The following is a 113,558-nucleotide window of genomic DNA, read 5'->3' on the forward strand; positions in this document are numbered from 1 at the left end:
TCGATCACGTCGAGGGTCGCGCCGACGCGCACTGGTTCGGTCCCAGTTTCGTGACGCAAGGCGGGCTGGCGCCGCGCTGGCCGGAGGGAGATGGCCCCAAGGTGCTGGCTTACCTGAAAGGCGCGCACGCCGGACAGGCTCCGGCGCTGGCCGCGCTGGCGGCGGAGGGCTGCCGTGTGCTGGCCTATGTGCCGGAAGTCGCGGCCGGCGCGCGGCCGCCGGTGATCAGCGAACGCATACTGTACGCCGAGGCGCCCGTGGCGCTGCCGCAGGCGCTGGCCGAGGCGGACTTGTGCGCCTGCCACGCCGGCGACGCCACGCTGGCGCAGGCGCTGCTGGCTGGCGTGCCGCTGCTGATGCTGCCGTCGCACACCGAGCAATTCCTCAGCGCGCGCCGCGTCGCCATGGCGGGCGCGGGCTACAACGCCGCCTTGCTGACGCCGGAATCGGACTGGCGCCCGGTGGTGCGCTCACTGCTCAACGATCCGTGCTACCGCGCGGCGGCGCGCGATTTCGCCGCGCGCCACCAGGGTTTCAGGCAGCAAGAGATGAACCAGGCGATGGCGCGGCGCCTGGAAGCGCTGCTGGCTTAGCGCCACGGCGGCGGCCGATGCCTGCGCGACCTGATGAGTAAGACAATGGTTGAGGACGCTCCACAAAGAATATATAATAACAAACAGTGTTGCAGAAATAGAAATGCAAAGCATGGCCTCTGGTAGGGCTGGATGTTTGGAAGGGCCGGCGCGTCAAGTGCCGGCCCTTTTTGTTTGCCGGGCCGTCCGCTAAAATGCCCGCACTGCAATGTTTCAAGGTAAATATGTCTCTGTTTCATCGAACGCTGGCCGCGGCGGCCCTGCTGGCCGCCAGCCTGGCGTCCGCCGGCGAATGCCCGGCGCACTATGTCGACGGCCGCCTGCCGGAAATCCGCAACCCCAAGATGAGCGCCGCCACCACCGAGCTGTGTTACGGCGTGTTTGGCGTGATGCACTCGGGGATCACGCGGACGCCGCTGTGGTCGGCCGAACACCTCACGGCGGAGAATATCGCTGCCGCGAAAAACCTCTCGCGCGAGAATTCCTTCCATCCGGAGCCACGCCTGCCGCCGAGGGCGCGCGCCGAGCTGGCCGATTACGCCCGCAGCGGCTACGATCGCGGGCATATGGCGCCCAACGGCGACATGCCCGACCGCGACACCCAGCACGAAAGCTTCACGCTGGCCAATATGGTGCCGCAGGACGCCGAAAATAACCGCCACATCTGGGCCGGCATCGAGGGCGTGGTGCGCAAGCTGGCGCAGAAGGAGGGCGACCTGTACGTGATCACCGGCCCGGCCTTCCTAGGCGGCAACCTGCAAAAGGTCGGCAATGTGCTGGTGCCGACGCATCTGTATAAACTGGTGTACAGCCCGCGCCAGCGCGCCGGCGCCGCGTTTTTCATCGAAAACCGCGCCGATGCGCAGTACGAGGTGCTGAGCATCGCCCAGCTGGAGGACAAGGTCGGCATCAACCTGCTGCCGTCGCTGTCGCCGGCGCAAAAACAGGTGCCGCTGCGCCTGCCCAAGGTGAGACAACGTAAAGACGGGAGCAAGGGATGAGCAAGTTTGTGCCTTATAAAAACGAGTCGGACGTGCTGCACGTCGGCGGCCTGACCATCGAGAACCGGCTGGACCGGATCACCATCAGCGGCGACATCGACCTGACCGCCGACCAGGCCGGCCTGAAGGACGCGCGCGCGCTGGCCCAGCTGCTGGCGGACGTGGTCTCCAGGCTGGAGGCGCAAACCTTGCCGGACCGGCTGCCGCCGGCCGCCAACACCATTGTCGCCAATCCTTTCGAGTAAGGCCAGCTGGTGGCCGGGCGCGTCCAGCCCTTATGACGGCTGATCGGCGCCCGGCAGGCTGATGCGGTTGCGGCCCATGTGCTTGGCGCGGTACAGCGCCGAGTCGGCCGTGGCCACCAGCTGGCTGGGATCGTTTTCGGGCGCCGCCAGCGCGGTGGCCGCGCCAATGCTCACCGTCACCACATGCTGTTCGCTGCCCAGGTTGGGCAGCCGCAGCTGTTCGACCCGGCAGCGGATGCGCTCGGCCACGATGGCCGCGCCTTTCAGCGATTGATTCGGCAGGATGACGGCGAACTCCTCGCCGCCGTAGCGCGCCACCAGGTCGTTGGCGCGCATCTCGCTGGACACCGCCGTGGCGATGCGCTGCAGGCATTCGTCGCCGCCCAGGTGGCCGTAGGCGTCGTTGTACTGCTTGAAGTTGTCGACATCGACCATCAGCAGCGACAGCGGCTGCTGGTGGCGCAGGGCGCGCTGCCATTCGGCGTGGAGGGTGTCGTCGAAGCAGCGGCGGTTGGCCAGGCCGGTCAGGCCGTCGCGCGTGGCCAGCTGCTCCAGCGCCACTTGCGCGCGCTTCTCATCGGTGACGTCGCGCAGCGTTTCCACCACCGCCACCAGCTTGCCGTCGCCGTCGACGATGGGGCTGGCGTCGGCCGCCAGGTAGCGGCGGCGGCCGAGGCGCGGCATGTCGCACCAGTTTTCCGCGCACAGGTTGTTGTCGGTGTCGTTGCGGCGCGCGTGCTGGCGATACAGGCGGTGCAGCTCGGCGCCGCGGCCCTGGATCACCAGGTCGGCCAGGGTGGGGCGCTGCTCCCGATAAAAACTCTTCCAGTGATCGGCCGTGCCCAGCACTTCCCACGCCGGGGTGCCGGTCAGGCGCTCGCACGCCAGGTTCCAGATGATGACCTTGCCATGGATGTCGATCACAAAGGTGGGGATCACCAGCAGCTCCATCAGCTTGAGGGCGAAGCCATGCTGCTGGTCGGCCTGGGAGAATTCCATCAGGTGCTGGATTTTTTGGGTTCCGCTCATAGGCGCCGCCTTGGTCATTATGGGATGGGGAAGGACATGGTGAGCGCGGTGCCGGCGCCGGGGGCGCTGGCGATATCGAACTGGCCGCCAGCCTCGCTGACGCGCTGGGCGATGCCGCGCAGGCCGCTGCCGCGCCGGGCCGCCGGCTGCGGCAGACCGACGCCGTTGTCGCGCACCGTCAGGCTCAGGCAGTGCTGGTGGCGGCACAGGCCCACGCGCACCTCCGACGCCTGCGCATGGCGTACGATATTGCTCAAGGATTCCTGCAGCACCCGGTACAGCGCCGTCTCGATGGCGATCGCGGCGGGGGCGGAGGCGGCAAATGCCGCCGGTTCCGCCTCCAGCCGGCAGCGGATGCCGCTCAGGCGCGAGAACTGATCGATCTGCTGCTGCACCGCGCCTTCCAGCCCGTCCTGCAGCGCCTCGGCCGGCAAATCGTGGATGATGGCGCGCAGCGCGCGGGTGGCATACTGGATGCGGTCCTGCAGCTGCTCCAGCGGCGCGCGCAGACCGGGTTGACGGCCGCACAAGGCGGATAGGGCGCGCACGTCGTAGCCGAGCGCCAGCAGGTGCTGGCCGAGGTCGTCGTGCAGGTCGCGCGCGATGCGGCGGCGCTCATCGTCGCGCAGCGATTGCTGGCTGGCGTGCAGGCGCACGATCTGGCGCCGCGCCTCCGCCAGCGCGCGCGCGGCGTGGACGCGCTGGCGCCACCACAGCAGCAGGCAGGCGGCGCCAGCCAGCAGCAGCGCGCTGGCGCAAAGCGGATCGATCTGGAGGAGCGGCGGCGCGTATCTCATGGTGTATCTTCCTGTGATGGATGACAACGTTGGCAAGCGTCCACGAGACAACATACCGTGCTTGCCTTTCGGAAGCATTGTGGAAAGTCAACTTTTGGTGATGCTTTCCGGAAAACCGTGGCGTGGGATATAATTGAGGGTTGTCCTATCAGGAACTATCGTGACTTACAGCATCAAAGAGATTTTCTACACGTTGCAGGGCGAGGGCGCCCACGCCGGCCGTCCGGCCGTGTTCTGCCGCTTCTCCGGCTGCAACCTGTGGACCGGCCGCGAGAGCGACCGCGCCAGCGCCATCTGCCAGTTCTGCGATACCGACTTCGTTGGCACCGACGGCGAGGGCGGCGGCAAGTTCAAGACGCCGCGGGAACTGGCCGACACCATCAACGCGCTGTGGCCGGCCAGCTACACCGCCAGCAAGTACGTGGTGTTCACCGGTGGCGAGCCGCTGCTGCAGCTGGACAAGCCGCTGATCGACGCGATGCATGCGGCCGGCTTCACCATCGCGATTGAAACCAACGGCACGCTGCCGGTGCCGGAAGGCGTGGACTGGATCTGCGTCAGCCCGAAAATGGGCTCGGAACTGGTGGTGAAGAAGGGCAGCGAGATCAAGGTGGTGATACCGCAGGCGAACCAGGACCTGTCGGTGTACGAGCAGCTGGACTTCGAGAACTTTTACGTGCAGGCCATGGACGGCCCGCTGGCTGAATTCAATACCAAACTGGCGATCGAAACCTGCAAGCGCAATCCGAAATGGAAACTGAGCCTGCAAACCCATAAACTTTTACAGATACCCTAAGCAATGCTGACCATTACCCGCAAGCTGGAATTCGACGCCGGCCACCGCATTCCCGACCACAAGAGCCAGTGCCGCAACCTGCACGGCCACCGCTACACGCTGGAAATCACCCTGACCGGCAACGTCATCGACGTCGAGGGCAATTCCGACAACGGCATGATCATGGATTTCTCGGACATCAAGGCGCTGGCCAAGGAACACCTGGTCGACGTCTGGGACCACGCCTTCATCGTCTACGAGAAGGACGCGGCGGTGCGCGACTTCCTGGCCACGCTGCCGAACCACAAGACGGTGGTGATCGACCGCATTCCGACCGTGGAAAACCTGGCCCAGGTGGCCTTCGGCATCCTGAAAGCCGCCTACAAGGACCGCTACGGCACCGGCCTGCACCTGCACAAGCTGGTGCTGCACGAAACCCCGAACTGCTGGGCCGAGATCACCGATGGTGACTGACACGGCCTACATGCGGCTGGCGCTGGAGCAGGCGCGACAGGCGTGGGACCTGGGCGAGGTGCCGGTGGGCGCCGTGGTCGTCAAGGATGGCGAGGTGATCGCGGTTGGCTGCAATCAGCCGATCGGCAGGCATGACCCCACCGCGCACGCCGAGATCGTCGCCTTGCGCGCCGCCGCTGAAAAGCTCGGCAACTACCGGCTGCCCGGTTGCGAGCTGTATGTCACGCTGGAGCCATGCGTCATGTGCTCCGGCGCCATGATGCACGCGCGCCTGGCCAAGGTGGTGTACGGCGCCGCCGATCCGAAAACCGGCGCCTGCGGCTCGGTGGTCAACCTGTTTGAACAGGAACAGCTGAACCATCACACGGAAATCGAGGGAGGCGTCATGGCCGAGGAGTGCGGCGCTATGCTGAAGAGCTTCTTTGCCGCGCGCCGTGCGGCGGCCCGGCGCGCCACGCCGGAATAAAAATGGTATGCTGAATCCCGGGTTTGATCTGGGAGATGGTCTTGGCTACGGCGCACGCAAACGGCATCACGATTGCCTACGAAACCAGCGGTAATCCGCTCGATCCGCCGGTGCTGCTGATCATGGGGCTGGGCATGCAATTGATCGCCTGGCCGCAGGATCTGGTCGACGGCCTGGTCGAGCAGGGCTATTACGTGATCCGGTTCGACAACCGGGATATCGGCCTGTCCAGCAAACTTGGTCAGCATAAAAAGCCCAATCTGATGTGGGCTTACCTTAAGGCGCTGGCCGGTCTGAAGCCATCGGCCGCCTACACCCTCAACGACATGGCCGACGACGCGCTCGGCTTGCTCGATGCGCTGGGCGTCCCGCGCGCGCACGTGGTGGGCGCTTCCATGGGCGGCATGATCGCGCAGATTTTCGCCGCGCGCCACGCCAACCGCACGCTCAGCCTCACTTCCATCATGTCCAGCAGCGGCAGGCGCGGCTTGCCGGGGCCGACCGCCGCCGCGCGCGGCGCGATGATGCGCCAGGCCGATCCCGACGACCGCCAGGCGGTCATCGACCGCGCGCTCGGGGTGTACCGGGTGATCGGCAGCCCGTCGTATCCCACGCCGGAACGCACGCTGCGCGCCAATATCGAGCGCGCCATCGAGCGCGGCGCCAATCCGGACGGGGTGGCGCGGCAGATGATCGCCATCCTCGCCTCGGGCGACCGCACGCCGCTGCTGCGCAGGATACGCTGTCCGTCGCTGGTGATCCACGGCGCGGCCGACGCGCTGGTGCCGGTGGCCTGCGGGGTCGATACGGCGCAAGCCATTCCGGGCGCGCGCCTGCACGTGATCGAGGGCATGGGCCACGACTTGCCGCAGCAGCTGACCGAGCGCCTGCTTGCCTTGCTCGACCAACACCTGCGCGGTAATATGACGGCGGAACTTCCTCCGCTCGCCGCGCACCGTGCGGGCAGCGGCACCCATCCATGACAGAGGTATTTTGAGTACGACGAAAATCGGCATCGCCATCGCCGCGCCCAGCGGCCGCCCCATGGACATTGAGGCCTACAAACTGGGCGTGCAGCGCCTGCAACAGCAGGGCTACCTGGTCCACGACTATTACGACGACGATCAGAAATTCCAGCGCTTCGGCGGCTCGGACGCGTGGCGCCTGGCGCAACTGAACGCGGCCGCCGCCGACCCGGAGGTGCGGGTGGTGATCGCCTTGCGCGGCTCGTACGGCATGTCGCGCCTGCTGCCGTCGATCGATTTCCACAAGATGGCGGACAGCGGCAAGCTGTTTGTCGGCTACAGCGACTTCACGGCCTTCCAGATGCCGCTGTGGAAGCAAACCGGCCGTGTCAGCTTTGCCGGGCCGATGATGTGCGACGACTTTATCCGTCCCGATCCGGTGCCGTACACGCTGAACCAGTTCTGGGATTGTCTGCGCGGCCCGGTGCACAAGGTGCGCGGCGCGGTGGCGGACGGCGGGGCGGACAACCCGCTGGTCGATGTCAGCGGCAGGCTGTGGGGCGGCAATCTGGCCATGATGGTCAGCCTGCTCGGCACGCCATATTTCGAGGCACCGGCGCGCGGCATCTGTTTTATGGAGGATATCAGCGAGCATCCTTACCGCGTCGAGCGCATGGTGCTGCAGCTGTTCTATGCCGGCGCGCTGGATGGCCAGCAGGCGCTGGTGCTAGGCGATTTCTCGGGTTACAAGCTGACCCCGCAGGATAATGGCTACGATTTCGAGGCCATGCTGGCCTACCTGCGTTCGCGCCTGCCGATGCCGGTGCTGACCGGGCTGCCGTTCGGCCACATCAAGGAGCGCGCCACGCTGCCGTATGGCGGCATGGCGCATCTGGTGTCGGACGCGCGCGGTTTCGATCTGACGATCAGCGACTATCCGACGCTGTAATCACTGCAGACGGCGCACGCGCGGCGCCTGGTTGGTGCCTTCGATCTCCAAGAACATGGTGCCGATGGCGTTGCGCGTGATCTTCACCTTGGGATTTTCAGTTTCCATGACCGAGCCGACGCTGTCGTCCGCCACGCGCCAGACCTGGCCGTTGGCCAGGCGGAACTGGGTAGTCGGGCCCCAGCCGTCAATGCGGCCGAGCAGGGTGCTTTCGATGAAGTTGGGCTCGTCCGCCTTGCGCATCTGGGTGGCGGACAGGCCGAAGTTGGCGGCCGGCGTGGCGGCAGCCGCAACCGGAGCAGCCGGCGCAGTTGGTGCGGCTGGCACGGCCGCTGGCGTTGCCGCCCGGGCGGCAGCGGCGCCGGCCACAGGAATCGCATCGTAGCAAGCTACGCGGCTGGCGATATCGGGAATGGCGCGGCAGCGCAGCAGGTCGGCGTCGGCGGCCGTGGCGGCGCCGGATGCCGCCAGCAAAAGAAGCAAAGCTTTCATCGAATTCTTTCCAGGTTGGGGGCGCCAAGGTCGGGGCGCCGCGAACGCGGATTATACGATGCCGGGAACCGGACATAAAAAAGCCCGCCGCGTTGCTGGGGCGGGCTCAACGGACGGAAGTGTATTACGCTTGCTTGCGACGGCGCGCGGCCCAGCCGACCAAGCCAAGACCGCCCAACAGCATTGCGTAGGTGGTCGGCTCAGGGACCGGGGCGGCGGTCAGGATGTAGTCGTAGCCGATGTTGATTTCCTTGTTGTTGGCAAGGGAAGCAAAACGGTAGCCGAGGGCGATTACGCCATCGCCATCGCCATCGTTATGCGGCGTACCGCTCAGCAGGTAGGGGTCGGTTTGCCAGTTGCTGTACACGGTGGCTTCCGCCGACCAGCCGCCAGTGCTGCTCAGCGTGATGCTGTAACCCGTGCCTGGCCCGGTCGCCATCACTTCCGCGCCGACGCCCTGCGACAGGATGGAATTCATGGTGTTGTAGCTGCCATAACCCGCGAAGTCCTGGTCGGGGTCGAAGCCCACCGCGTAGGCAAGGTTGTTCAGCGTGCCGCCCGAAACGTTCTTCAGCACGACGCTGGTGTGGATCACGTTCGAGTCCAGGTCAAACGTGATGGTCTGCGACACCTTCAATCCCTGGTAGGTGCCGCCGGAGCTGATGATGAAGGCGGTGCCCGATGCGGTCACGTTCGATGTGCTGGTGTTGAACGGGTTGTACGCGCTGCCGGCGCCCGCGTTGTCCCACAAACTGTTGACGCCGATCGAGTAAAAAGCGAACGACGTGCCCGGCACCAGGAAGTCCGGCGCGTTGGTGAAATTACCAGTGCCGGTAGGGTCGAATTTCAGGCCGAGATTGTTACCAAAGTCGATCAAGGCGCCATTATGGCCGACACCCACCTGCAGGTAGTCGCCGGCCACTGTGACGTCAGCCATCGCGGTTTGTGCCCCCATCAGCAGGACTGCCGATAGCACCGCTTTGCGTAGAGTATTTTTCACTGCTCACCCCCGTTTTAAGGATTAGTGTTAGTAGAGTAGTTATGCCATCGATAAACGCCCGATGACGCAACACGCAGGTGCCCTAGGAGAGAGGCGCGAGGTGGATACCGCGACAGGTCTACGCCCGTCTACAAGTTATCAAACCGGCTAGTGAAATTTTCATGTACGAACTTTGTTTTACATATTACAACTCAAATATAGTAATTACAACGAAATAAATAGCTTGTCCCGGCCTCCCAACGGCGTCTCAGGGGCGTCGCTAGCCAAACGATAGCGCCGCACTGTCTCCTTTTTGCACAATCTGGTGCTCCGCCCGATTTTGAGTGGGTGTCCCCGCGACGGCGGATCCTAAGCCCTTGAATTAGCGGATATAAATGCCGAATGGCTACGGCCTTATGCGAGGGGGCGCCGGGGGAGTGTATAATCGAGGGTTTCCGCTTAACCGCATGATTTAATTCAGAAAAGCTCACTTCACCAATGCTAAGTACAGCAAATATCACGATGCAGTTCGGCGCCAAGCCGTTGTTTGAAAATATCTCCGTCAAGTTCGGCGACGGCAACCGTTATGGCCTGATCGGCGCCAACGGTTGTGGCAAGTCCACTTTCATGAAAATCCTCGGCGGCGATCTGGAGCCGTCGGCCGGCAACGTGATGCTGGATGTGAATGAGCGCCTCGGCAAGCTGCGCCAGGACCAGTTCGCCTACGAAGAGATGCGCGTGCTGGACGTGGTGATGATGGGCCACACCGAGATGTGGGCCGCGATCCAGGAACGCGACGCCATCTACGCCAACCCGGACGCCACCGACGACGATTACATGAAGGCCGCCGACCTGGAAGGCAAGGTCGCCGAGTATGACGGCTACACCGCCGAGGCGCGCGCCGGCGAGCTGTTGCTGGGCGTGGGCATTTCGATCGACCTGCACCAGGGCCCGATGAGCGCCGTGTCGCCCGGCTGGAAGCTGCGCGTGCTGCTGGCGCAGGCGCTGTTCTCGAATCCGGACATCCTGCTGCTCGACGAACCGACCAATAACCTGGACATCAACACCATCCGCTGGCTGGAGGACGTGCTCAACGAACGCAACTCCACCATGATCATCATCTCCCACGACCGCCACTTCCTGAACCAGGTGTGCACCCACGTGGCCGACATGGATTACGGCACGCTGAAGATCTACCCGGGCAATTACGACGACTACATGCTGGCCTCGACCCAGGCCCGCAACCAGCAGTTGGCCAACAACGCCAAGGCGAAAGAGAAGGTCGCCGAGCTGCAGGAATTCGTGCGCCGCTTCTCGGCCAACAAGTCCAAGGCCCGCCAAGCCACTTCGCGCGCCAAGATGATCGACAAGATCAAGGTCGAGGACATCAAGCCGTCCTCGCGCGCCTATCCGTTCGTGCGCTTCGAGGGCGAGAAGAAGCTGCACCGCCTGGCGGTGGAGGCTGAAGGCCTGAGCAAGAAATACGACCGCCAGCTGTTCAACAACTTCAACATCATGGTGGAAGCGGGCGAGCGCATCGCGATCATCGGCGCCAACGGCGCCGGTAAGACCACGCTGCTGCGCTGCATCGGCGGCGCCGATATCACCGGCCTCAACGCCGACCACGGCACCGTGAAGTGGGCGGAGAACGCCAACGTCGGCTACATGCCGCAGGATCCGACCGAGGACTTCGCCACCGACATCAACCTGACCGACTGGATGGGCAAGTGGACCAAGGAAGGCGACGACGACCAGGCCGTGCGCTCCATCCTGGGCCGCCTGCTGTTCGGCGGCGACGAGGTGAAGAAGTCGGTGCGCGTGCTGTCCGGCGGCGAGAAGGGCCGCATGATGTACGGCAAACTGATGCTGGGCCGTCACAACGTGCTGCTGCTCGATGAACCGACCAACCACATGGACATGGAATCGATCGAGTCGCTCAACATCGCGCTGGAAAAATATGCCGGCACCCTGATCTTCGTGTCGCACGACCGTGAATTCGTGTCGTCGCTGGCCAACCGCATCATCGAGATCAAGGAAAATGAAGTCGTCGATTTCCGCGGCGGCTATGAAGAGTATCTGACCAGCCAGGGTATCGCCTAAGCCATCATGCAAGCCATCGAGATCAAACCCGTCGAGTACGAACATCCACAAGACGGCGCCAGCTGCGTCGCCCATGCCTGGGCGCGCACGCCGGCCACGCCGAGCCCCGAGGAGCGTGTCGCCCTCAAGGAACGCATCAAACGCCTGCTAAAGGAAAAAGAGGCGGTGCTGGTGTCGCACTACTATGTCGATGCAGACCTGCAGGACCTGGCCGAGGAAACCGGCGGCTGCGTCTCCGATTCGCTGGAGATGGCGCGCTTCGGCCGCGATCACCCGGCCAAGACGCTGGTGGTGGCCGGCGTGCGCTTCATGGGCGAAACGGCCAAGATTCTGAGCCCGGAAAAACGCATCCTGATGCCGGACCTGGACGCCACCTGCTCGCTGGACCTGGGCTGCCCGGTGGACGAGTTCTCCGCCTTCTGCGATCAGCATCCGGACCGCACGGTGGTGGTGTACGCCAACACCAGCGCCGCCGTCAAGGCGCGCGCCGACTGGATGGTGACGTCGTCGATCGGCTTGGACATCGTCAAGCACCTGCATGAGCAGGGCAAAAAGATCCTGTGGGCGCCCGACAAGCATCTGGGTTCCTACATCCAGAAGCAGACCGGCGCCGACATGCTGCTGTGGCAGGGCTCCTGCCTGGTGCACGATGAGTTCAAGGGCGTCGAGCTGGAGCTGCTGAAAGCCCAATACCCGCAGGCGAAAATTCTGGTGCACCCGGAATCGCCGGCCAATGTGGTGGCGCTGGCCGACGTCGTCGGGTCGACCACGCAGATCATCACCGCCGCAGTGGAATCGGACTGCGACACCTTCATCGTCGCCACCGACAACGGCATCCTGCACAAGATGCGCGCCGCCGCGCCGGGCAAGCGTTTCATTGAAGCGCCGACCGCCGGCAACAGCGCCACCTGCAAGAGCTGCGCGCACTGCCCGTGGATGGCCATGAACGGCCTGCAGAATCTGGCCGACGTGCTGGAGAACATGGATAACAGCACCACGAATGAAATCTTCGTCGATCCGGAAATCGGCAAGCAGGCCGTGACCTCGATCACCCGCATGCTGGACTTCGCGGCGGCCAAAAAGGCCAAGGTGCAGCCAGGTCCGGATCTGGCGCAAGAAGCTAAACTGTTTTCGGGAATCGGTCCTGCATGAGCACTTTGTTGAACAAGTTCGCGCCGTTTGACGACGCGTTGAAATCGGCCTTTGAAGCCAATCTGCTGGCGGCCTTGCTGGAAGACGTGGGCACTGGCGACCTGACCGGCCTGCTGGTGCCGGAAGGCGGCCGCGCCAAGGCGCGCGTGATCGTGCGCGAGGACGCCGTGCTGTGCGGCGCGCCATGGTTTGAAGGCGTGATGAACTGCATGCAGGCCGGGATCGAAATCGACTGGAAGTACGGCGAAGGCGATTTGATGAAGGCCGACAGCGTGGTCTGCACCATCGAAGGCCCGGCGCGCGCGCTGCTGACGGCGGAACGCGCGGCCTTGAACTTCCTGCAGCTGCTGTCCGGTGTGGCAAGCGCTACCCGCAAGTACGTGGACGTGATCGCCGGCACCCGCGCGCACATTCTCGACACCCGCAAGACGCTGCCGGGCCTGCGCCTGGCGCAGAAGTACGCGGTGCGCGTGGGCGGTGGCCAGAACCAGCGCCTGGCGCTGTACGACGGCATCCTCATCAAGGAAAACCACATCGCGGCGGCGGGCGGCATCACCAACGCGGTGCTGGCGGCCAAGCGCCTGGACAAGGGCGTGTCGATCCAGGTGGAGGTGGAGTCGCTGGACGAGCTGAAGGAAGCCCTGGACGCGGGCGCGGTCTCGATCTTGCTGGATAACTTCAGCACGGACATGATGCGCGAGGCGGTGACCATCAACGCCGGCCGCGCGCTGCTGGAGGCTTCGGGCGGCATCAATTTCGACACCGTACGTGCGATCGCCGAGACCGGCGTGGACCGCATCTCGATCGGCAGTCTGACCAAGGATATCCGCGCCACGGATTATTCTTTACGCATCATTGGGTAATAAAATTTTATTGTTGAGTTAACCCGCGCACGATTGAAAATTGTTAAATTGAGTAACCAATAAAACAATAAAATCTAGGCTCTTTTTTTATTAAAGGAGCAATCTAGATGAAACTAAAATACGTTGCGGGTGTAGTGGGGATGTTGTGTCTGGCGGGTGCCGCGCATGCGGACAGCTTCGTCAATGGCGGTTTTGAGGCCGGTACCACCGATGGTTGGACCACCGGCGGCGGCTATCGCGGCAATGTGGTCAACGCCAGCCTGACCCCGGCGCAGTTGCTGCCGGGCGGCGCCCTGAATTCGGACAATGGCAGCCGTGGCGCCATCATCGACAGCAGCTACGTCGATCCACGCCTCGGTTCGCTGATCGGCTCCACCATCTACAGCGGCAACTACGCCTACCGCGCGGAAGACACGTGGGATGGCGGCTATGGCACGGCCATCAGCCAAAAAGTCACCAATTACACCGACTCGCAGATCGTTTTCGCCTGGAAGGCCGTGCTGGAGAACGGCGGCCACGTCGAGGACGAATCCGCTGTCATGAAGCTGACCCTGACCGACGACACCACCGGCCAACTGCTGGTGAGCCGCACCTACAATGCTGGCTATACCGGTTCTGGCGTCGACTCGCGCTTCCTGAGCGAGAGCGGTTTGTTCTACACCCCGCAATGGCAGGTTGAATCGCTGAGCATCGACTCGTCGCTGTCCGGCCACAGCTTCACGCTGTCGCTGCTGGCGGCCGACTGCTACCCGACCGCCCACACCGGCTACGTCTACCTGGACGGCTTTGGCGCCGCGCTGCCAGTGCCGGAACCTGAAACCTATGGCATGTTGCTGGCCGGCCTGGCGCTGATGGGGGTGGTAGCGCGTCGTAAAAAGTCGGCATAGAATAGGCCACGGCCGGCGTCACCGGCGTGAGGAGGGCGCTTGACCAACAAGGCCTCATTGCACTGTTCTGATAGCCGGCGGCACATGTTGATCGGTCTGTGCGGCATTGCGCTTGGCGCCTTGCCGCATTTTTCATGGGCCCGCCCGCCGTCGGCACGCGAGCTGGTGGTGGTGGGCACGCGCTTTGAAAACATTTATGAACGCCGCCCCAACGGCGAATTCGGCGGCATGGGGGTGGATCTGCTGCGCATGTTCGCGCAACGTCACGCCTATCAATTGAGGTTCGAACTCTATCCCTGGCGCCGCGCGCAGGAACTGATCAACGGCGCCAAGGCCGATGTGCTGGTCGGACCGTACAAATCGGCCGAACGCATGCGCACCATGCGCTTCAGCGAACAGGCTTTCTTCCAGGATCAGGTGGCGTTCTACGTGCGCGCCGACAGCTTGCCCTTGTGGGAAGGCGACTACGGCATGCTGCGCGGACGCCGCATCGCCACCCTCAACGGCTGGAACTATGGCCCGGCCTTCACCCGCGCCGCCCCCGAACTGACGATCAGCGTGACCAATTCCGTGGAAAACGGCTTGAAGATGCTGACGGCCGGCCATGTGGAGATGTTTGCCACCAACCGCCGCGATACCGATCCGGTGGTGGCGGCGCTGGGCATGCAGGACAAGGTGATGCCGTTGGCGCCGCTGATCGATGTGCAGGATGCCTACTTCGCCTATCCGCTGGCGCCGCGCTTTCCGGAAGCGCCGCGCCAGATGGACCGCATGCTGGCCGACATGAAGGCGCGCGGCGAGCTGCAAAAGCTGGCGCGCCGCTACGGGGTCATTCCGCCCTGATCTGCTTGCGCATCTTCGCCAGCGGCACTTTGACGTTGCCCGGCAAATCGAGCTCGATGTGCTCGACGATCTCGAAGCCGCAGGCGGTGTAGAGCGGCACGCCCGGCATGGTGGCGGCCAGCTCCAGCGTGCGGAAGCCGCCGGCCGCCGCCGCATCGCTGCAGTGGCGCAGCAGCAGGCGCCCCAGTCCCTGGCGCGCGGCCGAGGGATCGACAAAGAAGGCGCGGATGCGGGCCGGTTCGCGCGCCGGATCGAGCAGCGGATCGGCGCCTTGCTTGGTGCGGTCGGCGCCGAACAGGGTGCTGCGCTTGCTCCAGCCGCCGCAGGCCGCCAGTTGGCCGTCCTTTTCAATCACAAAGTAAGTCTGGTCCGCCACCAGCTGCGTATCCACGCCGAACACATGGCGGGTGACGGCTTGCGCCTGCTCGCTGGTGTAGAACCCTGCGCTCAATTCGATGCCGGAGCGCGCGATCAGCGCTTCCATGGCGGGAATGTCGGCTGGGGTGGCGTGACGGACCGTGACCATTATTTGCGGCGCGGCGGCGTGAGGATGGTGGGCAGGGCCTTGGCCAGCGTCTCCGGGTAGTCGCGGCTGAAGTGCAGGCCGCGGCTTTCACGGCGCAGCAGGGCGCTGTTGACGATCAGGCTCGCGACTTCCACCAGGTTGCGCAACTCCAGCAGGTCGTGCGTGACGCGGAAGTTCTGGTAGTACTCGTCGATTTCCTCCTTGAGCAGCGCGATGCGGTGCTGCGCGCGTTCCAGGCGCTTGGTGGTGCGCACGATGCCGACGTAGTTCCACATGAAGCGGCGCAGCTCGTCCCAGTTGTGGGCGATGACCACTTCCTCGTCGGCGTCGGTGACGCGGCTTTCGTCCCAGTCGGGCAGGTAAGGCACTTCGCCTTTTTCGCGGCTGGTGATGTCCAGCGCGCAGGCGCGGCCGATCACCACGCACTCCAGCAGCGAGTTGCTGGCCAGGCGGTTGGCGCCGTGCAGGCCGGTGCAGGCGGTTTCGCCCACCGCGTACAGGCCGGGCAGGTCGGTGCGGCCATGCAGGTCGGTGACGATGCCGCCGCAGGTGTAGTGCGCGGCCGGCACGATCGGGATCGGCTCCTTGGTGATGTCGATGCCGAGCTCCAGGCAGCGCGCATAGATGGTCGGGAAGTGCTCGATCAGGAATTCGGCCGGCTTGTGGCTGATATCGAGGTGGACGTAATCCAGGCCGCGCTTCTTGATTTCAAAGTCGATGGCGCGCGCCACCACGTCGCGCGGCGCCAGCTCGGCGCGTTCGTCGTGGGCCAGCATGAAGCGCTGGCCGGCGGCGGCGCCGGCTTCCGGCGGCAGCTTGAGCAGGCCGCCTTCGCCGCGGATCGCCTCGGTGATCAGGAAGGACTTGGCGTACGGGTGGTACAGGCAGGTCGGGTGGAACTGGATGAACTCCATGTTCGACACGCGGCAGCCGGCGCGCCAGGCCATGGCGATGCCGTCGCCGCTGGCGGTGTCCGGGTTGGTGGTGTACAGGTACACCTTGCCGGCACCGCCGGTGCACATGATGGTGTATTCGGCGGCGAAGGTGTGCACCTGGCCGGTTTGCTCGTCTTGTACATACAAGCCGTAGCACTTCGGCTGGGCGTTGCCTTTTTTGACAGGGTGCAGCTTGTCCGAGGTGATCAGGTCGACCGCGCAGTGGTGCTCGAACAGGGTGATGTTCGGGTGGGCGCGGACTTTCTCCTCCAGCGTGGTTTGCACCGCGCTGCCGGTGGCGTCGGCCGCGTGGATGATGCGGCGCTGGCTATGGCCGCCTTCGCGCGTCAGGTGGAAGCCCAGTTCCGCCGACTCGTCGCGGGTGAAGGGCACGCCTTGTTCGATCAGCCATTCGATCGCCTCGCGGCCATGCTCCACGATGTAGCGGGTGGCGCCTTCGTCGCACAGGCCGCCGCCGGCGATCAGGGTGTCGTCGATGTGCTGGGTGTGGCTGTCGCCCGAATCCAGCACGGCGGCGATGCCGCCCTGGGCCCAGTTGCTGGCGCCGTCCTTGAGGGCGCGCTTGGAAATGATCGCTACGGTACGCGTTTCGGCGAGATGCAGGGCGACCGAGAGGCCGGCCAGGCCGCTGCCGACAATGGCAACATCAAATTTCATGATTACGTTAGTGGAAGGCACGAAAGAAGCATGACTATAGACCATTTGTCATAGTCTCGTCACAAATAGCCATTTTGCCGGCGGGGATTGCAGCGCGATTGTGGGCGCTCAAAACGGTTTGATCCGCAGTTCCCCATGATGAAAGCTCCGTTCGGGGAGCTTATCGTGATCAGGATCTTTCATCATTATGTGTCGCGCATCGCCTTCATGCTGCTGTTGCTGGAGCTATCCATTCTGCTGGCCGCGGCCCTGGCCAGCGCGCCCCTGTGGCTGTCCGACACCGGGCAGCGGTATTGGCCGGCGCTGGCGTTCGCGCTGGTGATGGTGTTCAGCATGGGCACCCTGGGGATGTACCAGCATGACCAGTCGCGCGAGGATATCAAAAGTACACTGCTGCGTATCACCCCATCCTTTGTGCTGGGCTTTTGCCTGATGCACTTGCTGGCCGGGCTGGTGCCCGCCATGCAGTTGGGGCGGCTGGGCGGGATGGTGTTCTGGCTCGGCGGCGGCGCGGTGCTGCTGGCGCGGCTGGTGGTGTTCACGTCGGCGCAATCGAGCATGCTGGAGCAGCGGCTGATTATCGTCGGCGACGGCGCCATCGCGCGCGAGTGCCTGGACCTGGCCAATGGCAGCGTGGGCTTTCATCCGTTCCGGGTGGTGGGCTTCGTGCCGGTGCCGGGCGAACTGCGGGCGGTGCCGCCGGCCATGCTGCTGCCGGCGGACTTGCCCTTGCTGGCGTTGGCGCGCCGCTACGCCGCCGATGAAATCGTGGTGACGGTGGGCGACCGCCGCAACGGCGCCTTCCCGGTGCGCCAGTTGCTGGAGTGCGCGCTGGGCGGCGTGCCGGTGATCGACGCCGCCACCTTCTTTGAACGCGAGGCTTGCCAGATCCGTGTCGACTCGCTGCAACCAAGCTACCTGATTTTCGGCGGCGGCTTCGATCAAAGCCTGATGCGGGCCACGGTCAAGCGGGTGTTCGACCTGGTGGCCAGCGCGGCCATCGGATTGCTGGCGATGCCGGTGATGTTGGCCACCGCCGCCGCCATCAAGATCGAGGATGGCGGTCCGGTGTTTTACCGCCAGGAGCGAGTGGGGCGTAACAACCGGGCCTTCAAGGTGCTGAAGTTCCGCAGCATGCGCCAGGATGCGGAGCGCGACGGACAGCCGCGGTGGGCGGCGCAGGACGATCCGCGCGTGACGTCGGTCGGCCACTGGATACGCAAGCTGCGCATCGACGAGCTGCCGCAGATGCTGAACGTGTTCAAGGGCGAGATGAGTTTCGTCGGTCCGCGTCCGGAACGGGCTTACTTCGTTGAGCAGCTGTGCGGGAAGATCGCCTATTACAACGTCCGGCACGGGATCAAGCCGGGCATCACCGGTCTGGCGCAGGTGCGCTATCGCTACGGCGCGTCGGTGGAGGACGCGCTGCAAAAACTGCAGTACGATTTGTACTACGTGAAGAACAACAGCCTGTTTCTCGACTTGCTGATCCTGGTCGATACCGTGCAGGTGGTCTTGTTCGGCAAGGGCGGCCGCTGATGCGGTGGGACGATGCGCCGGCGGTCGCGGTGTTCAGCCACGGCGTGGCGGCGTTGGCTTTCGCCGCATTGGCCGGGTGGCTGTTGCGCCCCGGCTGGCGCGCAAGGCCGCATGCGCTGACGATGGCGCTGGCGGCTTTGCTCACCGCGCTGTGGGCGCTGTGCGGGGCACTGGCCGTGCGCGCAGGCGTGGCGGCGTCGACGTGGTCCGCCATCGCCTTGCTGGAGCTGCCCGAGGCCTTGCGCAGCCTCGGTTGGCTCGGCGTGCTGCTGGCCCTCGCGGGCGGGCGCAGGTTTTCTCCGGCCGCCGCGTTGCTGGTGTTCGTGCCGGCGCTGCCCTTGCTGCCGGGGTTGCCGCCGCAGTTGCGGGCGGCGCTGCCGATGGCGTTGGCGGTACTGGGCATGCTGCTGGTCGAGCATCTTTATCGGGGCACGCCGCCGAATGCACGCTGGGGCGTCAAGTTCGCCTGCCTTGGCATCGGCGCCTTGTTCACGTACGACTTTTACCTGTACAGCGATGCCATGCTGTTTCGCCGCCTTTCGCCGGATATCTGGGCCGCGCGCGGCGTCGTCAACGCCCTCAGCGCGCCCTTGCTGGCCATGGCGATGGCACGCGGTCCGTCCTGGACCATCTCCGTGCAGTTCTCGCGCCAGATCATGTTCCACTCCGCCGCCTTGCTCGGATCCGCGCTGTATCTGCTGGCGATGGCGGCCAGCGCCTGGTATCTGCGTTCGGTCGGCGGCGCATGGGGAGGCGTGATGCAGCTGGCCTGCCTGTTCGGCGCCGTCTTGATCCTGATGGCGCTCCTGTTCTCGGGCACGATGCGTGCGCGTCTCAAGCTTTTCATCAGCAAGCACTTTTACAAGGGGCGGTATGACTATCGCGAAGAGTGGCAACGCTTCACGCGCGCGCTGTCAGACGACAGCGACGGCTTGTCCGAGCGCGCCATCCAGGCCGTGGCCACGCTGGTGGAAAGTCCCGGCGGCCTGCTTTGGCTGCGGCGCGAGGGTATCTACCAACCGGTGGGCCGCTGGAACGTGCCGCTGCCAACGGCGGAGGAAAGCGCGGACGGCGTCTTGTGCCAGTTACTCGCCAGCCGCAGCTGGGTGATCGAGCTTCCCGGCTGGCCTGAGCGGCCGGCGTGGGCCGAGGGCCTATGGCTGGTCGTGCCGCTGATGCTGGAGCGCAGCCTGTTCGGCTTCATCGTGCTGGCGCCGCCGCGCACCGCGCTGCAGCTGAACTGGGAGGTGCGCGACGTGCTGAAAATCGCCGGCAGCCAGGCCGCCAGTTGCATCGCCCATCGCGCCTCGGCGGATGGGCTGGCCGTTGCGCGGCAGTTCGAATCGTTCAACCGCATGTCCACCTTCGTCGTGCACGACCTGAAAAACTTGGTGTCGCAGCTTTCGCTGCTGCTGGTGAATGCTGAAAAACACAAGTCCAATCCCGCCTTCCAGCAAGACATGCTGGACACGCTGTCGCACTCATTGGGCAAGATGAAACACATGCTGCTGAAACTGGGCCGCGATCAGGCGCCCGATACCATCGCGCCGCTGCGGCTCGATCAATTGCTGGCGCGCGCCGTGCAGGCGCATGCCGGCAGCGAGCCACGGCCAGCGCTGGAACTGAACGCCGCCGGCCTGATCGTGCTTGCGGACGGTCAGCGGCTGGAGCGGGTGATTGGCCATCTGGTGCAGAACGCCATCGAGGCCACGCCACGCACTGGCGAGGTGCTGATACGGCTTGACGCAAGCGAAGGGACGGCGCTGATCGAGATCAGCGACACAGGCCATGGCATGAGCGAACAATTCATCCGCGAGCGCCTGTTCCAGCCTTTTGTCTCCACCAAGGCCGCAGGCATGGGCATTGGCGTGTTCGAAAGCCGCGAATACCTGCGCGAGATCGGCGGCCAGCTGCACGTCACCAGCGCGCCGTCCCAAGGCACGGTGTTCCGCCTGTTACTGCCATTGCATAAGGAGTCTGAACATGGGTAAGCATAAACTGCTGGTGGTCGAGGATGACCCCGGCCTGCAAAAGCAGCTGCGCTGGAGTCTCGACGCTTACGACGTCGTGACAGCGGACGACCGCGAGAGCGCATTGTCGCAACTGCGCCGGCACCAACCGGCCGTAGTCACCATGGACTTGGGTCTGCCGCCGGACCCGGACGGTGCCGGCGAAGGTCTGGCCTTGCTGTCGCAAATACTGGCCGCGGCGCCGGACACCAAGGTGATCATCCTGTCCGGCAACCAGGAGCGCGCGCACGCCTTGAAAGCGATCGCGATGGGAGCGTACGACTTCCATCAGAAGCCATTGGACGCCGACACGCTCGCGCTGGTGATCGCCCGCGCTTTCTACCTGCACGCCATGCAGCAGGAGAACCGCCGCATGCTGCAGATACAATCGGATTCGCCGCTGGCCGGCATCATTAGCCGGGACCCGGTTATGCTGAAACTGTGCCGCAACGTGGAGAAAGTGGCGCCGTCCGCCGCCACCGCCATGTTGCTGGGCGATTCAGGCAGCGGCAAGGAGCTGATCGCACGCGGACTGCATCAATTGAGCGCCCGCAGTGGCAAGCGCTTTGTCGCCATCAACTGCGCGGCGATTCCGGAAAACCTGCTCGAAAGCGAGTTATTCGGCTACGAAAAGGGCGCGTTCACCGGCGCCCAACGCCAGACGCAGGGTAAGCTGGAGCTGGCGCATGGCGGCACGTTGTTCCTCGACGAGATCGGCGACATGGCGATGCCGCTGCAAGCCAAGCTGCTGCGCTTCCTGCAAGAGCGCGTGATAGAACGCGTGGGCGGGCGCACCGAGATCAGCATCGACGTGCGCGTGGTGTGCGCGACGCATCGCAATCTGAAGGCGCTGGCGGCGGAAGGCGCGTTTCGCGAGGATTTGTACTACCGGCTCAGCGAGATCGTGCTGACCATCCCGCCGCTGCGCGAGCGTGCCGGCGACCGGGCGCTGCTGGCGCATCACTTCCGCAACAAGTTCTGCGCCAGCGAGGGGCGCACCATGCTGGCATTCAGCGGCGAGGCTTTGGCGGCGATCGAGGCGTATGCGTGGCCGGGCAATGTGCGCGAGATGGAAAACTGCATACGCCGCGCCGTCATCATGGCCGACGGACCGCAGATCATGCCTGCCGATCTGGGACTGCCCGATGGCGCGGAAGAGAATCTAAATTTGCGCCAGGTGCGCGAGGCCGCCGAATACCGCGTGATGGTGCAGGCGCTGGCGCGGGCCGACGGCAATATCGTCAAGGCCGCCGAACTGCTGGGCATCAGCCGCCCAACCTTGTACGACTTGATGAATCATCACGGCTTGAAGTAATCAATCGCGCCATTCGCCTGCCGCTTGCAGTTTGTTTTTCAGGCCGGACAGCGGAAAGCCCATGCCGTAGGCCTTTTGCGCACTGGCGCGGGCCTTGTCGTAGTCCTTCTTTTTCAGGTACAGCAGCCCCAGATTGTAGTGCGCTGTCGAATTGTCCGGTTCCAGCCGGGCGGCGTGCTCCAATTGTTCGGTCGCGCTGTCTGTCTGGCCGAGCGCCAGCAGGTAGCCGCCGTACAACGCATGCACGCGAGCGTCGTCCGGCCGGTAGCGCAGCGCGCGGTCGAAAAAGCATTCAATGGTGTAGCGGGCGCCGTGCGGCTTGCGGTTGCGGTCGCGCAAGGCCAGGCGCGACATGGCCGCCAACGCCCGGTGATGGTTCGGGAAGTGCTCCAGCGTGTAGCTGATGTCCGCGCCCACGGCGCCGGTCGCGCCGCGCACCAGGCGCTCCACGTTGGGCGTGAAGTGGAAGTTCTCCACCACGGCCAATCCCTGGCGGTCGTCAGCATTGGTGTAATCGCCGCCCGGATCGTGCTTGACGTAGGCGGGACAGTCGTCGGCGGCTTGCGTGCTGGCGCAGAGCAGCAGCATGGCCAGTAGTTTCATGGTTGCTCCTTGAGGTGGATGCGGTCCAGAAGTGCGGCGAGCTCCCGCGTGCGCGCCGCGCGCGAGCAATGGGCGATGAAGGCGGATTGCGCCAGCGGGGCGCGCCGTTCGCGGCACAGGTGGAGGAAGCGTGTGAGCGCCGCCGCGATGTCGTCCGCCGCATCCAGGCGGCCAATGGTGTCGATGCCGGCGCGACGCACCGCACAAGCGGTGTCGCCTTCCGGATGCGTGAGCGCCAGCAGCGGGCGGCGGGCCCGCAGGTATTCGTACAGCTTGGCCGGGATCTGGTGGTTGCAATTGGCCGCTTGCAGCAACAGCAGGCCGTCCGCATCCAGCATTTCCGCCAGCCCTTGGTGGTAGGGTAGCGGCGGCGCCAGTTCCACCATGTCTTCCATGCCGCGCAACAGGCCGCGCAGATAGTCGTCATGACCGCTCGCCCGCAGTATCAGCCTGAAGCTTGCGGCGTGAATGGCGCCCGCTGACCGCAAGCGTGCCAACGCTTCGAACAGCGCACGCGGGTCACGCTCCGAGGGATAAATGACGCCGCTGTGCAGCAGGCGGAAAGGCCTGGCCGGGCGCGCGGGCGGCGAAGACATCTCCGCCGCGATGAAGCTGGCCTCATCGTAACCGTTCTCTATCAATTTGATGCGCGGCGCGTGTTCGTCGCCAAAGCGTGTGTTCAGATCCCGCACCGCGCCCGGTGTTGTACAGATGATCGCCGCGCCGCGCCGCACGGCCTGCCGCTCTATCCAGCGGTGGATGCGGTAGCGACGCGGGTCTGGCGGATAGTCCTGGTCGATCATGGGGTCGCGCTGGTCGGCGATCCAGGGCAGGCCGCTCAGGCGGTGCAGCGTCAATCCGATCAGGTGGGCGGTGGCGATCGGGTAGCTGGACCAGACGGCGCTAGGCTGGTATCGGCGTATCAAGCGCATCCCTGCCGGCACCGCGCTAAGCCACCAGGATATCCAACGGTCCGGCTGCGACAGCAACGCTGGATAGTGCCCGCGCAGAGCCAGGTGGCGCGCGCTGTCCAGCGCAAAACTGCGATGCGCTGGCGCGCTGGCGGCAAGGTCGCAATCCGGATAGGCATGCGGACTTACCGACAACACCAGCGGTTCCCAGCCCGACTGCGGCAGGTACTGGGTGAACGACAGCGTGCGGTGGATGCCGCTGCCGCCGCGCAGGGGCGGGTAGTGGTAAGCGATCATGAGCACGCGCTTCACCATGTTTTTATCCACTTGGTGCAGATGGCCGCCACTTCGTCGCGCCAGACCTGACGCGCGAAGGTGTGGTTGGCATGGGGGATGACGGCCTGGCGCACGCGCGGCAGCGCCAACAGCTCGCGCCAGTGCGCGTGCCGCCGTGGCAGCGCCATGAACTCGCGCGCCCCAAGGTCCGCGCCGCTCAGGATGATGAGCACCTGGCCGCGAAAGCGCTCCAGCGCCTGATACAGCCGTTCCGGCAGCGGCTCGATCTGCGCCATGGGCTGACGGGCGGCTTGCGCCAGCTGCCTGAATGAATCCAGTGCGCGCCGAAAGCCAAAGCCACCACTGGCCAGCTTGCGCCAGAATGCGGCGTCGCGCACGCGCTCAAGATAGTAGTGGCGCAGCGTGGCGCGGGCCCGCCCCTGATCGGTTCGCACCCATGGATTTGCCAGCACCAGGCCGGTAATGCGCGGATCGCTCCAGGCGTGGAAGGCAGCGGCGGTGGCGCCGTCGCACAATCCCCACAAAACCACTTCCTGCATGGCCGGCATGGTGCAGAAAAACTCGCTGATGGCCGCCTCCAGGTCATCCTGTATCGATTCGAAGTCGCGCATGTCGCCTTCGCTGTCGCCCATGCCGCGGTAATCGAAACGCATCACCGGAACCTGATGCGCGGCCAGATGCCGCGCCAGCAGAACGAACTGGCGGTGGCTGCCGACCCGGTACTGCGGGCCGCCGGTGACGATCAGCACACCGCGCGTCAGCGGTTCGTCCGGCACGTGCAGGATGCCGATCAGCCAGCAGCCCTGGCACAGGAAGCGCAGCACGCGTTCGTGGGCCATTATGCGCACTCCATGGCGGAGGAGGTGGCGGCCAGCAGCTCGGGCACGATGCCGATTTCCGCGCTGCTCCAGAATGGCTCGCCGTGTACTGGATAGGCGCGCACACTGGCGCCATCGTCGCGCCAGCGGTCGATCAGCAGGGCGGACGCCGGCTGCAGCGCAGCGCCGGCGTTGCCTGCGGCGGCCGCATATGCGCTGGCGGCGTCACACCCGGGGGGCATGCTCAGTTCCATCCAGTGCACCGGGCAGCGCGGCGTCAGCGCGGCGGCGTCCAGGCCGCCGATGGCGGAAGACAGCGCCGGCGGCATCAGGTAGCCGGCGATTTCGGTGTCCTGTTCCACGGCGGGTGCGCTGGAAAACAGCCTGGCCGCGCTTTGCAGCCGCGCGAATTGGTTCAGGTGCGCGCGGCCGCTGAGGGCCGGCTGCCAAAGGATCAAAGCCTCGGGACGCGCGCGCGATGCAAAGTCCAGCGCCAGCAGGGCGCCGAGCCGCAGCCCCCACAAATAGCGCGCCCCCAGCTTGTGCTCCGCCAGCCATTGCCATGCGCGCGCGAGATCGTTGAGCCAGGTGTCCCAGCGGGCCGCGGCCAGTTCGCCGCTGCTGTCGCCGCAGCCGTACAAATCGATCTGCAGCACGCCAAAGCCGGCCTGCGCGTAGGCGCGAGCCTGCAGCGACACCATGCGCCGGCTCTTGTTCAATTCTTCCGCGAACGGGGGAACATGGAGGATGGCGCCGCGCACGGCGACACCCGGCTCCGGCTCGTGATACAGGCAAAAGCGCTCGCCCTCGTCGGCGCTGAGGAAGAATGGCAGGGCGCTCAACGATACGGCGTCCACGGTCATTCCAGTTTGCTGGCGACGAAGTCGGAAAGCGAGCCAACGGTGGCGAAATGGCGCGCGCTGATCTCGTCGTCCCGCACTTCGAAGCCGTAGTACTGCTCCAGCGCGACGATCAGGTTGGCCACCGCCATGGAGTCCAGTTCCGGCATGGCGCCCAGCAGCGGGGTGTCCTCGGTCAGCGGCTGGTAGCTCAGGCCCAGCGTGGTTCTCAGTATCTGGCAGACTTGTTGGAAAGGTGGCATGGCGGCTCCTGTGTGGGCACATCGAACATCAGTTGGGGAAAGGATGCGGGGCTGCGCGACAAGTGGAAGTAGGGCGGCAGGCTGGCGATCATCCATTGCCACGTGCCGCAGCGCAGGAACACCGCGTGCCCAAGCGGCACGGTGCCGATTTGCGCATGCGCGCGCAGCGAGGCGGCGTTGAAGGCGGAGATGCGGCTGCAGGTCCAGCGCACGCCGTGCCGGCGCAGATGCTGCCGCGCCGCTTCCCACAGGCGGCGGAAGACCCAGCCGAGGCGCTCGTCCGGCCGCACCCAGACGTCGAAGTCCCAACTGGTGCGCGCCGAACGCAGGCAATAGCGCACGCGCACCTCGTCCTCCTGGTAGGCCCCGCCAATCAGCCAGAGAAACCCGGCCAGGCGGCCGTTGCGCCACGCCGCCAGCGTCCGCGCGCCTTGCGCGTAGCGCTCCCGCACCACGCTGGCCGGCCGCGGATAGTCCGGCGGCAGCGGATCGGCGGCGCTGGCGGGGCGGATGTCGATGTCGGCGCCGCGCATCGGCGTCAGCGCGGTGTCGCCGACGTACTGGGCCACGAACAGGTAGCGCAGCAGGGTCCAGCGCCCGCCGCTGGCGCGCGCCAGCAGGCGCGCCAGCACGTACAAGGCGGTGTTGAACCAACCCAGTTGCGCGAGGGTGAGACGCAGGCAGTTCGTCATGGCTTCTGTCCTTGAGGGCGGGATTCCGATTAGACTATGGCCTCTAATCGCCCGGTTTGCGCCAGCACAAGCGGAAGCGGTGTTTGATCCTTATCAAGAACGCCCGCGCGGATTGTCTCGATGATGGAAGACCCGTCCACAGCGAAGGCCTACCGTCATGGCGCAGTTAATCCACGATTTCATCTTTGCATCCGCGCGCGCGACACCCGAGCGGCAGGCGCTGTCCTACCAGGGCGTCGGCCTGAACTATGGCGCCCTGGCGCAGATGGTGCGGCAGGCGGCCGACGCCTGGCTGAACCACGGCCTCGCGCGCGGCGAGCGGCTGGCGGTGTTCCTCGAAAAGCGCGAGGAGGCGGTGGTGGCGATGTTCGGCGCTGCCGCCGCCGGCGGCGTGTTCGTGCCGGTCAATCCGGTGCTGAAGCCGGAGCAGGTGGCGTACATCCTGGCCGACTGCAATGTGCGCGTCCTGGTCACGTCGCGCGAGCGATTGAACCAGCTCGCCGGCGTGCTGGCGGCCTGCCCGGACCTGCGCACGTTGATCGTGATCGGCTCAATGGAGGGCCTGGCGCCGCCGCCCGGTGTTCAACTGCACTCGTGGCGCGAAAGCATGGGGGCGGCGCCGCCGCGCACGTCCCACGCCTGCATCGACGCCGACATGGCGGCCATCCTGTACACCTCGGGCAGCACCGGCAAGCCCAAGGGAGTGATCCTGTCGCACCGCAACCTGGTGGCGGGCGCGCTGAGCGTCGCAGGCTACCTCAACAACACGCCGGAAGACCGCATCCTGTGCGTGCTGCCGCTCAGCTTTGATTACGGCCTGAGCCAGCTGACCACCGCCTTCGCCGTCGGCGCCTGCGCGGTGCTGCTCAATCACCTGCTGCTGCGCGACGTGCTGGACGCCGTCGACCGCGACCGCATCACCGGGCTGGCCGGCGTGCCGCCGCTGTGGATACAGTTGGCCGAGCTGAGCTGGAACCACGCGCGCCGCCTGCGCTACATCACCAACTCCGGCGGCGTGATGCCGCGCCACACCATCAAGGCCTTGCGGCACGCCTTGCCGCATGTGCAGATCTTCTTGATGTACGGCCTGACCGAGGCGTTCCGCTCCACTTATCTGGCGCCGGAGCAGCTGGATCTGCGGCCCGACTCCATCGGCAAGGCCATCCCCAACGCGGAAATTCTCGTGCTGAGGCAAGATGGCTCGCCATGCGCGCCCAACGAGCCGGGCGAACTGGTGCATCGCGGCGCGCTGGTTTCCATGGGCTACTGGAACGACGTGGCCCGAACGGCCGAGCGTTTCCGCCCCTTGCCGGCGCGCGCGGACGGCCTGCCGCTGGCCGAGCTGGCGGTCTGGTCCGGCGACACGGTGCGGGCCGATGAGGAGGGTTACCTGTACTTCATCGGCCGCGGCGACGACATGATCAAGACCTCCGGCTACCGCGTCAGCCCGGCGGAGGTGGAGGAAATCGTCTACGCCACCGGCCTGGTGTGCGAGGCGGCGGCCTTCGGCTATCCGCATCCCACGCTCGGCCAGGCCATCGCGCTGATGGTGGTGGGCCTGACCGTGGATGGCGACGCGCTGCTGGCCGCCTGCAAGCGTGCCTTGCCGGCCTATATGGTGCCCGCCCGCATCGAGTTACGCGAGCAGCCGTTGCCGCGCAATCCCAACGGCAAGATCGACCGCAAACTGCTCGCGCAGACGCTGGAGGCGCGCCCATGACGCCCGCGCACGCCGAGCTGCGCCAGTTCCCGGTGCTGGACGATTGCCTGCAACTGGGCGGCATCACGCTGCCACGGCTGGCCGAGCGGGTGGGCGGCACGCCGTTCTATGCCTACGAGCGCGAGCACATCCAGTCGCGCGTGGCCTTGTTGCGCAGCACCTTGCCGCCGGCGTTGCATTTGCATTACGCCATCAAGGCCAACCCCATGCCGGCGCTGGTGCAGATGATGGGCTTGCTGGTGGACGGCTTTGACGTGGCCTCCGGCGGCGAACTCAAGACGGCGCTGGATGCCGGCATGCCGCCGTCGCGCATCAGCTTTGCTGGTCCGGGCAAGAGTAATGCCGAATTGCGCGGCGCGATCGCGGCGGGCGCGCTGCTGCACCTGGAATCGGAGCAGGAGATGGAACGGGCCGCGCGCATAGGCGAATTGCTGGGCCTGACGCCGCGCGTGGCGGTCCGCGTCAATCCCGAATTCGAGCTCAAGTATGCCGGCATGAAAATGGCGGGCGGTGCGCAACAGTTCGGCGTGGACGCCGAGCGCGTGCCGGCCATGCTGCGCAAAATGGCCGCGCTGGGGCTGGATTTTCACGGTTTCCACCTGTTCTGCGGCGCCCAGAACCTGTCCGCCAGGGCGATAGGCGAGTCGCAGCGCCTGTGCGTCCAATTGGCGCTGCGGCTGGCTGGCTACGCGCCGTCTCCGCTGCGGGTGCTAAACATCGGCGGCGGCTTTGGCGTGCCGTACTTCCCCGGCGAGCGCGCGCTCGATCTGGCGGCGGTGGGCGAGGGCTTGCACGAACTGATGCGCAAGCTGGCCGCGGAGTCGCCGCAAACGCGGCTGGTGCTGGAGCTGGGGCGCTATCTGGTGGCCGAGGCCGGCGTCTACGTCTGCCGCGTGCTGGAGCGCAAGCTGTCGCACGGACAGGTGTTCGTGATTACGGATGGCGGCATGCATCACCATCTGGCGGCGTCCGGCAATTTCGGACAGGTGATACGCAAGAATTATCCGGTCGCGATCGGCAACCGCATGCAAGCCGGCCCGCGCGAGGTGGCCACGGTGGTGGGCCCGCTGTGCACGCCGCTCGATAAGCTGGCCGACAGCATGGAACTGGCCCGCGTCGAACCGGGCGACTTCGTGGTGGTGTTCCAGTCCGGCGCCTACGGCATGACCGCCAGTCCGACCGCGTTCCTGAGTCATCCGCTGCCGCTGGAGGTGCTGGTATGAACGGCGTAAGCGGCTACATCAATCCGCCGGAGGCGCCCGGCTTTGGCTTGAGCACGCCGGAGCGCGACCAACGGCTCAGCATGCACCGTGAGCCTGGACTGGTGGCGGTGATCTGGGGCCGCGCCACACTGGATGGCAGCGGCGAGCGCATGGCGGAACGCTTCGCCGCCGCATGGCGGGCACGCGGCGCGGCGGCTTGCGTCGAGCTGGGCGGTCATTTCGCGGCCTGCGTGATAGATCATGCGTCCGGGCAGGCGCTGCTGGCCATAGACCGCAGCGGCGTGTACAGCATGCATTATCAGTCGGGACCGCAGGGACTGTGGTTTGCGACCGACGCGTCGGCGCTGCCGGCAGGCGAGCTGGACGCGCAATCGATCTACAACTATCTGTATTTCCACGTGATACCGGCGCCGCGCGGCGTGTATCGTGGCCAACAGCGCCTGCTGCCGGGCGAGTACCTGCTGTATCGGGCCGGCCGCAGCGAGCGCGGCGTGTATTGGCGCATGCGTTTCCGCGAGGAGCGCGCGCTGCCGTTTGCGGTGATGAAACGGCAGTTCCTCGATATCGTGCGCGATGCGGTGAGACAATCGGCAGGGGGCGAAGTGGGCGCCTTTCTCAGCGGCGGCACCGACAGTTCCACGCTGGCCGGCATGCTGGGCGAGATCAGCGGGCAACCGGCGCGCACCTATTCGATCGGTTTCGACGTGGATGGCTACGATGAAATGGACTACGCCCGCCTCGCCGCGCGGCATTTCAAGACCCGCCACCACGAGTATTACCTGACCGCGGGCGACGTGGCCGACGCGATTCCACGCATCGCGGCCGCCTGCGACCAGCCGTTCGGCAACTCCTCCATCGTCCCGGCCTATTTTTGCGCGGAGATGGCACGCGCGGATGGCATTGGCAAGCTGATCGGCGGCGACGGCGGCGACGAGCTGTTCGGCGGTAACGAGCGCTACGCACGTCAGGCGGTGTTCGCACGGTATGAGCGATTGCCGTCCAGCGTGCGTCAGCTGGCGCTCGAGCCGCTGCTGTTCGGCGTCGCAGGCAACGCGGATCTGCGGTTGCTGCGCAAGGCCCGCAGCTACGTCGAGCAGGCGCTGTTGCCGATGCCGGCACGCCTGGAAAGCTACAATCTGCTGCGGCATTATGGCCCGGCGCAGGTCCTGCACACGGAGTTCCTGGCCGCCATCGACCAGGCGTCGCCGCTGGATCAGCTGAACGCCTGCTACTGGGAATCGCACGGTCTCAGCCAGATCAACCGCATGCAGGCGCTGGATCTGCGCTACACGCTGGCCGACAACGACTTGCGCAAGGTCACCACGGCCTGCCGGCTGGCTGGCGTGGAAGCGGCTTTTCCATTCCTCAGTGATGACATGCTGGCGTTTTCGGCGCGCCTGCCGCCTGCCGATAAACTGCACGGCACGCGGCTGCGCTATTTCTTCAAGCATGCCTTGCGCCAGCATCTGCCGCGCGCCATCCTGCGCAAGAAGAAGCACGGTTTCGGCATGCCGTTCGGCCAATGGCTGCAAACGGACGCGCATCTGCGCGCGCTCGCCTATGACAGCCTGAGCGATCTGAAGCGGCGGCGCATCGTGCGGCCCGAGTTCATCGATCAGCTCACGCGCAAGCTGGTGCGCGAGCATCCGGCCTACCACGGGACCATGGTGTGGGTGCTGATGATGCTGGAGCAGTGGCTGCAACAACACGCTATACCGCAACCCGCCGTTGCGCCAGCAGGCGTAGCAGAAACCGCGGGCGGTCCGGCTCCCAGGGCGTGAAGCGTGGCAGTTGCAGCAGGTCGCTGCCTTCGTAGGCGGTGCCAGCCACGGTGCTGAAGGCCCACGTGAACCCCAGTTCGCGCACCATGTCGACGTGGCGCTGGTGGTAGTCGGCGCCGGGCTTGCCGTTGGGATAGGCGAACATGGTCAGCGGGGTCTGGATGATGTCTTCCAGCACTTGCTTGCCTTGGCGGATGTCGGCCAGCGCCTCGGCGTCCGGCACGGCGGCCAGTATCGGGTGACGATGCGTGTGGGCGCCGATATCCATGCCGGCCCGCACCAGCGTTTGTACCTGGGCGCTGGTCATCATCAAGTCGCGGTGGCGGGGCGGCGCCAGGGCGCGGGCCGCGCGGAGGCGGTCTTCAAACGGCCGATATTTCAATTGATCCAGCAGCTGATCCAGCGCGCGCGGGGCCAGCCTGGCCTGGCGCGCGTGCGCGATCACGTCGTCATTCCACATCTGGCCGCCATTCAGGTAGGCGCTGGCGATGAAGAAAGTGGCGTGCAGGCCGTGGCGTTGCAGCACCGGCAGGGCGAAGTCGGCGTTGTCCGCGTAGCCGTCGTCGAAGGTGATGGCGGCCGCGCGCGGCGGCAGGCGCCGCTGCCGCAGGCGGTGCAGGGCGACGCTCAGCGGCAAGACGTGGAAGCAGCGCTTCAGCAGCGACAACTGGTGATCGAAGCGCCGCACGTCCGGCAGACTGGGCAGCAGGGGATCGGGCTCCAGCAGCACGCGATGGTAGATCAGGATAGACAGGCGGTTCATGGCACGGCTCCGGAAGCGCGGCTCGCCAGCCGCTGCGCCGTCAATGCGCGCAGCGCCACCACGGCGGCCATCAGGTAGTAGGGAACGTCGAAGTAAAGCAGGCTGAGGAAGGCGCCGCCGACGGCGAAGCCGATCAGGCTGGCCTGGATCATCTTGGCCAGGTTGCTGGCCCATTGCAGCTCGGGATCATCGCCGCTGTTGCGCACCACCCAGGCGGCGGAGCGCCAGGTCAGCGTGCCCAGCAGCAGGTACAGGCCGAGTCCGATGAAGCCGTGCTCGCCCAGCGCCTGGAAATAGATGCTGTGGGCGGCATGCACGTCGGCCGGATTGGGCGCGTAAAGATAGAACACCGACGGCTCGGCGATCTCGAAGCCGCCGCCGAAGAAGCGGTCCCGGGCCAGGTTGTACGCCATGTTCCAGGCGTTGATGCGGCCCATGGCGGAGTTGTCGGACTGGTAGTCGGTGATGCTGTCCATGCGTTCGGTCCAGCGTTCGGGCATGAACAGCATGGCGAACGGCGCGAACACGGCGATCAGCAGCGCGCCCAGCATCTTCTTGTGGCTCTTCAGCCACATCAGCATCATCATGGCGGCGATGGCCAGCAGGGCGCCGCGCGAATACGAGCCCAGCGCCGCCATCGCCGACAGCACCATGGCCGCCGTCCAGCCGCGCTTGACCCAGGGCTGGTCGCTGCTTAGCTGCAGGTAGCGCATCAGCGGAATGGCGATGATGAGCGCCAGCGCGATTTCGTTGTTGCCGCCGATGAAGGTGCCGGTCGGGCCCCAGACACGGAAATTGCCGCCTTCCCGCACCGTGAAGATGCCGCCTTTTACACCGTAGAAGCCGAGCGATATCGCCAGTACCCAGATCATGCGGTGCACGTCCTGGCGGCTGCGGATCACCACCATGGTCACCAGGCTCATCAGCATGATTTTCATCACCTTGCCCAGTTGTATCTGCGAGGCGGCCGGGAAGATCGCGAACAGGGTGGTGACGTTCATCCACAACACCATGGCCAGCAGGGCGAAGGTGATGCCGCTGGCGGGCAGGCTCTTGGGCGCGCGCGAGGTGGCCAGGCTGAAGATGGTCACCACGGCGATGATCTGCGCGAACGGAAACGTGGTGGCGAAGCCCCAGCCCTGCGTGTGCGGATTCATGACGCTGATCCAGATCCACATCAGCACGCCGTTGACCGGATTCTTCACGATCAGCGGCAGGCTGGCGAAAACGATGAGGGTGATGAGTATGTCGCGCATGGCAGTCGTTGATTTGGCTCAACGAAGCGTTTGAGCCTGTTAGTACACTGGCTTTTTGCTCTAGCGATCTTAGAACAGGGGAGGGCAGGCCTTGTTGACCGTACTCATGGCGACTCGCGATGGGCTAGGCACGTTGCCCAAGGTGCTGGACGCCTACTGCCGCCTGATGCCGCCGGCCGGCGGCTGGCGCCTGCTCATCATCGACAACGGCAGCAGGGACGGCACGGCGGAGCTGCTGGCCAGCTACGCCAGCCGTCTGCCGTTGCGCTGCCTGCATGAGGCGCGGGCCGGCAAGAACCATGCGCTGAATCGCGCGCTGGACGATGCGCTGGCCGCACAGGGCGAGGACCAGGACCTGTTCATCTTTACCGACGACGACGCCGTGCCGGCGCCAGACTGGCTGCGGCAGTGGCAGGCCTGCGGGGATGCTCATCCCGATCACGATGTCTTCGGCGGCGCCATCGCGCCCGACTGGGCGGAGGCACCGCCGGCGTGGCTGTTGCCCTTGATACCCACCGGCCTGACTTATGGCCTAACCTCGCCGGCGTTGCCGGACGGCCCGGTGTTCCCGGGGCTGGTTTGGGGCGCCAACATGGCGGTCAGGCGCGCGATTTTCTCGGCGGGGCATCGCTTCGATACCTGCACCGGCCCCAACGGCGCGGACTATGCGATGGGCAGCGAGACGGAGTTCACGCGCCGCCTGGCCGCCGCCGGCCATCAGGCCTGGTTTTGCCGCGCGCCGCAGGTCGCGCATCAGATCCGCACACATCAGGTGCGCATCGATTACATCCTGCGCAAAGCGTGGCGCTTTGGGCGGGGCAAGTACCGGCAGGAACGGCCCGGACGCTTCGCCGAGTGGTTCGGCGTGCCGCGCTGGATGCTGATGCGTTACGCGCTGGAGCTGGCCGCATGGGCTGGCGCCGCGCTGAAAGGCGACGTAGGCCGCAAATTCCGGCACCGCTGGGAACTGGCTTTCCTGAGCGGATATTTCCATGAGGCCTGGCACGGCGCGCCGCGCAGCGGTCCGACGGTGCTGGTCACCAGCTATTCCGGCGAGCTGGGCGGCATGGAACTGCGGATGGCGCAGGAAGTCCGCTATTTGCGGCCGGCCGGCTACACGGGCGTGCTGGCGCTGCGCCAGTTCGAGGGACTGGACAGCTGGTCGCAACGGCTGGCGCGGGAACAGATCACGGTGGCGCAGTTTGGCCCGCCGCCATTTTTTGAAGGTCCGTGGCGCTGGCGCCAGCTGCGATATTGGCGTGCCCGCTGGCTGGCGCCCGCCCGGCTGCGCGCGTTCAGGGCGGACTTGGTACACGTCGCGCTGTGCTGGACGCACTATGGTGCCTCCATGCTGTGGCTGGCGCGCCATTGCGGCTTGCCGGCCGTGATCAGTGTGCATAACGCGTTTCCGCCGCCCGGCTTCACGCCTTGGCATGACAAGCTGTTGCGCCAGGCGTTTTGCGGCGTGCGCGGCATCTACGCGGTGTCGGAATCGGCCATGCGGCATTTCATGGCGGCCTATCAGCCGTATATATTAGCGTCCACCCGCCTGGCGGTGATACCGAATGGGGTGGACGTCGATCTGTTCAAACCGTCGCTGGCGACGCGGATGCAGACGCGTCAACGCCTGAACCTGCCGCAGCACGCGCTGGTGATGGGCGCGGTCGGGCGGCTGTCCGAGCAAAAACGGCCTCAGCTGTTGCTGGTGTTGTTCGCACAACTGCGGCGGCGTTTTCAGGGGCTGTACCTGGTGCTGGCCGGCAGCGGTCCGCTGGAAGCGGACTTGCGCGCGCAGGCGGAACAATTGCAGGTGCTGCCGTGGGTGATCTTCACCGGTTTTGTCGATGCCGTGCACGAGCTGATGCCGGCGCTGGATGCGCACGTGTTGATGAGCCGTAACGAGGGGTTCGGCATCGCCACCATCGAAGCCATGGCGTGCGGCGTGCCCGCCGTGGCGACCGACGTTCCCGGCAGCGCGGACATCCTGCGCGGCAGCCGGGGCGGGCTGCTGGTGCCGGCGGACGATGTGCCGGCCGCCGTAATGCTGGTGGGCGAGCTGCTGGCCGATTCCGAGCGGCGCGCGGACATGGGCTGGCATGGTCGGAAGGAAGCGCAGCAACGCTACAGTCACGCCGTGGTGGGACAGCAGGTGCGCGACTTCTACCGGGGACTGCTATGAAACCGCGACTGTCCTTCCTGCTGTCGTTTTCCGAGAAATACACGCTGCTGGTGCTGAACACGGCCAGCGCCATGGTGCTGGCACGCTGGCTGACTCCGGCCGAAGTGGGCGTGTACGCGGTCGGCGCCGTGCTGGTCGGGCTGGTGCAAGTGCTGCGCGACTTTGGCGTCGGCGCCTACGTCATACAGGAAAAGACGCTGGACCGGCAAAAGCTGCGCGCCGCGCTGGGCGTCAACATGCTGATCGCGTGGACGCTGGCCGCGCTGGTGCTGGCCGGCGGCTATCCGGCGGCATGGTTTTATCATGAGCCGCGCTTGCGGATCATGTTGCAGCTGCTCGCCATCAACTTCTTGCTGGTGCCGTTCAGCGCGGTGGCCCTGCCGTATCTGCGGCGGCTGATGCGGTTTCGGGCCGTGTTCGCCATCAACGTCAGTCAGTGTGCGGCGCAAGCCGGGTGTTCCGTGCTGCTGGCGATGAGCGGCTGGGGCTATCTCAGCCTTGCGATGGGGGCGGTGGCGGGCGCGGCGGCGACCTTGCTGGCGACCACTTGCTGCCGCCCGGCCGACATGCCGTGGCTGCCCTCCTGGCGCGGTGCGCGCGCGGTCTTGTCGTTTGGCGCGGTGTCGACCGCCGGCACCTTGATTGACGAGGCCGGCGTGGCCGCGCCGGACCTCATTATCGGCAAGATGGCCGGCGTGGCCGAGGTGGGCATTTACGGCAAGGCCATGGGCGTCATCAACGTGTTCAATCAACTGGTGACGGCCGCGATCTCGCCGGTGATCTTTCCACTGTTTTCCGCGCAGGCGCGCGGCGGCGGCGACTTGCGCCAGGTGTACTTGACGACGGTCAGCCACATGACGGCGCTGAGCTTGCCGTTCTTCGGCTTTGTCGCGCTGATGGCGCAACCGCTGGTGCGTTTGCTGTACGGCGATCAGTGGGACGCCGCCGTGCCGCTTATCCGCGTTATCTGCATCGGTTCCGCCTTGTACAGCTTGTTCAGCATGGCACGTTATCTGTTCGTGGCCATGGGCGAGGTGCGGGCGCAGGCGCGGCTCGACGCCCAGGCGGTGCCGGTGCGCGTGCTGGCGGTGCTGGCGGCGGCCCCGTTCGGCCTGTACTGGGTAGGCTGGGCCGTGGTGGCCGGCGCGCTGTTTCGCAGCGGCTTGACCTACGTTTATCTGCGCCAGCTGACAGGCCTGCGACTGCGCGATCTGGCGGCCGCAAGCTGGCGCAGCGCGCTGGCGGCCGGCGCCGCCCTGGGCGGCGCGGCGGCCGCGGCGCGGTTCGGCCATCCGGGCACGCCGCTGCTGTGGGCGGCGTTGGCCGGTTTCCTGTTCTGGCTGGCCGCGATGCGCTCTCTGCGCCACGCGCTGGCCGATGAATGCACACTGGCGGCGCGCAAGGCCATGGCGCTGCTGCACCGATGAGAGGTCGCTATGCGCATTGGCATTCTGTCGTATCCCATGCTGTTCCAGCGCGAAGGCGGCTTGCAGGTGCAGGTGCGCTCGACCATCGAGGCCTTGCAACGCTTGCCCCTGCAGGTGGAACTGGTCGATCCCAACCGCGACCGGCTGGACAGCTACGACGTCATTCACGTGTTTTCCGCCATCAACGGCAATTACCGCGTGGTGGAAATGGCCCATGAACTGGGCGTGCCGGTGATCTTGTCGGCCCTGCTGTCGCCGGGATGGAACCGCCAAATGGCGTTGCGCGCACGCGTCGCCGACCGGCTCACGGGGCGGCTCACGCAGTGGACTGTGCAGACCAGCTACGCCCAGACCAAGCGCGCTTTGCAACTGGCGCGGATCGTGGTGGCGCTGGGGCCGGCCGAGCAGACCGCGCTGGAGGAGGGGTTCCGCGTCGATCCTGCCCGCATACGCGTGCTGCCGAATGGCATCGGTGAACACTTCTTCCGCGCCGACGAATATCTGTTCCGTTCCCGCACGGGCCTGAACGGGCCGTTTGTGTTGATGGTGGGGGCGATCTCGCCATACAAAAATCAGTTGGGACTGGTCCGCGCGCTGGAGAAGCTGGACTTGCCGGTGGTGCTGGCCGGGCAGGCGCAACGCCAGCATCAGGACTATTTGCGGCAGCTGCGGGAGTCGCCCAAGGTGCACTGGCTCGGCCAACTCGATCACCGCGATCCCTTGCTGGCGAGCGCCTATGCCGCCGCGTCGGTACTGGCCCTGCCCAGCCAGGGCGAGGTATTTCCGCTCTGCGTGCTGGAGGCGCTGGCCGCCGGCACACCTGTCGTAATGACGGACGAAAGCGCACTCAGCCTGCCGGACAGCGCCTTCGCGCTCAAGCAACTGCGCTGGAGCGATACCGCGGCACTGGGCCGGGAGATCCGCAACTTTGCCGATCATCCGCCCGGGCGGGGGGCCGTGCGCTCGCTGGTTCAAGCCTTCACCTGGCAGCGCGTGGCCTTGCGCATCGCCGACTGCTACCGGGAGCTGGGCGATGCTGTTTAACTCGTTCAGTTTCCTGTTCCTCTACCTGCCGGTGGTGCTGGGCGGCTATTTCACGCTGCTGCGCTGGCGGGCGGGCTGGACGGCGGGATGGCTGGCGCTGGCATCGCTGTTTTTCTATGGGTACTGGGACACGCGCTATCTGCCGCTGCTGCTGGGATCGATCGTTTTCAATTACTGGTGCGCGCGGCATCGGCGGCTGTTGTTGTTCGGCGTCGCGGCGAATCTGGTTTTGCTGGGCTACTACAAGTATGCCAATTTCTTTATCGACAGCATGAACCAGCTGGGCATGCACTGGCACGGCTGGGCGATCGTGCTGCCGGTCGGCATTTCCTTCTTCACCTTCACCCAGATCGCCTACCTGGTCGATTGCCACCGGGGAGGGGCAGGAGAGTACCGGCTGGTGCAATACACGCTGTTTGTCAGCTATTTCCCCCACTTGATTGCCGGGCCAGTGCTGCATCACAAGGAGATGATGCCGCAGTTCGACCGGCCGGCGCGGCTGGACATGGAAGACATCGGCATTGGCCTGTCGATATTCGTGCTAGGTCTGGGCAAGAAGGTCTTGCTGGCGGATCCGATTTCGGTGCTGGTGGGGCCGGTGTTCGCACCGAACGCGCAACCGCAACTGGTGGAGGCGTGGATCGGCACCCTGGCGTACACGTTTCAGCTGTATTTCGATTTTTCCGGATATTCCGACATGGCGATCGGCTTGTCGCGCTTGTTTGGCGTGCGGTTGCCGCTGAATTTCAATTCACCCTACAAGGCCGCGAACATCAGCGAGTTCTGGCGGCGATGGCATATGAGCCTGTCTCGCTTCCTGCGCGATTACCTGTATGTGCCGCTGGGCGGCAACCGTCGCGGCACCTTGCAGCGCTATCGCAACCTGATGTTGACCATGTTGCTGGGCGGCCTGTGGCATGGCGCCGGCTGGACCTTCGTGGTCTGGGGCGCTCTGCACGGCGTGTATCTGGTGCTGCATCACGGTTGGCAGGCGGTGGCGGGAGCGTCCGCGCCACGCTGGTGGGGACGCTGGCTGACCATGCTGGCGGTGATGCTGGCCTGGGTGGTGTTCCGCGCGCCGGATATGGGGACCGCGTCCGATGTGCTGCGGGGGCTGGCCGGTTTGAATGGCGTGTCCCTGCCGCGCGGCGCGGCGGGGTTTGCCGAACCGCTTGGCGCGCTGGGCTGGCAGCCGGCGTTTGACGGCATACGCTGGATCGATTTCAGCGGTCCGGCCATCCCGGCGCTGCTGCTGGCCATGGTATTGGCGCTGTTTGCGCCGAATACGCAGGATCTGCTGGGCCAGCCATTGCGCTGGTCGCCAGTCAAGTGGCGTAGCGCTGCGATGGCGCTGTTGTTTCTGGGCTGCCTGTTCAATATGAACCGGGTCAGCGAATTTCTCTATTTTCAATTCTGAACATGGACACCCAAACGGCATGGCGCGGCTACGTGGCGCTGTTTTCAGGCATCACCTTGCTGACGTGCGGCGCGGTGGCGGCGCTGAATTACCACGTCGATCCCTACCTGACGCACCAGTGGGATTCGCCGCACTTGCGGCGCCTGCTGCCGGGCCGCGAAAAACTCAGTCCCTGGGGCAAGACCTACGCGCTCGCGCGCTTCCAGCCGCAGGTGCTGTACGTCGGCAATTCGCGCACGGAGCTGGGCTTGCCGGTGCAGACGCCGCTGTTCGGAGACAGGCGCGTGTTCAATGCGGCCTTGTCCGGCGCCTCGCTGGGCGATGCGGCGGCCATGGTGCGGCACGCGGCGGCGGTCGGCAGGCTGGACACCGTGGTGTGGGGCATCGACGCGCCGTCTTTTTCCATGGAGATCGGCAACACGGATTTCGACCGCGAACTGGTGGCGGCGGACCGGCACTATTTGGCGCGGCGTGGACTCATCAACCTCAAGCGCGCGCTCAGCGTGGACATGACGCTGGATACGCTGCGGGTCTTGCGCGGGACGTTTGGCGGCGTCTGCCTGTCCAGCCTGGCCTTGCTGGGGCAGCGCGACGGTCGTTGTGTGCAGCAGCGTATCGACAGTCTGGGCGGTTCCGGCGCGGCCATGCTGCCGCGCGTGCGCGACTTCGCCCGGGGCGCCGGGCCAACGCCGGACGCCATGCGAGAACTCGATCACGGTGTCGCCGCGCTGTGCCGGGCGGGCACGCAGGTACGCCTGTACATCAATCCCACGCACGCCATGACGAGCGACGTGTTGTACTGGGCGGGAAAATGGTCCGCGCTGGAGGCCTGGCAGGGACGGCTGGCCGCACTGGCCGAGCGGCACCGCGAATCGGGCTGCGACACGCGGCTGTTTGATTTTTCAGGCTTTAACAGCGTCACGATGGAAGCACCGCCGCAACTCAGCGGCCTCGCCGAGATGGAAAATTACTGGGAGGCCTCCCATTACCGCGAGAACGTCGGACAACGGATACTGGCGCGGATGTTCGGCCACGGAGAATCGTTCGGTGTGGAATTGACGCCCGCCACGCTGCCGGCCCACCAGTCCGCGCAGCGCGCAGCGCGCGACCGCTATCACCGTGAGCATCCGGCGGAAACCGCCATGGTCAGGTCGGCTTTGTGAGCACGGCGCAGCCTTTTTCACAGACGCGGGTGGCGTGCGCCAGCAGGGGAAATTCCTGCCGCCAGCGTGCGACGATGGCTTGTTCGTCGTCGCGGCCGGCATCGTCCAGGAATATTTGTGCGCCCGGATTGAGGTGGAGGAATAACAAAGGGCCCGCGGGATAGCGGGCCAGGGCGCGGGTCGCCTGGGGCGGGCCGTCGATGACCAGCAGGTCGATGCCGAGCCCGGACGGCAGAGCGCTCAAGTCGTACCACGGCCAGTTTTCGCCGGCGAGGGTGTGCGGCCGCAAGGCGGCGTCCAGCACCTCGGCCCAGTCCTGCAAGCCGTGGCGCCGGAGTTGTTGCCGGGTCTGCGCCGCGTAATGGGGATCGTGCTCCAGGCTGTACACCTTGCCCGCGCCATTCAACTGCATGCAACGCGCCAGCACCAGGGTCGAGGTGCCGCTGCTGCATTCCACCACCACGCCGGGCCTGGCCGCGCGCGCATGCCGCGCCAGTTCCAGCAGGAAATCGGGCGAGGCGGCCCAGCCGCGCGTCGGCGGCAAGCTGGCCTTGAGATCCAGTTCGACGTACAGCCCTTGCAGCGCCTCCAGCTGACGGAACAGACCCGTGTTGTCCTGGTGGGACTGGTCGCGCAGATCGAACAGCAGCAGGTGCGCCTGCCGCAGCTTGTGCAGCGTGTAGCACAGCACCAGCAAAATCAGGCTATGAAAAATCAAGGACATGACGACGCTCCCACTTTGCTGATGACGTAACGGTGCTTTCCCGAGGCTTCCGCCGGAATCGCGCTGACTTCCTCGATCACGATCTCGACGCTATCGCCAAGCCGGGCGCGGAATTGGGTGATGATGCCAAGCCGTAGCGCTGGCGGCAGGCCGTCCACGCTCACCAGCAGCACACGCGTGCAGTCCAGGCTTTCCTGGATGATTTTGAAGGAACGCACCTGCGGCAAGTCACGCAGGATATAGATCAGCGCCAATCCGTGCATCACCGTGCCGTCACGCGCGACGACGAAATCGGTGACGCGCCCCTCCACCCGCTTCAGCAGCGGCAGCCCGCGTCCGCACGGGCAGGGGCGGGTGTCAAGCGCGCCGACGTCGCCAGTCGCGTAGCGGATGAAAGGGAAATCCTTGCTGGCCAGGTGGGTGATGACGATGGCGCCGCTCTCGCCGGCCGCCACCGGCTGCCCTTGGGTGTCGAGAATCTCGACAATGACGTCCTCCGCGGTGATGTGCATGCCGCCTTCCGGACATTCGTGGGCGATGAAGCCGGCATCGCGGCCGCCATAGCCATTGGCGACCGGCGCGTTGAACGCGCTGCTCAACAGAATCCGCTGATCCTCGTACAGCCGCTCGGCGGTGACGAAAACCACGCGTACCCCGAGCTGGTCCAGCGCCACGCCGCGCGACCGCGCGTGCTGCGCCAGCAGGCACATCACGGATGGGTAGCCAAACAACATGGCGGGCCGCTGTTTTTGCAGGCGTACAAGATACGCATCCATGCGCGCGGGTGACAGGTCGAAGGCCGGCAGCAGGTCGCTGCGCATCAGCCGGTCGCGGCGCGCGCGCCACAGGTCCTGAGCGTGCAATTCGATCGGCGAGCCCCACATGACGGCTTCGCGATCGCCGATATCGACGCCCCACCAGCGGGTGGCACGCCATTTGGCCGCCACGTCGTGGCTAATGCGTTGCTTGCCGAGGTAGAAAATCAACGGCTCGCCGCTGGAGCCGCCGGTGGTGAAGCGCTGCAGGCGGCCTGCCTCGTCGGACAAGAAGTCCAAGCGGTTGTCATTGATGTCGGCCTTGCGCAGGACGGGCAGGCAACGCAGGTCGCGCACGTCATGAACGCGGGTGGCATCAAAGCCGATGCGCGCATATTGCTGGCGATAATACGGTACATGCTCGGAAGCATGCAGCAGGAGCGCGCGCAGGCGCTCAACCTGGAGCTTCCGGATGTCTTCCGCCGACCACCATTGACTGGCTTCCATCTGCCGCCGCAGCGGCGCCGTCTGGTGACGCTTGAAGCGCTCGTGCAGCGGGAACACGACGCTGGAAACCAGGGAGGTGTAGCCGGAGCGGGGCGGACGGTTGAGCACCCGGCGGTACTGCGCCATCAAAAGCGGCGCCACGCGCCGCCAACTGTAGCGTTGTGCGCTGGACAGGCCGGCGGCGGACAGCGCATGTGCCTGATCGGGGGTACTCAGCACCTTGTACATGGCGGCCGCCATGGCGTCGGCGTCGCCGGGCGGCACCAGCAAGCCATCGAGCTGATCGCGTATCAGGTCCGGCACACCGCCGACATTGGTGCTGACGACCGGCACGCCGCTGGCCCACGCTTCCAGCACGGAGTTGGGCATGTTGTCGGCCAGGCTGGGATTGAGCGCAAGGTCGGCCTGCCGATAAAACCGCGGCATGGCGGCGTTCCCGGTCTTTCCGGCGAACCGCACCGCGGTTTGCAACCGCAGCGATGCGGCCAGCATCCGCAAGCGCGGCAACTCCGGGCCCTCGCCGCAGATGGTCAGGCGGGCTTGCGGCAGTTTTTTACGCAACAGGGCAAACGCGTGCAGGGCGGTAGCGTGGTCGTAGAGCGGTTCAAGATGGCGCGCGATCAGCACGTGGGCTCCGGCGGGCCGGTCCGGCGCTGGTTGGAATCGCGACAAATCGACGATGTTCGGCGCAATTTGAGCGCTAATGCCATAGGCGTCGAACACCCGGACCAGATAGGCGGAGGGCACGATGACGGCATGCGCGCGGCGCATGCTGAAACATACCAGCGCCGGGCTGCGCTGTAGAAAAAGCGGGGCCTCGCCGCCGCGATAGTTGACGATCACGCCTTTGCCGCGCAGCCAGCCGATCCAGATCGCGGGAGCCGCCTGCAAGTGCCAGGACCAGCCAGAGTTGGCCATCACGTGCAGCAGTTGCGCCCTGCCCGCGGCACGCCACAGCCGCCACAGGTAGGGTGGCAGGCGCAACGCGGCGCGCATGCCGCGCATGCGCGCCGCCCAAAGCGGCCGCCAGGGCGGATTGACCTGAACCAGCTCCACCGTTGCGCCGGCGTCGCGCAGCAGGCCCGCCAGTTGCATGGTTTGATTGGCGATGCCGCCGGCCGGCGGGGGCAGGGGACCGACCAGGGCGATGCGCAGTCCGTTCATGGGCTTGGCGCCAGCAGACGCTGGTAAATGTCGCGGTAACGGGCCACGCTGGCGCTCCAGCTGCGTTCGCCTTCGACGTAGGCGCGTGCCTGCCGGCGCAAGACGGGCCAAAGCTCGGGATGCCGCACCAGATGCAGCACCTGCGCCGCCAGCGCTTCCGCGTCGCCGGCCCTGAACAGCATGCCGGTCTTGCCGTGCTCGATCATTTCGCGATGTCCGCCCACGTCCGAGGCCACCACCAGGCGGCCTTGCGCCATCGCTTCCAGCGGCTTGAGCGGCGTCACGAGCTCGGTCAGACGCATCGGCAGGCGCGGGTAGACCAGAATGTCGATCAGGCTGTAATACCCGGCGATCTGATCATGCGGGACGCGGCCCGCGAAGCGCACTTTATCCCGCAAGCCGAGTCTGGCCACCAGCTTGCGCAACTCCTCTTCCTGCGCCCCGCCGCCCACCAGCAGCAATTGCAGCGCCGGCATGGACGCCAGCATGCGCGGCATGGCTTGCACCAGCAGCGTCAGCCCCTCGTAGGTGTAAAAGGAGCCGATGAAGCCCAGCAGCGGCTGCCCACCCAGTCCTAATCGGCGGGCCAGCAGGCGGTTCGGCGGCGGCGCGGCGCGGAAGCGATGGTTGTCGACGGCATTGGGGATCACCGTCACGCGCGGCGCCGGAATGCCACGGGCGATGATGTCGGCGCGCAAGCCTTCGCAGATGGTGGTGACAGCGTCCACGCGGCGCAGGGCGTAGGTTTCCAAGGCACGGCTGAGATGGTAGCGCACACCGCCCGAGGGGCTGGTGCCATGGTCGGCGGCGGCGTCTTCCCAGAACGCGCGGATTTCGTACACCACCGGGATATCCAGCGCGCGGCCGACCCGCAGGGCGGCGATGGCGTTCAGCGACGGCGAATGCGCGTGCAGCACATGCGGGCGCGCGGCCCTGGCGATTTGCCGCATGCGGCGCGTCAGGCCGGCGATAACCGCCAGCTGTCCCAGCACCGGCAGGCGCGCCCACCAATGCCGGGCCGGCGGCGTGCGGAAGAAATGCCAGCCGTCGACCTGCTGCTCGGCGGCGCCCGCGCCTTGCTTGGCGCTGGTCAGGTGGATGGTGTGCCAGCCCATCTTGCGCTGCTGGCTGAGGATGGCCAGCGTGCGAAAGGTGTAGCCGCTGTGCAGCGGCGCCGAGTGGTCGAGTATGTGCAGGATGCGCATCATGCCGCCTGCCGTTCCGCATGCTGTTCCGGCGATTCCTGCAACTGGCGCAGGAAGGATTCAAACATCAGCAACGACCACAGCGGCGCGCTGTGGTCGCACCGGCCTGATTGATGCTGCTGCAACAGCTGCTGCACGTAGTCCATGTTGAACATGCCGCAGCTGGCGAGAACCGGGCTGCTTAAGCTGTGCTGCAGGCGGGCTCGCAGCGGACCGCGGAACCAGTCCGCCAGCGGCACGGAAAAACCCATTTTCCGCCGGTGCAGCACATCGTCCGGCAGGTAGGGCGCCAGCGCCCGCTTGAACAGGTATTTACCGACGCCGCGATGCAACTTCAGCCGGGGCGGAAGGCCGGAGATCCATTCCACCAGCATGTGATCGAGCAGCGGCACGCGCACTTCCAGTCCGTGCGCCATGCTGGCGCGATCGACCTTGGTCAGGATGTCGCCGGGCAGGTAGGTTTTCAGATCCAGATACTGGACCGCCGACAGGGCATCCTGCGCCGGACTGGCGGCGGCGTGGCGTCGCAGCACTTCGATGGCGTGGTATTGGCCGAGGTCACGCTTGAGGGATGGACTGAACAGCCGCGCCCGCATCTCATCTTTCATGATGCTGACGCCGTGAAAGTAAGCGGCCACGGAATCGCGCGCCAGCGCCTGCAGCGTGCTCTTGGCACGCAGCGGACGCGGCGCCCAGTCGGCCTTGGGGTACAGCGCGCCGAGCGCGCCAAACACGGGCTTGCGCAAGCCCGGAGGCAGCAGCGAACGTAGGCGTTCCTCGTGCAGGTGCCAGCGGTAGCGACGGTAGCCGGCCAGGTTTTCGTCGCCGCCATCGCCCGACAGCGCCACCGTCACCCGCTGGCGCGCCAGCTGGCAGACGCGGTAGGTGGGCAGCGCCGAGCTGTCGGCGAATGGCTCGTCGTATAGGCCGGCCAGTTGGTCGATCAGGCTGGCGTCGTGTTGCCGCACGCGCTGGGTATGGTGACGGGTGGCGTAGCGCTCGGCGATGAGGTGGGCATATGGCGATTCGTCGAAGCGGGCGTCGTCAAACGCGATCGAGCAGGTGTTGACGGGGGTGGCCGACTCCTGCGCCATCATGGCCACCACCGCGCTGGAATCGACGCCGCCGGACAGGAAGGCGCCCAGCGGCACCTCGGCCACCAGCCGGATGCGCACCGCTTCGCGCAGCCGTTCGATCAATTCGTCCGCCGCCTGGGCCGGGCTGGTGATGGTTTGCGGTGTGAACGGCACGTCCCAGTACGGCCTTGGCTGCCCGGGCGCGCTGCCGTGCCGCAGCAGCAGGGTGTGGCCGGGCTCCAGCTTCCGCACCTGGCGGAAGGCGGTGCGCGGTTCGGGAATGTAGCCGTAAGCGAAATAGTCTTCGATGGCGAGCGGATCCAGTTCGCGGAGTAGCTGGTCGTGCGTCAGCAGGGCCTTGATCTCGGAGGCGAAGATCAGGTGGCCATTGTCCAGCACGGCGTAGTGCAATGGCTTGACGCCGAGACGGTCGCGCGCCAGGAACAGGCTGCGCTGTTTGCGGTCCCACAGCGCGAACGCGAACATGCCACGAAACCGCTCCACACAGCGCGCACCCCATTGCTCCCAGGCGTGCACGATGACTTCGGTGTCGCACTGGGTGCGGAAGATGTGGCCGAATTGCTGAAGTTCGCGCATCAAGGCCTTAAAGTTGTAGATTTCGCCGTTATAGACCACCGCCACGCTGTGATCCTCGTTGAACAGCGGCTGCTGCCCGCCCGCCAGGTCGATGATGGACAAGCGCCGGTGACCCAGACCGACGCCGGGCTCGCGGTGCATGCCGCCTTGATCCGGGCCGCGATGGCGCTGGATATCGGTCATGCGCTGCAACAGGACGGGGTCGATATCGGCCTGGTGATAGAGATCAAACACTCCTGCGATCGCACACATGGCTATCCTTTCGTCGATGGCTGTTGGGTAAGGCGGTCGTACACGGCGAGGTAGGCATCGGCCATGGCGGCCATGCTGAATTCGTTTAGCACGCGGCGGCGGGCGCGGATGCCATGCTGGTTGGCCATGCCGGTGAAACGGTAGTAGTCGCTGATGGCGGCGGCCAGTTCGGCGGGATCGCGCGGCGGCACCAGCGTGCCGGTCCAGCCGCTCTGCACCAGTTCCGGATTGCCGCCCACCGAGGTCGCGACCACCGGCAATCCGCTGGCCATCGCTTCCAGCACCGTGTTGGACGCGCCTTCCGCCAGCGAGGACTGGACAAACACGGTCATCGCGCGCATCAGTTGCGGAATGTCGTGGCGGGTGCCGGGCAGCCAGGCCAGGCCGGCCGTGCCGGAGGCGCGCAGCACGTCGAGGCACGATTGGCGGCATGGACCGTCGCCGATGATGACCAGCCGCAGGCGTTCCGCGGCGATGTCGCCCCGCGCCAGCAGGCTGATGAAGGCATGCACCAGGGTGATGTGGTCTTTCACCTCGGCCATGCGGCCGACGCTGCCGATGACGAAGGCGCGCTCGGGCATGAAGCCCTGGGGGCCGATGGCGGCGGGTGGACCGAGGCGGGGATGGAATTGCAGGCTGTCCACGCCGTTGCAAATGTGGGTGACGCGCTGCGGACGGGCGCCGATGCTGCTGACCAGCCAGTGTTCCAGCTCCTTGCTGACGGCGATGAAGTGGCCGATCAGCGGGCGCAATAGCTTGCGCAGCAGCCGGTAGCGGCGCTTGCTGCCGTCCAGGTCGTTGATGTCGCGGCCATGTTCGCCGTGGATGCGCACCCGTACGCCAGCGGCGGCCGCCAGCAGCTGCGCTTCGATGCCGGCCAGGTTGCGCGTATGGATCAGTTGCGGCCGCAGGCGGCGGAGCGTGTGGAACAGGCGCAGGTAGTGCGACCAGTCCTTGCCCTGGCGTTTGTTGAGGCTGACGATTTCAACGTCCGGGCGCTGGATGCGCAAACGGAAATCACTGGAATCCTCCAGACAGACGATGGCGTGGCGATAGCGCTCCGGCGGCAGGTGGTTGATCAGGTTGACCAGCCCGTTCTCCAGTCCGCCGACGTCGAGCCGGTGGATCAAATGGACGATCAGCGGGGCGGGGTCAGCGTTCGACATGGCGCAGGCTCCGGTCGATGGCGGGCAGCATGGCGGTCAGGAAATCGCGCATGGCGGCCTCGGCGTGATCGGCTTGCTCGTCATAGCCGGCCGCAAGCACGATTTCCGCGCCGGCGTCGGCGCCGCCCAGCAGCCGCGCCTTGGCCAGCAACAGCTTGACATGCTGCGGACTGACGGTCTCGACGCCATCCTGACGGTACCAGCGCCACACCAGCAGCTTGTAGTGCGCGGCCTGTTGCACCGACTGGAGCACCGTCAGGCGGCGACCGGCGACGGTCAAGGTGCGGCGCTCGCTGCGGACTTCCTCCCACTGCGGCATGCCTGACACCACCGTGCGGCGCACCGGCGCCAGCAACTCGGCGCCGTCGGCCTGGTGCCGATACCAGGTCAATTGCAGCGACACGGTGCGATGGCCGTCGCGGTAGCTGTTGGCGATGCGCTGCGGTTGGCCGTGGTGAAGCACGCGCCAGTCGGCTGCATGCATGGGGCTGGCGTGCCACGGCGCGGGCGGGGCGGCCAGCCGTAGCTCGGGTTCCGGCCCCGGATCGGGCGGGGGCGGACGCAACACCAGCGCCGCCAGCAGCGGCCAGAGGGTGCAGATGGCGATGGCGGCCGCCGCCATCCGGATGAATTGCGCCGCCTGGGGTATGGCCAAAGCTTGCGCGCGCTGCCCGGGCGGCGGCCGCACCGGATCGCGCCAGTGCGCGCCGCACCAGAACAGCAACGCCATCACCACGCCAAAAAACAGCCAGCCGTAGATCAGGTGATCGATGCCGGCGGCCAATTGCATGTCGCTCCAGTGGCCGATCAGCACCACCATGCAGGCGCGCAAGCCGTTGGCCAGTATCGGCAACAGCAAGGCCACGGTGATGAATACCAGCCGCTTGGCCGGGCGTTGGTAATTGACACCGGCATACAACATGCCCAGCGCGAGCGAGGCGATCAGGTAGCGCAGGCCGCTGCAGGCATCCGCTACCGACCAGTTGCCGGTGGGGAGGGCAATGAAGTTGTTTTCGTGGAAGACAGGGATGCCGCCGATTTGCAGCAGGGCCACGGTGAAGCGCGCGGTGAAATCCACCAGCGGCGGGATGAAAATTTCGCCAAACGGCACGGCCAGCAGGGTGTAGGCCAGAGGGAAGGCAATGGCGGCGGTCATGGCCGGTCCCAGGATGGCCGCGACCGAGGCGATGCCCGACAGGATAAGGCAATATTGCTGCAGCACTTGTACATGGGCCACGGTCGACAGCATCCAGACCAGGCCCAGGCAGGCCAGCAGCAACAGGCCCGGCCGCCACGGGCGCGGCGCAATCGCCGCCAGTGCGGCGCGCCGCTGCCAGATCAGCCAGCCAGCCACGGGCAGGATCAGGAACCCGTGATTAAAGGTCGGCGAACGCAGCCAGATGCCGACCATGGTGCTGGCGGTCGGCAGATGCATCAACAACAGTGCCGCCAGCGCCACGGCCAGGCAGGCGTGCGGCCAGTGTTGCCACGGCATCGCTGGGCCCGCCGCGGGGGAGCGGCGCGGCGACAGCAGCGCGGCGCGGCCGGCGTTCATCGCGTCGCCTCCACCGTGGCCGCGCTTTCCCGCGCGGGCATGTCCACGCCAAGCACCCGCCCCAGCCGCCGCAAATTCTCGCTCCAGCGATAATCAGTGAGGATGCGCCGGCGCGCGGCGATGCCGATGCCAGCTTCCGGCGCGTGCAACTGACGGCAGATCGCGCTGATGAATTCAGCGCCGCCGCCCGCGCGCACGACCTCGGCGCCGTGCACCGCCTGTATGCCTTCCAGCGCCTGGGGCGAGGCGATCACGATTTTTTGCATGGCCATCGCCTCCAGCACCTTGTTCTGGATCCCGCGCGCGATGCGCAGCGGCGCCACCACCAGCGCCGCGTGTTGCAGGTAAGGCCGGACGTCGGGCACGGTGCCGCTCACGCACACGCCGGGAAAGCGCCGCAGCTCGCGCACCTGCGACGCCGGCCGCGATCCAACGATGTGAAATTCCAGCGCCGGATGCTGGGTCCGCAACGCGGGCAGCACGCGTTCGGCGAACCAGCTGACCGCGTCGATATTCGGCTCGTAGTCCATGGCGCCGGTGAAGACCAGCGCGCGCGCCGCGCCGTAGGGCGACGGCAGCGCCGGCTGGGGGGCAAAATAGTCGCTGTCGACACCGTTGCTGTAATAGTCGATCTTGGCGGCCGATTCGGGCGCGCGCTGCCGGAACAGGTCGGCCTCGGCTGGCGAGACCAGCAGCACGCGATCGAACTCGGCCGCCGCCGCGCGCTCATATTCCAGCAGCAGGCGGCCCTCGCGGCGGTACAGGCCCGACAGCGGCCAGGCCTTGCTGTCGGCGTAGCTGTGCCATTTCTCCGAGTCCACGTCGACCAGGTCCAGCACGCGCCACAAGGGGCCGCGCGGCGTGCTGAAGGGAACGTATTGCGCCATCGGTCCGGAATAGGCCAGACAGGCGGTGATGTCGTGCTGTGCGAGTGTTTTCGTGACCCAGCGTTGCAGGCCGGCGTGGCGGAAGTAGGGCAGGCTCAGCGCCTCGTCGCGCAGCAGGGCCGACAGCGCCGACAGCCGCGCCCAGTGCGGCGGCATGCGCATGAAGCAGGTGCTGGCGCAGTCGGCGGCCAGTTGGGCTGCGTGGGCGGCGTCTTCCTCGTGGTCGATAAACGTGCCGAGATGGACACGGAAATGCCGCCGCAGATACTGCAAGGCGTGGTAAGCGCGTATTTTTTCGCCTTTGTTGGGCGGAAAAGGCAGGCGATGGCAGAGGAAAAGCAGGTCGCGCATGATGGCTACCCCAGTTGACGCACGATATGCGGGCCGATCAGGTTGGCCAGCGGCAGCGGCAACCTGCGCCAGGCCCTGATCAGCGGTTGGAATTTCGGGTTGAGCGGCTGCACGTCGCGCAGTGTGGCGCCGTTGTACAGCTGGTAGTCGTAGCCCAGCGGTTGCGGTTCGAAACCCCAGTTCTTTTTGAACGCGAACGCGCCGCTGCCGTACTTGCTGCGGCCGAAATCGAACAGCGTGCAGCCGCTGGCGCAGGCTCGGCGCATCACTTCCCAGTACATGAAATCATTGCCGGCCAAAACACGGGCCAGCTCGCCGCCACCGCCGTAGTAAGGCAGGATTTCGCCGCGGAAGCGGAAGCTCAGCACGCCGCAGATCGGCTGCCGCCCGTGCTCGACACACAACACTTCGCAATCGTCGGCAAACACCCGCTGCAGCAGGCTGAAGTAACGCCGGCTGAATACGGGCGTGCCCAACCGATGCACGCTGCGCGCGTAGCAATCGAAGAAACGGCGGGTATCGGCTTCCGCCGTGCCGGCGAGGCCGGCCGCCAGGCCTTTGCGGACCATGGCGCGTTGCTTGCGCGGAATGGCCAGCATGTTTTCTTCCGGATCGGCGCGCAGGGCCTTGCGGAAGGTGGCGTACGTCGGCCGATGCTGCCAGTCCGGGTGGCGGCTGTGGATGTGGCGGTATTCGAGATGGTCCACCCGCAAGCGCGCGGCCAGCCGCTGGGCGGCATGATCGACGGCCTGGGCCGCCTGCTCGTCGTTGGCTGCGATGCCGCCGTACACGCAGAACGGCAGCGAGCGCAGGGTGTTGCCAAACCAGCGGCTTTTGATCTGCGCCAGCGGCAACACGGCCTGGATGTGATCGCCTTCGGCGGCGTACATGAACCAGGTCGGATGGCCGAAGCCTTCCTCGATGACTTGCTGCCAGCCGGCGCGGTGGAAGAAGGTCGCGCTCGGGCAGCGCTGGACGAAATCATCCCAGCGCGCGCGATCCTGTGTGCCCATCAGCCCAACGGTGTAGTGCGGCATCATGCGCGTCCCAAAAAGATGTGATCGATGCGGCCCCAGCGGAAATCGCCCAGCAGCCGGTGGATGCGCGCCTCGGTGCGGCGCAGATTGAGGTAATGGCGCAAACGGGTTTTAAGGCCGATGCCTGCCAGCACGGGTTGATCCGGATCGAGTTCCCAAGGGTGAAAGTAAAATATGCCAGCTTGACCATCACGCGAATTGACGCGGCGCAAAGCCCAGCGCGAGACCGCATAGGGCAGCAGGCGGAAATACCCGCCGCCGCCCGCCGGCAGGTTGCGGCCCAGCAGACGGACGGTGCTGACGGGCAGCTCCAGCAGCCCGGCCGGCCCGGCCGGCCGCCAGGCAAAGCGCGGGGCGTGCGGCATGCCGTAGTGGTCGTGGCGGATCGGGTAGATGCTGGAGCTGTAGCGGTAGCCGGCCTGCTGCAGGCTGTCCAGCGCCCAGAGATTGGCCGCGCCGATCGAGAAACTGGGCGCGCGGTAGCCGAGCACGGCCTGACCGCCCAGCTGCTCCAGCAGGTTCTTGCTGAGTGTGACGTCGTGGTAGAAGTCGGCCGGCGTCTGCTCGCTGGCGCGCTGGTGCAGATAGCCATGGCTGGCCAGCTCATGCCCACCGGCGACGATACCACGCACCAGCGCCGGATAACGTTCGGCGATCCAGCCCAAAGTGAAGAAAGTGGCGTGGACCTGATGGTCGGCCAGCATCCGCAGAATCAGATCGAGATTGCGTTCCACCCGGCACGGCATGCGCGGCCAATCGGCGCGGCTGATGTGCCGGGCGAAGGCGGAGACCTGGAAATAGTCTTCCACGTCGATGCTAAGCGCGTTCATGAGCGGCGCTCGCGGCGGTTTTGCAGCCAGTGGGTGGTGATGCTGGCGACCCGTTCAGCCGCATGCCCGTCCCAGTACTGCGGAATGCGGCCGACCTTGCCGCCGTAGCGCAGGATATCGCGGCACAGGGCCAGGATCACGGCGGGATCACGGCCGGCAATCGCATTGCTGCCTTCGCTGACCGTCACCGGGCGCTCGGTGTTGTCGCGCAGGGTGAGGCAGGGCACGCGCAGGGCCGTGGTTTCCTCCTGCACCCCGCCGGAATCGGTCAGCACCATGCAGGCGCTTTTCATCAGGCCCAGCATGTTCTGATAGGACTGCGGCGGCAGGCAGGCCAGCCGCGGCGCGTCCATCAGCTCGGCCAGGCCGTAATGCTTGAGCATGTTGCGGGTGCGCGGATGCAGCGGGAACAGCACCGGCACATCCTCGCTGAGCTTGACCATCGCCTGCATCAGCGCGCGCAGGCGCTGTGGATCGTCGACATTGGCCGGCCGGTGCAAGGTCAAAAGCGCGTACGGCGCGCCGTCAGCGACAAAGCCCGCCAGGTGCGCCCGCAGCAACACCTGCTCGGCCGATGGCGCGCCGGGCAGCTGGCGCAGCAGGGTGTCGATCATCACATTGCCGACAAAGTGTATGCGGTGCGCGGCCACGCCCTCGCGCAACAGGTTGCTGGTGCCACTGGCCTCGCTGGTGAACAGCAATTCCGACAATTGGTCGGTCAGCACGCGGTTGACTTCCTCCGGCATGCCGCGGTCGAAACTGCGCAGCCCGGCCTCGACGTGCAGCACGGGGATGTCCAGCTTGGCGGCGGTCAGCGCGCAACCGAGGGTGGAATTGACGTCGCCCACCACCAGCACCGCGCTGGGCACGGTCTTTTCCAGCACCGGCTCGAAGCGGCGCATCACCTCGCCGGTCTGCACCGCGTGGCTGGCCGAGCCCACCTCCAGCCGGAAGGCGGGCTGCGCCAGCTCCAGCGCGCTGAAGAACTGGGCGTCCATGTCGGCATCGTAGTGCTGGCCGGTGTGGACCAGGATGGTTTCCACCTGCGTTTCCGGCGGCGCGAACGCGCGCAACAGCGGCGCCATCTTCATCAGGTTGGGGCGGGCGGCGATGACGCACACGATGCGGTAGGGCCGTAGCATGGCTGGCTCCGGTTAAAAAGTGAGATTGACGGCAATGCCGGCGCCGTTCTCGCGATAATTGCCGCCGGCGCTGCTGGTGTGACGGACATGGCGCAGATCGGCGCTGGCGCTTACGCGGCTGGACAGCTGCCGGCTCAGCGTCAGCGTCAGCGCGCTGTTGCGGTCTTCGCGGCCCGTGGTCAGCGACTTGGCGCGGCTGTGGCTGGCGCCCACGGTCAGGTTGCCGCGCGCCGACATGCGCCAGTTCCAGCCCAGCTGGACACTGGTCTGGCGCGTGCGGTCGGTCAGGGTCAGCTGATCCGGGCCGAGCAGCACGCTGTCGATGGCGTTGCTGGTTTGCGCGGTGCGGCCGGTGCTGGCGATGTGCAGGGCCAGCGCGCTGCGCGGCGTGCTGTAGACGCCGGACAAGCGCGCCTGCTTTTGCAGGTAGTAGCGGTGGCTGAAGAAATTGACGTTGCCATCCTTGCCCATCATTTGCGAGATGGCCAGGAAGATCTGGATGGTTTTCAGGCGCAGCTTGGGGTCGGGGATGCGCGTGGCCCACAGTTCGTACAAGAAATCGCTCAGGCCGGTCGGGGGAATGCTGAGGAATTCGCCGTGGGTGGTGGTGATATTTTCGTTGTAATCCAGTGTCCAGAACATGTTGCGCAGCCGGTAGCTGGCGTCCAGGCTGTAGGTCTTGCCGAAGTAGCGGCGGCCGATGCTGGCGGACAGCCTGGTCCGGGGCGACGGTGTCCAGACGCCGCCCAGCGAGCCGAACTTGCCCTGCGGCTGGGCGCTGACCGAGTGGTAATCCTGTTTTTCATAGCCGCCGGTCACGAACGCCGACAAGCCGCTGTTGAAGGGATAGCTGAGTGTCAGCGTGGCATTGCTCATGGTGACCGGCGCCAGCGCGGCATCGTCCATTTCCGTGCGCTGCAGGCTCAGGTCCCAGTTCCAGCCCTGGCCGCCGTTGTCGCCGGTCAGCAACAGGCTGGCGGCGTCGCTGCGCACGTCCAGCATGCGCCCGCTGCCGACGCGCTGATGGTCGTAGCGCAGGGTGGCGGTGGCCAGCCCACGGAAGTAGTGGTGCAGGTAGGGACTGATCGCCGTGCTGTGAACGGTGCCGCTGTTGCCGGTGTGCTGGAGCGGATCCGTCAATTGCGGCCCGAACGCCGACACGTTGCGCTGGCTGATGCCGCTCCGAGCGTCGAGAAACAGCCAGTCCGGCAGAATTTCTGCATGGCCGCTGGCGTCCAGTTGCTGGGCGGTGCGCTCCGGCTGGCGCGTGTAGACAACTTTCTGCAGGGTGTAGGACAGCGCCAGTTGCAGCCGCGGCCCGTCGGTGCTCACTTGCACGCCGGGCGAGAATTCACCGGTGATCTGGCTGCGCGCCCGGTCCGCCGGCGCCAGGTTCATATTGTCGCTGTAGCTGCTGCGCATGCGCACGGAGGGCGTGACGGTCCAATCGGCGGGGACGGCGACCGCCGGCAGCGTCAACAACACCAGCATGGGCAGACCGCGGGAAGCGCCGCGCGGGCTCAGGCTAATCATAATAACCATAGTATTCTGTGCCGGGAAAAGCCGAGCTCTTGTTGTAGATCAGGTTGATGTGCGGGCAGCGCTCGATGTGGCGCAGCGCCTCCTTGACCGCGTGCTGACTGGTGCGCTCGGACTCCACCACCATCAGCACCTGCCCCATCTGCCCGGCCAGCACGCTGGCCTCGGTGGTCATCAGCAGTGGCGGCGAATCGAAGATGACGATGCGGTCGGCGTAGCGCTCGGCGATCTCGGTCAACAGCAGGCTCATGTTGCGGCTGGCAAGCAATTCGGTCGCATGCTTGTTGGCGCGGCCGGCCGGCAGAATACTCAGCGTTGGCACGTTGGTGCGCAGGATCACGTCGGCCAGGCTGGTCTTGTCGCGCAGCAGGATGTCCATCAGGCCCGGCTCGGGCTGCAGGCCCAGCACCTTGAGCACGGATGGCCGCGCCACGTCGGCATCCACCAGCAGCACCGTGATGTCCATCTCCATGGCGATGCTCATGGCCAGGTTGACGGCGCAGTAAGTCTTACCCTCGCCGGGCATGGCGCTGGTGACCACGATCAGATTGCCGTGGCGGAGCGGTTGAACGTCATGGTCGCCGCGCGCGTTGCGCAGCAGCGGCCGCTTGATGATGCGGAAATCCTCGGCCACGGCCGTCCGCCCGCCGTCTTGCGTCACCATGCCCAGCTGGTGCAGGCGGGCCAGATTGATCTCGACTTGACGCATGCCCATCCCCCTAGTAACGCAAGAAGTTGGCGGCCAGCACGGCGCCGTAGGCCAGGAACAGGCCAGACAGCGCGGCGCCAAACAGATACTTGCCGCGCCGGCGCTTGCGTTTCTCGCTGTCGGTCCAGTTCATGGACACCGTGCCCAGCACATTGAAACCGGTGCGGTCGCGCAACTCGGCCGGACTGAGAAAGGTCGGACGCACCTGGCTGATCAGCAAGGCCGCCGCCACCCCCATCAGCAAGGCGGCGCCCAGCGTGACGGTGTACAGCAGCACCCGGTTGGGACCGATCGGCATGTAGGGGACGGTGGGGGGATCGATGATCTTGAAGGTCATCATGTCGGTGGTGGAGCTGAGGTCGCCGGACAGCTTGGCCGCCTCGCGCCGGCCGATCAGCTTCTCGTAGTTGTCCTTGTTGACCTGGTAATCGCGGTTGAGCTGGGCCAGCTCGGTTTCCACCTCCGGCACGGCATTGGCCTGCGCCAGCAGGCGCTGGTGGCGCAGCGTGAATTCCTGCACCCGGGCCTGGATGGCGGCCACGCGCGCCTCGGCCTCGGTCTGCGCCACCTTGAGCTGCTGCAACATGGGGCTGTAGTTCCTGCCCGGGTCGCTGCTCTGCTTGAGCTTGCTTTCCTCGACCTTGCGCGCCTCCAGCTGGGCCACCAGGCGCTTGGCGGCGATGATGTCCGGATGCAGCTCGGTGTACTGCATGCGCAGCGCGTCCAGGCTCTTGTTCAGGGCCGAGATGCGGCCGTCCAGCTCCGGATTGTCGATGCTGGCCGGGTTCAGGTCGGCTCCAAGGATGGGCTCGTCTCCGGTGATCTGGTTGCTGATGGCCTTGCGCGCCTGCTCGGCCTCGGCCAGCTCCAGCCGCGCGGCGTTCAGGGCGTCCGACGATTGCATCAACTGGCTGCTGTAATCGACGCCCTGGCGCGGCAGCAGGCCGTTGTTTTTGAGCCGGAATTCCTTGACGCTGTTTTCGGCGGCGGTGAGCTTGTCCTCGTAGACCTTGATCTGGTCGTCGATGAACTGCACGGCCTTGCGGGTTTCGCCGCTCTTTCCCTTGAAACTGCTTTCGACGAAAATCGTCAGCAGCGATTGCACCACTTCGCGCACCATGCGCGGGTTGCGGTGGTTGTAGGTGATGGTGTAGATATCGTTGCCGCCGCTGCTGATGCGGATCTTGCTCATCAATTCCTCCAGCTGCTGCTGTTGCTCGCGCGCGGTGCGGGCATTGATGTCCAGGTCCACCATGCGCAGCACGCGCTCGACATTCGGACGGCTGAGCAAGGTGCGGCTCATGATGGCGACTTGCTGTTCGATATTCGGCACGCTGGTCATGCCGGCCAACAAGGGCTTGAGGATGCTTTGCGTATCGACGAACACGCGCGCGCTGGTCTGGTAGTCGTCCGGCAACAGCGTGACCTTGACCCAGCCGGCGATCGCCACCAGCCAGGCGACGGAAATGGCGTACCACCGGTATTTCCAGATGCCCTTGAGACTGGATATCAGCTGGCTAATTAACTCCTCCATGTTCCAGTTCTCCTTGACGCGGCCGCAGGGAATTCCGATTATATTTTTCTCAACTGGGCAGTCGTTGAGGCATATCAAGCAGAGGCCGGCGGGATTTCTCAATCATTGCAGCGAGGAGGATTCATCATGCGTGCTTTGATTTGTTTGTCCCTGGCGCTGCTGGCCGGCTGCGCCCACCGGGTCTCGCTGGACGAGCCCGCCGCCACGCCGCTGCAGGGCGATTACCAGATCGGTGCCGGCGACACCGTCAACATCAACGTCTGGCGCAACCCCGAAGTCTCGCTCAGCGTGCCGGTGCGGCCGGATGGCAAGATCACCACGCCGCTGGTGGAGGATCTGCAGGCGGCCGGCAAAACCTCCACCGAGCTGGCGCGCGACATCGAGAAGGCGCTCAGCAAATACATCCAGCAACCGATGGTGACGGTGATCGTCACCAGCTTCGTCGGGCCGTACAGCCAGCAAATCCGCGTGATCGGCCAGGCGGCGCGGCCGCAGGCGCTGCCGTACCGGCAGGGCATGTCCCTGATGGATGTGCTGATCGCGGTAGGCGGCATCACCGATTTCGCGGCCGGCAACAAGGCCAACATCATCCGCGTGGTGGACGGCAAGCGGCAGACGGTGCCGGTGCGCCTGCGGGACTTGCTGCGCGACGGCGATATTTCCGCCAACGTCGCGGTACTTCCGGGCGATATCCTGGTGATACCGGAAGGATGGTTCTAGCTAGCCTCGGCGAAAATTTTTTCAAATTTACGGGAACTTTCTAGCTGAGCGGGATGTCTGAAGGCTATGAACCACGACACAGGAAGCCAACCGTGCAACATGACGACGCTATCGTTTCTTTTGAGGTCAGCAATGAATTACGCGACCTCGTGGTCGGCGAAGGCAAGGCCGAAGCCGCATTGGATCATCCCTTGGACCAGCAAATCTTCCACATTCGCATGGCCAACTCGCAGGGCCGCCGCGAAGCAGCCAGCCTGCTGCTGAAAAAAATGTACGGCTGGCGCGGCTACGCGGTGGATCCCAGCGTGATCCACTCGCCCAACAAAATCACCCTGTTTGCCGAAACCGGCGGCGAAACCGTCGGCACCATGTCGCTGTGCCTCGACAACGATGAAATCGGCCTGCCGGCCGACGAGAACTTCCGCGACAAGCTCGACGAACTGCGCGGGCAGCACCGCCGGCTGTGCGAGCCATCCCGGCTGGCGATCGACAAGGGTGTGTCCAAGCGCGTGTTCGCGGCGCTGATCCATATTTCCTATATTTACGCCCACAACATCCACGGCTACACCGATTACGTGATCGAGGTGAACCCGCGCCATGTGATGTTCTACAAGCGCATGCTCGGTTTCCGCGACTTCGGCGGCGAACGCGAGTGCTCGCGCGTGGGGGCGCCGGCGGTGCTGCTCAGGCTGGAGCTGGACTATATGGGCGAACAGATCCGCAAATTCGGCGGTCTGATGGAGCAGCACGGCACAGAGCGCTCGTTCTATCCGTATTTTTTCCCGACGTGGGATGAGCCGGGTATCACCGGCCGTCTGATCACGGGGCAGACTTGAGATAATTGACGGGGACGGCATAGGTGATGCCGCTGGGGGCGCTGATGGCGGATTCCTTCACGCCCTTGACGAACACCATGTTGACCACGCCGACCACTTCGCCGGTGGCCGGATCGAACAAGGGGCTGCCGCTGCTGCCGGGGTAGGCCGTGCCGTCCAGCTGAAACACGGCGTACACCGGTTTTTGCAGCTGGCGCGCGGTTTTGGCGTCCAACTGACGCGCCGTGATGGCCGGGGTGGCCAGTGGCGTGATGGCCGACACGATGCAGCGGTGCGTCACGTGATGCAGCCCCAGCACCATGCCCAGCGGGAAGCCGGTGAACGCCAGCGCCTTGCCCTCACGGACCTTGCTGGAGTCGCCGAGTTTTAGCGCGGGCAAGGCGGCGCCCTTGATGCGCAGGCGCGCCAGGTCATGCTCCTTGTCGAGCGCGCTAAGCGTGGCGGCGCGGAATTGGGCGGTGTCGCCAGCGCGGACCAGGATGCCCAGCGTGGCGCCCTGGCCGCTGTTGACCAGGTCATTCACCACATGGGCGGCGGTAATCACGGTCAGGCCGTCGCCGATGATGAAACCGGTGCCGATGAAGCTGACCGCCGGCCCGCGCGCCTGTTGCAGGCTGCCGATGCCGACCACCGAGGGCTTGATATCGTCAATCACCTGAACCAGATCCTCGGCGCGCGCGCCGCCGAACAGGATGAGCAGGCTGAACAGAATTTTCATGGCGGTGACTCCTTTGCTTGCAAGGCCGCCGCGCTCAGCAGCAGCATGGATAACAAGGTGATGCGCGGCACGTCGAGCAGGCTGTCGAACAGCCCAACCACCTGAAAAGCCAGCAGCGCGGCCAGCCAGACGGCATCGCGGCGCCGCAGCAGCACGCAAACCGCGCTGAACAGCAGCAGTCCATAAGCGGACAATCCGAGCCAGCCCATCTCGAAGTAAATATTCAGGAACAGGTTCTTGATGTGCCAGGGCAGATGGTTGCGGTCGCTGCTGAAGAACCAGTAGTTATTGGCATCGGAAAAGCCGCCGTTGCGCAGCAGTTCGTGATCGTCCGGCACCGTGCGCAGGCTGATATTGTCGATGTCGAGCACGGCCCGCCGGCCTTCAACCGCCATTTCCAGCTTGACCGGCAGGCCGTCGCCGCCCAGCGGTCCGGCGTCGAGCGGATAAAAGTACCGTTGCCACGTCACTCCGGTGGGTATCTGCCGGAGCGGCGTGGCGGCGCAGTTCTGCGGATACAGCAGTTGGCGCTGGCAGAGGTTGATATGCAGGAAGGCGGGAGGGCCGCTGTTCCACACATCCACGGCCAGCAAATACCGCTGCCGGGGCTGCACGGAAACGCTTTGCAGCATGCGCAGCAGCTCGCCATAGCCGGCCGCATAGTGGCCAGCCACCAGTCGCAGGTGGCGGTTGCCGCCGTGATCGATGAACTGGTAGCGCGGCGGTTGGTCGCCGCGCGGATTATTCCAGTGGTAAGCCGCCGGGAAGCTGCCCAGCCCCATGCCAAACAGGCCGGAACCGGGCCGCATCATCGCCAGGCTATTTTGCCAATGCCGTACGCGCGTGCTCCAGTCGTCACCGACGCTGGCGAAGCGCACGTTCAGATAATAGCCGTGGTAGATCGGCACCATGGCGCCGAGCAGAACCAGGCTGGCCAGCATGAGAGGCAGGCGCCGGCGCGATACGAGGATGGCCGCCACCAGCAGGCCCAGCAACGGCAGATAGGCGCGATAGCCGCCGGCACGAAACGCGGCGTCGAGCAACAACACCAGCAAGCCCGCGCCCGCCAGCGCGGGAAATGCGGCCGCGCGGGCCGCATGCCGGAGCAGGAGGGAGGTGGCGATGATCCCGAGAGCGGCCGCCAGCGCAAGATACAGACCGCGCGAGAAAGTGGCAAGGGCCGCGTACCAGGCCAGCGGCAGCAAGGCCAGGGCGGCCAGCTGGCGTAAAGGGGCGTTGCGGGCCAGCAGCCATGCCGCCAACAGGGGCAGGCTGAGGGCCAGATAACCGTCCAGCGCGGCGCCGCCGGTATGCATGCCGGAGAACGGCGCGGTGATGCGGTAATCGCTGGAAAAATTCAGCAGGCCGGTGAATTGCCAGCGTTCGCGTAGCGCGGCAAGGCTGACCAACAGCAGCCCCAGCATCATGCCCGGCAGGAGCGCCTCAGGCTTGCCGCCGGTGGCGTGCCGCAACGGCGGCAGCAACACCATCGCCCAGATCCACGCCTTGCCAACCCGCAGCGCGTTGGCCGGGCTCAGGTAATTGTTGAACGTATTGGCATCGATGGGCGGTAACGGCTGCAGGCCACGCCACAGGCCTATCGCCAGCGCCACGCCGAGCAGCAGCAGGCCCAGCCTGAATAGCCAGGGCCAGCGCGCGGAACCTGCCGGAGCGGGCGGCAACCTCCAATAGGCGAAGCCTGCGGTGAGCAGGAGCAGCAGGTCGATTTCCTCCAGCACAAACCAGCCTGTGCGGGGCGCCAGATCGAGCACCGGCAGCAACGCGGGCAGGAGCGGCAGCCATAGTTGCGTGCGCCACCACAGCAGGCCGGCATACGCCACGAGTATCGGGGGCAGCCAGGTGCCGGCCATCGGATACGCGCCAGCGGCCAAGCCGAACAGGCAGAAGCAGGCCAGCGCCACCAGTCGCGTACCGATGTGCCGCACAGCTACAGGCCCAGCAGACTCTTGACCGCGTCGCGGCGGTCGAAATCCTTGAGTGCGAGCAAGGGTTCCAGCTGCTCCCGCGCGCCGCGCTTGTCGCCGGACTTGGCCAGGGCAACCCCGTAGTGATAGCGGATCTCCGTACTTGCCGGGGCCAGCGCCAGGGCTTGCTTCAGCAAGGGCAGGGCGCGCTCCATCTTGCCTTGCTCCAGCAGCAGCCAGCCCAGCGTATCGCCCACGGCCGGATTGTCCGGCGCCTGCTTGTACGCTTGCTCGGCATACGGCAATGCGCGAGGATCATGTTGTTGCTGGTACAGCCAAGCCAGATTGTTCAAGGCGATGAACTGGCCGGGAACTTGCCGCAGCACCTCTTCAAACTGGGCGATACTGGCCGCGTACTCCTTCAACGTCAGCAGGCTGCTGGCGTAAAACAGGCGGGAGGCATGGTCGCTCGCGTGCTCGCCCAGCCATTTCTGCATGCGCGAGCGCGCGTCACCGGTCTTGCCGGCCTGGATCAACGCACTGTAGAGCGCTTGCACCGTCTGTGGCGTCGGCCGCGCCTCGAACGCTTTTTGATACAGCCCGACAGCCTTGCTCAGCGCCTGGGTTGCTCCCTCGCGGTCATTCACGGCGGCGCGCGCGGCGGCCAGCCGCAATTGGACGTCCGGCGATTCCGGCTGCAAGGTCGCCAGCTTGTTCCAGCTGTCCAGCGCCGTATCGGCCTGCCCGCCGCGGGTTTGCAGCGACGCCACCAATGCCACCAACTGCGTGTTGGCCGGATTCGACGCCAACAGTTTCTGCCCGAGCGTGAGGGCTTTCTGCGCTTCGTTGTAGCGGGCGTAAAAGTGTGCCAGCCGCAGCGATGGCTCCAGCGCGTCCGGCTTGGCCTGCGCGGCCCGTTCGAACCAGCCGCGCGCGACCGCCACCTGGCCCTGCGCCAGAGTCAGGTTGGCAAGCGCGGTCATGATGTCGATGTTGTTTTTATCCTTGGCGAGGGCGGCTTCGAGGCGCTTGCGCGCCTGCTCGGGTTTCTTGTCTTTGGTGTCCATGATGGTCAGGTTGTCGAGGGCTGGAAGGAAGAGGGGATCGAGCTGGAGCGCGCGCTCAAAGCTGGCGCGCGCCCCGGACAGGTTGTGCTGCACCATCTGCACGCCGCCCTTCAGGTTGTGCACCATGGGGTTGTCCGGGAATTGCGCCTCCATGCGCTGCGCGGCCGCCAGCGCCTTGTCGTATTGCTTGTTGCGCAGATGGCTCAGCACCAGCAGGGTAGCCACGCGCGACGACTTGGCATCGAGACTGGCGGCCTGTTCCAGTTCGGAGACGGCGCGATCGTTGTCGCCCAGGCCGAGATGGCTCATCGCCAGCGCGGCGCGCAGCATCGGCGCCTGCGGCGCGAGTTTGCTGGCACGTTCGAAGTAGTCGGTGGACTTGGTGTATTGCCGCAGCCGCAAGTAGAGCTCGCCCGCCAGCGACATCATCTCCAGGTCCTGCTGCTGGCTGGCCAATAACGGTTCGACGATGGCCAGCGCCTGCTCCGGCGCTCCGGTATTGAGCAAGGTGGACGCCAGCAGCTTGCTGGCATAAGGATGGCCGGGATTCGCTTCCAGAAACTTGCGCAGGTGCTGTTCGGCCTGGGTGTAGGCGCCCTTGTTGCGCAACACCGCTCCCATCAACAGATTGCTGGGCAGATGCTCGGGCGCCACGCGCAACACCATGGCCAAGTGATCCTGGGCGGCTGTCATCTTGTTTTCCTTGAATTCCAGCAGCGCTTGCGTGTAGATCAGCAGCAGGCTGTTGGGCGAGGCCTGGCGGGCGGCGCTGAGTTCCTTGCGCGCCTCGTCCAGCTTGCCAGACTGGAGGTGCAGATTAGCCAGGTCCACATGGGCCTGCACCTGCGCCGGCCTCAGTGTCAGGATCTTCTCGTAGGCGGCCTGCGCCTCGGCATTCTGGTCGAGCAGACGCAGTATGTCCCCCAGCGAGCGCAGCGCGTCGACGTTGTCGGCCTGCTGCGTCAGCGCCTGCCGCACCAGCGCCAACGCATCCTGCTTGCGGTTTTCCAGCAGCGCCACCCGCGCCTGCCCGAGCAGGGCGGGCGGATTGCCGGGATGACGCAGCGTGATCGACGCGAACACGTCGCGGCCCTCCGCCACGCGATTCAAGCCCAACAGCGCATGACCGCGCAGCGCCAGCAGGGCGGGCTGCTGTTCGTCGGCCGGCACGTCGTCCAGCAGCCGCTGATACTGGCCTTGCAGCAGCAGGGCCTTGCCCAGCAGCGGCAGCACATCGCCGGGATTGATCTTCAGTTCCAGCGCGCGGCGAAATTCCTTCTCGGCCGACTGCACGTCTCCGGTGTCGAGGTACAACTGGCCCAGCATCAGCCGCGCCTGGCCATGCGACGGTGATTGCTGCAGCACGTTCTTTAGCTGGATGACGGCGGACTTCGATTCGCCGCGCGCCGCGTATTTGCGGGCCTCGGCCATCAAATCGGCCTCGTTGTGAAGGCGGCCGCAACCGGCCAGGAACAACAGCAACAACACGCGCGGCAACGCCATGGCGATCTCCTCAAAAGCCCTAGAGTAGAAACGATCGGCGCGGCACTCGTTGATCGACCGCAAACGGCAGAGCAAAAGCCGCTCGTAGAATCGGCTGACGCGGGTATTCAACACTCTCTCAAAAGGTGCTCATATGGAAGTTGTCGCCGTGGTTGGACTTGGATACGTGGGTTTGTCCCTGGCGGTCGCCTTTGGCGCGCGGCGGCGGACCATTGGGGTCGACCTGTCGGCGCGCAAGGTGGCCAGCTACCGCCGCGGCATCGATCCCGGCGGCGAGGTCTGCGCCGCGCAGTTCGCCGAGGCGCGCTGGCTGGAAATGGGCTGCGACCCGGTCGCGCTGGCCGAGGCCGACTACATCGTGGTGGCCGTGCCCACCCCGGTGGACGATGCGCACAAGCCGGACTTTGGCGCGCTGGTCAGCGCCAGCCAGTCGGTCGGGCGCCACATGAAGGCCGGCGCGGTGGTGATTTACGAGTCCACGGTCTATCCCGGCGCGACCGAGGAAATCTGCATTCCCATCCTGGAGCAATGCTCGGGCCTCCAGTGGCAGCGCGACTTCCACGTCGGCTTCTCGCCCGAGCGCATCAATCCCGGCGACACCGAACACCGGCTGGCGACCATCCGCAAGGTGGTCTCCGGCGACGACGCGGTGACGCTCGAGCGTGTGGCGGCGCTGTACGAGGGCGTGGTGGACGCCGGCGTGCACCGCGCCTCCAGCATCAAGGTGGCCGAGGCCGCCAAAGTCATCGAAAACACCCAGCGCGACCTGAACATCGCGCTGATGAACGAGCTGGCCATCATCTTCGACCGCATGGACATCGACACGCTGGAAGTGCTGCAGGCGGCCGGCACCAAGTGGAATTTCCTGCCGTTCCGGCCGGGGCTGGTGGGCGGACACTGCATCGGCGTCGATCCGTATTACCTGACCCACAAGGCGGTGATGCTGGGCTACCATCCGGACGTGATCCTGGCCGGGCGCCGCATCAATGACAGCATGGCCAAGTTCGTGGCCGAGAAAACCGTCAAGGAAATGGTGCGGGCCGGCTTCAAGCTCAAGGGATGCCGCGTCAACGTGCTGGGCCTGACCTTCAAGGAAAACTGTCCGGACCTGCGCAATTCCAAGGTGGCCGACCTGATCCGCGAGCTGGAATCGTACGGCCTGCAAGTCCACGTCCACGACCCGGTGGCGGACGCCGACGAGGCGTTGCGCGAGTACGGCGTGCGGCTGGAGGCGTGGGAAGATTTGCCCTGCGCCGAAGCCCTGATCAGCGCCGTCGCGCATCACGAGCTGGCGACGCGCCCCTTGCGGCAAATGCTGGACAAGATCGCCCCCAGCGGCTGCTTTATCGATCTGAAATCCCAGTTCGATCCCGGCACCTTGCGCAGCAGCGGCCTCAGCGTCTGGAGGCTGTGATGGGCGATTACGAAAACGGCACGCCAGCCACCAGCGTCTATCAACTGGTGCGCGAGCAACTGGAATATGAGCAATACCGCTGGGTCATCACCGGGGTGGCGGGTTTCATCGGCTCCAACCTGCTGCAGGCGCTGCTGGAACTGGGGCAGCGCGTGGCCGGCGTCGATAACTTTCTCACCGGCCACCGCCACAACCTCGATCAGGTGCGCGAGCTGGTCGGCGCCGACGCCTGGCGCAACTTCGAGCTGATCGAGGGCGACATCCGCGACCTTTCCGTGTGCCGCGCGGCCTGCGACCGGGCCGACTACGTGCTGCATCAGGCGGCGCTCGGCTCGGTCAGCCGCTCCATGGCGGAGCCCTTGCTGTGCAACGACATCAACGTGGGCGGCCAGTTGAACGTGCTGGACGCGGCGCGGCTGGCCGGCGCGCGGCGCGTGGTGTACGCGGCCTCCAGCGCCAGCTACGGCGACCATCCGGGCTTGCCCAAGCAGGAACAGCACATCGGCCAGGCGCTGTCGCCGTACGCGCTCACCAAGCACGTGAACGAGCTCTACGCCGGCGTGTACGCCCGTTGCTACGGGCTGGAAACCATCGGCCTGCGCTATTTCAATGTGTTCGGGCCGCGCCAGGACCCGGCCGGCGCGTACGCGGCCGTGATTCCGCTGTGGATCGCCGCCATGATAGGCGGGCGTCAGCTGGTCATCAACGGCGACGGCGAAAGCAGCCGCGATTTTTGCTACGTGGCCAACGTGGTGCAGGCCAACCTGCTGGCCGCGCTGACCGACAAGCGCGCGGCGGTCAACCAGGTCTACAACGTGGCGGTCAACGCCCGCACCAGCCTCAACGAGCTATTCCTGCTGCTGCACGAAATGCTGGCCGAGCGGCATCCGCACCTGCACGACTTCCAGCCGGCCTACGGGCCATTCCGCGCCGGCGACGTGCGCCATTCGCAGGCCGATATTTCCAAGGCCGTCAAGCTGCTGGGCTACGCGCCCACCCACGATTTGCGGCGCGGCCTCAGGCAGGCCTTACGCTGGTATGAACAACATCTTGCCGCGTGACGTGCATGGTGCGCGCCACGCCGCGAAAATCGACCGTGTGCAGCGTGACCGGGCGGCGCCACACACGCGCCACGTATTGCATCACTTGCTCCGCCTGCGCCAGGTCCAGCCCGCGGCCGTCGCGGCTGTGATCGTGGCGCAGCACCAGGCTGAAGTCGTCGTTCATGCGCTCCACGGCGATGCACGGCGCGCCGTAGTTGTACTTGGCGCCAAGAATGGCTTCGCGCACCGCGTGCAGATCGCGGCTGACGACGCGGGTGTCGCCGTCGGCGCGGGCCTGGTAGCTGAACAGGTCCAGCTTTTCCGCCAGTTTGGCGTGCAGATAATTGCGGATGAAGCCGAAATCGTCCTCCTCGGCGCAGATGCGGCGCGCGGCATCCAGCCCCTCGCGATCGATGATGTCCTCCCAGATCGCGAACCCGAGGTGGTAGGGGTTGATGTTCAAGGCCAGCCGCTGCTCGTTGCCATACGGGCGCACCACGTCCGAGTGCGCGCGCAGCGCCTGCAGATATAGTTCCTGGGACAGGAAGTCGGCCTCGCGCAGCAGGCGCGCGTGCCAGTACGAGGCCCAGCCTTCGTTCATGATCTGGCAGGCGTGGACCGGATAGAAGTAAAACGCCTCCTCGCGCACGGCCAGGAAAATGTCGCGCTCCCAATCCTTCAGATCCGGCGCGTAATGCGCGATAAACCAAAGCAAGTCCGTCTCGGGGTGGGGCGGCAGTTGGCGGTGGACGACCGAGGCCGGCGGTGGCGAGGTTTCACCCGGCAGTCGCTGGTAGCGCTCGCGGAACGGCGGCGGTTCTGGCGGGGCCGCAGGCTCGCCGGGCTCGGGGTAGGGCGGCCGGTACAAGAGCTGATGAATGTCGATATGCGGTTCCAGCGCCAGCGCCGCGTCCAGCACGGTTTCGACCGCGCGCTGGCCGTGGCGCAGCACCGCGTCCTCCAACGCATGGGCGCGCGCGGCGCTTTGCTCGAGGATGTGGCCGCCAGCCATGCTCATGAAGCGCGAAAACAGCCCGTTGCGCTTGACGAAGTCGGCGTGACCGATCACATGCGCCGTCACCAGCGCGTTTTCGGCCAGGGAATTGGTGTCCATCATGTAGGCCCGGCACGGGTCGCCGGGGAACATCACCTCGAAGATGCGCGAGTGGCCCATGTGCTGATGCAGCAGCTGGTGAATGTAGCGCAGGCCGAACGACCAATGGTTCATGCGCACCGGCACGCCGTAGACGGCAATTTCCAGCATGAAGTTTTGCGGCACCAGTTCAAAATCAACGGGATAGTAGTCCAGCCCCAGCTCGCGGGCCAGCCGTTGCAGCCGGGTGTTGCAGTCGTCCAGGGTCATGATGGCGCCTGCCGGATCAGGAATTGGCGCAGCGCCGTGAATACGTCGTCGCCGTCGGACAGCGTGGCGCTGGACATGGGCAAGCCCTGGCGCTCCCGTTCGGTCCACAGGCGCTGCATTTCGCTATCCTGCATGCGCGGCATGCCGGGCAGGGTTTCCACGTAGGCGAGGTAGTTCATTTCCTTGCCCAGCTCGCCCAGCACCAGACTGGCGGCCGCGCGGTCCTCGGAAAAATTGTCGCCGTCCGAGGCGTAGAACAGGTAGCTGTTCCACAAGGCGGGGTCGTAGCGCTGCCGTACCAGTTCCTGCGCCAGCCGGAAGCCGGTCGAGGCCATGGTCCCGCCCAGCCCGCTGGCCTCGAAAAAATCGCTCTCGTTGAATTCCCAGGCACGCCCCGCATGGGCCAGGAAACGGGTCTCGATACGCTGGTATTTGCGGCGCAGCCCTTGCAAGGCAAGAAAGAAGAAAGTCTTGGCCAGGCGCCGCTCGGCCACCGTCATGCTGCACGACACGTCCAGCATGAAGAACAGCACGGCGCTGCTGCTGGGTCTGGGCTGCGCCACCAGCTGGCGAAAGCGCAAGTCGTCATTGGTGAAGGCCGGCGGCCCGGCTTGCACGGCGCGTCGCTTGACGGCTTCCTTCACGGTCCGCCGGCGATCCAGTCTGGAGCGCGCGCCGCGCTTGTCCCAGCCGGCGCGCACCAGCTCGTTGTCGTCCAGCGCGGCCTTGCCGCGCGCCTCCAGTTGCGGCAGCTGGAACTCCTCCCACAGCCAGTCGACGATTTCGTCGATGGAAAACTCCATCAGCACGGTCACCGCGCCGCCTTCGCCGCCGACGCCATTGTCATCGTCGTCAAAATAGGGCGAGCGCAGGATGTCGCCCGGTTGTCCCGGCCCCTGGCCCGCCCCCGTCGTGCTGTGCTCGCCCGACAGGCGGAAGCGCGCGTGCTCCAGCAGCTTGAGCGGCACCTGCACGCCGCGCGGCGGCGGCCCGGTCATCAGGTCGGGCGCCGACAGGGCCTCGGGCAGGTGTTCACGCACCGCCTCGCGCACCTTGTCGTTGTGCCGCAGCCAATCGCGGGCGCCGCGGGAGAACAGGTCGTACCAATCGTTGCGCATATCATTCCTGTGCCAGCAGCGTGGTGACGTAATTCAGCGCTTCGCGCGCGCAATGGGTGTCGTAGCCGTACTCGTCCACCAGCCTTTGCTCGACCGCCGAGATCTTGGCGCGCACCTCGTCGTCCGGGCGCTTGGAGGAGCTGACCAGGCGCAGCACATCGCGCCGCTGCTCGAACAGGTATTGCTGCAGGGCGTCGCGCAACTGCGCGTGGCTGCCCAGCCCGAAGCGCTCGCCCCGCTTGTAGGCGCTCATGGCCTTGCGCACCACCTCCTGCCGGAACGATTGCTTGCCGGAGTCGGAAATATGGATTTTCTCCTCCACCGCGCGCAGGAAACGCTCGTCCGGACGGCGCTCCTCGTTGGTGATGGGATCCTTCACCTGGCGGTTGTCCAGCATGGCCTCCACCTCGTCCAGGTACTTCTCCAGCAAATCCGACACTTCCTGCTCGAACGACACGAACAAGGCCTTGTGCACGTCCTCCTTCACCCAGCGGTTGTAGAACTCCTTGCGCGTCAGCACCAGATAGTCGACCCAGCGCCGCTTGCGCGCGCCATCGATGCGGGCGTCGCTTTCTATCGCCTCCTTCAGCGCCAGCAGCAGGTCCATGGTGCTGATGCTGTTGCGCGACGATTGTATGATGGCGTGCGACAGGCCGTTGATGACGAACCGCGGCGACACGCCGGACAAGCCTTCATCCGGCGCCTTTTCCTTGTTGCGCACGCGCAGCGCCTCGCTGTGATGCACGCCGTCCACCTCATCGCCGCCGTGGATGCGCACCCGCCGGGCAAGGTCGCCCTCGCGCTCCTCGCCCTCGTGCAACCGGCTGAGCACGGCGAACACGGCCGCCGCGTGCAACACATGCGGATCGAGATGGACATCGCGGAAGGCCGGCGCGGACAGGATCAGCTTGCGGTAGATCCGCGCCTCCTCGCGGTAATTGAGGGTGTAGGGCACCTGCACGATGACCATGCGGTCCAGCAGGCCCTCGTTCTCGCTCTCCTGCAAGAACTTGCGGAACTCCGCCAGGTTGGTGTGCGCGAGGATGGTTTCGTCGAGGTAAATCAGCGGGAAGCGCGCCACCTTGACGTTTTTCTCCTGCGTCAGCGTCAGCAGCAGGTACAGGAACTCGCGCTTGACCTTGAGGATCTCGATCATCTCCAGCAGCCCCCGGCTGGCCGCGTACACCGTGCCGGACCACGACCACGCGCGCGGATCGCCCTCGTCGCCAAACTCCGCCACGCGCGACAGGTCCACCGAGCCGACCAGGTCGGCGACGTCGGCGGTATTCGGGTCGTGCGGCGCATAGGTGCCGATGGCGCTGCGGCCAGCCTCGGAGATGAAGACGCGCTCAACCGGCATGCGCAGGAAGTCGCCACCCAGCTCGTGTTCCAGCCGCGTGCGGCAGTGGGGACACAGCTCGCCGGCCGCGTCCACCCCGTAGCTCGCGCGGAAACTGGCGCGCAGCGTGTGGGGGACCAGATGCAGAGGCGATTCGCGCACCGGACAGCCGGCGATGCCGTACAGGGCCCCGGCGTCGGTGTGGCTATATTCCTCCAGCCCGCGCTTCAGCCGTATCACCAGGGTCGACTTGCCGCCCGATGGCGGCCCCAGCAGCAACAGCAGGCGCCGCCCGACCTCGGAGCCGGCGGCGGCCGCCTTGAAATAGTCGGCCACGCGGGCGAGGGCATCATCGATGCCGAACAGTTCGTCGGCGAACAGGCTGCAGCGCAGCTTGCCGTCGTCGCCATCCTGGCCGCTCCAGCGCAACATATCCCAGATGTACTGGTGCGAGCCGCGCGCGAACTGCGCCGGCGCGGCCGGCAGCACCTGATCCATGAACTGCGCGAAACTGCCGCTCCAGTGGCCGGCGCGATGCTGCCGCGTGTAGGCGACCAGCTGGTCGCGGAATTGATCCTGCGATACTGCCCGCTGCGCGCTGTCGATCATCGCCTGCCCTCCGAAAGATAGGAGTATCGGCGCTGGCGCGGCAGGTTCGGATGATCTGCCTCAATCGAAAAAGGGGAACTTTTAACCCGCCCGGTCCCACGGCGCGTCGGCCAGTTCCTGGACCAGGAAATCGATCATCACCCGCACCTTGGCGCTCAGGTGGCGCCGGCTCGGATAAACGGCCAGCACGTCCAGGTCCGGCATGTGATAGTCCGGCAGCACGCGCCGCAGACGGCCGGCGCGCAGATCGTCCCCGACCAGGAAGGTCGGCTGCCAGATGATGCCCATGCCGCCCAGGGCGGCGGCGCGCGCCGTATCGCCGTTATTGGTGTGCATCACGCAGCTTACTTTGACGGCGTGCGGCTGGCCGCCCGCGTCCAGCATCTGCCATTCGTCGGCGGTGGCGGCGTAGCTGTAGCCGATGCAGGCGTGTTGCGGCAGCTCGGCCGGCGACTGCGGCATGCCGTGCCGCTGGAGATAGTCGGGCGATGCGCACAGCACATTGCGCGAGGTGGCCAGCTTGCGCGCCACGTTGGAGGCCGAGCCGGCGCGCGAGATGCGCACCGCCATGTCGTAGCCTTCCTCGACGATGTCGACCACGCGGTCGATCAGCGCCACGTCCAGCTGCACCTCGGGATACAAACGCATGAACTTGGGCCACAGCGGCGCCAGGTGCAGCACGCCAAAGCTGAGCGGGGCGTTAATCCGCAGCACGCCGTGCGGCTGCAGGGCGGCCGAGGACACGATGGCCTCGGCCTCGGCCACGTCGTCCAGTATCGACCTGGCGCGCTCGAACAGCGCCTCGCCGCTGGAGGTCAGCGACATCTTGCGCGAGCTGCGGTTGAGCAGCCGCGTCTGCAGATGCGCCTCCAGGTCGCTGATGTAGCGGGTCACATTGGCCGGCGAGGTGTCGAGCGCCTCGGCGGCGCGGGCGAAGCCGTCGCGCTTGACGACTTCCACAAACACTTCCAGCGCACGCAATCGGTCCATGCCTCACTCCACAAGAAAAAAGCCGCGGCACCGGAGGGTGGGGCGGCTTCGTCGCTTAACGCAGTCTCAACTTAGTGAGCGATGTAATTGCCGGTCGCGGCTTCCTTGATCACGCGGCCGGCGGCGAGGGCTGCGCCGGAACCACCATGGGAGGCGCCGACGCCGCTCACCGGGCTGTCGTGGGCCATGCCGACCAGCCCGACCGCCGCCTGGGCATCGCCGGCGCTGGCGGCGCGTTCGAACAATTCCATGGCTTCGCGGCGCTTGGCCGGATTGGACAGGTAACGCAGCGCCAGTTCGCGCTGGGCTACCGGGGAGCCTTGCTCGGCCCACTCTTGCAGTCGGCGTTCGGCGGCGGGTTGACCGCTCGGGCCGATTTGCATGGCAGCTGCTTCAATCACAGTCGGGGAGGGAATCGCATCTTCCTGGGCCTGGCAGGCGATCAGGGCGCCCACCAGCACCAGCACCGAAGATACCAATACACCAGACTTGTTGAATAATTCCATAAATTAAATACCCTTGATTAAAGCAAAGCGCAAACCTCGATGCGTTGCACCATTATACTTGCATCTGGGCAAATTGTCGAATACGCAATATCACGCAGAGCCATGCCTTGGTTTTGATTCCTTTTGCAAGTGCTGGCGATATTAACATGAAGAATTTGTGCTCCCCGTTCAGGAAACGCTAACCAGGGTAACAATTGTAACCATTCGTTAATGGCAAAAAAGGCATGGATGGACGAAGCCGGGCTGTGCAATGCAGCAAAGCCGGGACTTCATAAATCGTGAACGATGGCGGGCGGTCAGGCGCCTGGGGAAGTATTACGCTGCAGCCAGGCATCGGCATCGCGCAAGACCAGTTGATATTCGGACTCCAGCGCGGCGAACAGGGCGGGGATGGCGTCTATTTGCTGCTCGGCGATGGCTTTTTCCAGCTTGAGGGATGCGGACACCAGCCGTTTGGCGCCCAAGGTGCCGATCGAGCCGCGCAGGCTGTGGAAAATCTTGCCCGCGTCGTGCAGCCGCTGCTCGCGCAGCGCGGCACCGGCCTGCTCGAACGGCGTCATGCGTGGCGCGCAGGCGTCGCGGACGATTTTGCTGACGATGCCCAGCGCCTTGTCATCGTTACCCATGTATTTCAACAAGGTGTCGACGGAGAAAATACTTTCTTCGGCTGGTGGCGGGCTTGCTTCAGTCATTCATTACTCCAGGACAGGTTGCCTTAATCCTATCATACGCTTGCCCGGCGCCCCTCACTGTTGCCCGTCGTGAAATTGTTGCGACAGGGTTTGCAATGGCGAACGTGTGACGGCCGGTACCGCAACACTCGCCGGAGGCGCCATCCGCACAGGCGCGCCGCCGGTGTTGGCGGAATGCAACACATTGCCCTGGGATTCCGGCGCGGCGTTCCAGGCCGGCGCCTCCAGCCCTTCGAATACGCGCTTGAGCTGCTGCCCCCAGGTGCTGCGGATCATCTGGAAATACTCGTTGCGCTCATCAATTGTTACAAAATGGGTCACGGCCAGCTTGTCGGTCTCATACACCAGCATATCGAGCGGCAGGCCGACCGAAACGTTGGAACGCAGGGTGGAATCCATGGAAATCAGCGCGCACTTGGCGGCATCGTCGAGCGAGGTGGCCGGGGTGACCACACGGTCGATGATGGGCTTGCCATACTTGGCCTCGCCGATCTGGAAATAAGTGTTCTCGTCGTGCGATTCGATGAAATTGCCGGCGGAATAGATCTGGAACAGGCGGCAGCGCTCGCCCTTGATCTGGCCGCCGAAAATGATGCTGACGTTGAATTCAATGCCGAACGACGACAGCGCCTCCGCGTCGCGCGCATGCACCTGCCGCACCGCCTCGCCGAGGATACGCGCCGCCTCGTACATATTGGGCGCGGTCCAGATGCTGTGGCCGTCCTCGGTCTTGAGCTCGGACGCCAGCTGGCGGATCGATTGCGAGATCGACAGATTACCGGCCGTCATCATCACCATCATGCGGTCGCCGGGGATTTCAAACACGCTCAGCTTGCGGAAAGTGCCGACCTGGTCCACCCCGGCATTGGTTCGCGAATCGGATAGAAACACCAGTCCGGCGTTCAGGCGCATGCCCACACAATAGGTCATCGTTGTACAGTATTGATTAGAAGTATCGTTATTTTACCGCTCATTGCGGCGTAATCTGTACATCCACGCTCAAAGACTCGGTGCCGCCGCCGCGCCGCACGCCGCGCACCGGCGCCGCGCCGTCATAATCGCGGCCGATGGCGAGACGGCAATAGGCGTCCGTCATCAGGCGCGCGTGGGTCACGTCGATGCTGACCCAGCCGCTGTAATCCTTGTCATCGGCCCACGCGTCGACCCAGGCGTGGCTGGCGGCGTGGTCGCTGTTTTCCGGGTCGATATAGCCGGAAACATAGCGCGCCGGGATGCCGTGCGCATGGCAGCACGCGAGGAACAGGTGGGCGTGGTCCTGGCACACGCCTTGGCCCAGCGCCAGCGCGTCGCTGGCCGTGGTGTCGACGGCGGTCGCACCGCTTTGATACCGGACCGCACCAAAGATGTGCTCCGCCAGGCACATCAGATCGCGCGTGGCGGCCTTGCCGTCCGGCAGGCAGGACGCCGCCAGTTCCAGTATGCCGGGTGTGGCCGCGGTCAGGCGGGTCGGGACGGTGAAGATCAGCGGCGACAGCGTATCGCCGTTGGGCACCCGGCCCCGGTCCGGCGCCGTGGTTTGAACCACCCCGCTGGCGACGATCGACAAGGTCTGGTGCGGCACATCCATGGTCATCATGTGCGACAGGTTGCCGTAGGCGTCGGTGTAGGCGTGCACGTGGCCGGGCGTGGACAGCTGCCACGACAGCACATGCTGCTGCGGCTCCACGCGCGGCGTCAGGTGCAGCTGCTGGATGGTGTAGGCCAGCGGCAGGCTGTAGGTGTAGCGGGTTTCATGCCGTATGGTCAATTGCATGGGATAGCCTTTCGCTCACGCCGCCAATGGGACCAGGAAATCGCGGCTGACGCGGTTGCCCAGTTCGTAGATGTCGGCCAGGAAGCGGGTCAGCGTGTCGTGCAGGCCTTCCGCCAGGATGTCCTCGATCTTGCCGAACTGCAGCTCGGCGCGCAGGCGGCCGGCGAAGCGCTCGGTGTCGGCCGAAACGTCGTTGCGCACCTCGTGCAGGTTGGATACCACCTCGTCCATGCAGGCCAGCAGCGAGCGCGGCATGTCGGCGCGCAGCATCAGCAGCTCGGCGATGCGGGCCGGGGTGATGACGTCGCGGTAGACCTTGCGGTAAATCTCGAAGCCGGACACCGAGCGCAGCATCGCGCCCCAGTAATAGAAGTCGCGCTGGCTCATGCTTTCGCCGCTCTCCGGCGCGCCGCCGTGGTATTTCACGTCCAGGATCCGCGCCGTGTTGTCGGCCCGCTCGAGGAAGGTGCCCAGGCGGATGAAATGCACGGCCTCGTCGCGCAACATGGTGCCCAGCGTGACGCCGCGCGACAGGTGGGAGCGGTACTTGACCCATTCAAAGAACTTGCTGGGGTCGGTTTCCAGCAAATCGCTGGTCAGGCGGCGTTGCATGTCCAGCCAGGTCTGGTTCTGGATTTCCCAGACCTCCGTGGTCAGGGTGCCGCGCACGGCGCGGGCGTTTTCGCGCGCCGCCGTCAGGCAAGCCACGATGGAGGACGGGTTGCCGGGGTCGCGCACCATGAAATCGATGACTTCGCGGCCCTCCAGCGATTGGTACTTCTGATCGAACGCGTGTTGCAGCTCGGAGATGCCGAGCAGGGCGCGCCAGCCTTCGGCGTTTTCCTCGTCCGACTGCGGCAGCATCGAGGTCTGTACGTTCACATCGAGCATGCGGGCGGTGTTTTCGGCGCGCTCGGTGTAGCGCGCCATCCAGAACAAATGGTCAGCGGTGCGGCTCAGCATGATTTATTTCTCCAGAATCCAGGTATCCTTGGTGCCGCCGCCTTGCGACGAGTTCACCACCAGCGAGCCTTCCTGCAGCGCCACGCGTGTCAGACCGCCCGGCACCATGGAAATCGTCTTACCGGACAGCACGAACGGCCGCAAATCGATGTGGCGCGGCGCCACGCCGCTTTCGACGTAGGTCGGGCAGGCGGACAGGGCCAGCGTCGGCTGGGCGATGTAGCCGTCCGGCCGGGCGATCAGGCGCTGGCGGAAGTCTTCGATCTGCGCCTTGGTCGAGGCCGGGCCGACCAGCATGCCGTAGCCGCCGGCGCCGTGGACTTCCTTGACCACCAGCTGCGGCAGGTTGGCCAGGGTGTACGCGAGATCCTCCTTTTTGCGGCACTGGTAGGTCGGCACATTGTTCAGCACCGGCTCCTCCGACAAATAAAACTTGATCATGTCCGGCACGTAGGGATAGATCGACTTGTCGTCCGCCACGCCGGTGCCGATGGCGTTGGCCAGCGTCACGCGGCCGGCGCGGTACACCGACAGCAGGCCCGGCACGCCCAGGGAGGAATCGGGCCGGAACGCCAGCGGATCGAGGAAATCGTCGTCCAGCCGGCGGTAAATCACGTCCACCCGCTTGGGGCCGCGCGTGGTGCGCATGAACACCGTGTTGTCGCTGACAAACAAATCCTTGCCCTCGACCAGCTCCACGCCCATCTGCTGGGCCAGGAAGGCGTGCTCGAAGTAGGCCGAGTTGTACATGCCCGGGGTCATCACCACCACGGTGGGGTCGTTGATGCCCATCGGCGCCACCGAGCGCAGGTTATCGAGCAGCATGTCGGGGTAATGATCGACCGGGGCGATCTTGTTGCGGGCGAACAGTTCCGGGAACAGCCGCATCATCATCTTGCGGTCTTCGAGCATGTACGAAACGCCGGACGGCACCCGCAGGTTATCTTCCAGCACGTAGAATTCGCCCTGGCCGGCCCGCACGATGTCTACCCCGGCGATGTGGGCGTAGATGTCGGAGGCGACGTTGATGCCTTGCATCTCCGGCCGGTATTGCGCGTTCTTGTAGATCTGTTCGGCCGGGATAATGCCGGCCTTGATGATGTTCTGATCGTGGTAAATATCGTGGACGAACATGTTCAGCGCCTTGACGCGCTGGACCAGACCGGTTTGCAACTGTTTCCATTCGGCCGCCGGGATGATGCGCGGGATGGTATCGAAGGGAATCAGCCGCTCGGTGCCGGCATCGTCGCCATAGACGGCGAAGGTGATGCCGACCCGCCGGAACGCCAGGTCGGCCTCGGCGCGCTTGCGTTCCATGGTCTCCGCCGACTGGCGCTGCAGCCAGCCGCAGAACTCGCGGTAGTGTTCACGTATCTCGGCACTGGCTGTGTGCGCCAGGCCGTCAGCAGTCATTTCATTGAAGAAGTTGGCCATATCGAACATTCCCTATTGAGCACGTTTATTCTTCTATCAAGAAACGTGCCAGTGGAAATGCCCGGTTTTGGTGCGATTACGTAATGACTTTATTTCGCTGGGCCGATTTAAGCAGAGTAGCCCGCCGGGGCATGCGGCATATCGCATGCCCCGGCGAGCCAATGGTGCGCCGGGTAGGCCGGCGTCAGATATTGCCGATGTTGCCGGTGCCGGTGGTGCCGCTGCCCGAGCCCAGCGTGCCGCCGCTGGTGCTGCCGTAACCCTGGTCGCTCTGCAGGCTGCCGCTGGAGCTGCCCATCACGCTGCCGCTGGCGGTGACGCCGCCGGGCACGCTTTGACGGGTGCCGTAGAAGTTGTGCAGCTGGGTGTTGAATTCGGTGCTGGCCATGTCGGGCCAATCGTCCTTGTCAAAGCCGGGAGCGTTTTTCAGGTGCTCCTTGGACACGTCCAGCAGGAAGCGCTTGTTGACGGTGTCCAGCTCCAGCGCCTGCCAGGGCACGGCGAACAGCTTGTCGCCCATGCCCAGCCAGCCGCCGAACGACAGCACGGCGTAGGCCACCTGGCCGTTGCGCATGTCCAGCATGATTTCCTTGATGTCGCCCAGGTCTTCCTCCTGGCGGTTGTAGACATCCTCGCCGATCAGCGTATCCGCGCCCATCAGACGCGGGCCGGGGCCGGTGGTGTCGTCGTTGCTGTAAATGCCATAGGTATCGCGGTCTAGATAGCTCATGATGGTCTCCAAGTGGTTGGTAATGCCCCGCGCAAGACAGCGCGGTGACATCCCACATCATGCGGTCGAGACGACGGCAGAGGTATAGGTGCGCGTGCGGTGTGGCTGTAGGACAGGGCTTAGTTCCCGGGTAACCTAGTGGTACACTATCGCCCTCGCCGATTTGGAAGACAACTATGCACGCCCCCACCGAACTGCGCGCCCGCGCGCTGCAATGCCTGATTGAGCCGGATCCGTCGGCCAAGGTGGCGGCGGTGTATGCGATGGCGGCGGCGTCGCGCGAGGGGACTTGCGTTCCGGACGCGCAGGCGGCGCTGTCATCCGTCGCCGCCATTCCGGGCCGGCCGGACAAGCCCGAGCTGGTGCCGCCATTGCAAGTCGGCCGGCGCGCCATGAACACGCCGGAAGGCAGGGCGATGCTGATCCATGCGCTGGCCCATATCGAATTCAACGCCATCAACCTGGCGCTGGACGCGGTCTGGCGCTTCCCCGGCATGCCAGCCGCTTATTACACCGACTGGCTGAAGGTCGCGCGCGAGGAGGCCTATCACTTCTCGCTGCTGCAGGAGCATTTGCGGCGGCTCGGCTACAGCTACGGCGACTTCATCGCCCACGACAGCCTGTGGGAAATGGTCGAACGCACCTGTGGCGACGTGCTGGCGCGCATGGCGCTGGTGCCGCGCACGCTGGAAGCGCGTGGCCTCGACGCCAATCCGCCGCTGCGCGCCAAGCTGGCGCAAGCCGGCGACCAGGAAGCCGCCGCCATCCTCGACATCATCCTGCGCGACGAGATCGGCCACGTGGAAATCGGCAACCGCTGGTACGGGTTCCTGTGCCGGCAGCGCGGTCTTGAACTGCTTCCCACCTACGCCGAACTGGCACGCCAATACCGCGCGCCGACGCCGCGCGGGCCGTTCAATCTGCAGGCCCGCCGCCAGGCCGGCTTCACCGAGGACGAACTGCTGGCGCTGCAAGCCGCTAGTACCGCAGCGGGATAGCCGCCTCGTTGCGGCGGTCGGACACCACCGTTCCCTCGTCAATGGTGATCACACGGTCGGCGGCGGCAATCGTCTCCTTGCGGTGCGCCACGATGACGCGGGTAATGGTCAGCGCCTTCAGGGCGTCATTGATGGCCGATTCGCGCCGCATGTCCAGGTGGGAGGTCGCCTCGTCCAGCACCAGGATGCGCGGCTGCCGGTACAGCGCGCGCGCCAGCAGCAGGCGCTGTTTCTGACCGCCGGAGAGGCTGCCGCCCATTTCGCCGATAAAGGTCTCCACCCGCATCGGCATCCTCAGCACATCCTCGGCGATCGCCGCCTGCTCCAGGCAGGTCCACACCCGCTGGATGTCGATGTGATCGTCAAAGAAAGCGACATTTTCCGCAATCGTCCCGGCCAGCAGTTCATCGTCCTGCATGACCACGCCCAACGCGCGCCGGGTGGCCTTGGGGCCCCAGGATTCCAGCGAACGGCCGTCCAGCCGCACCTGCCCGGCGCTGGCCGGATACAGCCCGCACAGAACCTTGAGCAGGGTCGATTTACCCGCGCCGGACGGACCGACGATGGCGACGAACTCGCCGGGCGCGATGCTGAAGGAGATGTCGCGCAAAATGGCCGGTTCCTGCGGCGCGTAGGCGAAACCAAGTCCGACGAACTGCAGCGCGCCCTCGATGTGCGGCTGGGCGACGCTGATCTCGTCGATGCGCGGCTCTTTCGGCGTCAGCACGATGTCGGCCAGGCGATAGGAATACATGTCGGTCAGGCGCCAGTGGATGATCTGCTCGAACAGCGCGCTGGCGCGGCTGGAAAACTGGCCATGGTAAGACATGAAGGCGTACAACAGGCCGACCGACATGGCGCCATCCATGACGCCACGCGCGCCAAGGTAGATCAGGGTCACGCTGACGCCGGTTTCGAGCAGGCCGTGGACGCCGGTGAAGCACAGGTTCGCCACGTTCTGCGCCTGTTCGCGCCGGATGACGGCGGCAAACTTGTTGGCCCAGTCGCTTTCGCGGGCGTTTTCGGCGCCCATCACCTTCAGCGTCTGGATGGCGCGTATGGTTTCGATGCGCTTGCTGCTTTCCGCGATGCGCGCGCCCAGCGCCTCCATGCCGAGCCGGATGGAGAGGGGCAGGGTGCCCAGCCGCACCAGCAAATACAGCACTTGCCCGGCCAGCACCACCCAGGCCAGCTGCGGCGCGAACACGAACATCATGACCAGCGTGGCCAGCGTCAGCAGGCCGTCCACCGCGGTGGTGACCAGGCTGCCCGAGATCAGGTCGCGCACCGGCGCAATCGAATCGAAGCGCGACAGCACGTCAGCCAGTTTGCGGCGCTGGAACCATGGCAGCGGCAAGCGGACCATGTGGCGAAACAGACGCAGGGTCATGTCCCAGTTCAGCAGTGCCGACAGCCGCAATGTGACGATGCCGCGCAAGGCGTCGGCGCCGGCGTTGAACAGGCCAAACAGGCCGAATCCCAGCGCCAGCGACATCAGCAGGCCATGGTCGCCTTTCAGCGCCGCCTGGTCGATGGCCAGCTGCATATAGAATGGACTGGCCACCATATAGGCTTGCAGCAGCAGCGACAACAACAAGATCTGTCCCAGACTGCCGCGCACGCCCGGGCCGAGCCGGAACCACGACCACAGGCTGAGCGGGCTTTGCTGCTTGCGCTTGCGGAATTCGGGCGCGGGCGCCAGTTCCAGCGCCACGCCGGTGAAGAAGCGCGACACTTCGTCGATGCCCAGGTCGTGGCGGCCGCTGGCCGGATCGCTGATGCGTACGGTGGCGCCGCGCACACGTTCCAGCACGACGTAATGCTGCAGTCCCCAATGCAGGATGGCCGGACAGCGCAGCTGACGCAGTTCGTCCAGCTCGCAGCGCAGCGCGCGCGTCACCAGGGCGTTGGCGGCGGCGATGTCGGCCACTTCGCGCAGTGTCAGGCCGCGCGAGGAGACATGGTGTTTGCGCCTAAGTTCAGCGAGATCGGCGGGAGCGCCGTGCGCGGCCAGCACCAGCGCCACGCAGGCAAGGCCGCATTCGGCCGCTTCGGATTGAAAGGCTTGGTACATGGTGTTCCGCTCTCTTTCACGGCTGCGGCGCCGCCAGGCGGGGCGCCGCAGCACAGCTCATGACAGTTGGTTAGCCGTTTTTGGTACTCGGCAGCACCTTGCAATCGAAGGCGCCGGTCTGGGTCCAGCTACCGCCCAGCGAGCCGCCGCGGATCGATTTGAACAACTCCAGCGAGAACGACACGCTGTAGCCAGGATTCAGGCCGCAGGCATAGGCGGTGGTGTTGCCGCTCTTGTCGGTGGTGGTCACGATAAAGTGGTCGGCATTGCCGGAAACGCAGGTTTTGCTGCCGTTCTCGGTATTGCAGGTCAGCTTGATGTCGGCTTTGGGATCGCTCTCCGCTTTGGCCAGCTGGATGTCATTTTCGCTGTTGTCGACTGGTTCGCTGGTGTCGCCAATTTCATTGCCATAGCCGTCGTCGCCGCCGCTATCGCCGGTGTCTCCGGTGTCGCCGGTATCGCCGGTATCGCCACCGCCGGTGTCGCCACCACCGACATCGCCGCCGCCGACATCGCCGCCATCGCCGCCGCCGCCACCTCCACCACCGTCGCCGCCATCGCCGGGCTCCTCCTCCTCATCGGTATGAAGCATGCTGGTCGGGTTGATGACCTTGGACTTGGTCCTTACCGGCAGTTCCGCTTTGGCATGCACGGTGCTGCCTTGGCCGCCGGCGACGGCGTTCATTTCATCGTCATTCAGAATTCGCATGGTATCTACTCCAGTTGGTTAATAAGTGAATAAACAGACGTGCTACGACAGTCCAATGAGCGCTCAAGGGACAAAGGTCCGGCAGCGGACGGGGAAACGTCCGTTACCAGATAAATCGGGAAAAGCTGGATGTCAGGGTTGGGCAGGCGCGGGCGGTGGCTTGTCGCGCCGCCGGGACGCGCCCAGATCAGCGGCCCGTTGCGCGTCGGCCTGCCTGGTTGAGGAGACGCAATGGCGCTCGGGTCCCAGCATGCCTTCGCGCTGGAAACAGGCCGACCAGATCTCCAGCGGCTGCGACGACTGGGCGTTCAGCACCGTATAGCTGGTTGTTGGATCGCTCCAGCTACAGCCATAGCTGTCACCGTCGGTGTGGCAATCGCCGGCCAGCGGCCGCACCGCCAGCGGCGTTTCACGCTCCGCCGCGCGCGCCGGCGGCAATTGCGCCAGGGCGGCGTTCAGCGCGCGCCGGTCGGCGAGCAACTGGACGGCATAACCGTTCGCGCGCAGCAGCGTGATCAATCCAGGGCCGGAAGGGCTGTCGGCAAAGTGCGCGGCGCCCAAGGCATAGAAGGGCAGGCGTTCATGCGCCAGCACGGCGGACATGCCGGCCACCCAGGCCTTGCTGCGCTGGACGATCATGAAACGGTTCAGCACCAGTTCGTCCTGCGTCCAGGCGCGCGCATCGGTCGTCGCGGCATGCGCTTGCAAGGCGGCGCGAACGCGGTCCAGTTCGCGCTGATAATCGGCGTCGTTGTCGCGGTAGGTGCTGTCACGCAGCTGTTCGGCGGAACCGCCGGCGCCAGCGGCGGACTCCTGCCTGCTTTGTTCGATCGTCGACGCGATCAGCGCCGCCCGTTGTTGCGGCGTCATCGCGCAATAGGCATCAAGCCAGGTGCCGGTATCTTCCACAGAGCTGGTGCGCCGTGGCGCTTCCGCCAGCAACACCCCCGACTGCGCATTGCGGACTTGAAAACGCTGGGCTGTGGCGTCGGCCTGTGCGGGAAGCCGCCCCATCGCGCGCTGGTGCGCATTCACAAACAGCAGATGAAAGCGGATGAAACGACCGAGCGTCTCCAGCCTGTCGGACGCGGCCACGGACCGCAGCGGCGGCGGCACGGCCGGCGCCTGCTCGCGCAAGGCGGCGTTGAGGCGGCTGTCCAGCGCGGCCTCGGCGGCGCCTTCATCCGCGCAGGCCGCCTGGTCGTAGCCGCGCTCGAACCACGACACGCTGGAGCGCTCGGCCAGCAGCGCGCTGCTGGCCGCGAAGGCCGGCCGGATCACGTCGCGGAAGTAGCCATCCTCCTGCGCTGGCGAGCCGATGTGGCTTTCCGGCAGAAACAGCGCGCTATGGCCATCCTTCCGCACCAGCAGCAGGCGCGGGCCGAAGTGCGCGGCCGTGCCGGCCAGGGCCGGTACGCTGATCAAGAACAGCGCGGCGAACAGCACAGCAAGCCGGTGGCGCAAACAGTGACGCATCTTATCCTCCTCGCCGGCGGGCGGCGCGTAACGGGTCCAACAGCCATTCGAGCAGACTGCGTTCTTCGAGCATCAGGTCGGCGCTCAGGCGCATGCCGGGCATCAGCGGCCAGTCGAGGCCATAGGCGCTCAAGGCCGCACGGTCCAGTGTGACGCGCACACGGAACAGCTGTTCCTTGGTTTCTATCGGCACCGGCAGCTCATTCGGCATCACCGGCGCGTTGGCGATGTCGCGCACCACGCCATGGGAGACGCCAAAGGTCTGGTACGGGAAGGCGTCGTACATCAGATGCACTCGCGCACCAGGCCGCAGCATGCCGACCGCGCGCGACGGCGCCCACAGTTCGACCTCCAGGCCCTGTTGCAGCGGGCCGGCGGGGATCACGATCGCCAGCGTCTGATTGCTGGTGACCGAGGTGCCGGGATGGACCTGCAACGCCGTGACCACACCATCGGCCGGCGCCGTCAGGTGATCGGCATAGGTGGCTTCCGACACCAGCCGATGCTCGACCGATTGCGCCTCCGTGTTGTCGGTTTCGGAATGCACCATGCGCATCTCGGCATTCAGCCGCGCGGCCTGGGCGCCCAGCTGCACCAGCAGGCTCTGCTGCTGCGCCGATTCCCGCTCCAGTCCGGCCAGGGTTTGCCTGGCCGCCAGCAAACCGTCCTCGCGGGTGCGCATCGCTATTTGCGACAACATGCCTTGCTCGGTCAGCACGCGCGCGGCGGCGACCGATTGCTCCTGGATCTCGATGCGCGACTGCTGCAGACGCCGCGCCTCCCGCAGCCGGACGATGTCGTCGCCGACATTGCGGCGGCGTTCGCCGACTTCGTCCAACTGGCGCTGCAATTGTTCCAGCCTGGCCTCGGCCTGGCGTCGCTGCGCCTGCAATTCGTTGTCCTGCGCGCGCCGCAGGCTGTCGCTCAGCATGCCTCCTTGCTGCAGGCGCGGCGCCGAGGAAATGCTGATCAGTTCCTGCCCGGCCTTGACCGCCTGTCCCTCATGCACCAGGACCTGCTCGGCCACGCCATTGCGGCCGGCGATCACCCGCAGGCTGCCGGCCACCGGCGTCACCTGTCCATACACATTTTCCTTGTGCGCGTAGCGTGTGGTGGCGGCAAACACCGCGAGGGTCGCCAGCAAGGCGACGAAAAACAGGGTCATCGCCCAGCCCGACACACCCAGCAGCTGGACGGGCGCGCCCAGCCTGGAACGTGCCTCGTCCAGCGCCTCGGGGCGGAACAGGGCGGACGCTTCCGCGGTTTGCAGGGCGCTACGCGACATGATGTTCCTCCAGTGACGAAAATGTTAAATATTTTCTAACCTGGAGTTATCTTAAAAGTGCCCAATTAAATTAGCAAATAGTGAAGCATTACGATTTTGTAATGCTCAACTACAGTGTTCCCCTTGACGAATGGCATCGCAAATGTTGAGCCGCAGAACGGCTTTCAGCATACTCGCCGGGTATCAAATGGATACTAAATCGGTGTTGGACCGTCCCCCGTAACTTGTCTACTCTGCCATTCAAAGACAAGAACAGGAGACACCATGCAACCATCATTGGCCGCGCAGCGCTGGGCCGATAGTTCCGTATCCGCGATCGCCGCCGGCTTCCTGGCCGTGCTGGTGTCGCTGGCGGGACCGCTGGCGATTTTCTACCAGGCCGCGCAGGCAGGGCAGATGTCCAACCAGATGTTCGCCTCGTGGGTATGGGGCATTACGCTGGGCGCGGCGGTGGCCGGCATTGTGCTGAGCTGGACGCTCAAGGCGCCCATCATCACCGCGTGGTCCGCGCCCGGCACCGCGCTGCTGATTCCTCTTTTTCCGGCGCTGTCGATCCACGAAGCGGTCGGCGCCTACCTGACGGCGGCCGTGCTGCTGCTGTTGATAGGCCTGAGCGGCGGCTTTGAGCGCCTGATGGCGCACGTGCCGAAGGGCGTCGCCAGCGGCATGATGGCCGGCATCCTGCTGCCGTTCGGGCTGAATGCCTTCAAGGGCATGTCCACACTGCCGCTGCTGGTGTGCGGCATGCTGGCGGCGTACCTGATCTGCAAGCGGCTGTATCCGCGCTACAGCGTGGTACTGCTGCTGGCCGCCGGCATCCTGATCGCCGCGCTGACCGGGCAAACGCACCTCGGCGACGTCAAACTGCAACTGGTGACGCCGCAGTTCATCACGCCGGAATGGAGCTGGTCCAGCACCTTCAGCCTCGCCTTGCCGCTGGTGCTGACGACCCTGAGCGGCCAGTACCTGCCAGGCATGGCCATACTCAAAAGCGCCGGCTACGACGTGCCGGTGCGGCGCGTGGTGGTGGTCAACAGCGTGGCGTCGTTCGTCACCGCTTTCACGGGCGGCATCACCATCGCCATCGCCGCGATCACGGCCGCCATGTGCACCGGCCGCGACGCGCACGAAGATCCGTCGCGCCGCTACGTGGCCGGCATCGCCAACGGCGTGTTCTACCTGCTGGCCGGCTTGTGCGGCGGCTCGGTGGTGATGCTGTTCGCGGCGCTGCCGAAAGAGCTGATCGTCACGCTGGCCGGGCTGGCGCTGGTAGGCCCCATCAGCATGAATCTGGCGCAGGTCGCCGACGCGCCGGAGCGCGAGGCGGCGGTGCTGACTTTCCTGGCCACGGCGTCGGGCATGACCTTCCTCGGCCTCGGCTCAGCCTTCTGGGGCATCCTGATCGGCATGGCGGCACATCGCCTGCTGCGTCCCGCCAAATGAATTCCACCACCACTACTACAACAGGGAGACTGGCATCATGCAGCACATCGATATCCACAAACTAGCGGACAACGCGCGGTTCAACCGCTTCCACGCCGGCGTACTGGCGTGGTGCGCCATCATCATCATTTGCGACGGCTACGACCTGGCCGTCGCCGGCATCGCGCTGCCATCCATCATGAAGAGCATGGGCGTGACCGCGCAGAACGCCGGTTTCATGGTCAGCTCGGCGCTGTTCGGCATGATGTTCGGCGCCATCTTCCTCGGCACCGTGGCGGACCGCATCGGCCGGCCGCGCGCCATCGCCATTTGCCTGGCGCTGTTCAGCGTCTTCACCGCCGCCGCCGGCCTGACCACCGATCCCTATGTGTTCAGCGCCATGCGCTTCCTCGCCGGCCTGGGCATCGGCGGGGTGATGCCCAACGTGGTGGCGCAGATGACGGAATACTCGCCGCGCAAAATCCGCTCAACCATGGTGACGCTGATGTTCAGCGGCTATGCCGTCGGCGGCATGCTGGCGGCGCTGCTGGGCAAGGGCATGATCGAGGCCTATGGCTGGCAGTCGGTGTTCCTGGCGGCAGGCGTGCCGGTGGTGCTGATACCGTTCATCCTCAAGACGCTGCCGGAGTCGATGCCGTTCCTGATCCGCCAGGCCCGCATCGGCGAGCTGCAATCCATCCTGACGCGCATGGAGCCGCGGTACGTGGCCGGCGCGACCGATCGTTACGCCGTTCCCGTGCACGATCGCGCCGACGGCGCGCCGATCGGCAAGTTGTTCCAGGATGGCCGCGGCTTCAGCACGGTGATGTTCTGGATCGCGTTCTTTATGTGCCTGTTCATGGTGTATGCATTGAGCTCGTGGCTGGCCAAGCTGATGGCGGGGGCAGGCTACAGCCTTGGCTCGGCGCTGACGTTCGTGCTGGTGCTGAACTTTGGCGCGGTGATCGGCGCCGTGGGTGGCGGCTGGCTGGCCGACCGCTTCCACATCAAGTATGTGCTGGTGGGGATGTATGCGTTGGCGGCGGTGTCGATCACGCTGCTGGGCTACAAGGTGCCGACCGAGGCGCTGTACGTGCTGGTCGGCCTGGCTGGCGCTTCCACCATCGGCACACAGATTGTGACTTATGCGTATGCGGGGCAGTTCTACCCGGCGGCGGTGCGTTCGACCGGCATCGGCTGGGCATCGGGCGTGGGCCGCAGCGGCGCGATCCTGGCGCCAATCGTGATCGGCACGCTGGTGGGCATGCAGCTGCCGCTGGAGCAGAACTTCGTGGCCATTGCGATTCCGGCGGTGATTGCCACCATCGCCGTGTCGCTGATCCGTCACGGCCGCTCGGCTTCGGCCGCCTTGCATGCAGCGCCCGCGACGGCTTAAAGCGTCTCGCGGAGATAGGCGATGCCGGCCGCGTCGTACACATCGTAGATCACGGCCAGCATCTTTTGCAGCTCCTCCGACCGATCCAGCTTGCGCACGCTGAACATCACCGGCGACACGGCATGGCGGTCGGTGAGGGCGCGGAACACCACGTCGTCGCGCCGCATGCCTTGCACGCTCTCCGGCACAATGGCCACACCCTGGCCGGCGGCAACCAGGCCAATCGCGATCTGCAGTTCGCGCACCTCGATGATCTTCAGCGGCCGGATGGCGCGCTCGGACAGCACCGACAACACCTGGTCGGCAAAGCTCGGGCGCGGCGCTTTCGGATACACCAGCAAGGTCTCCGATTGCAGGTCCACAAGGCTCAATGGATCCGACGACGCCGCGCGCGGATGCGCCGCCGGCAGCGCCATCACCAGCCGCTCCTCGCGCAGCACGATGCGGCGGATGTTCGGGTCCTCGCTCTTCACGCGGCCGAAGCCAAGATCGATCGCGCCATCCTTCAGCGCCTGTATCTGCTGCATGGTGGTCATCTCGTGCAAGGTGACTTCCACCTCCGGGTGGCGCACACGGTAGTTGCGCACGATGCGCGGCAGCAGGCCGTAAAGCGTGGACGCCACAAAACCAATCGACAAGCTGCGCTCGATCTTGCCTACGCGCTGAGTCATGGTCTTGAGCTCCGCCGCCTTGGCCAGCAGCTCCTGCGCGTGCGCGTGGAAGAAGGCGCCGGCCTCGGTCAGCTTGACCGGACGGGTGCCTTTTTCGATCAGTTCCACACCCAGTTCCTCTTCCAGCTGCTGGATCTGGCGGCTCAAGGGCGGCTGCGCGATGTGCAAACGCTCGGCGGCGCGGGTGAAGTTTTTCTCGTCGGCGACGGCGACGAAGTAGCGTAAATGGCGTAATTCCACTGCATACCTTTCAGGTATGAAAATCATGCTAAATCGGTGTTGGACTGGGCGCTGCGTCAGGAATATTGTGTACTCATCCGATCAATTATACAAACTAAATATGATTCAGAACATCGAAGTCATCCTCGCCGACGTGCCAACCATCCGTCCGCACAAGCTCTCGGTCGCGACCATGAATACGCAAACGCTGGTGCTGGTGCGCGTGCTATGCGCCGACGGTATCGAAGGCTGGGGCGAGGCCACCACCATTGGCGGTTTGAACTACGGCGAGGAGAGCCCGGACAGCATCAAGGTCAATATCGACACCCACATCGCGCCGCTGTTGGTGGGCATGGACGCCAGCCAGGTGGCGAAGGCGATGGCCAAGATCCGCAAAATCATCCAGGGCAACCGCTTCGCCAAGTGCGCCATCGAGACCGCGCTGCTGGACGCGCAAGCGCGCCGTCTCGGAGTGCCGCTCAGCGAGTTGCTGGGCGGCCGCGTGCGCGATGCGCTGCCGGTGGCGTGGACGCTGGCCAGCGGCGACACCGCCAAGGATATCGCGGAGGCGGAACTAATGCTGGAGAAGCGCCGGCACCGCATCTTCAAACTGAAAATCGGCTCGCGCCCGGTGGCGGAGGACGTGAAGCATGTCCTGGCGATCAAAAAAGCCCTGGGCGACGCGGTCAGCGTCAGGGTCGACGTCAACCAGGCATGGAGCGAGCTGGAAGCGGTGCAGGGCATCGCCGCGCTGGAAGCCGGTGGCGTGGACCTGATCGAACAGCCGGTGCGCGCCGAGAATACCGCCGCCATGGCGCGCCTGGCGCAGCGCTACGCCGTCTCCATCATGGCCGACGAGGCGCTGCATGGGCCGCTCGACGCGCTGGCCATCGCCAACGCATCGGCCGCCGACGTCTTCGCGGTGAAGATCACCCAATCGGGCGGTCTGATACCCGCCGCGCAGGTGGCCACCGTGGCGCAATTGTCCGGCGTGAGCCTGTACGGCGGCACCATGCTGGAAGGCGGCGTCGGGACGGCGGCATCCGCGCACCTGTTCTCGACCTTCACCGACCTGTCGGCGGGCACCGAGTTGTTTGGCCCCTTGCTGCTGACCGAGGAAGTGCTGCGCACTCCGCTGGTCTACAAGGACTTCATGCTGCAAGTGCCGGCCGGTCCGGGCCTCGGCGTCGACATCGACATGGAAAAACTCGCGCACCTGCGCCGCAAATAAGGAGACCCTCATGCTGTTCCACGTACGTATGGACGTCCAGCTGCCGCCGGCCATGCCGGCCGCGCAAGCGGATGAACTCAAGAAGAATGAACGCGAACTGGCGCAAAGCCTGCAGCGCAGCGGCAAATGGCGCCACCTGTGGCGCATCGCCGGGCAGTACGCCAACTTCAGCGTGTTCGATGTCGAAAGCGTCGACGAGCTGCACGCGCTTCTGACCTCGCTGCCGCTGTTCCCGTATATGAAGATCGACATCAACCCTCTGTGCCGGCATCCATCCTCCATCCGCGATACCGACGCCTAACTCAATCATAAAGGAGACAAATCATGACCCATAACGAAATCGACGCACTGGTAAAAAGCTGGATCATCGACACCGCCAAAGGCCCCGCCAATCCGCGCATGCAACAAGTGGTGACGGGCCTGGTGAGCGCCCTGTGCAAAACCATCGAAGACCTGGACATCCAGGCCACCGAATTCTGGGCCGGCCTGGAATACCTGCGCGAAGCCGGCGTGCGCAATGAACTCGGCCTGCTGGCGCCGGGCCTGGGCCTGGAACGCTTCCTCGACATCCGCGCCGACGAGGCGGAGGCCAGGGCCGGCCTGACAGGCGGCACGCCGCGCACCATCGAAGGCCCGCTCTACGTTGCCGGCGCGCCAGAAAGCAAAGGCTTTGCGCGCCTCGACGACGGCACGGAATCCGACAAGGCCGAGGTCCTGTTCATGCAGGGCACCGTGCGCGATGAACAAGGCAAGCCGCTGGCCAACGCCAAGGTGGAAGTCTGGCACTGCAACCTGATGGGCGGCTACTCGTTCTTCGACAAGACGCAGTCGCCATTCAACCTGCGCCGCACCATCTACACCGACGGCGAGGGCCGCTACCAGTTCCGCAGCATCCTGCCGGTCGGCTACAGCTGCCCGCCGGACGGCACCACCCAGCGCCTGCTGGACATGCTGGGCCGCCACGGCCATCGTCCCGCCCACATCCACTTCTTCATCAGCGCCGAGGGCCAGCGCAAGCTGACCACCCAGATCAACATCGACGGCGATGAATACCTGTGGGACGATTTCGCCTTCGCCAGCCGCGAAGGCCTGGTGCCGGCCGTGCGCCACGTCACCGATCCGGCAAAGATCGGCGCCAAGGGCCTGGACAAGCCGTATGCCGAAATCGACTTCGATTTCAAACTGATCGCCGAGCGCGATACCGCGCCGGCGGCGGAAGTCCAGCGCGTGCGCGCAGCAGCGTGAGAGGCCGGCCATGATTCCGATTCATCCCGCCAAGCCGTCCATCGACCAATATCTGGTCGAAGACCATGAAAAGGGCGATTACCGCCTGCACCGCAGCGCCTTCACCGATCCCGCGCTGTTTGAACTGGAGATGAAGCATATTTTCGAGGGCAACTGGATTTACCTTGCCCACGAAAGCCAAATCCCGAACAATAACGATTACTACACCACGCACATCGGCCGCCAGCCGATCTTCATCGCGCGCAATCGCCAGGGGGAACTGAACGCCTTCATCAACGCCTGCACCCATCGCGGCGCGCAGCTGTGCCGCCACAAGCGCGGCAACAAGGCGACCTACACCTGCCCGTTCCACGGCTGGACCTTCAACAACAGCGGCAAGCTGTTGAAAGTGAAGGATCCTGATGATGCCGGCTACCCGGACTGCTTCAACAAGGAAGGCTCGCACGACCTCAAAAAGGTGGCGCGCTTCGAGAGCTACAAAGGCTTCCTGTTCGGCAGCCTGAATGACGACGTGGCGCCGTTGAAGGACTTCCTGGGCGAGGCCGCCAAGATCATCGACATGATCGTCAACCAGTCCGCCGATGGTCTGGAAGTGCTGCGCGGCTCGTCCACCTATACCTTCGAAGGCAACTGGAAGCTGCAGGCCGAGAATGGCGCCGACGGCTACCACGTCTCGGCGGTGCACTGGAACTACGCGGCCACCACCAACCGCCGCAAGGAACAGGCGGCGCGCGCGGACAACATCAAGGCCATGGACGCCGGCAACTGGGGCAAGCAAGGAGGCGGTTTCTACGCGTTCGAACACGGGCATCTGCTGCTGTGGACCCAATGGGCTAATCCGCAGGACCGGCCCAACTATCCGCGCCGAGCGGAATACGCCAGCCAGTTCGGCGGCGCCACGGCGGACTGGATGATCGAACGCTCGCGCAACCTGTGCCTGTATCCGAACGTCTACCTGATGGACCAATTCGGCTCGCAGATCCGCCTGCTGCGGCCTATCTCGGTCGACAAGACCGAAGTGACGATCTACTGCATCGCGCCGAAAGGCGAGTCGGACGAGGCGCGCGCGCGCCGCATCCGCCAATACGAGGACTTCTTCAACGTCAGCGGCATGGCGACGCCGGACGACCTGGAGGAGTTCCGCGCCTGCCAGCAAGGCTACCAGGGCATCGCGCTGGAATGGAACGATATGTGCCGTGGTTCGAAACACTGGGTGCAGGGCGCCGACGCCGCCGCGCGCGAGATCGGCCTCAATCCCATCATGAGCGGCGTGAAGACCGAGGACGAAGGCCTGTACACCATCCAGCACCGCTACTGGCTGGACGTGATGAAGAAAGCCTTGAAAACCGAAGGAGCGGCCAAATGATCGACGAAATCCGCGCATTCCTGTACCGCGAAGCGCGCCTGCTGGACGACGAACAGTGGGACGAGTGGCTGGAGTGCTACCACCCGGACGCGCAATTCTGGATGCCGTCTTGGGACGATGACGACAAGCTGGTGACCGATCCGCAACGCGAAATCTCGCTGATCTTCTATCCGACCCGCCAGGGCCTGGAGGACCGCGTGTTCCGCATCAAGACCGAGCGCTCCAGCGCCACCATGCCGGACACGCGCACCAGCCATAACATCGCCAACGTGGAGATCGAGAAGCAGGAGGGGCGCGTCTACACGGTGCGCTTCAACTGGCACACGCTGAGCCACCGCTACAAGACGGACTTCAGCTACTTCGGCATGTCGCGCTACGTGATCGACTTTTCCGGCGAGCGCCCGCAAATCCTCAATAAATACGTGGTGCTGAAGAACGATTACATCCACCAGGTGATCGACATCTATCACATCTAAGGAGACGACGATGAGCTACAACATCGCCCTTCAATTCGAAGACGGGGTGACCCGCTTCATCTCGTGCAACGAGAACGAGAAGCTGGCCGACGCGGCCTACCGCCAGAAGGTCAACATCCCGCTGGACTGCCGCGACGGCGCCTGCGGCACCTGCCGCGGCCTGTGCGAATCGGGCAGCTACGACATGCCGGAATCCAGCTACATCGAGGACGCGCTGACGCCGGAGGAGGCGGCCCAGCGCCACGTGCTGGCCTGCCAGATGAAGCCAACCTCGGACTGCGTGGTGAAAATTCCCGCGACTTCGGCCGTCTGCAAGACCGGCGTGTCGCGCTACACCGGCAAGCTGGCGACGGTGCGGCAGCTGTCCGCGACCACGCTGGGTTTCGCGATAGAGCTGGAGCAGGGCGCGGACGTGAGCTTCCTGTCCGGCCAGTACGTCAACGTCGAGGTGCCCGGCACCACGCTCACACGTTCCTATTCGTTCAGCTCCGCGCCGGGATCGCGTCGCTTCCAGTTCGTGGTGCGCAACGTGCCGGATGGCCGCATGAGCACCTTCCTGGCGAAGGACGCGCAAGTCGGCCAGCCGATCGCGTTCTCCGGTCCCTACGGCAGCTTTTACCTGCGCGAAGTGCAGAGACCCTTGCTGCTGCTGGCCGGCGGCACCGGCATCGCGCCGTTCCTGTCGATGCTGCAGGTGCTGGCGGCCGGCGGCATGCGCCAGCCGGTGCGCATGGTGTTTGGCGTGACCAATGACATCGACCTGGTGGCCATCGAGCATCTGCAGCGCATGGCCGCTGCGCATCCGCAGTTCAGTTTCCGGACCTGCGTCGCTTCGGATGACAGCGCGCATCCACGCAAGGGCTACGTCACCCAGCACGTCGAGCAGGAATGGCTGAACGGCGGCGACGTCGATATCTACCTGTGCGGCCCCGTGCCGATGGTGGACGCGGTGCGGCGCTGGCTCAAGGATTGCGGCGTGACTCCGGCCAACTTCTACTTCGAGAAATTCTCCGCCAGCAGCGAGGTGGCTGCATGAGCGGGCGCCGGTTTGAAGGGCGGGCGGTGATCGTCACCGGCGCCGGCCAGGGCATCGGCCGCGGCGTGGCGCTGGCGCTGGCGCGGGAAGGCGCGCAACTGGTGCTCGCGGACCGCGCCGCCATCGTGGAGGAGGTCGCGGCCGAGGTCCAGGAGCTGGGCGCCAAGGCCGTGGTGTCGCGCGTCGATCTGGAGACGTGGGAGGGCGCGGCGGCGTTGAACGAGACCGCCGTTGCCGCCTACGGCCGCGTGGATGTGTTGATCAATAACGTCGGCGGCACCATCTGGGTCCAGCCCTACGAGGAGTACAAGCCGGAGCAGATCGAGGCCGAGATTCGCCGTTCGCTGTTCCCGACACTGTGGTGCTGCCGCGCCGTGCTGCCGCGGATGGTGGCGCGCAAGCAGGGCGTGATCGTCAACGTATCCTCGGTGGCGACGCGCGGGATTTACCGGATTCCGTATTCGGCCGCCAAGGGTGGCGTCAACGCGCTGACCGCCAGCCTGGCGATGGAGCACGCTCAGGATGGCATCCGCGTCAACGCCGTGGCAACCGGCGGCACCGAGGCGCCGCCGCGCAAAGTGCCGCGCAACGCTCAACCGCTGAATGAGCAGGAGCAGCAATGGTATCAAGGCATCGTCGACCAGACCAAGGCCAGTAGCCTGATGCGGCGCTACGGCACCATCGCCGAACAGGTCAACGCCATCCTGTTCCTGGCGTCGGACGAATCGTCGTACATCACGGGCAGCGTGCTGCCGGTGGGCGGCGGTGACCAGGGATAGACCATGACGGCCTATCAGATCGACGGCACGCCGGGCAAGCCCTGGCTGATGTTCTCCAACTCGCTCGGCACCGACCTGCGCATGTGGCAGACGCAGGTCGACTTCCTCAAGAACGACTTCCGCATCCTGCGCTACGACACGCGCGGGCATGGCGGCGCGGGGCCTCGCCCAAGCCCGGCCACGCTGGCCGGGCTTGGGCAGGACGTGCTGGATTTGCTCGACATGCTGGAAATCGAGCGGGTGCACTTCTGCGGCCTCTCCATGGGCGGCATGATCGCGCAGTGGCTTGGCATCCACGCGCCGCAAAGACTGGAGAAACTGGTGATCGCCAACTCCGCGCCGCGCATCGGCACACCGCAAGGCTGGCGAGACCGCGCCGCGCAGGTGCGGGCAACGGGTCTGGACGCGGTGGCCGACGGCGCGGCAGGCCGCTGGTTCACGCCGGCGTTCGCCGAACGAGAGCCGGAACGCGTCGCCGCGCTGGTCGCCACGCTGCGCGGCGGCAGCCCGGAAGGTTACGCCAGCTGTTGCGACGCCCTGGCCGAAGCCGACCTGCGCGCCCGCATATCGGGCATCAGCACGCCCACGCTGCTGATCTCCGGCGCGGCCGACCCGGTGACCACGGTGGACGACGCCATCGCCATGCGGCGGCAGATCGGAGGCTCGGCCATGCTGACGCTGGACGCGTCCCACATCTCCAACGTCGAAGCCGCAACGGCGTTTAATCTTGCGCTCGCTGACTTCCTGGGTGATATCATGCGTCCTGCAACGCCAACATAACCTTCCGACAACCTGGCTGATTCCGTATGAACCACCGCCTCTGGCTCCCCGGCGACCCCACTCCCGATTTCCACACCCGCTCGGGCGGCAATCCGCGCTACACCTTCCACACCATCGCGGGGCGTTACGTGATCCTCAGCTTCCTCGGCAGCGCCGCCCAGGAAGAGAGCGCCAAGGTGGTTGGTCATATCGAAAGCCGGCGCCAGTTGCTGGACGACGAACGCCTGTGCTTCTTCGGCGTGACGCAGGATCCTCAGGACGAAGCGCTGGGGCGCCTGCGCGACCAGATTCCCGGCATCCGCTATCTGTGGGACTTCGACCGCAAGGTCAGCACCCTGTTCGGCGCCGTCGGCACGGAACCGGCCCAGCGCGACACCTATGTGCCGTTCACGCTGGTGCTGGACCCGATGCTGCGCGTGTGCGCCCAGATTCCATTGCTGCCGGCCGAGCGCCACAACAAGGCGCTGGACGCGGTATTGGCGTCGCTGCCGGCGGTGGCCGATCACGCCGCCACGCCGTTGACCGCGCCCGTGCTGATGCTGCCGCGCGTATTCGAACCGGCGCTGTGCAGCAAGCTGATCGATTTGTACCACCAGTACGGCGGCGAGGAATCCGGTTTCATGCGCGAGGTGAATGGCAAGACCGTGGCGGTGATCGAGCAGGGTTTCAAGCGGCGGCAGGATTTTGAGTTTGATGCCCGTCCGGAACTGGCGGCCCTGCGCCAGTTCATCCAGCAGCGGCTGGTGAAGCGCTTGGTGCCCGAGATCAAACGGGCATTCCAGTTCGACGTCACCCGCATGGAGCGCTACATCGTGGCGCGCTACGACAGCGCCAGCGGCGGCTTCTTCCGGCCGCACAAGGACAACACCACGCCGGGCACCGCGCATCGGCGCTTTGCCTGCACCATCAATCTGAACGCAGATGAGTACGAAGGCGGAGAGCTGCGCTTCCCGGAATTCGGCCCTCGCACCTACCGCGCGCCGACCGGCGGCGCGGTGGTGTTTTCCTGCTCGCTGCTGCACGAGGCGACGCCGGTGACGGCGGGCGTGCGCTACGCCTTCCTGCCGTTCTTCTACGACGAGGCCGCCGCCCAGCTGCGCCAGGCCAACGCGCATTCGCTGACCGGGCTGGTGTTCGACCGCGCCAAGGGCGAGGACGAATACGCGGCGTTGAGGGCGGCCGGCAGCGAGGGTTAGGCGGCTTACTTGCCCTTGCGCGAGGACCAATGGATGTGCACGATCACCCAGCTGTCGCCCTGTTGCTCCAGCAGCGCCGTTTCGGTGCCGAACAGGTGGACAGGCTTGCCCTTGAAGGTGCCTGTGGTCTCGCTTTCCTGCATGACCACCGCCAGCTTGCCCTCGACACGCTCGCTTTGCTTGAGGATTTTGTTTTTCGTGGCCTTGGCGAACTCGATATCGGACTTGAGGTGGTGTCCCACGTATTCGTCGCGCGAGCGTTCAACGTAGCCGGACTCGTAAATCTGGATGCCGGGGCTCAGCAGCGCGCTGGCCTGTTCGGACTTCCCGGCCGCCAGCGCCTCATGGAACTGCGCCAGCGTCTCGGTTGGCGATGCCGCCAGCACCGGCGCGGATAAAATAGACAGGGAAAACAGCAGGACAGGCAAACGCACGGGGAACTCCAATCGTGGATAAGTGTAAAAGAGCTGCGATTAAATCAGCCGGCGACACCCAAGGCAAGGCTGTTGCACATTACGACACGCTCTGCAATATTCCGCTTGACCTTCCTGTGGTGGGAAGGTGTACGCTATCAAAAAACGTAAAGTTGGCGTTCCTGAAACGCCTGCGGTAATATTCTCAGCCTTATGCGCCTTTTTGTCCGTTATCTGCTGTGGCTCCTCATTGCAGCCCTCCCTTTGCAGGGAGTGATGGCTGCCGCCATGGCGTGTCAGGAAGGTGCGCGCCAGGCGGGCATGTCGTCCCACCAGGCCGCCGACCAGACCGCGCAAGCGGAATCCCATTGCGGCGGCGAGGAGTCCCAGCCAGCCAGTCCGCATGGCAAGTGCAGCCAGTGCGCCAGCTGCTGCATCGGCGCCGCCGCGCCGCCGGCCGTGACGATGCCGGTCACGCTGGCCCACAGTTCCAGCACCGCCGTGGCCTGGCTCGAGCCGGCAATGACGGCCTATTTCCCATCCGGGCTTGAACGCCCGCCCCGCCAGTCCCGCTGACAGGCCGTCGCCGCCTGTGATCCGCTTGTCGCGGGCAGCCATGCCCGCGTATCCCGTCTATTTCAAGGAATATCATGAAACGCTTACGCCTGCCGCTGACGGCAGTGGCAAGCGCGCCGATGGTCGTTCGCGCACAGGCCGGGCCTGTGCCGGATGACGGCGCCGCGCCGCCGCCCGAACGCCTATCCACCCGGCCCGCGCTGGTCCGCACCGCAACCGCCTTGGGCGCCATGCTTTTAGCAGGCTGCGCCAGCCTGTCCGGCGACGCTGGCCTCAACGATGTGGCGGCGCTGACCCAGGGCAGGGTGGGGCAGCCAGTCCAGTTCAACAAGGAGCCCAGCAGCCCGACCGTTGAGCAACTGCTGTCCCGGCCCCTGACCGCCGACTCCGCCGTGCAAATCGCGCTGCTCAACAGCCCGGCGCTGAAGGCCTCTTTCGCCGAACTCGGCGTGGCCGAGGCCGATTTCGTCCAGGCCGGCCGCGTGCGCAATCCCGGCTTCAGCTTCAGCCGCGTGCGCGGCGGCGGCGAAAGTGAAATCGATCGCGGCGTCATGTTCGACATCGCCGGCCTGCTGACGCTGCCGACCCGCTCCCGTATCGAGCGAGGCCGCTACGAACAAGCCAAGCTGCAGGCGGCGGCGCAAGCCGTGCAGCTGGCGGCCGACACCCGGCGCGCCTATTTCATGGCGGTGGCGGGGGTCCAATCTGCAACCTTCGCCGAGCAGGTGCGGGGCGCGGCGGAAGCCGGCGCGCAACTGGCCGAACGCATGGCCAAGGCTGGCAACTGGAGCAAGCTGGACGAGGCACGCGAGCGGGCCTTTTATCAGGACGCCGTCACCCAGCTGGCGCGCACGCGCCACGAGGCGACCGCCAGCCGCGAGCGGCTGATCCGCCTGCTGGGCCTGCAGGACAAACAGCAGCTCACCTTGCCCGACCGTTTACCGGACCTGCCGGCGCAACCGCAGGAAATGGAGAACGCCGAAGCGACCGCGCTGTCGCAGCGCCTCGACGTGCTGATCGCGCGGCGCGACAGCGAGGCCACCGCATCGGCGCTGGGCCTGACCAAGGCCACCGCCTTCGTCAACGTGCTGGACGCCGGCTACGCCAACAAGAGCAGCAGCGGGCAGCCGCGCGAGAACGGCTATGAAGTGTCGCTGGAACTGCCGCTCTTCGACTGGGGCGGCGCCAAGGTCGCGCGCGCCGAGGCGCTCTACATGCAGTCGGTGCACCGCACCGCCGACGTCGCCGTGCGGGCGCGTTCCGAGGTGCGCGAGGCCTACTCGGCCTACCGCAGCACCTACGACATCGCGCGCCACTACCGCGACGAGGTGGTGCCGCTGCGCAAAAAGATCTCCGACGAAGTCCTGCTGCGCTACAACGGCATGCTGGCCAGCGTGTTCGAGCTGCTGGCCGATTCGCGCGAGCAGCTGAACAGCGTCAACACCGCCATCGAAACGCAGCGCGATTTCTGGATCGCCGACACCACGCTGCAGCACGCCATCCATGGCGGCAGCAATACCAAGGATTAAGCCATGATTACACGCAGAGACTTTTTCAAGGGCGCCGGCGCTGTCGCCGTCAGCGCGGCGGCGGTCAGCAAGGCGGCCGCCGCCGGTTTGCCGGAAGCGGTCACCATGAGCAGCGCCGCCACCCAGGTGCCGCCGCCGCCGCCCAACGGCCGCCCGTTCAACCCGGTGGTGACGCTGAACGGCTGGTCGCTGCCATGGCGCATGAACAAAGGCGTCAAGGAATTCCATCTGGTCGCCGAGCCGGTGGTGCGCGAACTGGCGCCCGGCATGAAAGCCAATCTGTGGGGCTACAACGGCCAGTCGCCGGGCCCGACCATCGAAGTGGTGGAGGGCGACCGCGTGCGCATCTTCGTCACCAACAGGCTGCCGGAGCAAACCAGCGTGCACTGGCACGGCCAGCGCCTGCCCAACGGCATGGATGGCGTCACCGGGCTGACCCAGCCCGGCATCGCGCCCGGCAAGACCTTCGTCTACGAATTCGAGGCCAAGCGTCCCGGCACCTTTATGTACCACCCGCACGCCGACGAAATGGTGCAGATGGCGATGGGCATGATGGGCTTCTGGGTCACGCACCCGAAAGATCCATCGCTGCACGCGGTCGATCGCGACTTCGTGTTCCTGCTCAACGCCTATGACGTGGAGCCGGGCAGCTACACGCCGAAGACCAACACCATGCTGGACTTCAATCTCTGGACCTTCAACAGCCGCGTGTTTCCCGGCATCGACGCCATGCCGGTGCGGCAGGGCGACAAGGTCCGTATCCGCGTCGGCAACCTGACCATGACCAATCACCCCATCCATTTGCACGGGCACGAGTTCGTTGTCACCGGCACCGATGGCGGATGGACGCCGCCGGCCGCGCGCTGGCCGGAGGTGACCACCGACGTCGCGGTGGGGCAGATGCGCGCCATCGAGTTCGTCGCCACCGCCCCGGGCGACTGGGCCTTCCACTGCCACAAATCCCATCACACGATGAACGCGATGGGGCATGACGTCCCGACCATGATCGGCGTCGACCACAGCGGCGTGGCCGAGAAGATCAACAAGATCGTCCCGGACTACATGGTCATGGGCGACAAGGGCGGTTCGATGGGCGGCATGGAGATGCCACTGCCCGAAAATACGCTGCCGATGATGATGGGCGAGGGGCCCTTCGGCGGCGTGGAAATGGGCGGCATGTTCACCGTCCTGAAGGTGCGCAAGGACCAGAAGCCGGGCGACTACACCGATCCGGGCTGGTACAAGCATCCGGCCGGCACCGTGGCATACGAGTGGACCGGCGCGCTGCCAGAACCGGCGCGCAGCAGCAACGCCGGCGGCCAGTCGATGCCGGCCGTGAACAAGCCCAATGTCGAAATGACGGTACGCAAGCCGTCCGGACATAGCGGACATTAATCCATCTCTCACTCAAGGAAATAATATGAAAGCTCTGAAACACATCATCCTGGCCGCCATCATCGGCATGTCCGCCGGCGCTCACGCCCAGACCGCGTTGAGCGACGGCGAGATCAAGAAAGTCGACAAGGCCGCCGGCAAACTCACCATCAAGCACGGCGAGTTGAAAAACCTGGACATGCCCGGCATGACCATGGTCTTCAAAGCCGGGGACGCGGCCATGCTCGACAGCGTCAAAGAGGGCGACAAGGTCCGCTTCGCCGCCGAGAAGGTCAACGGCGCGCTGACCGTCACCACCATCGAAACCGCAAAATAAGCCGGCCAGGAGAGAAACAATGAACCCATTACGCACCCTTATCGCAGCCGGCGCCATGGCGGCGGCGATCGTCGCCAGCCCGTTCGCGGCGGCGCATGCCAGCCTGAAGAGCGCCAATCCTGAAGCGGGCGCCACCCTGGCCGCCGCGCCAAAGGAAATTGTTCTGACTTTCAACGAGAAGATCGAGGAGGCGTTCAGCACGATCACCCTGACGGACAGCCAGGGCAAGCCCGTCGCGACCGACAAGGCCAAGGTCGACGCGACCAACCCGGCAATTCTGCGGCTCGCCGCGCCCGCCCTGGCCGCCGGCTCCTATAGCGTCGCCTGGGCCGTCGCCGGCCATGACGGCCACCGTCGCAAGGGCGAATTCAAGTTCACGGTGAAGTGATGGATGTTGTTTCGCTGCTTCAGGTCGGCTCGGCGCTGCTGCTTAACGCTGGCTTCGCCTGGCTGCTCGGTTCCTGGCTTGCACGCCGCTGGATGAGGGCGTCCGCAGTGCCGCCCGGCCGTTACGAGCCGGCGTTGCGCAAGCTGGACTTGTGGGCCGCGGGACCCGGCGCCGTCAGCAGTGCCGGCGCGCTGCTGGCGGCGACGGCGGTGATGGGCGGCGTCGGGCTCAGGGAAGCATGCCCCATGCTGTGGATGATGATTTCCAGCACGGACTATGGCCACGCCGGCATCATCACCGTGCTGGCGATGAGCGCGCTGTTCGTGCTCCGCCTGTCCGGGAGCGGTCGGCGGGCTGCCGAGCCAGTCGCATTGCTTGCCTTGGCTATCTTCGCCATCACCCGAGCGTCCATGGGCCACGCGGGCGAGGAAGGGCTGTGGACCGTCACGCTGGCTGCTGAAGCGATCCACCTGCTGGCGATCGGCGTGTGGACCGGCGCTGTGCTGGTATCTGCATGGCATGTGCTGCATCCTTCCGTGATCGGCGGCGCCAGCGGGCAGGCAACCGACCGCTACCTGCATCAAATGTCGCAAGCAGCGATGGTTGCGGTCATCGCGATCGCCATCACGGGCGTCTATAGTGGTTGGCACCGTGTCGGGTCGCCTGAACATCTGGCGCACACGACATACGGAATCACCTTGCTGGCAAAAGTAGCGCTGGTGTCCGTGGCGATCGCGCTGGGCGGCTACAACAAATATAGAGGACTGCCAGCGGCGGGGCGTTCGGCGGCGGGCGTGCGTCTGGCCAGGGCGGTGCTGCAGATTGAAAGCTTCGTGCTGTTCGGCGTCCTGCTGGCCGCAGCCGTTCTGACAGCTCAACAGCCGCCGGCCGCGATGTGAGATGCGTATCTTTTCTTAGCAGTATCGTACGAATAAGGATATGCGTTTAATGCTACCTTGCCGGCATGAACACGCGCATCCTACAACTATGCCTGGTCTGGCTGCTGGCCATCAGCGTACCCTTGCAGGGCTTCGCCGCGATGGCGAAGCCCTGCTGTTGGAAGCTGGCGCCCGCCGTGTCGTCAACAGCCGCGCCGCCGGGCGCCGACGCCCAAGACAAGTGTCATGAAGAGGCCATCGCTCACGCCACGCGGTCTCATACCAAATCCCCATGCGCGTACTGCTGCGCCATCGGCGTAGTTGGTGCTCGGGCCCATGCTCACGCTCTTGTCGTCGACTTCAGCACACCGTCGCCGGTGGAAGCTGTTCCCACATCGTTCATTAGCCATATCAGCCCCGGCCTTGAAAGACCGCCCAAGCGCCCCGGCTTTCTTTCCTGAATTTCCAAACATCGAGAATTTCACACGAAGGAGAACATCATGGACGAAATGAACTTTCAAAGCTGTATCGACGCGTGTAACGCCTGCGCGGATGCCTGCGACTTTTGCGCGGGTGCATGTCTGAAGGAAGAGGACGTGAAAGCCATGGCCGGCTGCATCGCATCCGACCTGGATTGCGCTCAAATATGCAGGACCGCGGCTTCGATGATGGCGCGAGACAGTGCGCACGTCGCCGCGATTTGCCAGCTATGCGCAGACATTTGCCGGGCCTGCGCCGCGGAGTGCGGCAAGCACGAGATGGACCATTGCCAGCAGTGCGCGCTGGCATGCCGCAATTGTGCCGAGGAGTGTGAGCGCATGGCGGCCGGCGAGTAACCGCTGGCTTCCTGAACGGGTCCCGCGCGCAGGGCGAAGCGGGACCCGATGCCCGGCTAAAAGCCGCCCTTCATCAACGGATAAACCATCAGCCCCAACACGGCCGCGGCGGCGACCACGACCGGCTCCTGCAGCTTCTTGAACTTCCAGAGCAAGGCGATCGTCACCACCGCGATGGCGGCCGTCGGCGGATCCACGATGGAGCGCTTGGCGATCACGATGACCGACCCCGCAATGGCGCCCACGGCAGCGGCCGTGATGCCGTCGACAAACGCGACCACGCCTGGAAGCTTGCCGTACTTTTTAAAATAGGGCGCCGGGATGACGGTGAACAGATAGCACGGCAAGAAGGTCGCCAGCGCGGCCACCGTGGCTCCCGGAAGGCCGGCCACGAGGTAGCCGATAAAGCCCACCGTGATCACCACCGGCCCCGGCGTAATCATCGCCACCGCGACCGCATCCACGAACTGCTTGTCGTTGAGCCACTGATGTTCCGTGACAACGCCGCCATACAGGAAAGGGACGATGGCCAGCCCCGAGCCGAACACAAACGCGCCGGCCTTGGCGAAGAAAATCGCGATCTGGCCGAGCAGACCCAGATCGCTCGCGGACAACCAGCCTCCCACGATGGGCAGCTGCGCGGCCGCCACCGCATTCAGGCCGGAAGGCTTGACCAGCCATTTTGGCGGCGCGCGCAAAATCCACACCAGCACACCGGCGGCGATGAACAGCCAGGCGATCTCGGACTCGGTGATCACGGTCGATGCCGCCAGCACCAAATAAATCCCCCACAGCAGCTTGTCGCGGCCGACGCTCTTTTGCGTCAGCTTCCTGGCGCTCATCACGATGATGCCGATGACGGCGGCGCCCACGCCGTAAAACACCGCCTGCATCCACGGCAAGCCGCCGAACCGGACATAGGCCCAGCCCAGCGCCACCACCATGAGAAACGACGGCACCACAAAAGCGATGCCGACCAGCGTCGCGCCCACAATCCGGTAATGCACGTAGCCGAGATAAATCGCCAGCTGCGCCGCCAGCGGGCCCGGGGCCAACTGCGCCAGCGCCATGCCTTCCTTGTAATCGGCCTCCGAAATCCAGCCATGCCGCTCGACCAGATCGCGGTGCATATAGCCGGCAAGCGCGACCGGGCCGCCGAAGCCAAGCGTGCCGAGGCGCAGCATGTAGATCACCAGCTGCCACAGCGTGTAGGGCGGCGAGGCGAGGGTGGTTGGGTCGGTGTTCATGGTGTGTTCGCCTCCTTTTGAAAGCTGGCGATCAAGCCGTCGAAAACGGCGCCGGCGGTTTGCAGCAACAAGTCGTCATCCTCGATGGCGTTGCGCAGCCCTGCCAGCACGCTTTCCACGCCAGCCGCTTCCGGAGGCTGAATGCCGCCAACGTCGAGATAATGCACCAGCGCGCCGACGCGCTTGAGCGCCGGCGTATCGAGGCCGAAGTTGGCCAGCAGCACCTCGAACGTCACGCGGTTGCCGATGTGAGTGAAGGCGGCGCCGTCAAAGTCGAAGCCCAGCGCGGCGGGAGGGCAGTGCGCGGGCGACGCCAGCCACAGGATTTCGGCCGCCGGATCGATGTGGCGCCGGATCAGCCAGGCACTGGCCAGCCGGTCCACCCACGGACGGCGCCGGGTCGCCCACGTCCGTCCCCGGTATGCCTTGCGGTCGAGCAACGCGACCTCGCCGGCGGCCTGCTCCGGCTCGTCCGGAGACTGAACCCGGCTGATGGCACGTTCCAGCTCCAGCAAGGCGGCGTCGCATTGCCTTTGCGCTTCGCCGGGGAAGAAATCAATCGCGGCCACGCCAGCGAAGTTTTTGCGCAGCTTGCGCGCCGCTTTGACCGTTTCGGCCAGCGTGGCGGAGGTCAGTTTCGCTACGATTTGCTGAGTTTCATCCAACAAGGCGGCAAACTCGGCGCCGCGGTCGAACAGCGCGGCAAAGCCGTCGTCCTCATCCGTCGTCAGCAAATAGGCTGAGCCGCCGTTCTCGCGCACGTCGTTCGCGACCGCCGCGAGCGTCGGGCGGCAGTCCGCCACGTCGGGCAAGAGGTAGGCGCCGTCGCGCAGTACCGCCGAACCGCACGCCTTCAGCGCGCGCCAGGCGCGCATGCGGGCCGTCGCGTTTTCGGTTGGCAGGGAGAGAACGAGGAGCAGATATTTCATTTTGTAGAGATTAATACAAAATCGTATCAATATCTACAAAAGGTTAACGCGAAGCGGCCTTCGACTCCCCGCGGCCAGGCTCTCCGCTCACAAAGTACGATGCGGATTGCGCGCCATGACGATCCACACCGCGCCCTCCATCATGACCGCGCCCTCGCCGGGGAGGCGCGCGAAGACGGTACGCACCTCGGCCGAGGCGAGGTCGCGGATGTCGTCGGGCTGATCGGCGAGCGCGCGCGACAGCGGGCCGACCTCGAGCGTCATCTTCACCGCGTCGTCGATCGCCGCGTCCCGCGTCGCCCCCTCGCCGAACGGGACGGCGGCATCGAAGGGCGCGATCGCGATATCGGTGAAGCCCGCTGCCGTCAGGATGCGCGCCACCCGCGCCGGGTCGCCGAACGAGAACGGGCCGGGCGCCTCGGGATCGGGCGGCGCGGCCAGCGGGACGATGCCCTTCAGCGCGCCCATCGGCAGACGCACCCAATCGTTCTCGGCGGCGCCGCGCCAGCAGACGAAAGCGACCCGCCCGCCCGGCTTGAGCGCGCGTCGCATATGGGCGAACGCCGCTGCCGGATCGTCGAAGAACATCACCCCGAATCGCGAGAACAGGATATCGAACGCACCCTCGGGCAGCTCGGCGCCGCTGGCGTCGGCTACCTGGAACCGGACCGGCGCATCCTGCGGCGCAAGCGCGCGGGCCCGCTCGATCAGCGCCTCGGAGATGTCCACGCCCAGCACTTGGCCCTGCGCGCCGACGCGGGCTGCCAGGGCCAGGCTCGACGCCCCCGCGCCGCAGCCAACGTCCAGCACGCGCTCGCCCGCGACGGGCGCGGCGGCGTCGATCGCGGCCTGGCCGAACGCCGCCGCCATGGCGTCGAGCCGGGCCTGGTTGGCGACCCAGCGCTCGCCGCCTTGCCCATTCCAGTCGGTGATCTGAGCGGTATTGTTCCCCGTCATGTCATATCTCCTCAAGCCAGCATCGACTGCTGGGCGAAAATACCGGCCATCGCGCCCTGCGACGAGGCCTGGGTGACCGAGGGCAGGAAGGGCGTGGCGAGGTCGCCGGCGGCGTAAATGCCGGGCACGCTGGTCTGGCGGCGCTCGTCGACCTTGAGGACGATGCCGGTCGGCGTGTCCTGGGTGGCGAGGCCCAGCGCTTCATGCAGGCTTGCGGACGGCTTGTTGCGCGGATGGGCGAACAGCACGTCCACCGCGACATTGCGGCCGGTGGCGAGATTGACGGTGCTGAGCTGGCCCTTCTGATGGGCGATCTCGACGATCCGGCCTTCGATGACGGGGATGTTGCGTCCCGCCAGATCGGCCTGGATCTCGGGCGGAATCTCGTGGCCATCGGCGAAGACCGTCAATTTGTCGGTCCAATCGCGGAACAGCCTGGCGGACTGGTGCGACTGCGGGGAGGACCAGACGAGGCCCCAATGCTGGCCGGCGACTTCGAAGCCGTCGCAATAGGGGCAGGGCACGATGGAGGTGCCCCAGCATTCGGCAAAGCCCGGCACATCGGGCATCTGGTCGGCGACGCCGTAGCTCAGGATCAGGCGGCGCGCCGCAAGGCTTTCTCCATCGCCGGTGACGACGGAGAAATTGTCGATGGCGCCGGAAATGCTTTCGGCCCGGGCATTGACCAGCGTGATCGCGGGATAACGCGCCAGCTGCCGCCGCGCCTCGGCCAGGATGTCCAGCGGCGGCTTGTGATCGTGGCCGAGCAAGCCATGCGAGTGGCCGGCGAAACGGTTGCGTGGCAGGCCGGTGTCGAGAACGGTGACCTTGCGGCGGGCGCGGCCGAGCTGCAGGGCGGCGGCGAGGCCGGCAAAGCTGCCGCCGATGATGATGACGTCATTCATGGTGAGGGGCTCCGTGTTGTGGATGTGGAGGAATCAAGCTTTTAAGGGTCGCTTGCAGGAAACGCTTCGACAGCTGCTCGTCGTTGACCGCCCGTGACAACACGACCGCGCCGACCATCGTTGAAAGGAGCGTCATGGCCTTGTCGCCGGGCGGTTCGCCCTCGGCGCCGCCAACCAAGCCACCGAGCAGCTCGAGGTACTCCCTGATCCCGGACTCGAACGAGGCCTTGACGTCGGCACCCTGCCTGGCGGCATCGGAGCCGAGCGCCACGATCGGGCAGCCGTTCATCCTTTCCTCGCGATGCCCCGGGCTGAGGAAGAGCCTGATTGCCGCGCCCAGCGGGTCGTCGGGGTGCGCGGCGGCCGTGGTCGACAACTGGTTGACGGCGTACTCCATCGCCCGCCTGGACGCCTGCGCGGCCAGGTCGTCCTTGGACGCGAACTGCTTGTAGAAAGCGCCCTGGGTAAGGCCGGCGCCCTTCATCAGGTCCTTGAGGCCGATGCCGTCGAAGCCGTGCTCCCGGAACAGGCGGCTCGCCACATTGATCACGGTCTCACGGTTCTCCGCGGCTTGGGCGCGACTTACCCGCATGGTCATCTCCTTTTAGATTACATCCTAACTCTAACGCATATAGCGTACGAACGCAATCTATTTTGATTAACCGATCCTCGCCGCCGCCGCATCCACGGGCAGGGCGTCGACCCGCTCGAACGAAAACATGTAGCCGGTTCCACGCCGGGTGGCCGCGTCCGGATCGGCCGCGACCACATAAGCATCGTCGCGGTACTGCCACTGCCCGTTGACGTGGCTCGACGCGGTGTAGTGTCCGGAAGTTGGTGTATCGCCCTCATGGTGGATGACTGTCCTCAGACGATACGGCACACCACGGATGACCAGCCACTCCGGCACACCGATGGCCCGTTTATCCTTGTCGACTGTCAGCCAGCGCTTGAGCGCGATGGTGATCGCAAGCGGGCCATTGGCGCCCGGCACGATGCGGCGACGGGCGGGGCCGACCCGGATTTCGCCGTCCACCACGGCCTTCACGCCGTTCAGGGCCTCCTCGCCAAAATGCGCATCGAGGGCCGCCTGCAGCGTGGCGTGCCCGGCAATCGACAGCTCGATCAAGCCATCGGGCGCGGGCCGCGCCACGGTTGGATTAAGGGCCGACACCGTGCTGTAGCGTTCCGACCCGGCCTGATCGGCTGCGCGCGCCATATGGGCCACGCCGAAAATGGTCTGCTCTGACTGCTCAAGTCTGACGTCGGGCGTGCCGAACAGGTCCAGCAGCTTGCGGAACACGACTTCGCTCGGATCCTGCTGCGCGGTGCTGGCGGTCAGGCCGTGCCGCTCGTCATTGGCCGAGGGACGCGGCAGCATGCGGGCCTGGTCCATGAGGGCCAGCAGAGTGCGGATGGCGGCGCGCTCCACCAGCGTGCCGGCGCGGACCTGGACCAGGACGGCACGTACGGCCGCGCGCAGCATGGCGCGCGGCTGCGGATCGCCCAATACCGGGGCAAACAGGTTGAAATAGGGCGTACTGAAGGCCAGCAGATTGAGCCCGGCCGACAGATAGCAGGTATTGCCCGCATTGGCGATGCCGGTGCGCGTCGATGGCGCATCGAGCTGGCGGTACGATTGGCCGCCACTGCTCGCCCCGCTGGCGCCCGCATCCTTGCGCGTCGCGCGCAGGATACGCAGGCGGACCGATTCCTGGTCCGCGCGCGGCAACAGCGCAATGTGTGCCGTGACTGCGTCGGACACCGTGCTGCCCTTGTAGGCGCTTGCCAGCTTGTCCAGTTCCGACTCGATCAAGGCGTGGCCCGCCTCCGCGAGCGTGTGCATGAGGGGCAGCCTGTCGGTGGCGGTCGACTTGCTGGCGCTGGTGATTGCCAGCGTAATCCGGCTCCACTCGCCGGCCTGGCCCACCGCTTGCATGAAAGCGGCGTAGCTTGGCACGACCGAGGCAAAATTTTCCGCCCAGTGCGCTTCGGCTTCCGCGGACAGTTCCTCGGCATCGTCGTCCCGCAGATCCTCCATCAAGCCCAGGAACTGGTCGAGCAGGCTGGTGTCGTCGAAATCGCGCATGCCTTCGAGCGCCTTGCCGATCACGATCGCGCGCCCGTACTGAAACTTGTCGTGCCCCTGCTGCTCGTGCTTGGCGCCGCTGTTGATGAGCACGAAACGCATCAATCCTTTCGCCACCTCAGGTGCCGCCGCGCGGATCGACAGCAGCACTTCGGGATGCATGTAGTCGAGGTTGGACAGGTCGACCAGCAGCGTGTGCGGCACTGCTCCCTTGGACGGAGTACTCTTGGCGATCTCGGCCTTGATCGACAGGACGGCCGTCGCCAGTTCCGACTTCATGGCGTCGATCGGTGTTCTTGCGGACAGCTTCTTGTCGCTGGTCGAGCGCCTGCCGTCGACCTCGGTGAGGTAAGGGCGGGGGTCGATGAAGGACGCGGTGGGCACGGTGGCCTTGGCCGCGACGGCGCTTTTATTGCGCCTCCTGGTGTCGAGGTTCAGGAACGGCACGGCGTTCTCGCCGACGAAGTCGGGATATTCGAAGTACATGCCTTTCGGCTGGCCCTGGATCAGGAACGCGGCGCCCGCCTCGTGACGCAAGGCGCTGATGGCCATGGTGCCGGCCTGTTCACCGTTATCCATGCGGAAGGCATCGATCTGTTCCAGGTCGAGGGTGGAGCGCAGCGCATCCTCGATGCGGTCTTCCGGCCGTTCACCGACGTGCAGTTCGGTTGTGGCGAGGAAAATGATGATCGCCTCACATAACTCCTCGGTCGCGTTGCGCAGTGTCAGGTGCGAGACGGCGCGCTGGCGCAGGATGATATTGGCGTCGGCCGGCTTGCGCGGGTCGCGTGCATCGAGCCCGGCCAGCCCGTTCAGCGCCGCGTTCGCGTTGGCGATCGCGACGATCATCTCGCCAAGCGCGGCGATACGGGTATTGCGCCAGCGGGAAGGATCGAACGCCTCCGGCGCCGCCGCCAACGACACCACCCGCGCGGCCAGGTGCACCGCGTTCGACAACGGTTCGACAATCGGCAGCTCGTAGTCGACTACATCCTTGTCCTTGCCGGCGCCAGGGACGGTGACGGTACGCAGGGTGCCATTGATGGCGTCAACGGCAGTACCGAGCGCCTGCTGCAACGATTCGATATAGGGGCGGCGGCCGGCCGTGTTGCGGTCCATGTCGCGACCGATGCCCCTGCGCGCGGTGACGCCAGTGCCCGCAGTGACGCCGTGCGGGTCGGGCAGGTTGGTGGCGCTGGTGGCATAACCGAGGAAGTCGGCCAACGAAAAGGCGCCGTTGGCCGAAGCGATGGTCGTTTTCAGGTAGGCAATGTGGCGCGCGTCCGGAGCCTGGACCGTTTGCAGGGGGCGGCTGGCGTCCTCCCCGATGCCCATGACGGCCGACCGTGCCTGGTCGCCGGGGTGCGCGGCGAACAGGGTGCCGATTTCATTGTCGAGGTCGACCAGCGCGGCATTGATGATCTGCTGGAATTCGGGCGGTTCGTTGCCGAGCGAGATGCGGAACGAGGCCGCCGTGTCCGTCACGGACGAGTCGATGAAGCCAAAGCTCTGGCGTTGGTCGATACCGAGCGGCAGCCCGTTCTGGGCGGCGCGCAGGGTGACGCGCGCGCCGAAATATATGCGCAGGGAATCGGTGAAGGTCCAATAGTCCTTGTCCGTCATCGCCTGGTGGGGACGGGGCACCATCACCGTGATCTGGGGCGAACCGGCCTGGCTGGCAACGCGCAGCTGCGCGAGCCTCGGCAGGGCGCCGATCATGCGGTGGCCACGGGTGAGGGCGCTGCCCAGTTTGCGCAGCACGTGCGAGGTGCTCAGCATGGGATCGGTGGCCCGTTCCAGCGCGTCGAGGGCGAGCGGGGACGAGGATGGCGTGGTGGCGTCCTGAGGCAGCCCGGGTGGAACCGACAGCTCGCCAAGCCGGGCATTAAGGCCGAGCAACTGGTCCATCACCACGTCCAGCATGTCCTCGTCCACGGGTGGCGTATCGCCCGCGTCCGGCGCCAGCATCCCGTGTTCGCGCGCGATCTCGGCCAGGAAGCCGACCAGCTCCTCGCCGCCGGGCTTGTTCGCCGCCAGCGAGCGGACCATCGTGGCCATGGCGGCCGCATTGCTTTTACGCAGGCCGATGTGGGCGGACAAGATCTCGGAGTGCTTGCCTTGGCGCAGGGTGACGCCATCCTCGACGCGGGTGCTGATGCCCTTTTGCGCCTTGGAGCCGGTGCCCGAGCCCAGCCCCAGCGGGCCGTAGGCGAGCGGGTTATGCGGCGCCAGGATGGCGCTCTTCTTCTTGCCCAGCCTGGTCATCGCCCGCTTGTACAGGCTCACTTGCGGATGGCCCTTGTCCTGCGAGCGGTAGTACACGCCAGGGTCCTCGCGGTCCAGCGGCGACAGCTGGCGGTGGTCGCCCATGCCCAGCAGGGGCGTCAATGCCAGGCTGGAGGCCAGGTGCGAGTGATTCAACAGCACCGCGCTGACCACCCGCTGCATCGAATCGTCGTCCGCATCGATGCCTTCATCGCTGTCGATCAAATCGATCAGCATGCGCGACATGTAATTGTTCCAGGCTGCGGTCGGCTCGGCGCGGCGGCCCACGGCGGAGGCCGCGGCCATGGCGGGCAACGGGGAGTCGGTCGGGGTGAGATCCGGTTCCGTGGGACCGTCGGTGGTGGCACGCAAATGCCCGATCAGTTCCGGGATGCCGTCGCGGAAGGTGGCGTTGTCGGCGTCGAGCCGGTCGAGCTCGGCGCGCTCGCGGCTACCGGCGACGAAATTGTGCGCCCATAGTTCGGCGAGCACCTGCTTCAGCGTCATAGCCTTGGCGGCGCCATCCTTGCCAATCCGGATTTTGCGCTGGACTATGCCCGGACCGTTGTGGATGGCGTCGCTTAGTGCCCGCTGCTGCGACACACGCGGGCTGTTATTCATCATCTCGGCCAGGTTACGTTGCGCCGTCGCCGCAGGCCGGTTGTCTGCAAAAGTCGGCTGCTGTGCGACTGTCCTGGTGGTCTCCGTTTGGCAGGCATCAGAGCCATGTCTTGCTTGAAGTGGGGCTTGCATCGGATAGCCTTTGTAGGAACGCCTAGTATTTGACATAATATAGATTATACGAAATCAAACCTCTAGTGGCCGAGAAGTCGTCGTCACGACGATTCGTTGTGCTGGATCGGCGCATGCGTCTGCATTTGGCCACCGCCGCCCCAGTCAGCTGAGGCGAGTTGATCGCGCCGAAGCGCTTCCCGCGGCAGGCCGCGTGCTTCCCGTGCCCTGGAAACTGTCACATTGTCGCCTTCCCAGTCAACGATGCCCAGCTCCGCGACGCCGCTACCATCAGCCTCCGCCTGGCGGTCGAAGACCTCAAAGTCCTTGGCCAGTTGCACGAAGAACATCATCATGCTGACCGCGGTGTCGCCAAGGTTGTCGTGTTCCTCGGCTAGCCGGGCGCGGAACGTCTCCAGCTCGCTGCAGGCGACCTGGATCATCTCCCGGGCCTGCGCCACATCACGTTCCCCAAAAGCGCCGCCCTGGTAATGAATCCTGGTGGCGCGCGCATCCTGGAAACCCTGCAAAGTTTCGCCAAGCGCGGTGTCCAGGTTGGCTCCCTCGTCCTTATCACCTTCAAATGCATGCAGTTCGGTGGCCATCTGGATTTTCTCGACCGCCTTCAGCGCCACGTCCCTGGTGGAGAGCAGCCAGCGGCGATAGGCTGTCCGCGCAGACACGGATTCGGCCGCAGCTTTCGGATATGCATTGCCTTGCTTATCGTACTCGGCGCGGTGTTCGCGTTTTGCCTTGTTGGGATCGCCCATCGAGGGCACTTCCATGCGGATGTCCGCCAGCGTGCCGACCACGTTGACCGACTTGCCAGTCAGTGCCAGATAGTAGCGTGAGACGTCCATCGTCAGCGTACCTGTGGCGCAGCCGAACAGCACGATCTGGCCGTGCCAATGAGGCCCCTTGGGCACCAGCCTGGCGACGTTGGCCAATTGCCTCGGCCCCAGCTGCGCTTGCGAATCATATGGAGCGTCTCTCGCGTGATCGCGCGTCAAGTAGGTGCCGTGACCCTCGAGAACAATATTCTCATCATCGGCAATGGGCGGATGCGCCTCATTGTAACCACGCAGACCATCGACCTCTTTGTCGCCGGCCTTGGGAACCTTGGCGGCCCGCACATTCAGCATGATCCCGTCATTCGCGTGATCCAGCCTGATTCGTATTCGCTGCACCTCTGAGCTGGCGGTGGTGGGCTGGCTGGGGCGCAACTGGCCCGATCCGGCCCCGTTCCGCCAGCCGACAGACTGCGCGGGGAGCGCCAGCGCCCTCGCCCCCATGACATCGGCCTCGTGCTCCAGCCCCGCGTCGGCATTCACTGGCACGCCGTCCTTCATTTGCATGGTCGCCCTCACCCTGCCCTGCGCCTGCTGCACGATATGCCAGGCCTCGTGCGGCAGATGGTGTTCCTGACCGGGCCCGACGTGGATATCGCTGCCTTGGGCGTAAGCCAACGCATTCAGCTGCGCTGGCTGCGCGGAGTTGTAATGCACTTTCACATCATCCAGCGAGACGCCGGACAGTGCCTCGACGCCCGCCTTGAGCTGGTCCGGCAGGCCGGTCGTGTTGGGGCCGGCAGGCGCCTGAAGCGATCTGAGCTGCATCGCGCGCGGACTGTTGTCGGCCAACTGGCGCAATTCTCCGAGCGCCTGCGGCTGCCTGGCCGCCAGCTGAAAACTGGCCAGGCCGTACGCCGGCTGGTGTTGCGGTGAATATGAGTCGGCAGGCCTTTTCGGCGCGCGTTTTTCATCTGCGTAACTACCCATGATGCCCTCGATTGGCGGATAAAAAAAGAAGGCAGCCAGGCAGCCGCCTTCCTCGATACCGGCGGACCGCTACGGCCTCAGCCCACGTTGGCGCCGGATGGGATCGCGTCTATGATCACTTGCGGCGTCGCCACGACCTTGCTGCCGTTAAAGTTGAACTTGGCGAGAACGGCCGGATCCGGGA

The 113,558-nt window shown here is 65.5% G+C and carries 103 protein-coding genes (2 of these 103 cut by a window edge); 47 read left to right on the forward strand and 56 right to left on the reverse strand.

What is annotated here, in order from left to right; all coding sequences use genetic code 11:
* From FHW83_RS20630 to FHW83_RS20640, 3 genes are all read left to right on the forward strand, one after another.
* Positions 1-593 carry the 3' portion of a glycosyltransferase gene (locus FHW83_RS20630; protein WP_176648229.1) on the forward strand. It extends 589 nt beyond the left edge of the window, so the window shows 593 of its 1,182 coding nt (coding positions 590-1,182); its start codon lies beyond the left edge, outside the window; its stop codon occupies positions 591-593.
* Positions 594-817: 224 nt separating this feature from the next.
* Entirely contained in the window at positions 818-1,594 is a 777-nt protein-coding gene (locus FHW83_RS20635) for a DNA/RNA non-specific endonuclease (protein WP_176648230.1), read from the forward strand.
* A complete protein-coding gene (locus FHW83_RS20640) occupies positions 1,591-1,839 on the forward strand; it encodes a hypothetical protein (RefSeq protein WP_176648231.1) in 249 nt (82 codons plus the stop codon). Before FHW83_RS20635 ends, FHW83_RS20640 begins: the two co-directional genes overlap by 4 nt.
* Before the next feature lie 30 nt (positions 1,840-1,869).
* On the opposite strand, the gene FHW83_RS20645 is transcribed toward FHW83_RS20640, so the two are convergent.
* Positions 1,870-2,868 (reverse strand): diguanylate cyclase, encoded by a 999-nt coding sequence (locus tag FHW83_RS20645; protein WP_229224286.1) that lies wholly within the window; start codon positions 2,866-2,868, stop codon positions 1,870-1,872.
* A gap of 17 nt (positions 2,869-2,885) precedes the next feature.
* Positions 2,886-3,665 (reverse strand): sensor histidine kinase, encoded by a 780-nt coding sequence (locus FHW83_RS20650; RefSeq protein WP_176648232.1) that lies wholly within the window; start codon positions 3,663-3,665, stop codon positions 2,886-2,888.
* Positions 3,666-3,825: 160 nt separating this feature from the next.
* Here FHW83_RS20650 and queE point away from each other — a divergent pair, with 160 nt between their 5' ends.
* Genes queE through FHW83_RS20675 form a run of 5 tightly spaced genes read left to right on the forward strand, consistent with a single transcriptional unit; the run spans position 3,826 to position 7,294 of the window.
* Positions 3,826-4,461, forward strand: coding sequence for a 7-carboxy-7-deazaguanine synthase (gene queE / locus FHW83_RS20655; protein WP_176648233.1), 636 nt, complete (start codon positions 3,826-3,828; stop codon positions 4,459-4,461).
* Between the two features lie 3 nt (positions 4,462-4,464).
* Positions 4,465-4,914 (forward strand): 6-carboxytetrahydropterin synthase QueD, encoded by a 450-nt coding sequence (gene queD / locus FHW83_RS20660; RefSeq protein WP_176648234.1) that lies wholly within the window; start codon positions 4,465-4,467, stop codon positions 4,912-4,914.
* Positions 4,904-5,380 (forward strand): tRNA adenosine(34) deaminase TadA, encoded by a 477-nt coding sequence (tadA, locus tag FHW83_RS20665; RefSeq protein ID WP_176648235.1) that lies wholly within the window; start codon positions 4,904-4,906, stop codon positions 5,378-5,380. Before queD ends, tadA begins: the two co-directional genes overlap by 11 nt.
* 41 nt (positions 5,381-5,421) lie before the next feature.
* Positions 5,422-6,363 carry an alpha/beta fold hydrolase gene (locus FHW83_RS20670; protein ID WP_176648236.1) on the forward strand — a complete coding sequence of 314 codons (942 nt, stop codon included), beginning with the start codon at positions 5,422-5,424 and terminating at the stop codon, positions 6,361-6,363.
* Positions 6,364-6,373: 10 nt separating this feature from the next.
* Positions 6,374-7,294, forward strand: a complete 921-nt coding sequence (locus FHW83_RS20675; RefSeq protein ID WP_176648237.1) for an LD-carboxypeptidase — start codon at positions 6,374-6,376, stop codon at positions 7,292-7,294.
* Here the strand turns inward: FHW83_RS20675 and FHW83_RS20680 are convergent, their stop codons facing one another.
* Both FHW83_RS20680 and FHW83_RS30845 read right to left on the reverse strand, forming a co-directional pair.
* The gene (locus FHW83_RS20680; protein ID WP_176648238.1) at positions 7,295-7,786 is read right to left on the reverse strand and encodes a hypothetical protein; all 492 of its coding nucleotides are present in this window, start codon (positions 7,784-7,786) and stop codon (positions 7,295-7,297) included.
* A 124-nt stretch (positions 7,787-7,910) separates the two neighbouring features.
* Entirely contained in the window at positions 7,911-8,741 is an 831-nt protein-coding gene (locus tag FHW83_RS30845) for a PEP-CTERM sorting domain-containing protein (RefSeq protein ID WP_229224287.1), read from the reverse strand.
* Between the two features lie 522 nt (positions 8,742-9,263).
* On the opposite strand from FHW83_RS30845, the gene FHW83_RS20690 reads away from it, so the two are divergent.
* The 5 genes from FHW83_RS20690 to FHW83_RS20710 all read left to right on the forward strand — a co-directional run bounded on the left by FHW83_RS20690 (position 9,264) and on the right by FHW83_RS20710 (position 14,610).
* Positions 9,264-10,865, forward strand: coding sequence for an ABC-F family ATPase (locus FHW83_RS20690; protein ID WP_176648239.1), 1,602 nt, complete (start codon positions 9,264-9,266; stop codon positions 10,863-10,865).
* Positions 10,866-10,871: 6 nt separating this feature from the next.
* Positions 10,872-12,017 carry a quinolinate synthase NadA gene (nadA, locus tag FHW83_RS20695; protein ID WP_176648240.1) on the forward strand — a complete coding sequence of 382 codons (1,146 nt, stop codon included), beginning with the start codon at positions 10,872-10,874 and terminating at the stop codon, positions 12,015-12,017.
* Positions 12,014-12,880, forward strand: coding sequence for a carboxylating nicotinate-nucleotide diphosphorylase (gene nadC, locus FHW83_RS20700; RefSeq protein ID WP_176648241.1), 867 nt, complete (start codon positions 12,014-12,016; stop codon positions 12,878-12,880). Before nadA ends, nadC begins: the two co-directional genes overlap by 4 nt.
* 107 nt (positions 12,881-12,987) lie before the next feature.
* On the forward strand, positions 12,988-13,767 hold the full coding sequence (locus tag FHW83_RS30850) for a PEP-CTERM sorting domain-containing protein (protein WP_176648242.1): 780 nt from the start codon (positions 12,988-12,990) through the stop codon (positions 13,765-13,767).
* 84 nt (positions 13,768-13,851) lie between these two features.
* Positions 13,852-14,610 (forward strand): ABC transporter substrate-binding protein, encoded by a 759-nt coding sequence (locus tag FHW83_RS20710; protein ID WP_176648243.1) that lies wholly within the window; start codon positions 13,852-13,854, stop codon positions 14,608-14,610.
* Here FHW83_RS20710 and FHW83_RS20715 read toward each other — a convergent pair.
* Positions 14,597-15,136, reverse strand: a complete 540-nt coding sequence (locus tag FHW83_RS20715) for a GNAT family N-acetyltransferase (RefSeq protein ID WP_176648244.1) — start codon at positions 15,134-15,136, stop codon at positions 14,597-14,599. The two genes, FHW83_RS20710 and FHW83_RS20715, sit on opposite strands and share 14 nt — an antisense overlap.
* Positions 15,136-16,749, reverse strand: a complete 1,614-nt coding sequence (nadB, locus tag FHW83_RS20720; RefSeq protein WP_176648245.1) for an L-aspartate oxidase — start codon at positions 16,747-16,749, stop codon at positions 15,136-15,138. The genes FHW83_RS20715 and nadB overlap by 1 nt, the downstream gene beginning before the upstream one ends.
* A gap of 165 nt (positions 16,750-16,914) precedes the next feature.
* Here nadB and FHW83_RS20725 point away from each other — a divergent pair, with 165 nt between their 5' ends.
* Genes FHW83_RS20725 through prsR form a run of 3 tightly spaced genes read left to right on the forward strand, consistent with a single transcriptional unit; the run spans position 16,915 to position 21,612 of the window.
* Positions 16,915-18,288 carry a TIGR03013 family XrtA/PEP-CTERM system glycosyltransferase gene (locus FHW83_RS20725; RefSeq protein ID WP_176648246.1) on the forward strand — a complete coding sequence of 458 codons (1,374 nt, stop codon included), beginning with the start codon at positions 16,915-16,917 and terminating at the stop codon, positions 18,286-18,288.
* On the forward strand, positions 18,288-20,279 hold the full coding sequence (gene prsK, locus FHW83_RS20730) for an XrtA/PEP-CTERM system histidine kinase PrsK (protein ID WP_176648247.1): 1,992 nt from the start codon (positions 18,288-18,290) through the stop codon (positions 20,277-20,279). Before FHW83_RS20725 ends, prsK begins: the two co-directional genes overlap by 1 nt.
* Positions 20,272-21,612 carry a PEP-CTERM-box response regulator transcription factor gene (gene prsR / locus FHW83_RS20735; RefSeq protein ID WP_176648248.1) on the forward strand — a complete coding sequence of 447 codons (1,341 nt, stop codon included), beginning with the start codon at positions 20,272-20,274 and terminating at the stop codon, positions 21,610-21,612. The genes prsK and prsR overlap by 8 nt, the downstream gene beginning before the upstream one ends.
* Here prsR and FHW83_RS20740 read toward each other — a convergent pair whose 3' ends face one another.
* Genes FHW83_RS20740 through FHW83_RS20765 form a run of 6 tightly spaced genes read right to left on the reverse strand, consistent with a single transcriptional unit; the run spans position 21,613 to position 26,035 of the window.
* Positions 21,613-22,215, reverse strand: a complete 603-nt coding sequence (locus FHW83_RS20740; RefSeq protein WP_176648249.1) for a tetratricopeptide repeat protein — start codon at positions 22,213-22,215, stop codon at positions 21,613-21,615.
* Positions 22,212-23,441 carry a glycosyltransferase gene (locus tag FHW83_RS20745; RefSeq protein WP_218106375.1) on the reverse strand — a complete coding sequence of 410 codons (1,230 nt, stop codon included), beginning with the start codon at positions 23,439-23,441 and terminating at the stop codon, positions 22,212-22,214. The genes FHW83_RS20740 and FHW83_RS20745 overlap by 4 nt, the downstream gene beginning before the upstream one ends.
* Complete coding sequence (locus FHW83_RS20750) at positions 23,435-24,262, reverse strand: hydrolase 1, exosortase A system-associated (protein WP_176648250.1); 828 nt, start codon at positions 24,260-24,262, stop codon at positions 23,435-23,437. The genes FHW83_RS20745 and FHW83_RS20750 overlap by 7 nt, the downstream gene beginning before the upstream one ends.
* Positions 24,262-25,104 (reverse strand): hydrolase 2, exosortase A system-associated, encoded by an 843-nt coding sequence (locus FHW83_RS20755; RefSeq protein WP_176648251.1) that lies wholly within the window; start codon positions 25,102-25,104, stop codon positions 24,262-24,264. Before FHW83_RS20755 ends, FHW83_RS20750 begins: the two co-directional genes overlap by 1 nt.
* Entirely contained in the window at positions 25,101-25,343 is a 243-nt protein-coding gene (locus tag FHW83_RS20760) for an acyl carrier protein (protein ID WP_176648252.1), read from the reverse strand. The genes FHW83_RS20755 and FHW83_RS20760 overlap by 4 nt, the downstream gene beginning before the upstream one ends.
* A complete protein-coding gene (locus FHW83_RS20765) occupies positions 25,310-26,035 on the reverse strand; it encodes a GNAT family N-acetyltransferase (RefSeq protein WP_176648253.1) in 726 nt (241 codons plus the stop codon). Before FHW83_RS20765 ends, FHW83_RS20760 begins: the two co-directional genes overlap by 34 nt.
* 157 nt (positions 26,036-26,192) lie before the next feature.
* Between FHW83_RS20765 and FHW83_RS20770 the strand changes: the two genes are divergently transcribed.
* Genes FHW83_RS20770 through FHW83_RS20780 form a run of 3 tightly spaced genes read left to right on the forward strand, consistent with a single transcriptional unit; the run spans position 26,193 to position 30,759 of the window.
* The gene (locus FHW83_RS20770) at positions 26,193-27,755 is read left to right on the forward strand and encodes an acyl-CoA ligase (AMP-forming), exosortase A system-associated (protein WP_176648254.1); all 1,563 of its coding nucleotides are present in this window, start codon (positions 26,193-26,195) and stop codon (positions 27,753-27,755) included.
* On the forward strand, positions 27,752-28,978 hold the full coding sequence (locus FHW83_RS20775; protein WP_176648255.1) for a pyridoxal-dependent decarboxylase, exosortase A system-associated: 1,227 nt from the start codon (positions 27,752-27,754) through the stop codon (positions 28,976-28,978). The genes FHW83_RS20770 and FHW83_RS20775 overlap by 4 nt, the downstream gene beginning before the upstream one ends.
* Positions 28,975-30,759, forward strand: coding sequence for an asparagine synthetase B (locus FHW83_RS20780; protein ID WP_176648256.1), 1,785 nt, complete (start codon positions 28,975-28,977; stop codon positions 30,757-30,759). The genes FHW83_RS20775 and FHW83_RS20780 overlap by 4 nt, the downstream gene beginning before the upstream one ends.
* On the opposite strand, the gene FHW83_RS20785 is transcribed toward FHW83_RS20780, so the two are convergent.
* Entirely contained in the window at positions 30,689-31,522 is an 834-nt protein-coding gene (locus FHW83_RS20785) for a polysaccharide deacetylase family protein (RefSeq protein WP_176648257.1), read from the reverse strand. The two genes, FHW83_RS20780 and FHW83_RS20785, sit on opposite strands and share 71 nt — an antisense overlap.
* Positions 31,519-32,778 carry a putative O-glycosylation ligase, exosortase A system-associated gene (locus FHW83_RS20790; RefSeq protein WP_176648258.1) on the reverse strand — a complete coding sequence of 420 codons (1,260 nt, stop codon included), beginning with the start codon at positions 32,776-32,778 and terminating at the stop codon, positions 31,519-31,521. The genes FHW83_RS20785 and FHW83_RS20790 overlap by 4 nt, the downstream gene beginning before the upstream one ends.
* Positions 32,779-32,884: 106 nt before the next feature.
* On the opposite strand from FHW83_RS20790, the gene FHW83_RS20795 reads away from it, so the two are divergent.
* From FHW83_RS20795 to FHW83_RS20815, 5 genes are read left to right on the forward strand one after another with little or no spacing between them, the layout of a single operon-like run.
* Positions 32,885-34,957 carry a glycosyltransferase gene (locus FHW83_RS20795; RefSeq protein ID WP_176648259.1) on the forward strand — a complete coding sequence of 691 codons (2,073 nt, stop codon included), beginning with the start codon at positions 32,885-32,887 and terminating at the stop codon, positions 34,955-34,957.
* The gene (locus FHW83_RS20800) at positions 34,954-36,384 is read left to right on the forward strand and encodes a lipopolysaccharide biosynthesis protein (protein ID WP_176648260.1); all 1,431 of its coding nucleotides are present in this window, start codon (positions 34,954-34,956) and stop codon (positions 36,382-36,384) included. The genes FHW83_RS20795 and FHW83_RS20800 overlap by 4 nt, the downstream gene beginning before the upstream one ends.
* A gap of 9 nt (positions 36,385-36,393) precedes the next feature.
* Positions 36,394-37,428: a glycosyltransferase family 4 protein gene (locus FHW83_RS20805; protein WP_176648261.1), complete on the forward strand. Its 1,035-nt coding sequence runs from the start codon at positions 36,394-36,396 to the stop codon at positions 37,426-37,428.
* Entirely contained in the window at positions 37,418-38,845 is a 1,428-nt protein-coding gene (locus FHW83_RS20810) for an MBOAT family protein (RefSeq protein ID WP_176648262.1), read from the forward strand. The genes FHW83_RS20805 and FHW83_RS20810 overlap by 11 nt, the downstream gene beginning before the upstream one ends.
* Before the next feature lie 2 nt (positions 38,846-38,847).
* Positions 38,848-40,008: a hypothetical protein gene (locus tag FHW83_RS20815; protein WP_176648263.1), complete on the forward strand. Its 1,161-nt coding sequence runs from the start codon at positions 38,848-38,850 to the stop codon at positions 40,006-40,008.
* On the opposite strand, the gene FHW83_RS20820 is transcribed toward FHW83_RS20815, so the two are convergent.
* The 13 genes from FHW83_RS20820 to FHW83_RS20880 are packed head-to-tail and all read right to left on the reverse strand — an operon-like array spanning position 39,992 to position 57,038.
* A complete protein-coding gene (locus FHW83_RS20820; protein ID WP_176648264.1) occupies positions 39,992-40,732 on the reverse strand; it encodes a class I SAM-dependent methyltransferase in 741 nt (246 codons plus the stop codon). The genes FHW83_RS20815 and FHW83_RS20820 overlap by 17 nt on opposite strands.
* Positions 40,723-43,158: a glycosyltransferase gene (locus FHW83_RS20825; RefSeq protein ID WP_218106376.1), complete on the reverse strand. Its 2,436-nt coding sequence runs from the start codon at positions 43,156-43,158 to the stop codon at positions 40,723-40,725. Before FHW83_RS20825 ends, FHW83_RS20820 begins: the two co-directional genes overlap by 10 nt.
* Positions 43,155-44,363: a TIGR04063 family PEP-CTERM/XrtA system glycosyltransferase gene (locus FHW83_RS20830; RefSeq protein ID WP_218106383.1), complete on the reverse strand. Its 1,209-nt coding sequence runs from the start codon at positions 44,361-44,363 to the stop codon at positions 43,155-43,157. Before FHW83_RS20830 ends, FHW83_RS20825 begins: the two co-directional genes overlap by 4 nt.
* Positions 44,363-46,288 (reverse strand): XrtA/PEP-CTERM system amidotransferase, encoded by a 1,926-nt coding sequence (locus tag FHW83_RS20835; protein WP_176648266.1) that lies wholly within the window; start codon positions 46,286-46,288, stop codon positions 44,363-44,365. Before FHW83_RS20835 ends, FHW83_RS20830 begins: the two co-directional genes overlap by 1 nt.
* A 2-nt stretch (positions 46,289-46,290) precedes the next feature.
* Positions 46,291-47,454, reverse strand: a complete 1,164-nt coding sequence (locus FHW83_RS20840; protein WP_176648267.1) for a TIGR03088 family PEP-CTERM/XrtA system glycosyltransferase — start codon at positions 47,452-47,454, stop codon at positions 46,291-46,293.
* On the reverse strand, positions 47,441-49,009 hold the full coding sequence (xrtA, locus tag FHW83_RS20845) for an exosortase A (RefSeq protein WP_176648268.1): 1,569 nt from the start codon (positions 49,007-49,009) through the stop codon (positions 47,441-47,443). The genes FHW83_RS20840 and xrtA overlap by 14 nt, the downstream gene beginning before the upstream one ends.
* Entirely contained in the window at positions 49,006-50,247 is a 1,242-nt protein-coding gene (locus FHW83_RS20850; RefSeq protein WP_176648269.1) for a TIGR03087 family PEP-CTERM/XrtA system glycosyltransferase, read from the reverse strand. The genes xrtA and FHW83_RS20850 overlap by 4 nt, the downstream gene beginning before the upstream one ends.
* 5 nt (positions 50,248-50,252) lie before the next feature.
* Positions 50,253-51,287, reverse strand: coding sequence for a FemAB family XrtA/PEP-CTERM system-associated protein (locus FHW83_RS20855; protein WP_176648270.1), 1,035 nt, complete (start codon positions 51,285-51,287; stop codon positions 50,253-50,255).
* The gene (locus FHW83_RS20860) at positions 51,284-52,114 is read right to left on the reverse strand and encodes an XrtA system polysaccharide deacetylase (RefSeq protein WP_176648271.1); all 831 of its coding nucleotides are present in this window, start codon (positions 52,112-52,114) and stop codon (positions 51,284-51,286) included. The genes FHW83_RS20855 and FHW83_RS20860 overlap by 4 nt, the downstream gene beginning before the upstream one ends.
* Positions 52,111-53,256: a non-hydrolyzing UDP-N-acetylglucosamine 2-epimerase gene (gene wecB / locus FHW83_RS20865; RefSeq protein ID WP_176648272.1), complete on the reverse strand. Its 1,146-nt coding sequence runs from the start codon at positions 53,254-53,256 to the stop codon at positions 52,111-52,113. Before wecB ends, FHW83_RS20860 begins: the two co-directional genes overlap by 4 nt.
* Before the next feature lie 12 nt (positions 53,257-53,268).
* On the reverse strand, positions 53,269-54,798 hold the full coding sequence (locus FHW83_RS20870; protein WP_176648273.1) for a TIGR03016 family PEP-CTERM system-associated outer membrane protein: 1,530 nt from the start codon (positions 54,796-54,798) through the stop codon (positions 53,269-53,271).
* Complete coding sequence (locus FHW83_RS20875) at positions 54,782-55,504, reverse strand: XrtA-associated tyrosine autokinase (RefSeq protein ID WP_308936763.1); 723 nt, start codon at positions 55,502-55,504, stop codon at positions 54,782-54,784. The genes FHW83_RS20870 and FHW83_RS20875 overlap by 17 nt, the downstream gene beginning before the upstream one ends.
* Positions 55,505-55,514: 10 nt before the next feature.
* Positions 55,515-57,038: an XrtA system polysaccharide chain length determinant gene (locus FHW83_RS20880; RefSeq protein WP_176648275.1), complete on the reverse strand. Its 1,524-nt coding sequence runs from the start codon at positions 57,036-57,038 to the stop codon at positions 55,515-55,517.
* 126 nt (positions 57,039-57,164) lie between these two features.
* Between FHW83_RS20880 and FHW83_RS20885 the strand changes: the two genes are divergently transcribed.
* A complete protein-coding gene (locus FHW83_RS20885; protein ID WP_176648276.1) occupies positions 57,165-57,758 on the forward strand; it encodes an XrtA/PEP-CTERM system exopolysaccharide export protein in 594 nt (197 codons plus the stop codon).
* A gap of 92 nt (positions 57,759-57,850) precedes the next feature.
* Positions 57,851-58,594, forward strand: coding sequence for a long-chain N-acyl amino acid synthase (locus FHW83_RS20890; RefSeq protein ID WP_373997244.1), 744 nt, complete (start codon positions 57,851-57,853; stop codon positions 58,592-58,594).
* Here FHW83_RS20890 and FHW83_RS20895 read toward each other — a convergent pair.
* Genes FHW83_RS20895 through prsT form a run of 3 tightly spaced genes read right to left on the reverse strand, consistent with a single transcriptional unit; the run spans position 58,578 to position 63,807 of the window.
* Positions 58,578-59,312: a serine protease gene (locus tag FHW83_RS20895; RefSeq protein WP_176648278.1), complete on the reverse strand. Its 735-nt coding sequence runs from the start codon at positions 59,310-59,312 to the stop codon at positions 58,578-58,580. The two genes, FHW83_RS20890 and FHW83_RS20895, sit on opposite strands and share 17 nt — an antisense overlap.
* Positions 59,309-61,258: a hypothetical protein gene (locus FHW83_RS20900; protein WP_176648279.1), complete on the reverse strand. Its 1,950-nt coding sequence runs from the start codon at positions 61,256-61,258 to the stop codon at positions 59,309-59,311. The genes FHW83_RS20895 and FHW83_RS20900 overlap by 4 nt, the downstream gene beginning before the upstream one ends.
* A gap of 2 nt (positions 61,259-61,260) precedes the next feature.
* Positions 61,261-63,807 (reverse strand): XrtA/PEP-CTERM system TPR-repeat protein PrsT, encoded by a 2,547-nt coding sequence (prsT, locus tag FHW83_RS20905; protein WP_176648280.1) that lies wholly within the window; start codon positions 63,805-63,807, stop codon positions 61,261-61,263.
* Between the two features lie 133 nt (positions 63,808-63,940).
* Between prsT and FHW83_RS20910 the strand changes: the two genes are divergently transcribed.
* Both FHW83_RS20910 and FHW83_RS20915 read left to right on the forward strand, forming a co-directional pair.
* Positions 63,941-65,221, forward strand: a complete 1,281-nt coding sequence (locus FHW83_RS20910) for a nucleotide sugar dehydrogenase (protein ID WP_176648281.1) — start codon at positions 63,941-63,943, stop codon at positions 65,219-65,221.
* Positions 65,221-66,282, forward strand: coding sequence for an SDR family oxidoreductase (locus FHW83_RS20915; protein ID WP_176648282.1), 1,062 nt, complete (start codon positions 65,221-65,223; stop codon positions 66,280-66,282). Before FHW83_RS20910 ends, FHW83_RS20915 begins: the two co-directional genes overlap by 1 nt.
* On the opposite strand, the gene FHW83_RS20920 is transcribed toward FHW83_RS20915, so the two are convergent.
* The 11 genes from FHW83_RS20920 to FHW83_RS20970 form a co-directional block, all read right to left on the reverse strand.
* Positions 66,239-67,627, reverse strand: coding sequence for a SpoVR family protein (locus FHW83_RS20920; RefSeq protein ID WP_176648283.1), 1,389 nt, complete (start codon positions 67,625-67,627; stop codon positions 66,239-66,241). The two genes, FHW83_RS20915 and FHW83_RS20920, sit on opposite strands and share 44 nt — an antisense overlap.
* On the reverse strand, positions 67,624-68,745 hold the full coding sequence (locus FHW83_RS20925) for a DUF444 family protein (RefSeq protein WP_176648284.1): 1,122 nt from the start codon (positions 68,743-68,745) through the stop codon (positions 67,624-67,626). The genes FHW83_RS20920 and FHW83_RS20925 overlap by 4 nt, the downstream gene beginning before the upstream one ends.
* 1 nt (position 68,746) lies before the next feature.
* Positions 68,747-70,693, reverse strand: a complete 1,947-nt coding sequence (locus FHW83_RS20930) for a serine protein kinase (protein ID WP_176648285.1) — start codon at positions 70,691-70,693, stop codon at positions 68,747-68,749.
* Positions 70,694-70,774: 81 nt separating this feature from the next.
* On the reverse strand, positions 70,775-71,683 hold the full coding sequence (locus tag FHW83_RS20935) for a LysR family transcriptional regulator (protein ID WP_176648286.1): 909 nt from the start codon (positions 71,681-71,683) through the stop codon (positions 70,775-70,777).
* A 71-nt stretch (positions 71,684-71,754) separates the two neighbouring features.
* Positions 71,755-72,189: a hypothetical protein gene (locus FHW83_RS20940; protein WP_176648287.1), complete on the reverse strand. Its 435-nt coding sequence runs from the start codon at positions 72,187-72,189 to the stop codon at positions 71,755-71,757.
* 296 nt (positions 72,190-72,485) lie between these two features.
* Positions 72,486-72,881 (reverse strand): Hpt domain-containing protein, encoded by a 396-nt coding sequence (locus tag FHW83_RS20945; RefSeq protein ID WP_176648288.1) that lies wholly within the window; start codon positions 72,879-72,881, stop codon positions 72,486-72,488.
* A gap of 54 nt (positions 72,882-72,935) precedes the next feature.
* The gene (locus FHW83_RS20950; protein WP_176648289.1) at positions 72,936-73,811 is read right to left on the reverse strand and encodes a proteasome-type protease; all 876 of its coding nucleotides are present in this window, start codon (positions 73,809-73,811) and stop codon (positions 72,936-72,938) included.
* Between the two features lie 40 nt (positions 73,812-73,851).
* Entirely contained in the window at positions 73,852-74,655 is an 804-nt protein-coding gene (locus FHW83_RS20955; protein WP_176648290.1) for a transglutaminase family protein, read from the reverse strand.
* A 15-nt stretch (positions 74,656-74,670) separates the two neighbouring features.
* The gene (locus FHW83_RS20960; RefSeq protein WP_176648291.1) at positions 74,671-75,618 is read right to left on the reverse strand and encodes an alpha-E domain-containing protein; all 948 of its coding nucleotides are present in this window, start codon (positions 75,616-75,618) and stop codon (positions 74,671-74,673) included.
* Positions 75,619-75,621: 3 nt separating this feature from the next.
* Positions 75,622-77,052 carry a circularly permuted type 2 ATP-grasp protein gene (locus FHW83_RS20965; protein WP_176648292.1) on the reverse strand — a complete coding sequence of 477 codons (1,431 nt, stop codon included), beginning with the start codon at positions 77,050-77,052 and terminating at the stop codon, positions 75,622-75,624.
* A gap of 184 nt (positions 77,053-77,236) precedes the next feature.
* Positions 77,237-77,782 carry a PRC-barrel domain-containing protein gene (locus FHW83_RS20970; RefSeq protein ID WP_176648293.1) on the reverse strand — a complete coding sequence of 182 codons (546 nt, stop codon included), beginning with the start codon at positions 77,780-77,782 and terminating at the stop codon, positions 77,237-77,239.
* 176 nt (positions 77,783-77,958) lie between these two features.
* On the opposite strand from FHW83_RS20970, the gene FHW83_RS20975 reads away from it, so the two are divergent.
* Positions 77,959-78,780 carry a ferritin-like domain-containing protein gene (locus tag FHW83_RS20975; RefSeq protein ID WP_176648294.1) on the forward strand — a complete coding sequence of 274 codons (822 nt, stop codon included), beginning with the start codon at positions 77,959-77,961 and terminating at the stop codon, positions 78,778-78,780.
* On the opposite strand, the gene FHW83_RS20980 is transcribed toward FHW83_RS20975, so the two are convergent.
* The 4 genes from FHW83_RS20980 to FHW83_RS20995 form a co-directional block, all read right to left on the reverse strand.
* Positions 78,761-80,854, reverse strand: coding sequence for a peptidase domain-containing ABC transporter (locus tag FHW83_RS20980; RefSeq protein WP_176648295.1), 2,094 nt, complete (start codon positions 80,852-80,854; stop codon positions 78,761-78,763). The two genes, FHW83_RS20975 and FHW83_RS20980, sit on opposite strands and share 20 nt — an antisense overlap.
* A 70-nt stretch (positions 80,855-80,924) precedes the next feature.
* Positions 80,925-81,563 (reverse strand): hypothetical protein, encoded by a 639-nt coding sequence (locus FHW83_RS20985; RefSeq protein ID WP_176648296.1) that lies wholly within the window; start codon positions 81,561-81,563, stop codon positions 80,925-80,927.
* 132 nt (positions 81,564-81,695) lie between these two features.
* On the reverse strand, positions 81,696-83,039 hold the full coding sequence (locus FHW83_RS20990) for a TraB/GumN family protein (protein ID WP_176648297.1): 1,344 nt from the start codon (positions 83,037-83,039) through the stop codon (positions 81,696-81,698).
* Between the two features lies 1 nt (position 83,040).
* Positions 83,041-84,324, reverse strand: a complete 1,284-nt coding sequence (locus tag FHW83_RS20995; protein ID WP_176648298.1) for an HlyD family secretion protein — start codon at positions 84,322-84,324, stop codon at positions 83,041-83,043.
* Between the two features lie 264 nt (positions 84,325-84,588).
* On the opposite strand from FHW83_RS20995, the gene FHW83_RS21000 reads away from it, so the two are divergent.
* Positions 84,589-85,767 (forward strand): benzoate/H(+) symporter BenE family transporter, encoded by a 1,179-nt coding sequence (locus FHW83_RS21000; protein ID WP_176648299.1) that lies wholly within the window; start codon positions 84,589-84,591, stop codon positions 85,765-85,767.
* A 37-nt stretch (positions 85,768-85,804) separates the two neighbouring features.
* A complete protein-coding gene (locus tag FHW83_RS21005) occupies positions 85,805-87,142 on the forward strand; it encodes an MFS transporter (protein ID WP_176648300.1) in 1,338 nt (445 codons plus the stop codon).
* Here FHW83_RS21005 and FHW83_RS21010 read toward each other — a convergent pair.
* Positions 87,139-88,053, reverse strand: a complete 915-nt coding sequence (locus FHW83_RS21010; protein ID WP_176648301.1) for a LysR family transcriptional regulator — start codon at positions 88,051-88,053, stop codon at positions 87,139-87,141. The two genes, FHW83_RS21005 and FHW83_RS21010, sit on opposite strands and share 4 nt — an antisense overlap.
* Before the next feature lie 100 nt (positions 88,054-88,153).
* Between FHW83_RS21010 and FHW83_RS21015 the strand changes: the two genes are divergently transcribed.
* From FHW83_RS21015 to FHW83_RS21055, 9 genes are read left to right on the forward strand one after another with little or no spacing between them, the layout of a single operon-like run.
* Positions 88,154-89,263: a muconate/chloromuconate family cycloisomerase gene (locus tag FHW83_RS21015; RefSeq protein WP_176648302.1), complete on the forward strand. Its 1,110-nt coding sequence runs from the start codon at positions 88,154-88,156 to the stop codon at positions 89,261-89,263.
* Between the two features lie 10 nt (positions 89,264-89,273).
* Complete coding sequence (gene catC, locus FHW83_RS21020) at positions 89,274-89,564, forward strand: muconolactone Delta-isomerase (protein ID WP_176648303.1); 291 nt, start codon at positions 89,274-89,276, stop codon at positions 89,562-89,564.
* A 23-nt stretch (positions 89,565-89,587) separates the two neighbouring features.
* Positions 89,588-90,508 carry a catechol 1,2-dioxygenase gene (gene catA, locus FHW83_RS21025; protein WP_176648304.1) on the forward strand — a complete coding sequence of 307 codons (921 nt, stop codon included), beginning with the start codon at positions 89,588-89,590 and terminating at the stop codon, positions 90,506-90,508.
* Positions 90,509-90,518: 10 nt separating this feature from the next.
* A complete protein-coding gene (gene benA / locus FHW83_RS21030; RefSeq protein ID WP_176648305.1) occupies positions 90,519-91,874 on the forward strand; it encodes a benzoate 1,2-dioxygenase large subunit in 1,356 nt (451 codons plus the stop codon).
* Entirely contained in the window at positions 91,871-92,350 is a 480-nt protein-coding gene (benB, locus tag FHW83_RS21035) for a benzoate 1,2-dioxygenase small subunit (protein ID WP_176648306.1), read from the forward strand. The genes benA and benB overlap by 4 nt, the downstream gene beginning before the upstream one ends.
* A gap of 10 nt (positions 92,351-92,360) precedes the next feature.
* Positions 92,361-93,386, forward strand: a complete 1,026-nt coding sequence (benC, locus tag FHW83_RS21040; protein WP_176648307.1) for a benzoate 1,2-dioxygenase electron transfer component BenC — start codon at positions 92,361-92,363, stop codon at positions 93,384-93,386.
* Positions 93,383-94,165, forward strand: a complete 783-nt coding sequence (benD, locus tag FHW83_RS21045; protein WP_176648308.1) for a benzoate diol dehydrogenase BenD — start codon at positions 93,383-93,385, stop codon at positions 94,163-94,165. The genes benC and benD overlap by 4 nt, the downstream gene beginning before the upstream one ends.
* A 3-nt stretch (positions 94,166-94,168) precedes the next feature.
* A complete protein-coding gene (gene pcaD, locus FHW83_RS21050) occupies positions 94,169-94,945 on the forward strand; it encodes a 3-oxoadipate enol-lactonase (RefSeq protein WP_176648309.1) in 777 nt (258 codons plus the stop codon).
* A 26-nt stretch (positions 94,946-94,971) separates the two neighbouring features.
* Complete coding sequence (locus FHW83_RS21055; RefSeq protein WP_176648310.1) at positions 94,972-96,141, forward strand: 2OG-Fe(II) oxygenase; 1,170 nt, start codon at positions 94,972-94,974, stop codon at positions 96,139-96,141.
* A gap of 5 nt (positions 96,142-96,146) precedes the next feature.
* Here FHW83_RS21055 and FHW83_RS21060 read toward each other — a convergent pair whose 3' ends face one another.
* Both FHW83_RS21060 and FHW83_RS21065 read right to left on the reverse strand, forming a co-directional pair.
* Entirely contained in the window at positions 96,147-96,575 is a 429-nt protein-coding gene (locus FHW83_RS21060; RefSeq protein WP_176648311.1) for a DUF4440 domain-containing protein, read from the reverse strand.
* Positions 96,576-96,850: 275 nt separating this feature from the next.
* Entirely contained in the window at positions 96,851-97,051 is a 201-nt protein-coding gene (locus tag FHW83_RS21065; protein ID WP_176648312.1) for a hypothetical protein, read from the reverse strand.
* Between the two features lie 309 nt (positions 97,052-97,360).
* Between FHW83_RS21065 and FHW83_RS21070 the strand changes: the two genes are divergently transcribed.
* The 7 genes from FHW83_RS21070 (at position 97,361) to FHW83_RS21100 (ending at position 102,472) form a co-directional block, all read left to right on the forward strand.
* Positions 97,361-98,659: a TolC family protein gene (locus FHW83_RS21070; RefSeq protein WP_176648373.1), complete on the forward strand. Its 1,299-nt coding sequence runs from the start codon at positions 97,361-97,363 to the stop codon at positions 98,657-98,659.
* A 3-nt stretch (positions 98,660-98,662) separates the two neighbouring features.
* Positions 98,663-100,054 (forward strand): multicopper oxidase family protein, encoded by a 1,392-nt coding sequence (locus tag FHW83_RS21075; protein WP_176648313.1) that lies wholly within the window; start codon positions 98,663-98,665, stop codon positions 100,052-100,054.
* 25 nt (positions 100,055-100,079) lie between these two features.
* Complete coding sequence (locus FHW83_RS21080; RefSeq protein ID WP_176648314.1) at positions 100,080-100,370, forward strand: copper-binding protein; 291 nt, start codon at positions 100,080-100,082, stop codon at positions 100,368-100,370.
* A gap of 19 nt (positions 100,371-100,389) precedes the next feature.
* A complete protein-coding gene (copC, locus tag FHW83_RS21085) occupies positions 100,390-100,758 on the forward strand; it encodes a copper homeostasis periplasmic binding protein CopC (RefSeq protein ID WP_176648315.1) in 369 nt (122 codons plus the stop codon).
* Positions 100,758-101,657: a copper resistance D family protein gene (locus FHW83_RS21090; RefSeq protein WP_176648316.1), complete on the forward strand. Its 900-nt coding sequence runs from the start codon at positions 100,758-100,760 to the stop codon at positions 101,655-101,657. Before copC ends, FHW83_RS21090 begins: the two co-directional genes overlap by 1 nt.
* Before the next feature lie 65 nt (positions 101,658-101,722).
* The gene (locus FHW83_RS21095) at positions 101,723-102,097 is read left to right on the forward strand and encodes a hypothetical protein (RefSeq protein ID WP_176648317.1); all 375 of its coding nucleotides are present in this window, start codon (positions 101,723-101,725) and stop codon (positions 102,095-102,097) included.
* A 39-nt stretch (positions 102,098-102,136) separates the two neighbouring features.
* Positions 102,137-102,472, forward strand: a complete 336-nt coding sequence (locus tag FHW83_RS21100) for a four-helix bundle copper-binding protein (RefSeq protein ID WP_176648318.1) — start codon at positions 102,137-102,139, stop codon at positions 102,470-102,472.
* Positions 102,473-102,528: 56 nt separating this feature from the next.
* Here FHW83_RS21100 and FHW83_RS21105 read toward each other — a convergent pair whose 3' ends face one another.
* The 8 genes from FHW83_RS21105 to FHW83_RS21140 all read right to left on the reverse strand — a co-directional run.
* Positions 102,529-103,719 (reverse strand): chromate transporter, encoded by a 1,191-nt coding sequence (locus FHW83_RS21105; protein WP_176648319.1) that lies wholly within the window; start codon positions 103,717-103,719, stop codon positions 102,529-102,531.
* On the reverse strand, positions 103,716-104,648 hold the full coding sequence (locus tag FHW83_RS21110; RefSeq protein WP_176648320.1) for a chromate resistance protein ChrB domain-containing protein: 933 nt from the start codon (positions 104,646-104,648) through the stop codon (positions 103,716-103,718). The genes FHW83_RS21105 and FHW83_RS21110 overlap by 4 nt, the downstream gene beginning before the upstream one ends.
* A gap of 87 nt (positions 104,649-104,735) precedes the next feature.
* A complete protein-coding gene (locus tag FHW83_RS21115; protein ID WP_176648321.1) occupies positions 104,736-105,605 on the reverse strand; it encodes a class I SAM-dependent methyltransferase in 870 nt (289 codons plus the stop codon).
* A gap of 11 nt (positions 105,606-105,616) precedes the next feature.
* A complete protein-coding gene (locus tag FHW83_RS21120) occupies positions 105,617-106,510 on the reverse strand; it encodes an NAD(P)/FAD-dependent oxidoreductase (protein WP_176648322.1) in 894 nt (297 codons plus the stop codon).
* A complete protein-coding gene (locus FHW83_RS21125) occupies positions 106,503-107,102 on the reverse strand; it encodes a TetR/AcrR family transcriptional regulator (RefSeq protein ID WP_176648323.1) in 600 nt (199 codons plus the stop codon). The genes FHW83_RS21120 and FHW83_RS21125 overlap by 8 nt, the downstream gene beginning before the upstream one ends.
* Before the next feature lie 66 nt (positions 107,103-107,168).
* On the reverse strand, positions 107,169-111,488 hold the full coding sequence (locus FHW83_RS21130) for a hypothetical protein (RefSeq protein ID WP_176648324.1): 4,320 nt from the start codon (positions 111,486-111,488) through the stop codon (positions 107,169-107,171).
* 212 nt (positions 111,489-111,700) lie between these two features.
* Entirely contained in the window at positions 111,701-113,374 is a 1,674-nt protein-coding gene (locus tag FHW83_RS21135; RefSeq protein ID WP_176648325.1) for a DUF4157 domain-containing protein, read from the reverse strand.
* 77 nt (positions 113,375-113,451) lie between these two features.
* Positions 113,452-113,558, reverse strand: the final stretch of a protein-coding gene (locus FHW83_RS21140) for a hypothetical protein (RefSeq protein WP_176648326.1). It continues 349 nt past the right edge of the window; 107 of the gene's 456 nt are visible here — the last part of the coding sequence; its start codon lies beyond the right edge, outside the window; its stop codon occupies positions 113,452-113,454.

This window comes from Duganella sp. SG902 (genome assembly GCF_013376005.1).
Lineage (GTDB): Bacteria > Pseudomonadota > Gammaproteobacteria > Burkholderiales > Burkholderiaceae_D > Rugamonas.

Bases quoted from the DNA above. Each gene is read 5' to 3' on its own strand.
- FHW83_RS20880 (WP_176648275.1), bottom strand. From the start codon at position 57,038: ATGGAGGAGTTAATTAGCCAGCTGATATCCAGTCTCAAGGGCATCTGG.
- copC (WP_176648315.1), top strand. From the start codon at position 100,390: ATGAACCCATTACGCACCCTTATCGCAGCCGGCGCCATGGCGGCGGCG.
- FHW83_RS20840 (WP_176648267.1), bottom strand. From the start codon at position 47,454: ATGTCGAACGCTGACCCCGCCCCGCTGATCGTCCATTTGATCCACCGG.
- prsK (WP_176648247.1), top strand. From the start codon at position 18,288: ATGCGGTGGGACGATGCGCCGGCGGTCGCGGTGTTCAGCCACGGCGTG.
- FHW83_RS21130 (WP_176648324.1), bottom strand. From the start codon at position 111,488: ATGATGAATAACAGCCCGCGTGTGTCGCAGCAGCGGGCACTAAGCGAC.
- FHW83_RS21070 (WP_176648373.1), top strand. From the start codon at position 97,361: ATGCTTTTAGCAGGCTGCGCCAGCCTGTCCGGCGACGCTGGCCTCAAC.
- FHW83_RS20895 (WP_176648278.1), bottom strand. From the start codon at position 59,312: ATGAAAATTCTGTTCAGCCTGCTCATCCTGTTCGGCGGCGCGCGCGCC.
- FHW83_RS20930 (WP_176648285.1), bottom strand. From the start codon at position 70,693: ATGATCGACAGCGCGCAGCGGGCAGTATCGCAGGATCAATTCCGCGAC.
- tadA (WP_176648235.1), top strand. From the start codon at position 4,904: ATGGTGACTGACACGGCCTACATGCGGCTGGCGCTGGAGCAGGCGCGA.
- FHW83_RS20690 (WP_176648239.1), top strand. From the start codon at position 9,264: ATGCTAAGTACAGCAAATATCACGATGCAGTTCGGCGCCAAGCCGTTG.
- FHW83_RS20915 (WP_176648282.1), top strand. From the start codon at position 65,221: ATGGGCGATTACGAAAACGGCACGCCAGCCACCAGCGTCTATCAACTG.
- FHW83_RS20680 (WP_176648238.1), bottom strand. From the start codon at position 7,786: ATGAAAGCTTTGCTTCTTTTGCTGGCGGCATCCGGCGCCGCCACGGCC.
- FHW83_RS20910 (WP_176648281.1), top strand. From the start codon at position 63,941: ATGGAAGTTGTCGCCGTGGTTGGACTTGGATACGTGGGTTTGTCCCTG.
- FHW83_RS20740 (WP_176648249.1), bottom strand. From the start codon at position 22,215: ATGAAACTACTGGCCATGCTGCTGCTCTGCGCCAGCACGCAAGCCGCC.
- FHW83_RS20885 (WP_176648276.1), top strand. From the start codon at position 57,165: ATGCGTGCTTTGATTTGTTTGTCCCTGGCGCTGCTGGCCGGCTGCGCC.
- FHW83_RS20995 (WP_176648298.1), bottom strand. From the start codon at position 84,324: ATGTCGCGTAGCGCCCTGCAAACCGCGGAAGCGTCCGCCCTGTTCCGC.
- FHW83_RS21110 (WP_176648320.1), bottom strand. From the start codon at position 104,648: ATGAAATATCTGCTCCTCGTTCTCTCCCTGCCAACCGAAAACGCGACG.
- nadC (WP_176648241.1), top strand. From the start codon at position 12,014: ATGAGCACTTTGTTGAACAAGTTCGCGCCGTTTGACGACGCGTTGAAA.
- FHW83_RS20935 (WP_176648286.1), bottom strand. From the start codon at position 71,683: ATGGACCGATTGCGTGCGCTGGAAGTGTTTGTGGAAGTCGTCAAGCGC.
- FHW83_RS20860 (WP_176648271.1), bottom strand. From the start codon at position 52,114: ATGAACGCGCTTAGCATCGACGTGGAAGACTATTTCCAGGTCTCCGCC.
- benA (WP_176648305.1), top strand. From the start codon at position 90,519: ATGATTCCGATTCATCCCGCCAAGCCGTCCATCGACCAATATCTGGTC.
- catC (WP_176648303.1), top strand. From the start codon at position 89,274: ATGCTGTTCCACGTACGTATGGACGTCCAGCTGCCGCCGGCCATGCCG.
- FHW83_RS20640 (WP_176648231.1), top strand. From the start codon at position 1,591: ATGAGCAAGTTTGTGCCTTATAAAAACGAGTCGGACGTGCTGCACGTC.
- FHW83_RS20775 (WP_176648255.1), top strand. From the start codon at position 27,752: ATGACGCCCGCGCACGCCGAGCTGCGCCAGTTCCCGGTGCTGGACGAT.
- FHW83_RS20980 (WP_176648295.1), bottom strand. From the start codon at position 80,854: ATGTACCAAGCCTTTCAATCCGAAGCGGCCGAATGCGGCCTTGCCTGC.
- FHW83_RS20635 (WP_176648230.1), top strand. From the start codon at position 818: ATGTCTCTGTTTCATCGAACGCTGGCCGCGGCGGCCCTGCTGGCCGCC.
- FHW83_RS20945 (WP_176648288.1), bottom strand. From the start codon at position 72,881: ATGACTGAAGCAAGCCCGCCACCAGCCGAAGAAAGTATTTTCTCCGTC.
- FHW83_RS20920 (WP_176648283.1), bottom strand. From the start codon at position 67,627: ATGACCCTGGACGACTGCAACACCCGGCTGCAACGGCTGGCCCGCGAG.
- wecB (WP_176648272.1), bottom strand. From the start codon at position 53,256: ATGCTACGGCCCTACCGCATCGTGTGCGTCATCGCCGCCCGCCCCAAC.
- nadA (WP_176648240.1), top strand. From the start codon at position 10,872: ATGCAAGCCATCGAGATCAAACCCGTCGAGTACGAACATCCACAAGAC.
- FHW83_RS20810 (WP_176648262.1), top strand. From the start codon at position 37,418: ATGCTGTTTAACTCGTTCAGTTTCCTGTTCCTCTACCTGCCGGTGGTG.
- FHW83_RS21095 (WP_176648317.1), top strand. From the start codon at position 101,723: ATGAACACGCGCATCCTACAACTATGCCTGGTCTGGCTGCTGGCCATC.
- benD (WP_176648308.1), top strand. From the start codon at position 93,383: ATGAGCGGGCGCCGGTTTGAAGGGCGGGCGGTGATCGTCACCGGCGCC.
- FHW83_RS30845 (WP_229224287.1), bottom strand. From the start codon at position 8,741: ATGGGGGCACAAACCGCGATGGCTGACGTCACAGTGGCCGGCGACTAC.
- catA (WP_176648304.1), top strand. From the start codon at position 89,588: ATGACCCATAACGAAATCGACGCACTGGTAAAAAGCTGGATCATCGAC.
- FHW83_RS20830 (WP_218106383.1), bottom strand. From the start codon at position 44,363: ATGCGCATCCTGCACATACTCGACCACTCGGCGCCGCTGCACAGCGGC.
- FHW83_RS21090 (WP_176648316.1), top strand. From the start codon at position 100,758: ATGGATGTTGTTTCGCTGCTTCAGGTCGGCTCGGCGCTGCTGCTTAAC.
- FHW83_RS20965 (WP_176648292.1), bottom strand. From the start codon at position 77,052: ATGGCCAACTTCTTCAATGAAATGACTGCTGACGGCCTGGCGCACACA.
- FHW83_RS20710 (WP_176648243.1), top strand. From the start codon at position 13,852: ATGTTGATCGGTCTGTGCGGCATTGCGCTTGGCGCCTTGCCGCATTTT.
- benC (WP_176648307.1), top strand. From the start codon at position 92,361: ATGAGCTACAACATCGCCCTTCAATTCGAAGACGGGGTGACCCGCTTC.
- FHW83_RS20795 (WP_176648259.1), top strand. From the start codon at position 32,885: ATGGCGACTCGCGATGGGCTAGGCACGTTGCCCAAGGTGCTGGACGCC.
- FHW83_RS20650 (WP_176648232.1), bottom strand. From the start codon at position 3,665: ATGAGATACGCGCCGCCGCTCCTCCAGATCGATCCGCTTTGCGCCAGC.
- FHW83_RS20985 (WP_176648296.1), bottom strand. From the start codon at position 81,563: ATGCGAATTCTGAATGACGATGAAATGAACGCCGTCGCCGGCGGCCAA.
- FHW83_RS20925 (WP_176648284.1), bottom strand. From the start codon at position 68,745: ATGCGCAACGATTGGTACGACCTGTTCTCCCGCGGCGCCCGCGATTGG.
- benB (WP_176648306.1), top strand. From the start codon at position 91,871: ATGATCGACGAAATCCGCGCATTCCTGTACCGCGAAGCGCGCCTGCTG.
- FHW83_RS20950 (WP_176648289.1), bottom strand. From the start codon at position 73,811: ATGACCTATTGTGTGGGCATGCGCCTGAACGCCGGACTGGTGTTTCTA.
- FHW83_RS20870 (WP_176648273.1), bottom strand. From the start codon at position 54,798: ATGGTTATTATGATTAGCCTGAGCCCGCGCGGCGCTTCCCGCGGTCTG.
- FHW83_RS21125 (WP_176648323.1), bottom strand. From the start codon at position 107,102: ATGCGGGTAAGTCGCGCCCAAGCCGCGGAGAACCGTGAGACCGTGATC.
- FHW83_RS21075 (WP_176648313.1), top strand. From the start codon at position 98,663: ATGATTACACGCAGAGACTTTTTCAAGGGCGCCGGCGCTGTCGCCGTC.
- FHW83_RS21115 (WP_176648321.1), bottom strand. From the start codon at position 105,605: ATGACGGGGAACAATACCGCTCAGATCACCGACTGGAATGGGCAAGGC.
- FHW83_RS20715 (WP_176648244.1), bottom strand. From the start codon at position 15,136: ATGGTCACGGTCCGTCACGCCACCCCAGCCGACATTCCCGCCATGGAA.
- FHW83_RS20850 (WP_176648269.1), bottom strand. From the start codon at position 50,247: ATGCGCGACCTGCTTTTCCTCTGCCATCGCCTGCCTTTTCCGCCCAAC.
- FHW83_RS20990 (WP_176648297.1), bottom strand. From the start codon at position 83,039: ATGCGTCACTGTTTGCGCCACCGGCTTGCTGTGCTGTTCGCCGCGCTG.
- pcaD (WP_176648309.1), top strand. From the start codon at position 94,169: ATGACGGCCTATCAGATCGACGGCACGCCGGGCAAGCCCTGGCTGATG.
- FHW83_RS21105 (WP_176648319.1), bottom strand. From the start codon at position 103,719: ATGAACACCGACCCAACCACCCTCGCCTCGCCGCCCTACACGCTGTGG.
- FHW83_RS20975 (WP_176648294.1), top strand. From the start codon at position 77,959: ATGCACGCCCCCACCGAACTGCGCGCCCGCGCGCTGCAATGCCTGATT.
- FHW83_RS20855 (WP_176648270.1), bottom strand. From the start codon at position 51,287: ATGATGCCGCACTACACCGTTGGGCTGATGGGCACACAGGATCGCGCG.
- xrtA (WP_176648268.1), bottom strand. From the start codon at position 49,009: ATGAACGCCGGCCGCGCCGCGCTGCTGTCGCCGCGCCGCTCCCCCGCG.
- FHW83_RS20780 (WP_176648256.1), top strand. From the start codon at position 28,975: ATGAACGGCGTAAGCGGCTACATCAATCCGCCGGAGGCGCCCGGCTTT.
- FHW83_RS20800 (WP_176648260.1), top strand. From the start codon at position 34,954: ATGAAACCGCGACTGTCCTTCCTGCTGTCGTTTTCCGAGAAATACACG.
- FHW83_RS21000 (WP_176648299.1), top strand. From the start codon at position 84,589: ATGCAACCATCATTGGCCGCGCAGCGCTGGGCCGATAGTTCCGTATCC.
- FHW83_RS21005 (WP_176648300.1), top strand. From the start codon at position 85,805: ATGCAGCACATCGATATCCACAAACTAGCGGACAACGCGCGGTTCAAC.
- FHW83_RS21080 (WP_176648314.1), top strand. From the start codon at position 100,080: ATGAAAGCTCTGAAACACATCATCCTGGCCGCCATCATCGGCATGTCC.
- FHW83_RS20770 (WP_176648254.1), top strand. From the start codon at position 26,193: ATGGCGCAGTTAATCCACGATTTCATCTTTGCATCCGCGCGCGCGACA.
- FHW83_RS20835 (WP_176648266.1), bottom strand. From the start codon at position 46,288: ATGTGTGCGATCGCAGGAGTGTTTGATCTCTATCACCAGGCCGATATC.
- queD (WP_176648234.1), top strand. From the start codon at position 4,465: ATGCTGACCATTACCCGCAAGCTGGAATTCGACGCCGGCCACCGCATT.
- FHW83_RS20960 (WP_176648291.1), bottom strand. From the start codon at position 75,618: ATGCTGAGCCGCACCGCTGACCATTTGTTCTGGATGGCGCGCTACACC.
- prsT (WP_176648280.1), bottom strand. From the start codon at position 63,807: ATGGCGTTGCCGCGCGTGTTGTTGCTGTTGTTCCTGGCCGGTTGCGGC.
- FHW83_RS21100 (WP_176648318.1), top strand. From the start codon at position 102,137: ATGGACGAAATGAACTTTCAAAGCTGTATCGACGCGTGTAACGCCTGC.
- FHW83_RS20875 (WP_308936763.1), bottom strand. From the start codon at position 55,504: ATGCGTCAAGTCGAGATCAATCTGGCCCGCCTGCACCAGCTGGGCATG.
- FHW83_RS20760 (WP_176648252.1), bottom strand. From the start codon at position 25,343: ATGCCACCTTTCCAACAAGTCTGCCAGATACTGAGAACCACGCTGGGC.
- FHW83_RS20955 (WP_176648290.1), bottom strand. From the start codon at position 74,655: ATGCAATTGACCATACGGCATGAAACCCGCTACACCTACAGCCTGCCG.
- FHW83_RS30850 (WP_176648242.1), top strand. From the start codon at position 12,988: ATGAAACTAAAATACGTTGCGGGTGTAGTGGGGATGTTGTGTCTGGCG.
- FHW83_RS20645 (WP_229224286.1), bottom strand. From the start codon at position 2,868: ATGAGCGGAACCCAAAAAATCCAGCACCTGATGGAATTCTCCCAGGCC.
- FHW83_RS21055 (WP_176648310.1), top strand. From the start codon at position 94,972: ATGAACCACCGCCTCTGGCTCCCCGGCGACCCCACTCCCGATTTCCAC.
- FHW83_RS20820 (WP_176648264.1), bottom strand. From the start codon at position 40,732: ATGTCCTTGATTTTTCATAGCCTGATTTTGCTGGTGCTGTGCTACACG.
- FHW83_RS21120 (WP_176648322.1), bottom strand. From the start codon at position 106,510: ATGAATGACGTCATCATCATCGGCGGCAGCTTTGCCGGCCTCGCCGCC.
- nadB (WP_176648245.1), bottom strand. From the start codon at position 16,749: ATGAAATTTGATGTTGCCATTGTCGGCAGCGGCCTGGCCGGCCTCTCG.
- FHW83_RS21015 (WP_176648302.1), top strand. From the start codon at position 88,154: ATGATTCAGAACATCGAAGTCATCCTCGCCGACGTGCCAACCATCCGT.
- prsR (WP_176648248.1), top strand. From the start codon at position 20,272: ATGGGTAAGCATAAACTGCTGGTGGTCGAGGATGACCCCGGCCTGCAA.
- FHW83_RS20785 (WP_176648257.1), bottom strand. From the start codon at position 31,522: ATGAACCGCCTGTCTATCCTGATCTACCATCGCGTGCTGCTGGAGCCC.
- FHW83_RS21135 (WP_176648325.1), bottom strand. From the start codon at position 113,374: ATGGGTAGTTACGCAGATGAAAAACGCGCGCCGAAAAGGCCTGCCGAC.
- FHW83_RS20805 (WP_176648261.1), top strand. From the start codon at position 36,394: ATGCGCATTGGCATTCTGTCGTATCCCATGCTGTTCCAGCGCGAAGGC.
- FHW83_RS20790 (WP_176648258.1), bottom strand. From the start codon at position 32,778: ATGCGCGACATACTCATCACCCTCATCGTTTTCGCCAGCCTGCCGCTG.
- FHW83_RS20755 (WP_176648251.1), bottom strand. From the start codon at position 25,104: ATGACCGTGGACGCCGTATCGTTGAGCGCCCTGCCATTCTTCCTCAGC.
- FHW83_RS20815 (WP_176648263.1), top strand. From the start codon at position 38,848: ATGGACACCCAAACGGCATGGCGCGGCTACGTGGCGCTGTTTTCAGGC.
- FHW83_RS20940 (WP_176648287.1), bottom strand. From the start codon at position 72,189: ATGGAATTATTCAACAAGTCTGGTGTATTGGTATCTTCGGTGCTGGTG.
- FHW83_RS20970 (WP_176648293.1), bottom strand. From the start codon at position 77,782: ATGAGCTATCTAGACCGCGATACCTATGGCATTTACAGCAACGACGAC.
- FHW83_RS20765 (WP_176648253.1), bottom strand. From the start codon at position 26,035: ATGACGAACTGCCTGCGTCTCACCCTCGCGCAACTGGGTTGGTTCAAC.
- FHW83_RS20825 (WP_218106376.1), bottom strand. From the start codon at position 43,158: ATGAACGGACTGCGCATCGCCCTGGTCGGTCCCCTGCCCCCGCCGGCC.
- FHW83_RS20750 (WP_176648250.1), bottom strand. From the start codon at position 24,262: ATGGCCCACGAACGCGTGCTGCGCTTCCTGTGCCAGGGCTGCTGGCTG.
- FHW83_RS20745 (WP_218106375.1), bottom strand. From the start codon at position 23,441: ATGGTGAAGCGCGTGCTCATGATCGCTTACCACTACCCGCCCCTGCGC.